Here is a 115,343-nt window from a genome sequence, read left to right as displayed (position 1 = left end):
CATCTACATATCTGGGAACCCAGTAGGTCTCGATGTGCGTCGCGCCATCGATCTTGAACAACTCCTTGTCCTTCGTGCCGGTCGCCTTGGCGAACGCGTCCTCGGTCATGTACAGGCTGTCAGCCTTGCTGCCGGCGATCATCATCAGGGGCTTGTTGATCAATTCGATTTGATTCGTGGCGTCGAAGCGCATCAGATCCACCAGGCTGCTCATGGTGTACCTGAAGGTTGAGCGGGGGTGCGCGTGCGACCTCCAGTAGTACTCGTAACCCTGCCGATACAGCTCAAACGGCTGTGCGGCGATCTGCTCATCTGTCAGTTCCGCATCTCCAGCATAGAGAATCTTCCCGCCCGCCGCTTCCTGGTCGCGGGCGGCCGAAGCCTGCTGCAGACGTTGCTGAATGGTGCTCAGCTGCGAATCCGCATAACCATTGCGACGAGCTCGTCCGGAGTTGAACATGCTGATTGTGGCAATCGTCTTGAATCGCTTGTCGGTTTGCGCGGCGGCCAGCGAATAGCCGCCGCCGCCGCAGATGCCGAGGAGGCCCAAACGCGCGACATCGACGCCCGGATACCGGGCGATGAAATCCGCCATGCCGTGAATGTCCTCGATGCGGTATGCGGGTTTGTCCACGTTGCGTGGCTGTCCTCCGCTCGCACCCTGATACGCGGCATCTGCGGCAATCGTAATATAGCCTTGTTCCGCCAGTCGCTGGGCGTACAGGCCCGCCACCTGCTCCTTCACCCCGCCGTTCGGGTGCGCCACGACGATTGCAGGATATTTCTTCTTCGGATCGTACTTCGCCGGGGTGTAGACGTTGGCAGAAATATCCAAGCCGTTGAGCTTGTACGTGACCGGATGGATGTTGACCTTGCCCGGCTCATTCTTCGTGATTGCACCTTGGTAGACCAAGGTGAATGGGTTCTGCTTGTAGTTCGCCTTGTAATCCGCCGCCCCGACCTTGCCAGCCATGAGCCCGGTCATCACGACTAGAAGAGTAGCCTTCAAAGTGGTGTCTCTCATTTGCAAACTCCTCTCGTTGAACTGTCTCAGCGACGCTGGGTTTCCGCATCCGACGGCGTGCTAGCAGCCTCGGTGTCGACGAGGCGGTAGCCGCGACCCCGCTCGCGGAGGATTCGCTCCCAGAAGCGGGTCCCCTCGGCGATCCACCCTTCGGCCGGCGTGCCGGTGCCGACGCCGAAGCCATGACCCAGGTTCGGGTAGCGGCGGAACTCCACGACGCTCCCAACCTTTCGGAGCGCCGCAACGCGCCGCTCCATGGCCGCTGGCGGAGCAATCCCATCCCGCTCGCCTACGACAACGAATGTGGCGGGCTCGTCGGAGGAGTGGTCCGAATGCCCCGTGTAGGCCATCACCACGACCGCCGGCTTCGGGAGTTGCGAGCCGCCGAACGCCGCCGCGCCGTGTGAACCGATGGCGGCTGCCATCCTCGCCCCGGCCGAGCTTCCCCAGAGCGAGTAGCCGGGCGTGCTGACGCCCAGCGTCCGCGCGTTGTGGAAGATGTACGTCAGGGCCGCGGCGAGGTCTTGGGTTGCCACCGCGGCGCCCTGTCCGGCTCGGTACCTCAGCACGAAGGCGTTGTACCCCCGGCGGCTGATCTCGGCAGCGTATGGGAAACCTTCGTGGACGCTGCCGACGTAGCTGAAGCCGCCCCCGGGACTGATGATCGCGAAGGGCGCTCCGGGCTTGCCACGGAAGTAGAACAGCCCGGTGCGGTTCTTGTCGGGCTCGTCCTGCCGGTGGGCTTCATCGTAGAACCGGTAGAAGACGGGCTTGCCGCCGTTGACGTCGTCGACCATGCGATTGAGCGCATGCGTCACCGTCTCGGGGTGGACCTCCGTGTGGTACGGCAACAGCGAGCCAATCTTCGAGAGCGGCAGGGCCTCGTCGTACGCGCGCCCATCCCACGGCAACAGCAACGGGCCGAAGCCCGCGAACGCCGGGTGGTGCAGCAGGTCTCGCAGGGTGCTGCGAGGACTGAGATGGCCAGCCTGGCCCTCCCTCATGGCCCTTCCCCTCTCCTGCGCGAATGCGGGCGCGAACGCGGCCCCTGCAGCAACGAGGAGGACGGCTGCGAAGCGGACGCTGCGCATCTGGGCCGCTGCGCTCTGTCCCCGACGACGGACTTCAAAGTGGCTCATCGCAGCCTCGCTTCGGGCCGGCGCCCTGTCTCCCGAGTCAATCCAAGCCTTTGTCGGCGAGAAACTTCGAAAGGAGGTCTGCAATCTGCACGTTGTTGGTGTCAGAAAAGGGGAAGTGCGTGTTGCCCCGGATGCCGAGCTCGGGCAGGTGGACGAGGGTGACGTTGCCGCCGTGCCGGTTCACCGCATCACGCCAGAGGCGCGCCATGGCGAGCCGCACGCGCCAGTTGTCCTGGCCCGGGTTGGGTGACGGCTCTTCCGGGATGTTGTCTCCGAAGTAGATGACGATGGGAATGCGAGTCAGCGCCCGGAAGTGCTCCATCGGGACGCCCGTGGCCTCGAGCGGGCCGGTGAGGCTGGGCATGGGCGCTGGCACCTCGCCCTCTGGGAAGACGAAACCACTGCCCGGCTCGTACGAGACGACGGCTCGCACCTTCGGGTTGCGCATCGCCACCCGCCAGCCGGGGCCGCCACCCTGCGAGTGCGTGACGAGAACGCCGGCGCCAATCCGGTCGAAGAGCGCGGACACGGCACTCGCGCTCACCTCTGCGTCGAAGGGACCCGTGTTTGGGGTGGTCGCGCGGAAGAACTGCTCGAGCGCTGCCGGCTCCCGCGAGAACTGGACCCCAGAGAAGTAGTCGGGCCAGATGCCAATCCGGAACATGCCAAACCAGGTCTGGTCGTCCGGAGTAGCCGGGATGGTGGACGGGACGGTGCTGCGACCCGCCTTGCCGCGCCGTGGCTGGTCTATCAGGTAGACGGGGAACCGGCGGCGCAGGAAGAGGGACTGGAAGCCCTCCCGGCCGTCCGGGGTGGTCTCCCACGTCTTGGACGACTGGCCGGCGCCGTGCCAGAACACGAGTGGGAGCGGGCGCGCACCACTGGGCACCTGGTAGAAGACGTACGCGTGGTCCCCGTGGAGCGTTGCGCCTTCTGCCGAGGGGCGGCGCGGGTCGAAGGTCCCCGGACTCGTGACCACCGTCCCGCCGACGGCAAAGCTCCCCTGCTCGCGCAGCACGAGCCCTTGCGGCTCGGCCGTGACGGTGCGGGTAGGCCCCGCACATGCCCCCAGCGCCACGCCCGCCACGACGAGCGACCACGATATGAAGCGCCCCACCAACTGTGCACGCATCTGGATTACCTCCTGGTGACGCCGTCAAGGACGTCCGGCTGCCGAATCACGGCTGTTTGGCCTCGAAGACTTCCTTCGCCACGCCGAGCGCCATCACCGCGCTCGGCCAGCCCGCATAGAACGCCAGGTGGGTGATGGTCTCGATGAGCTCCTCCCGCGTCACCCCGTTGTCGCGCGCCCGAGCGAAGTGGCTCCGCAGCTGGTCGGGGCGATTCATCGCGATGAGGGCGCTGACGGTAACGAGGCTGCGGTCCCGCTTGGACAGCTCCGGGCGCTCCCAGATGTCGCCGAAGAGCACGCCGTCCGTGAGCTCGACCATCTTCGGCGAGATGTCCCCGAACAGCTGCTGGGCCCGGGTGGGTTGGCCGTCTGCACCGACGCCGGGGCGTGCGGGTGCCGCGGAGGTGGCCGCTCGGCCCGTGGCGGGCGCACCGTACTGCGCGTCGCTCACCTTCTCCATCCAGTCCACGGCCTTGCCGTCGAGGTGTTCGGAGACTGCGATGTGCGTCATCCGGCTCTCGTGCGAAGCCCCGTGCCAGTGCTTCTGCCCTGGCGGAATCCAGACGACGTCACCCTTGCGAATCTCCTCGACGGGGTCGCCCCAGCGCTGCACCCGGCCCACGCCCTCCGTCACGTAGAGGACCTGGCCCAGCGGGTGCGAGTGCCAGGCCGAGCGGGCGCCGGGCTCGAAGGTCACAGCGGCGCCCGAAGCGCGTGCTGGGGGCTTCGCCTGGAAGAGCGGGTCGACCCGCACGGCCCCGGTGAAGTTCTCGGCGGGGCCTTCACGCGAGGGCTGTGAGCCGGCCCGGGCAATCTGCAGTCCCTGTGCGCCGTCACCTGGAGGGGCCTCGGACACTCGGGCGTCCATCGACTTCCCGGTGTTGTTCGAGTGGGCACAGGCCACGGCCAGTAGCGGCAATACCGCGGCAGTCAGTGTCGTGAGTCTCATGTCAGCAGCCCTTTCAAATGCGCCATGGCCGGGTCCATCAGAGGCCGGTGGGCGGTGCAGCTTGGTGGTCCCCGGGATGGGCACGATCCACGGATTCTGCGCGAGCAGCCAGGTCGCGCCCTAGGCCTCGGGGATGGCGCGGCCGTAGTTGGCGAGGGTGATGCTGTCGGGGTCCGGCCCGCCACGGACTCCGGTATCGAGCGCGTCGATTGCTGCCACCTGCTCGCGCGTGAGCTCGAAGTCGAAGACATTGAAGTTCTCAGCGATGCGCGCGGGCTTGATCGACTTCGGGATGGCAGAAAGGCCCTTCTGCAGGTGCCAGCGGAGCATCACCTGGGCGGCCGACTTGCCGTGCTGGCGCGCAATCCCAAGCAGCGTCGGGTCGTTGAACGTCGTCTTCTCGCGACCTCCGAAGTACGAGGTGATGCCGCCGATGGGCGACCATGCCTGGGTCACAATCCCGTGCTTCGCGTGCATGCGCTGCAGCTCCGGCTGCTGGAAGTACGGATGCACCTCAATCTGGTTCACCGCGGGCACGACCTGCGCTGCGCTCAGCAGGCGCTCGAGGTGCCCGGGCATGAAGTTGCTCACGCCGATGGCGCGCACCCTGCCGTCCGCGAGCAGGTGCTCAAGCGCCCGGTAGGCCTCGAGGGTACGGTCGAACGCCGACGAAAGCGGCTGATGCAGGAGCAGCAGGTCGAGCTGGTCGACGCCGAGCTTGCGGGCGCTCTTGTCGAACGCGTGCAGGGTGGCATCGTAGCCGTAGTCGGTGATCCACACCTTCGTCTCGATGAACACTTCGTCGCGGGGGATGCCGGAGCGACGGAAGCCTTCCCCGACCTCGCGCTCGTTGAAGTACGCGGCGGCGGTGTCGATGAGCCGGTAGCCGGCAGCAATGGCTGCCTCGACGGCCCCCACAGTCTCGGCCGGTGGGCTCTGGAAGACGCCGAGCCCAAGGGCCGGCATCTGCACGCCATTGTTGAGAATGATGGAGGGGCTCTTCGCAATCATGCTCTCGTCTTCCCTGCGCTTCCATTGCGCGGTGGGTGGCGGGCTCGACACGAGGCTCCGCACCGACACCAGGAGAAGTAGCCCTCCCGGCCGCACCGGACTAGGTGGCAAGAAGGTGAAGGGCTTTGAAGCTCCGGTTGAAAATGCCTGCTGCTAAGACTGCGGAGCACCGGCGCCTGGGGCACGATGTTCCGCCAGAGGGCCCCATCGGCTGCACGAACGGACGCTCTCGATGAAGACGAACCTCCTGCCGCACCTGCAGACGTTCCTCGTGGTGGCGCGCCTCAGGAGCTTCAGCGCGGCGGCGCGCGAGCTCGGTGTCACCCCGGCAGCCGTGAGTCAGTCGGTGCGTCAGCTGGAGGAGCAGCTGCGGGTGGTGCTCTTCACCCGCACCACCCGCAGCATGGCGCTCACGGAGGCAGGGCGCCGGCTGCTCGAGGGCGCGGGGCCGGGCCTCGGCCAGGCGCTCGCCTCCCTGCAAGAGGTGTCGGCCCGGCCGGGCGAGGCGGTGGGGAGGCTGAAGCTGACGGTGCCGGAGGTCGCGGTGCCCTTCGTCATCACCCCCGTGCTGCCTGCCTTCCGCGAGCGCCACCCTCGGGTGGAGGTGGAGGTGGTCTCCGAGAACCGCTTCGTGGACATCGTCGCGGACGGCTACGACGCGGGGGTGCGCCTGCACGAGGCCATCGAGCGCGACATGGTGCAGGTGCGCCTCACCGAGGCCTTCCGCTTCGTCGTGGTGGGTGCCCCCGCGTACTTCGAGCGCCACGGCACGCCCCAGAAGCCCGAGGACCTGCTGCGCCACGAGTGCTTCACCCTCCGCATCCCCTCGAGCGGAGGGCTCTACGCCTGGGAGCTGGAGCGCGGGAAGCGGAACTGGCGGGTGCCGGTGCGCGGCGGCGTCGTCACCAACAATCGAGGGCTGATGCTCGCCCTGGTGGAGCAGGGGCTGGGACTCGCGTACGCCGTCGAGCCGGCGGTGAAGGAGCAGCTGCGCGACGGGCGGCTGATGCGGGTGCTCGAGGAGTACGCCCCCATCGTGCCCGGCTTCTTCCTCTACTTCCCGAGCCGGGCGCAGCGCTCGGGCCCCTTGCGCCTCTTCATCGAGGTGGCCAGGGAGTTCGCAGCCAGGACGCCCTGAAGCGTCCGGCGGGCCGGTCGGGCCCGTCAGAGTTGCCCGGAAGCATCCGCGTTCACGTGGGATTGATGATGGCCCTATGCCCGCTGGCCGACTTGGGGCGCCATCCGCCCCCGGCTCGGGTTCACCATCGAGACCACCACGTATGAGACCATCCGCACGCTGGAGCGGCGGGGTAACGGCGAGGTGGTGCTCCTGGCAGAGCGTCACCTCCCCCATGGACTCGCTGGACTCGTCACCATCAAGCGCCTTCGCAATCCCGTCACTTTCGAGCACTGCCAGCGGCTGATCGAGGAGGTCCAGCTCGCCTTCCGCCTCCACCACCCGGCCATCGCCCAGGTCCATCACCTGAAAATCCACGCCGACCGGCCGCACGTCATCGCGGAGTACGTGGACGGCCCCACGCTGGACACCATCATCAGCCTCGCCACCATGCGCGAGAAGCCGCTCTGCGCGCCCTTCGCCCTCTACATCGCCGCCGAGGTGGCCGATGAGCCTGCCCCGATTCCGTGGACACCCGAGATGTGATGGAAAGGGTGTCCAATGTCGGCGAGTGACGCGAAGCAGAAGAAGACCCGGAGGCAGCGCCGGAAGTTCACGCATAAGCTCCTGGCCCATGGAAACGCAGGGCGTAATGCCCTCCTCGTCCTGCTCAAGCATGAGCGCATGGATGTGCGTGTCATGGCTGCCGCCCATCTGCTCCGCTACCGGACGGCCGAGGCGAAGGCGGTTTTGGAGGAAGCCGCCAAGGGCAAGGGGCTCGTGCCCTTTGAAGCCGGGCAGGCATTGAAGCGCTGGGAGGAAGGGACCTGGGCACTCGATCCGGAATAGCTCGCCTCGGATGGACGACCTCACGCCGAAATGATTCTTCAAGTTGACCGAAGATGTGTACCTCTCCGGCCGGTGGGAGTTGGAGCATCCTCTCGATAAGGAGGGCCGGAAGCTCGATGGCCCGTGGCAGTTCAGGATCGGGCAGCGGGCTCACCCGGACGAGCGAACTAGGATACCCATCAAGCTCTCCGGAAGACCGCTCGACTATTCCCACGCGGCATTCAGCATCCCGTCGTCCATGCCCAGGTGACCTCCCTCTCTACCGAGGGGCGCCCGACGACGTGCAGCTCATCCCGATGGAGGTCGACTCCCAGCCAGCTCAGCACTCCATCCTCAACGCCACCCAGTGGGTGAAGTGCATCGACGACGCTGCGTGCGAGGAGGTGCGTTACGGATCCCCGGAGGACGGGATGCCGGAAAAGGTGGGTACCTACTCCTCGGTGTCCGGGATGCGCATCGACCCGGCGAAGGTGGAAGGCGCCAAGGTGTTCCGCACCTGGGGCTGGACCGTGGCCTTGATCGTGTCCGAGGAGATCAAGGAGGCCCTGGCGCGTGCGGGCATCACCGGAGCGAAGTTCACGGACGTAACGGTCGCGGTAGGGGCGGGCCGAGAGGCACTTCTCTACCGCGACCATCCCTTCGCGCCCTCCTGCACGCATGCTCGGTTCACGAAGACGCTGAACCCCCTCCGTGAGCGCTCCGGCAGCTCCGCGCTCAAGTCCAGGGCCCGCAGCGCGATGTCCCGCTCCATTTGCTCGAGCCGGTGGTCTTCACGCTCCTCCGGGCCGAAGACGAAGGCGCAGTGCTCGCCGGACGCGATGCTCGCCATGAGCGTCTCCGGCCGGAGTTCCGTGTAGAAGGACTGCCAGTAGCGACCATTACGAAACAGATAGAGCTGAAGAACCTTGTACTGGGGCGAGATGAAGCTCTCGTGCCCGGGCGGCAGGGGCTCCAAATAGGGGCGAAGGATCTCCGAGATCTCCTTGTACGGTGGTTGAGGAGCCGTGAACTCGTACGCCCCGAAACCGGCCAGCGACAGCGCGGAGAGGCCACCGATGAGCGCTGTCGCCCGCGTGCGATCGAGGCGAGCCGCCGCATACGCCAGGAGCCACGCGCCCCCCACCCCGAGAGCGTGCGCGCCAACGTAGACGGGCGTGAGCTCATCGCGCTCGAGCCCCCGGGCATGAGCCGCCCCGATGAGGAGCACTGCCGCAGCCGAGAAGAAGCCCGCCACCAGGAGGGCTCGACGGCCCAGTGCCCCCTGCGGCTCGAGGGTGCCCTCCCCGGCAAAGAGCGACGAAGCACCAAGCCCGGCCAGGGCATAGAGGAACGGCAGGAGGCCCAGGATGTAGAGCGGCTCCTTGATGGCGGGGAGCGAGAGAGGAACCAGGCTCGCGAGCCCGAAGCCGATGGCGACGAAGAGCCCGGCCGCGGTCGGCGCACGCCGCTTCAAGGCGGGGAGCGCAGCCAGAAGGAGGGGGCAGAGGAAGAAATGCTCCCGGTAGAGGACCGCCGGGTAGTACCAGAAGGGATGCCCCCATTCCGGAGGCACGCCCGCCCCAGCCAGCTTCGACCCTCCGATGCTCTGCCCCAGGAAGGGAGCGAAGTAGACCTGGGTGAGCCAGAGGGCGACATCCGTGGGTGACCGGAGGGCGATGAAGGCGAGGTGGAGGGACGCCGTGGCAAGAAAGCCGGCGGTGATGCAGGCGACAGGCACCAGCGCCCGCTGACGCCGCTGGAGACGCACGATGGCAAGGAGCCCCAGCGAAGCCAGCACGAAGGGGGTGACGAGCCACAGCTTCGTCAGGAAGCCAAGGCCGAGGCATGCGCCACCCAGCAGGGAGTGCCACTTCCTCCCGGAGAGTTCCCCTCGCGCAATCCAATACGTGCCCGCCATGCCCCACGCCACGAGGACAGGCTCGGCCTCCATCAGCCGGAATTGCCACAGGACGGTGGGAGAGAGCGCGAGCAGGAGCGTCGTCAGGAGCGCCGCGCGACGCTCCCACAGGGCGACGAGCCGGTAGGTGAAGAAGAGGGTGGCGGCAAGCGCCACGAATGAGACGAGCCCCATGGCTTCGAGCTGGCCGCCCAGAGGGCAGCCTCCGAGTGCGAGGAGCACCGAGTGAAATGGAGTGTTGCCAATACCCGGCAGATCGTGGCCGACCCAATCCTCCGAGCCGCCAGGGATGTACGAGGGCCGCACCACGAGCGCCAGCGAACGACACATATTGAGGGCCATTGTGCCATTGACGCCCTCGTCACCTGTTTCGATACGCTTGAAGACGACGCCGCGCGCGAAGGCCAGAGCAAGGGAGGCAATGACCACCACACGGACGACGAAGCGCAGGCGATTGCAGTCATCACGCCGCGGCCCACGCGACTGAACGGAGGGAAAGCACGAGCTTGGCCAGACAAGCCTCATTTGCTTCAGACCCGGGTCAGGTGGGCGCGAGCGTAGAGCCAGTCCTTGCGCTCCCCTACCCTCGCGGTCGGACCGAGATGAACCTTCAGAATCCTGCCGAGCAGCCCCAGCGTCCGCAGCAGCGGCTCCTTCGACTTGTCCCGGCGCATCAGCAGGCGCCACCTGTCTCCTACCACCTCCCGGATATTGACGGTGACGTTCAGGAGCTTCTCGGGCCGCTCGACCCGGGACTGTCCCTCCTCGGCTGTCCTCGTGCCATACGACCGGAAGCTGTAGTAGCCGTCCGTGTAGACATCCGTAGCGGCGCGCACCCCGCTCATGTCGGTGAAGATGCAGCCGCAGCCGCGACACTGCCGAAGCTCGTACGGCTGGTCATCGGAGCGCAGCGCGACATTGGAGGTGATGCCCAGGAGCTGGGAGTCGGTACCGCCACAGAGGTCACAAGGTTTCATCGGGCTGGCTCCTGCTGCTCTCCGCGTTCCATGGGCCCCTGCTGCGCTCGGCCATGCAGCGAGCCCTTGACCGGGCACAGCTCCTGGGCGAGCGCCCTCACCACCTGGGTGCCGGCCCGGTCCGTGAAGCGCTCCTGGGCGCAGCACAGTGCCGCGGTGGCCACCCATTGCCGCTCGGCGGCGGCGTACAGGATGGAGTGCAGGGTGAATCGCCATTCCTCCACGTCTCCCATCGAGACGACCCAGCCGTTCTCGCCGTGGCGGACGTAGCCCCCGGTCCCGATGCACCGGGTCGCGACCACTGAGCCCCCGAGCGACACGGCCTGTATCAACGTCATCTGCCCGCTCGCCGTCTCCCGGTTGCTGACGGAGATGGCCACGCTCCGCCTCCTTGATGACGCGCAGGCAGTCCTGCTGGGGGATGCTGGTGAGGACCTTGACGTTGGCGGGAATGGGCCACGCCGGAAGCGCTCACGCGCCCCGCCACAGTCCTCCGCCTTCAGCTCTGCTCCCGTCCGCGCCAAGCTCAGCAGGTTCACCAACCCCACTGTGAAGCCCACCTGCGGGAAGGCCGTGACGATGAGGTCCTGCGGATGTCGGGCCAGGTGCCGCCGCGCCTTCAGGGCCAGTCGGAAGAGCTGCCAGCACTTCTTGCCGGGCGCGCGCTTCCGGGTCGAGTCGACCGGCTCCTCCAGGCCCACGCAGGCGCACTCGAAACGCCCCTGCGGGAGGAACTCGCCCAGCCACCGTCGCTCCTCGCGCAAAGACCAGGCGACAAAGAGAACCCGCACCTTCGCGGACTCCCTCGCGCCATCCTGGAAGGGACTCATGAAAGAAGGCACGAGCCTGACAGAGCAAGTGCCGTTCCAACCAGCGGCAGCACAATCCTGGCATTCCGGCCCTGCTTGTCCTGTTCCGGGACGGCCCTTCATCTCGCCCCGGGACAGCCGAGACGGGCCGTCCTCTCGAGGGAACGAGCCATCCCCAGCGAGGGACTCAACCCGAGACAGCCTGACGTCCCAGCATGAGACAGCAGAGACAGGCAGACGGCGGTGAGGCCGCGAAGCATGGAGCACGATACCTGCATGAAGGCACGGGCAGCAGGAAGCACATGGGACATATGTGAATGCGCAATCCGGTGATTCGCAAGGCGCTGTCCGAGGATCTGTTCTTCGTCCGCGGCGCCAGCCTGCTGCTCGTGGTGCTCGTCCATGTGATTGGCGTGGAGCCCTCCCAAGGAGTGCGCAAGCTCTTCTCTCCGGAGCACGAGGAGCTGCGGTTCGCCGCAGGGGTCATCCACAGCTTCAACATGGCGGTGATGCTCATCAGCTCGGGAGCCGCGGTGTCGCTCTTCGGTGGGCAGGACACTCCCTTCCGGGAGTTCGCACACAGGAAGCTGCGCAAGCTCGTCCTCCCCATGTTGGTGTGGGCCCCCGTCTTCCTCTATGTCCATGAACTCTCCCGGGCGCGTCCTCACACCCTCGGAGGCTGGCTGGCGCTGCTGGCCCAGTTCCCTGGTGCGTGGTTCCCTCCGTACGCCATCTTCTGGTTCGTTCACGCGCTGGTGGGCTGTTCATGCCTGGCGTGGGCGTACAAGCGCCTCGCGCCGGCCCTGGGCAGATGGGAGGGGCTCGGTTACCTGGGGTTGTCCGTGGTGTTGCATGGCGCCTTCGAGACCTGGGACTCTCCCATGGCTGGAATTGGGATGAGGTACCTCCGCTTCATCCTTTTCTGGAACTGCCTCTTCGGTCTGGGAATGAGCCTGTCGCCCTGGCTGGCGCTGGCGCACCATAGGCTGTCCCGGCTGCCGCTGACACTCCAGGGACTGCTGCCAGCAGGACTTCTGGGGCTGCTGGTTTCGCTCTACGCCTCAGGCCTGGATGAGGGGCCCGTTGATCTGCGCCTGATCAATGGCCCGCTGGGCTTCTGCATGCAATTCACCCTGGCCGTGTTCCTGCTGGGTGTCGCTCGGAGCCTGGGCGCCGGGCGGAAGGGGCTGGCGAGCAGGATCGTCTACCTGGGCTCGATCAGCATGCCCCTGTACCTCTTCCACATCTACTTCGTGTCCGGGCTGAGGCTGGCTTTGGGGAAGGTGCTGCCCGATGCGCCGCTCGCGCTCCACCTGGCGCTGGGCTCGCTCGTGGGGCTGATGGGACCCTTGGGCCTCTACCTCCTCCTTGAGAGAAATGGCGCCTTCCGATGGAGCATTGGCCTGTCCGGGGTTCCATCCGACCCGCCCAGGGCTTCTTGTCCGAGGGAGCCTCGCGCATCAGGACGCAACTGAGCGCGACCGGGTCGCACTTCACCTGGGGTGCAGCTCCTCCTACGAAGTGAGGATACGGGTGGCATTTCACTCGCGTCCGGAATGAGAAGACAGGGAGCAGCTCCTTGGTCACGCAGCAGAACAGCTTGAAGTGCTCCATCAACCCGAGCCGCTCTATTCGGCATGGATGAGTCCCCAAGCACCCCAGTCCGCAATGAAAAGCACCAGCACGCGACCCTCCCGCGGCCATGCGTGTGCTTGAGGTTGCCCCTCAAACCAGCTGGCCGCACAACAAGACAATTGTATCTCTCATGGAAAGTGAGGCATGGTGGCCGGCTGAAGCAAGCCAAGGGGGCGCAGCGACAGCCTCCACTCACTGGGAATATCATGCACGCAATGAGAGCCAGCAGGCTCCTGCTGTTGGGATTGGTATGTGTTGCCTTGGGTTGTAGCAGCAAGGCGCCTGAAGACACGACACTGGTCCGCAGCGCTTCGCCATTGGCGGAGGGGTGGACGGCCACCGGCGCCATGGCCGAGTCGCGCAAGTACCATGCGGGCGTGGTGCTGCTGCCGTCGGGCAAGGTGCTGGTGGCGGGCGGCTACAACTCCAGCGGCTATTTGTCCTCCTCCTCCGTTTATGACCCTGCAACAGGCACCTGGACTGCCGCCGCCCCCATGCCGGCGCCCCGACAGGTGCTCACCGCCACGCTGTTGACTTCGGGCAAGGTGCTCGTGGCGGGCGGCGAGAACGCGACGGGCCGCTTGTCATCCACGGCAGTCTATGACCCAGCCACCAACACGTGGGCTTCAGCGGGGAGTTTTGCCTCGGGAGTGGCTCGCGACGCTCTGACGGCGACGCTGTTGCCTTCGGGCAAGGTGCTGGTGGCGGGCGGAGGCAACTCCAGCGGCGCCAAGTTCAATGTGGATGTGTATGACCCGGTGGCGGGAACCTGGAGCGTGGGCCCGAACCTGGGAGTGGCGCGGCGCAACCATACGGCGACGCTGCTGACGACGGGGCAGGTGCTGGTGGTGGGAGGCGTCGGGAGCGCGAGCCTGGCGACGGCGGAGGTGTATGACCCGGCGAGCAATACCTGGACGGCGAAGGGAGGGCTGGCGACGGCGCGCTACAACCATACGGCGACGCGGTTGCCCTCGGGCAAGGTGCTGGTGGTGGGCGGGCGCAGCAGCGGAGTGGGGGTGGTGGGGACGGCGGAGGTATACGACCCGAGCACGGGGACGTGGAGCGCGACGGGCGCGCTGGGGAGTGCGCGGGAGTTGCACACGGCGACGCTGCTAAGCACGGGGAAGGTGCTGGTTGCGGGAGGACAGAATGGGAGCGCGTTGAGCAGCGCGGAGGTGTACGACGAGACCAGCGGGACGTGGAGCGCGACGACGCCGATGGGAGTGGCGAGGTACGTCCACGTGGCGGTGCCGCTGGAGGGGAAGGTGTTGGTGGTGGGAGGAGTTGGGAGCGTGAGCCTGGCGACGGCGGAGGTGTATGGGTACGACGCATGCGCCGGGGTGAGCTGCAACAGCGCGCCGGGGCCGTGCTACGAGGCGACGGGGACATGCGGCAATGGGGTGTGCAGCTACGCACCGAAGGCTTCGGGCGCGGCGTGCGATGACGGGAATGCCTGTACCGGGGCGGACGCGTGCAACGGCGCGGGAGTGTGCGCGGGAAGTCCCACCAGTTGCAGCAGCCCGCCTGGACAGTGCTACGAGGCGGCCGGCACGTGCAGCGGCGGCGCATGCTCCTACGCGTACAAGGCGGCAGGCGCGGGGTGTGATGACGGGGATGCGTGCACGGTGGGTGAGGAGTGCAACGGGGCTGGAGGGTGCGCGGGCACGCCGGTGAGCTGCAACAGCCCGCCCGGGCAGTGCTACGAGGCGGCGGGCACGTGCGGCAGTGGGGCATGCAGCTATGCGCCGAAGGCCGCGGGCACCGCCTGCAATGATGGCAATGGTGGAACCCTCAACGACGTGTGCAGCGGGACGGGGGCGTGCGCGGGAGTGCCGGCATGCACGACGCCGCCGAGCGCGTGCCATGACTCCCCGGGCACGTACGCCAACGGGGCCTGCACGTACCCGGTGAAGGTGACTGGGACGGCATGCGGTGCCGGACAGGTGTGCAACGCGACGGGCCAGTGTCTGAGCGGGTGCTGGATTGGAGGGGCGTACTACGCGGCGGGGGCCACCAACCCGAGCGTGGCATGCCAGGAGTGCAACCCGGGAGTAACGACGAGCGGTTGGAGCAACAAGGCCTTGGGAAGCACATGCGCGGCCCCCTCGTATGGAACCTGGGGGAGCTGCGATGGATTCAGCGACACATGCGATGAGACGGGGAGCCAGTCGCGCACGGTGACGGCGTATGCCTGCACCAGCAGCGGGACGTGTGCCAGTTCGAGCTCGGGCGAGACGCAGGCGTGCTCGCGAAGCACGGGGGGCACCGCGTGCGGCATGAGCTACGACGGCTGGGGAAGCTGCGGAGGCTTCAGTGACTACTGCGACACGTCGGGGACGCAGTCGCGGACGGTGACGGCTTCGACGTGTGGGGCCGGGGCGTGCAACGAGTCGAGCACCAGCACGGAGACGCAGGCGTGTACGCGAGCGGCTCCCAACACCAACTGCGCGGCGCCCAGCTACGGGGCGTGGAGCGCGTGCAACTTCAGCGACGCCTGCGCGCAGACGGGGACGCAGTCGAGGACGGTGACGAGCTACAGCTACAGCTGCGCCACCGGGCAGTGCGTGGCCTCCACGAGCACCGAGACGCAGTCCTGCACGCGCAACACGAACGGTAACAGCTGTGGCACCCCCAGCTACGGAGGCTGGAGCAGCTGCAGTGGCTACAGTGACACCTGCGACGAAACAGGGACGCAGTCGCGCTCGGTTACCTCATACACCTGCTCCAACGGGACGTGCGGCTCCTCCAACGGTACGGAGACGCAAGCGTGCTCGCGCAGCAGGGACGGAAGGTCTTGCGGTACGGACTACGGAGGCTGGGGAAGCTGCGAAGGCTTCAGTGACTACTGCGACGCGTCGGGGTCGCAGTCGAGATCCGTGACGGCTTACGAGTGCGGAGGTGGATCGTGCAACGAGTCGAGCACCAGCACGGAGACGCAGGCATGCAGCCGGGTGCCGCCCGGTCCACAGCCGTGCTCCTCGAGCTATGGAAGCTGGAGCGCCTGCGGTGGGTTCAGCGACACATGTGATGCGTCGGGCACGCAGTCTCGCCAGGTGACTCACTACACCTACAACTGCGCGACAGGACAGTGTACGCCAACATCCAGCAGCGCGGAGACGCAGCCTTGTACGCGGACGCCTCCCGGTCCTCAGCACTGCCCAACGACATACGGGCAGTGGGGCACGTGCACCCGCGCCACCCCTTGCGGGCAGGGGATACAACAACGGACGGTGACGAGCTACACCTACAGTTGCGCAACCGGGGCGTGCGTGGGGTCCACGACCACGGAGACGCAGGACTGTTCACTCCCCGCGATGCCTGGTTGGACGCTGTGCCCCAATGGCACGTGCACGACTCTAGAGGACAACGACAACTGTGGCGCTTGTGGGAATGCTTGTACGGGCCCCAAGTACAACATTTGTATGGGGGGAAGTTGCTGTTATACGCCGACCAATTGTTTGTAGGTCCTCGCTCTCCATCATGACGTGAGGACAGGGGCGTGAGCAGGGCCGTCACCGCGGTGGCTGTCACACCGCGGTGCGCGCCTTGTCATCCCCTCCGCTCGCCCTCGGCTTCGCCATCACCGACGGGCGGGCCGGGTACACGGCCGCGAGCGCCCCCAACAGGGTATGCAGCAGGAAGAAGAGCGGTGTCTGTCGGTACTCCCACTCGGAGAAGCTCTGGGCGAAGGCGCCCAGGAGGCCAAAGAAGACACCCAGGCCAAAGCGCGAGCGGAATGCGGGCGAGCGGCTGAAGAAGAAGCTCGCCCCCATCTTGAACCAGCGTAGCCAGACAACGGCAAAGAAGAAGACGCCGGGCCAGCCTGTCTCACCGAGCGTGATGAGATACAGGCTGTGCCCCGGTGGAGCCTGCGCCGCGTCCACGTTCGAGCCCGCCGGGATTGGACCCTTTGGCGGCGCCTCGTCTGTGCCCGTGTATGGGATGTAGCCGAACCCAATCATCCTGCCGTACTGGTTCGACACCTGGTAGGACCAGTTGTTAAGCCCGACGCCGAAGAAGTGGTCCTCCTGCATCAGCCTGGCGAGGTGCACGTACGCGCCGCGCCCTTCGTGCGCCTCGCCCCCGAACTCCCTGGACAGCCCACCCTCCGACTCGAAGCGTGCCTGGAACGACGGAGCCAGCTTGATGCCCAGGGGAATCGCCGCGAGCACCAGCGCGAACGCCACCGCCACCGTCTTCGGGGTCAGCTTCAGCGCCCCGCAGGTCAGCCCCACGCCCACCAGCAGCAGCCCGAGCGAGGCCAGCCCCGCGCGCGACACGGTGCAGAGCACCGAGACGGAGCCCAGGAAGGCGGCCACTCCACACAGGCGCTTGAGGCGTTGCTCGACGCTCGATAGAGAAACCGCGAGCAGCACCGGGATGGCGATGAGGTTGAACATGGACAGCGTGTTCGGATGGAACAGCGTCCCATCCGCCCGCGAGTGCCCCAGCACGACGCGGGAGTGCATCGCCCAGAACCACTCGTAGATGACCGTGATGGCCAGCACCAGGACGACGCGGCGAAGGTCCCGCTCGTTCTTCACGTAGTACGCCATCGTCACGTACACCATGACGCCGCGGAACATCTTCGACAGCTCGAACAGGCCGAAAAGCTGAGGCTCGGAGAGGAGGACGTTCACCACGTTGTACGCGAAGAACACCCCCATGCTGACCAGCCCGTAGGGCAGCGCCAGCCGCTGGCCCGGCTTGCGCCGCCGCAGCTCGTCCACCAAGAGGAAGATCCACAGGAAGTCGAGCCAGCAGAACTCAAAGCCGCGGGTGGTGCCGCGGTACCACTCGCGGCTGAAAAAGTTGATGGCTCGCGCCGAGGAGTGGGTGGTACCCCAGATGAGCAGGCCGGCGCAGAGGTGCTTCAAGCGCGGAAACCTGCCCACTGCGATGACTCCCGCGGGAATCACCACCGAGCACAGGCTCAGGAAGATGATGGACTTCGTCTCCATCAGCGCGCCGCGACGTCGATGCGGCGGTAGAGCTCGTAGTCCTCGAAGAAGCACGGGAGGAAATCGCCCCCGTCCACGTCCTGCAGCGTGCGCCAGCGTGGCTCCGCGTTGCGGCGCTCCATCTGTGATGCGTGCAGCGCCAGCGCGGCGCGCTTCTGCCCCACCACGTCCTGGATGGGCACCTTCGTCCGGAACTCCCGCACCATCCGCAGGCCCAGCCGCGTGGACACCGTTCCCGCCAGCACGGACCGCTGCTGCAGCCGTGTCCGCCCGAAGCCCACCATGGGCCAGTGCCGCCAGGCCCACACCGCGTACTCGAGCACCGTGACTGGCAGCCCCGCCCGTGCCACCGCTTCATGGACGATGTGGTTCGTGCTCACGTGGTCCTGGTGCTCGCCCCGAGCGTACGGGACGAAGAGCTGCTCCGGCCGGTGCCGCCGCAGCAGCTCCCCCACCCTGGCCACGGCCGCCTCGCGGTGCGAGCCCAGCGCGGCGTCGGGAAAGCCCAGCATGAAGACGTCCTCTTCCTCCACGCCCAGCACCTTCGCCGCGCGCAACGCCTCCCGGGCCCGTATCGCCCTCAGCTCATCGCGCGAAGCCAGCTGGAGGTGAGAGCTGGAGCCGTCCGTCAGGAAGGCGATTCGCACCACTGCCCCCGCGCGCCGCTTCTGGAGGATGGCCCCCCCGCAGCCCAGCGTCTCGTCATCCGGGTGCGGCGCGAATACCATCGCCGAGCGCCGGAGCTCGTCGTCGTCGAAGGAGCGGGCCAGCCGTTCCAGCGCCATCCACAGCAAGCGGCGGAACACCCGCCTCACCGGAATCCCGTCCATCACCGCCGCCCTCCCCTCTCGATGACCTCCTGGTAGAGCTCCTCGAGCTTCCGCACCACCACGTCCCAGCTGAAGCGCCGACGCACCAGCTCCGCGCCCGCGCGCGCCGCCACCTCCAGCCGCTCCGGGCTGGCGAGCGCCTGCCGCAGCGCCGCAGCCCAGTCCTCCACCTCCAACGTCGGCACGCTCAGTCCATCCTGGCCGATGGCCTCGGCGAGGTCCGTCAGCCCCGAGTGCACCGCCAGCATTGTCGGACGGCTGGCCGCCCACGCCTCCAGCACCGCCAGCCCGAAGGCCTCATACTCCGAGGGCACCAGCACCAGCCTGGAGAGGGCCATCAAGTCCGGGACCTCCTTCGCCGCGTCCAGGTTGCCCATGATATGGACACGCGAGCCGACGCCCTGTGTCTGGATCTCCCGCAGCAGTTGCTCCCGGTAGGCGGTGTGCACCGCCGCGCCCGCGAGCACCAGGTGGTGGTCCGCGGGCGCCCCCACGGAGAAGGCCCGGACCGCCAGCACCTGGTTCTTCTCCGGGGAGATACGCCCCACCACGGTGACCAGGCGTGAGCGCGCGAGCTGGGGCCAACGCTCGCGCGCCCGGTCCGCACTTCCCGAGGCCATCCGCTCCAAGTTGACGCCCTGATCGAGCCGCACCGCCCGGTCACCGACCACCGCACTCAGGGCGCGCCGCTCCTCCGAGTTGAAGGTGATGACGCGCTCGGCGTCCTGGATGACGCGCCGGGCACCGAGCAGCCACCCGATGGGCCTGCCCACGTCGAGGAGTCCGGACAGCCGCCGCGCGGTGTCCTCCTCCAGCCAGGACTTCCGCGCCAGCAGGGGCCCATGCACCGAGATGACATACGGACGCCCGGTGAGGCGCATGGCCGTCCGCACAGCCCCACCGATGCGCCCCGCCGTGTGCAGGTGCGCCAGGGCGAGCCCCCGGTCACGCACGAGCCGGAGAGGCTCATCGAAGGAGGCCAGGTTGCCGGCGGTTGCGACGAGTGCCTTCCGCTTTCCGGCCGGACCAATGAATGGACAGAAGGCCCGGTAGCGCACCAACGGAACCTGGGGGCCCAGCGCGCGGTCCGGCTCCGAGGGTCCGCTCGGCGCGTGCACCTCCGGCCGCCAGCCCAGCTCCGCCAGCCGCCGCGTCACCTCCACGACGTGCGTCTCCGTCCCGCCCCACTCCCGAGGATCGTACTTGCGAAGGACGTGCACCACGCGCCGCCCGGAGCGCTTCACAGCAGTCATGGGCACGGGCCAAAGGCAATTCGCGGACCAGCCCCGCCGCGCGCGCCCCCAGACTCACTTCAAGTCCGTGCCCATTCCGGGACGTCTCAAAGCGAGACGCACGGGCTCACTGTCGCCGCAGCACCACCTGCTGACCGGTGCTCGGGTCTGCGTTCCCACTCCGCAGGCGCTGCTCCCCCCACAGGTGTCCCTTCAAGTAGGCCCAGTGGTACACGAACCGCCGCGGGACGGAGAGCGCCAGGCCCGCGGCATCGCGCGCCAGGAGGTGCGCGACCGCATCCCGAGCCCAGGAAGCGCCCACCCGCCGGGCCAGTCCCATCACCGACGCGCGGTCCCGGAGGATGAAGGCGTCCGCCTCCCCCTCGATGAAGCGGCGGCCGTACAACTGCTTCAGCGTGTAGTTGTGCGAGTGCATCACCAACGCGCCCGGCACGTAGCGCACCCGGAGCCCGTGGTTGCGCGCCCAGTGCCCCCACTCCGTGTCCTCCGAGCCCCAGGCGTCCTCGTAGAAGGGGTGCTTCAGCCACGCCTCACGCGTCATCGCCGCGAACGGCAGCGAGTACGTCATCCATGGCGGCGCCTCTCCCCTCTCCGGGAATGACACCTCGTAGTCCCGCCGCACCCACGTGTGCGCCTCCGGCCGCGGCAGTTGCCGGGCGAAGGTCGCGTCCGCCTCGCCGCGCTCGATGGGCGCCAGCAGCCGGTCCAGCGCCTCCGGCGTCAGCGGCACCACATCAGAGTTCTGGAAGACGATGACCTCCCCCTTGGCCTCGCGGATGGCCCTGTTGAGCACCACGCCCGGAAAGTACGCCCTCGCCTCGATGCGGATCAGCCGGCACGGAAACCGCGAGACGATGTCCAGCGTCGCGTCCCTGGAGCCCGAGTCCACCACGAGAAGCTCGAAGTCCTTACGCGCCTGCGAGAAGAGGCCCGAGAGCGCCTGACCGATGACCCAGGCCGAGTCCTTCGACCGCATGATGAGGGTGACCTTGCGATTCATGGGACAGCCTCAGAGGCTCAGGCCGAACTTCCGGACCACGTGCGCGAAGTTGGGGTCTCCGGACTCTCCCCAGTACCGCAGGTAGGCGCGTCTCAGGTCCGCCGGCGAGCGGCTCTCCGCCCCCATCACCTGCCGCGCGAACTCGGCGCCCTGGGTTTCGCCCACCTCGAACGCCACGAAGGGGAACGCCGCCGCCAGCACGCCGCGAGGCCCTCCGAGCCTCAGCCCCAGCCGCGCCCCGAACCCCAGTTCCGGTGAGGCCTTCGGCCGGAACCGCACCACGTTCCGTACCCGCCGCGCCCACACCCTGGGCTGGAAGCCGCCCTCTCTCAGCGAGTGCGTCAGCGCCCGATCGACGTACCCGGACCACTTCAGCCCGGCCACCGACAGGCGCGCGGCCTCACACGCGAGGTGCACGTCCGCGAGCCTCGTCCGCACCTCGTCCATCCACGGCCCCAGCTCGCGCGGGGCGAAGCGCGTGTAGTCCGGCTCCAGGCGGAAGGCGCTCGCCTCGTCGTACAGCTGGCGGAACCCGTCCGGCACGTCGCGCTGCCACACCATCCGCCGCCGCTTCTCCGCGTAGCTCCAGTCGTACGCCCCCAGGAAGTACAGCAGCGCGTCGCCATAGCCGATGATGGCCTTCGCCGTGTGCCGGATGATGGTGCGCCGCGCCTCCCCGTCGAGCGAACCCCTGTCTCGCAGCGCCTCGTTGATGACGAGCAGCGTCCCCCGGTTCACCGCCAGGTTCCGCACGTCGTCCGGTGGGATGTCCTCGCGCGTGAAGTGCTTCAGCCCCGGCAGGAACGACGCGTCACCCGCCACCGTCTTGTGGCCGAACCGCATGTCGTACCACATCACCATGCACGGAGACCTCCGCAGCGCCCGCACCGTCGTGATGCCCAGGTCCATCCCCAGCCCGTGCTGCTCGCGCAGCGGCTCCATCGCGCGATCCAGCTCCGCCTTCAGCCCTTCCCGCGGCGCCCGCTCCAGCACCAGGAGGAAGTCGAGGTTGTTGTGGGGCCGCTCGATTCCGTCCCGCGTCTCCACGCCGCCCTCGCCGCGCCCGTAGCCACCGATGAGGGCCAGCGTCCGCAGGGCACTGGGAGGCACGTGGCCCTGGATGACGGCCGCCGCCTCGCTCACCACCTGGGAGATCCGCGCCTCCACCCCGACCGAGCCCTTCAGCGTGAATCGTCCGCCCCTCACGCAGCCCTCCGTCCCGCGATCGCCACCGCCTCCAGCAGCGCCAGCAACCGCGTCACGTGCCGCTCGGGGACAAAGCGCTCCTGGTACGTCTTCAGCGCGTTCTCCCCCATCGCCCTCCTCAGTTCCGGCTCCGCCATCAGCCGATCGATCGCCGCCGCGAGCGCCACCGGCTCATTCGGCCGCACGCCCAGCCCCGTTTCGCCGTCCGTCAGCCACTCACCCACACCACCCACGCGGCTGGCGATGACCGGCGTACCGTGCCCCAGCGCCTCGATGCCCACCAGTCCGGACGTCTCCGGCGCACGGCTCGGGAAGACGACGCATGCGGCGCGCCGGTACAGGGCGGAAAGCCCCTCGGGCACCAGCGGTCCCAGGAAGCTCACCCGGTCCGACACTCCCAGCCCGTCCACCATCGCGCGCAGCTCCGCCTCCTGCCGGCCCTTGCCCACCACCACCAGCCGGCACGGTTGCGTGGTACGTGCCAGCGCGCGGAACAGCACGTCCAGGCCCTTGCCCGTCGTCAGCTGCCCGGCGAACAGGAGCAGGTCCTCCTCGCGCGCCACCGGCGTCCGCGGCGCGGGCGGGACCTGCGCGTACAGCGGGATGACGTGCATCCGCTCGCGCTCGAAGCCGTGCGCAACCACGTGCTCCACCATGTACCGCGAGCCCACCACGAACGCGTGATGGCGCCGGGCCAGCTCCTGCTCCTCCCGCAGCCTCCCCAGCGAGGCCAGCTTCACCCCGGGCCACTCGTTCGAACGCCCCACGAAGCCGAGGCACGGGTAGCAGGCCGCGCCCACCGTCTTCGTGCACGGCTCCTTGCCCAGCGTCGTGTACTTGTGCTCGCGCAAGCAGAACAGCCGGTGGTCGTGGAAGAAGCGTACGACCGGAGCGGGCGAGTCCAGCAGCGCGCGCTGCGCCGTCAGGCTCGCTAGCTGGTGCACGTAGACGACGTCCGGAGCCAGCTCCCGCAGCTGCCGCGCCAGGTCCACGATGGGAAAGACGCCCTCGAACGGCTCCTGCATCACCGGGTGCGGATCCGGCGAGACGTTCACGTCATAGAAGAGCAGCGACTCCACGCCCCGTACACCCAGCTCCCGCGCTGTCTCCCGCACGTAGCGCTCGGCGCCGCCAATGGGGGTGGCGCCCTCGTTGAGCCATGCGATCCGCAAGCCGCGGCTCATGGGGGCCCACCGTGCTGGCCCGTCTCCCCGCCTGCCCGCGCCACGTCCAGCCCGAGCATCGAGCACACCCATCCGGCCACGTCCGCCAGCGCGCCGCAATCCTCGGGCACCGGCGCATCCGAGGCGATGGCGGCGTACGCCGAGGGGCTGTCCAAGTCGTAGCCGTGCATCCCCCGCACCGCGCCTCCCACGAAGCTGGGCGCGAACAGGGCCCCCTCCCGCAGCACGAAGAGCGCCTGTCCGTAGGGTGCGCCACGCACCGGCGCCTGCCGCTTCACCAGTGCCTCCTCGTCCAGCCACCGCCCCCACAGCCCATGCGCTGCCATCCGCTCGCGCGCCCTCTCGAGCGTCCGGTCATCGCCCCAGAAGCGCATCATGGTGCTGTCCACGAACAGCCGCGTGCCCCGCAGTTCCTCGAGCAGCCGCCGCGGATCCACCACATCGCGGATGTCCGCCATCCCGTGGTCTCCCACCACCACCGTCGTCACCTCGCCGCCCCCACTGCGCATCGCCTCCACCGCCCGCTCGATTCGCTCGGTGACCCGTCTCGCCGCCGCCCACGCCTCCCGGCTGCCATTGCCCGCCCGGTGCAGCGCTCCATCCAGCTCGGTGGCGTACGCGAACGCCAGGTCCGGCTTCCGCGCCCGCAGCACCGCGCACGTGTGTGCCCAGCGATCCTCCTCCGGCATCTGCCACGGTGCCGCGAACACCCGCAGGCCCGCGCGCCTCGCCACCGAGAGGAAGGTCTCCACCCCGCCGATGCGCTCGGCGTTGAACAGGTCCTCCCGCTCCGGCAGGTCGAGCCAGCGGAACAGTTCCGGCGGCACCCGGTACAGGTCCACGTACCCTGTCAGTCCCGCCGTCTTCATCAGCACCTTCGCCGCCGCCCGCCGCAGTTTGCCCCGCTCGTGCACCAGCCGCGGCAGCAGCCCCAGCCACTTCAGCGGTGCCAGCACCCCTCCCTCACGCTCCGCGTGCGAGAAGAGGCACATCCGCCCATGCCGCTCCGGCGGCGCTCCTGTGAGGAGCGTCGGAAGAGCGCCGCACGAATAGCCGAGGATGCCGCGAAGGTGCCCCCGGTGCGTCAGCCCGCCCAGCCCTCCGGAGGCCTCCAACTGGGACGGGCCCAGCGCATCGACGAAGACGACGAGCACACGGCGATGCCTGACGGGGCCCACCAGGGCGTACCCGCGCTCCCGTGCCTCGGCGCTGTCTGTTTGTTGAGTCATCTCATTCCGGGACAAGGCGCTGTCTCATCGCGAGAACGGTGCCGTGCGCAGCTCCAGCCGCGTGGCCCCGACCGCCCCTACCGTCAGCAACGGCGACAGGCACTGCAAGAGCTCCGCCACAGGCGCAGACACAGAGGTACGCCAGGTGAAACGCTGGCACCCGCCGTGCACTCAACCAGTCGCCATGAAGGACTCCCCCGCACCGGTCCTGCCCCTCACAGAGGTTTTCGAGCGCCATGAGGACGCCATCGAGGTCCTGAAGGCCGAGAGCTGACGGAGGCGCCTGGGATGTTCTCACTGGACGAGGGCGCGGAGCACGAAACTCCCTCGACGCCCGTGCGCAACGAGGCCGTGCGCTCCGGATACCCCGTCGACCCGCTGCGCATCGCCCGGGTGCTGCGACGACGCTGGCGCGTCATCGCCGGGGCCTTCGCCCTGGGCATCATCCTGGGCGTGCTGCTGGCCAAGACGGTGGTGCCCCGCGAGTTCACCGCCCAGACCATCCTCGTGTGGGAGCCCGCACGCGTCCGCGAGGTGAGGAACGCGGAGCGGGAGCTCCAGACGTTGATGAACACCCTCGAGCTCCCCAACAATCTCGCGGAGCTGCGCAAGCGGATGAGCCTGACGGTGATGCTCGATTCACTGGCCCGGCAGATAGACATTTCCGTGGCCCGTGACTCCAACATCCTCACCCTCTCGGCGACCGCGGTCAGCCCCGAGGAAGCCGTCCGACTATCGGACACCATGACCCAGGTGTTCCTGGACAGCCGGCGGGCCTCGGAGCGGGCCCGGGCCGAAGAGCAGCTCCAGTCCCTCGTCGAGGAGGTGGGCAAGGTCCAGGCGCAGCTGACGGAGGCCCGGGCGCACTACGACCGCTTCCGCTTGGAGAACGGCATCGCTGACCTCACGCTCGACCGGCAGGCCGTCATCGAGGAGGCGGCGCGGCTGCGCACGGAGATGAACCGCTTCCGTATCGAGGCGGAGGCGTCTGACGCCAGGGCCATCCTGCTCAGACACGCGGCCCGCGCGCAACCCGCCCGGGTGGTGCTCTCGGAGACGGAGAGCCTCTACGAGACGCGCAAGCTGGCCGAGCTGCGCGCCGAGCTCACCACCCGCAGGGCCAGCCTCTCCGAGGAGCACCCGGAGGTGCTGGGGCTCACCGCCGCCGTGCAAGCCCTGGAGTCCAGGCCTCCGGGCAGCACCGTCTCCGACCGCGTCGTGGGGGCCAACCCCGCATGGACCTTCCTCCAGAACAACCTGATGGACGTCGACACGCAGCGTGAAGCGGCCCAGAGGAAGTGGCGCTCCTACGCGGAGGTGGAGGCCGCGGCGCGGGAGCGAATCGCCAGGCTGTCCGCCATCGAGGGCCAGGCCAGCTCGCTGCTCGCGCAGGTCCACATCACCGAGACGCGCCTGGCCGACCTCCAGGCGCGAGAGAAGGTGATAGAGGGCGAGGTGCGCCAGCCAGAGGTAGGGCTGCGCGTCCTCACCCCCGCCACCCCGCCGCTGCGCCCCTCGAAGTCCTACCGCCGCGCGGTGGTCCTCCTCCTGCCGCCCTGCTTCGCGCTGCTGGCCGCAGTGGCCCTCGCCGCGTCCGCGCTGCGCGGCCTCAAGCCGTGGACGCCGGCCGAGCTCTCCTTCTGGGGACGCGGCCCGGTGGTGGCCGCCACCACCTGGCCTGCCACCCCCGATGGCCTGGAGGAGCTCGTCCTGGATCTCCGTGCCGCGCTGGACGAGGCGCCTGGCACGACGCTGCTGTTGCCCCTTGCAACGTCGCAGCGCGAGGCGGCCAGGGAGCTGCTGTCCCTGCTCGGGCCGTTGGACGTCCCGGCCTGGGATGGCGTCTCCGGGCGGGACGCGGCGCTGGTGCTCTGGGAGGAGGCGAACCGCCCCCTGGCGCTGCGCCGCGCGGTCCGCCAGAGCGACCGCGTGCTCGTCCTCGCCGGGTCGGGCGCGCACTCGCTATTCGAGGTGCTGGCGCTGCGGCGGTTGCTCGGGAGCGAGGAGCGCATCGGCTTCGTGATGGTGGGGCTCGGCACCGACCTTGCTACCCATCCGGATCGCGTGGGCGAGGTGATGGGCTTCTGGTCCGGGCCCGGAGAGGCAAAGGGCCCCGAGAGGCCCCGTCCCGCGAAGGGTGCAGCGCTGACATGAAGACGACTTCTCTCTCTGTCATCACCGAGCAGCACTCCATCCGGAGCAACCGGGGCCGCGGGGCCTCCCAGGGACGGGACCGACGCCACCATGTTCGTCGTCATCCAGCGTAGCGCCGCGACTCCCGGCGCCGGACTGCTGTCCGTGACCGGGCCCCCGCTCGTCACCCGCCAGTTGCAGTGGCTGCGCGGGTCGGGCTTCGAGAAGGTGGCCATCGACATCGGTGCCGACGCCCACGGCGAGGAGCTGCGAAGCCTCGTTGCCCAGCAGGAAGCACTGGCCCGAAACGTGGTCTTCGTCCCCACGGACTCGTTGTTCCCGCCGGGCGTCATCGCGGACTCGGCGGGCTTTCCCGCCCACGCGCCCTTTCTCGTGCTGCCGGACACCGTGGTGGGCAACGCGGACCTCGCGGCCTTCTACCGCCGGGCGCCGGACCGGGGCGTACGCGTGGGCCGGCTGACCCCCCCTCCGGCCGTGGAGCCCTTCGCGCCGGCCGAGGTACACCTGGTCACCGCGGCCACCGGCCCGGTCGAGACCGAGGACCTGCCCGGGTGGGGCACCCATCTGGAGACGCCAGGCGCGGCCCTGCGGCTGGCCTGCAAGGCGCTGCTGGGGCGACTGCCACAGCCGGAGGGGACGTCCCGCCTCCTCATCCACGCGGCCGAGCGCGCACCGGGCGTCTGGGTGGCGCGCGGCGCCCTCCTCCAGCGCGGTGCCGAGGTGTACCCGCCGGTGCTCATCGGCCCGCAGGCGCTGGTGTGCGGCGGAGCGAGGATCGGCCCGGGCGCCCTCATCGGAGCACGGGCCATCATCGAGCGCGGCGCCACGCTCGTGAATGCGGTGGTGGAGGAGGAGACGGTGGTGGGCGAGGGTCTGGAGGTGCGCGACGCCATCGCCACCCCGGACGGCCTTGCCTCGCTGGATGGCACCGGCCCCGTGCTTCCACTGGGAGATCCCCGGCTGCTCGCGCGGCGGCGGCTCCTCTCGCGGGCGGCCCTGCGGCTTCTGGGGCTCTCCCGATGACCGGCGCTCCGTCAGGAGGGGGGCCGGCCGCAGACCGGGGCGAGTGTCACTCCGGGCCCCGGCTCCAGTTGGATGTGCAGCTCGGCCACGCGGCGGTAGAGCGTGGCCCGGCCCAGCCCGAGCAGCTTGGCCGCCTTGGTGACGCTTCCGTTCGTCACCGTGAGGGCCTTGAGGATTTCCCGCCGCTCCAGCTCGCGCAGCGGCACCACCGCGTCGGACGGAGCGGGCGGGTCGACGATGACAGTCCTCATGGGCGGAGGCGCGGCGGGGACGGGCGGCAGCACCAGGACGCGCAGCTCCGGCGGGAGATCCGCCAGCTCGATGCGAGCGCCGTCACAGGAAAGGATGGCGCGCTGGACGACGTTCTGCAGCTCACGCACGTTGCCGGGCCAGCGGTGCCGCACGAGCGCCTCGCGGGCCTCGTCGGTCAAGGAGAGCGATGGGCCGCCGAACTTCTCCAGGAAGTGGTCGACGAGCGGAAGGATGTCCGTGGCCCGCTCCCGCAGTGCGGGCACCTGCACCGGGTATACCGCCAGCCGGTAGTACAGGTCCTCCCGGAAGCGCCCCGCCTTCACCTCGGCCATCAGGTCCCGGTGGGTGGCGGCGATGATGCGCACGTCGACTCGTACTTCCGCGGTGCTGCCTACCCGGCGCAGCGTCCGTTCCTGCAGGATGCGCAGCAGGCGCACCTGGGTGGCGGAGCTCATCTCACCCACCTCGTCCAGGAAGAGCGTCCCGCCCTGGGCCTGCTCGAAGCAGCCCCGGTGCATGGCCAGCGCGCCGGTGAAGGCGCCGCGCTCGTGACCGAAGAGCTCGGACTCCAGCAGGGACTCGGAGAAGGCCGCGCAATTCACCGCGACGAAGGGCCCCCTGGCCCGCGCTCCCTGCTCGTGGAGGGCGCGCGCCACCAGCTCCTTGCCCGTCCCTGTCTCACCGGAGATGCACACCGGCACGTCGGACTGGAGGATGCGCTCGAGCTGACGCGCAAGCACCCGCATCGGAGCACTCCGTCCCACGATGGCGCCGATGAGGCGCTCCGCTCCGCCATCCCCCGCGCACCGCAGCGCCCGCCAGCTCACGCGGCGGGCCTTCGCGGCGCTCTGTAGCGTCCGCTCGAGCCGGGCCGGCTCGAAGGCCTTGTCGAGGAACGCGAAGGCCCCCAGCCGGGTGGCATCCACCGCGGTGTCGAGCTGCAGATTCCGGGTGAGGACGATGACGGGGAGTGTGGTGTCCCGCGCACGCAGGTGCCGGAGCACGTCCAGGCCCACCATGTCCTCCAGCCCCAGCTCCAGGCACACCGCCAGCCACTCGGAGCTGTCGGCCTCCAGCGCCTCGCGCGCGGTGGCATACTCACGCACGGCGTAGCCCGCTGCCTCGGCCCAGGCCCCCAGGCTCCGCCTGGCGACGTCATCCCTATCGACAATCACCACGGGGGACTGCCGGTTGAAGTCCACGACGTTCACGGGTTCGACTCTCCTGACACAGGGTGATGCGCTTTACGGAGGATGTGGCTCCAGCCTGGGCGGAGCAGAAGGCCGGGAGACCGCGCATCGGCTCAGGCGGGTCATCAAACACAGCCGTTTGCACATACCATTCCCGCACGGCCGGGCGGCCGATGTGGCTGTCATCGGTGCGCTCAGCCAACGACTCGACCTCCGGCCTGTTTGCTAAATCCTGGCGACGTCCCAGGCGTCTCAATCCGAGACATCTCAAATCGAGACGGCAGTGTGCTCGCGGGCGGGCCAGCGCGTGGAGGTGATGCGGGAGAGAGTGGTTCCCGCCTTGCAGTCGGGAGCCATACATGCACTCGCTCACCGAATCATTACACGCCTGCATGGAGCCGCTGCGCTTCCTGCGTTCGGATGGGGCCCGCGTGGTGGACGCGGTCCGGGGCCGCGGCGCACGCTTCCCCAGAGCCTCGGCGCTCGCGGATCCATCCTTGTGGGCGGTGGGCCTGCTCCGGGTGGGGGCGGTGCTCCGGCGGGGGGTGGGCACGTCGCTGGGCCTGTCCACGTTGCTGCGCCTGGGCTTTCACATCGACGTGTGGACGGATGACATCGGCCCCGGGCTGAGGCTGCCGCACCCCTTCAACATCGTCATCGGAGACGGGGTGAAGATTGGTCCGGAGTGCACCATCCTCCACGGCGTCACCGTCCAACGGGGCGCAGGCACGCGCATCGGCAGCAAGGTGGTGCTGGCCAACGGGACGACGGTGCTGGCCGGAGCGAAGGTAGGAGACGGGTGCCTGGTGGGCGCGGCCAGCGTGGTGCGCGGTGAGATTCCGGCGGCGTCCGTGGCGGTGGGCATGCCTGCGCGAGTGGTGAGGGCGCCCCGCCCCGGGGAGACGGCGCCATGAGACTGGCCATCGCGCTGGGCGGAACGGACTGGGGACGCTCGGGCATCGGCACGTACGTGCGCGCGATGTTGCCACGGCTGACACGTGGGCTGGCAGAGACCGAGGGGCGACTGGTGGCGCTCGGCACGGCCCGGGACTTCGCCGCCTATGAGGGCGAGCTGGGGGACGCGGAGCGCGCCGCGGTGCCAGACGCCGTCGACAGGCCGGCGCTGAGTGCTGCGTGGTACCTCGCCCGGTGCGGGGCGCACGCCCGCTCGGCTGGCGCGGACGTGCTGCTGCTCCCCGCGGCCAACCGCCGGGTGGCGCTGCGCCCTGGCCTGCCCACGGTGGGGGTGGTGCATGACCTCGCCCAGTTCACCGTGCCGGACAAGTACGACCGGCTCCGCACCACGTACGTGCGCTGGCTGTTACCGAAGGCGCTGAGGTCCTTCGAGGCCCTGGCCGCCGTGAGTCATGCCACCCGAAGGGACATGGCGAGCTTCCTCTCCTGCGCGCCCCAGCGGATCCACGTCATCCCCAACGGCGTGGACGCCGACCGCTTCGCTTCCACGGATGGCACCCGCGCCACCGTGGTTCGCGAGCGCCTGGGCCTGACGGCGCCATACCTGCTGTACCTGTCGCGACTGGAGCACCCGGGGAAGAACCACTTGCGGCTGCTGCGGGCCTTCGCCGCGTCCCCGGTGCGGCAGGACCATCAGCTGGTGCTGGCCGGTGCGGACTGGGGTGCCGAGGGACTCATCCGGGAGGAGCTCCAGCGGCTGGGCCTCCAGGAGCGCGTGAGGATGCTGGGCTACGTGGAGGATGGCCTCATCCCGGGCCTGGTGGCGGGCGCGGAGGCCATCATCGCGGTGGGGCTGTGCGAGGGCTTTGGCCTACCGGCGCTGGAGGCCATCGCCGCGGGCAAGCCCGTGCTGGCGGCCCGGGCGGGCGCGCTACCCGAGGTGGTGGGCGACCTGGGGGTGCTGTGCGATCCGCTCGACGAGCAGGACATGGCGGCGGCGATGATGCGGCTGGTGCGGGACGAGCCGTTGGCCGCGCGCGTGCACCGCGAGGGCCCCGGGCACGCCCGGCAGCGCAGTTGGGACCGCACGAGTGACGACCTGCTGGCCCTGTGCCACTCCGTGGGAGGCGCACGATGAAGAGCCCCCTGCCCCGTGCCCCGCTGAGCGATGTGCTGCGCGGGCGGGCCCCACTGGTGGGCGCCCGCTTCAACGAGGTGCTGCCGCGCGGCTACCTCTCGCCGGTGGAGGCGCGCTGGCTGCTCGGCCTGCCCTATAGCGACCTCGCCGCCGAAGAGGCGCGCTATCTCGAGGGCCGCACCCCGGCGACGGACTTCGGTGTGATGCTGCGCACCTCCGTGGCCCGCGCCCTGGCGCCGCCCGAAGGCGCCAGACCCGAAGTGCGCCCGTGGATCGTCTCCGCGCGTGTGGACAACCTCACCCTCGATCAAGCAGTGGAGCACCTCTTCACGACGGGGCAAGGCGGCCGGGCGAAGCTGGTGTCCATCGTGCACCCGCACGCGTTGAACCTGGCGGCCCGCGACAAGGTGCTCGCGCGGATGCTGGCCGAGGCGGACCTGGTGCTGCCGGACGGCATCGGCATCCGGGTGGGCGCGGCGCTGCTCGGGGTTGCCATGCGCCACAACCTCAACGGCACGGACCTTCTGCCGCGGCTGTGCGAGGAGGCGTCAGCTCGCGAGTGTCCCATGGTGCTGGTGGGGGCAGCCCCCGGTGTGGCGGACGCCTGTGCGCAGAAACTGCGGGAGGCCCACCCGGCCCTGGCACTGCCCATCGTCTCGCACGGCTTCCTCACCCATGACGGCTCCCTGGCGCTGGCGGAGTCCATCTTGGGGCTGGGGCGCTGTCTGGTGCTGGTGGGCATGGGCAGCCCGCGGCAGGAGCTGTGGGCGCGCGAGTACCTCTCGGGGGCCGCGCAGGCCGTCATCCTCACCGTGGGCGGGCTGTTCGACTTCTACTCGGGCCGGAGACCACGCGCGCCCATCACCTGGCGGGAGTTGGGCCTGGAGTGGCTCTACCGGCTCCTCCAGGAACCCCGCCGGATGGCCGCCCGTTACCTCCTCGGCAACCCGCTCTTCCTGCTCCGCATCCTCTGGCAGAAGGTGCGGTGATCGCCAGGCGCGGCGCCTCCCGCCTCCAGTCCGCATCAAGGAGAGGGCACGTACGCAGACGCACCCTCCGGCGGCGCTGGGGCTGCCGCCACGAGGAGCACGTGCCGCCGCCACCAGATGAGGAGCGCCATCCCGGTTCCGAGCAGCGTGACGAGCGAGCAAACGAGAGCGCTCGCCAGCGGGCCACGCGAGGCCAGCGGCGCGAGCCCCCAGCCCACGGCGAGCGACACGAGTCCCGCCGCTCCAACCGGGGCCAGCGTCCAGAGCACTTCCCGGAGAGGCCAATGGACCAGTGCGCGGACCTTGCCCCAGACGAGCAGGGCGATGAGCACGTTTCCGCAGACCGTGCCTCCGGCAACGGCCCAGACACCGCCGTAGCTCACCCCGACCAGGGACACGGTGACGTTCAGCGCGTGGCCAAGAATCACGGGGATGGTCACATCCCACGGGGTTGCGCCGCTCACGGCCAGGGTCGCGGACGCCATCTCCACGGCGGCCGCGATGAGCGCCGCCGTCCCCAGCAGGCCCACCACCAGCGCGGTAACGGGGTCGTGCGCGAGCGCGCCCACCCAGGCCTCCAGCAGGGCGGCCCCATCAAAGGCCAGCGCAATCACCCCGCTGGATACCAACGAACCGAGAACGGCCGTACCCAGGCGCAGCGCGCCGGGGCGATGATTGGGATCTCCAAGCCGGTGGAGGAGCCATGCGCTCGTCTGTTTCGCGAACACGTAGATCTGATCCACTGCCCGGGACGCCACCTGATATGCGCCCACCGTGCCCAGGGAGGTGTAGCTGGTCAGGATGAGGGCGTCCGCGCGGATGGCCGCAGCGACTCCGATGTTCAACGCCAGGGCCGCGGCGCCCTGCCGGAAGGCGTCGCGCGCCTGGGCCGGGTCCACCGGCCAGCCAGGGCGGAGGTCCAGGTGTGGGTCAGCGTTCCTGGAGGCAACCGCGAGGAGCAGGAGCTCCAGGACGGCTCCCGCGAGCAGCCCCAGCGCCGGACCGAGCAACGAGCGCGTGGCGAGCAGCACCGCTGCGGTCAGCGCGATCTGGACCGCGGCCGAGGCGGCGCGCGTCCAGGCGAGTGGGGTGAAGCCCCCACGCATCAGCAGGAACGAGCGCAGCGGTGCCGCCAGCGAGCCCGCCAGCCCCGCGACGAGAACGGGAATCGCGGCAAGGGCCACATCCGCCCGGAGTGCCTCGGAGGCTGCCGGAAGGTGAAGAAAGAACGCGTAGGCACAGGCGCACAGGAACGGACAGACAATTGTCACCACCAGCACCGCGAGGCGCACGACCTGGCGCGTGGCGGCGACGTCCTGCCTGGCCGCCGTGCGCTGTACGGCGATGCTGAGGCCGAGATCCGATAACCCGACGAGGAAGCCCGTGGTTCCAAGGACGACCCAGGCGCCGAGGCTCTCCGGGCCGAGCACGCGAACCACCAGAGCAACCGTCGCCAGCCCCGCCACGATCTGCATGACGTGCCGAGCGCACGACAAAAGCAGGTCGGCAAACATCCTCAGGGGCGATTTCTCATGAACCACCATGGCCTCTGCCCATGCAGTCCATATGCCGATCTCCGGCAAAGCAGTCTCCGGATTCGGGCGTCAGATGCCAACTACCTGGACATCACACACGTGACTGAGAAGCCAACTTTGAAGAACTCGATGGGGGCAGAAGCGATTTCAGCGGAGAGGCTGGCGCTGCTGCACCTTGCTGTTGCTGAGCACGGTGGCGGAGGGAGACCGGCCTCGTCTCGGACCGACTGGATGATGGGAGCGGGCAGCGTCACCGACACTCATCCGCGTGCCCCGCCAGCCGACCTGCCGGATATCAGGAGCACGTCCCCCTGTCTTGGGGCCAACGGGCCAGCTCCAGCGCACCGTCCCTCCGAAAAGCGGTGCGGCAACACTGGGGGATTTCGCGTAAAGAGCCGGCGCATGGCGCGGATCATCGATGGAACCGAGATCAGTCGGGTAATGAGGGCGGAGATGGCCCAGCAGGTGGCGGCGCTCCTGGCCGTCGGAGTGACACCCGGACTCTCCGTGGTGCTCGTGGGCAACAACCCGGCGAGCCAGGCCTACGTGGCCAGCAAGACGCGGGCGTGCGAGACCCTTGGCATGCGGGGTCAGACGCTCAACCTGCCCGAGGACGTCTCCAAGGACGAGCTGTTCGCGGTCATCGACCGCCTGAACGCCGACCCGGCAGTGCATGGCATCCTGGTGCAGCTCCCGCTCCCGGCGCACCTGCCCTACAAAGCCGTGCTGGAGCACATCCACCCGGACAAGGACGTGGACGGCTTCCACCCGCAGAACGCGGGGCTGGCCTTCGTGGGCGACCCGCGTGCCTTCGTGCCCTGCACCCCGGCCGGAATCATGGAGATGATCCGCCGCGAGGGCATCTCCACCCGGGGCAAGCACGTGGTCATCGTGGGACGCAGCCTCATCGTCAGCAAGCCGCTGGCCTCGCTGCTGATGGCCCCCGGCCCCGACGCCACGGTCACCCTCACCCACCGGCACACGCCGGACCTCGCCTCATTCACGCGGCAGGCGGACATCCTCATCGTCGCGGTGGGAAAGCAGAACCTCATCACCGCGGACATGGTCAAGCCGGGGGTGGTGGTCATCGACGTGGGCCAGAACCGCATCCCCGACGAGAGCTCTCCGCGCGGCTACCGGATGGTCGGGGACGTGGACTTCACCGGAGTGAGCGAGAAGGCCGAGGCCATCACGCCCGTTCCAGGCGGCGTGGGCCCGATGACCATCACGATGCTGCTCGCGAACACCATCCAGGCCGCACGCCAGCTGCACGAGTCCCGGGGAGCCCAGCGGTAGTGACACTCCGCTGAGCTCCGAGCTCAACCGCCAGCTTAGCGCCCCTTGAAGTTCTCGCTCACGAACTCCCAGTTCACGAGCTTCTCGAGGAACGTGTCGATGTACTTGGGACGCGCGTTGCGGAAGTCCACGTAGTACGCGTGCTCCCACACGTCGATGGTCAGCAGCGCCTTCTGGCCGTGCTTCATCGGCAGGTCGGCGTTGCCCGTCTTCGTCACCGCCAGCTTGCCCTTCTCCAGCACCAGCCAGGCCCAGCCCGAGCCGAACTGCGTCGCCGCGGCGTTCGCGAACTCCTCACGGAACTTCTCGAACGAGCCGAAGTCGCGGGCAATGGCCTCCGCCAGCTCCCCCGTCGGGCGCCCTCCCCCATCCGGCCTCATGCAGTGCCAGTAGAACGTGTGGTTCCACACCTGGGCCGCGTTGTTGAACACGGCACCGTCGCTCGCGAGGATGACCTCCTCCAGCGTCTGGTTCGCCTGGGGCTTGCCCTCCAGCAGCTTGTTCAGGTTCGTCACGTACGCGGCGTGGTGCTTGCCGTGGTGGAACTCCAGCGTCTCCGCGCTGATGTGAGGGGCCAGCGCATCCTTCTTGTACGGCAGGTCCGGCAGCGTGAATGGCATCGGGTGCGTCCTTTCGGGTTGAGAAATCAGTGATGCGTGGGCCGCCGCCTACTTCGGGACGTTCTCCGTTCCGGCCGAAGGCAGCTCCGACACGGCGCGATACGCGCGGCTCCAGTAGAGGAGCGGCTCCTGCTCCTCCCCTCGCCGCACTTCCGTGACACGGCCGACGAGCAGCAGGTGGTCTCCGTAGCGGTGCACGGCCTCCACCGTGCACGACAGGCCGGCCAGGCCGTCCCGGACGAAGGCGCCTTCATCGAACGCCGCGTCCTCCGCCTCGCCCTTCGCGCACTTCACCGCGACCTCCCGCTGGGCGACCGACAGCACGCTCACGGTGAAGCGCCCTGCGGCCTCCACCCGCTTCAAGGTCCTCGAGCGCTCCGACAGGGCGACCACCACGAGCGGCGGCTCCAGCGAGAGCGAGCTGAACGAGCTCACCGTCGTGGCCGCCAGCCCCTCAGCATCACGGACCGCGACCACGGCCACGCCGCTCGCCCACTGTGCCATCGCGTCCCGGAAGCCGGACGGGGCCACCCCCTCCGAAGTGCTCTGAGTCATGCCCCGGATCTACTGGCGCGGCGCCTACCCTGTCACTCGCCTGGTCGATGCATTGTCACGAGACCAATCCGTTGACGCTGCCGCCTTGTCAGGTCGGGATGAAGGGCGATCCGCACGCCGGTCGAATCGCGCAAGCACGAAATCGCTCCCGCGTCGGGAATAGATCCAGACGAGAGAGGAACCTCGTTTGACCTCTCGGGGTATCGACATCTCCTCTGCGGGTCTGTTAAGCAACACGCCCAGTGCGCCAGGGATTGGCGTAGGGGGCGGGGGGGCCGGCGCCACGGGAGAGAGCAATGTCAATCGCGCCGACGTATCCGGGAGTGTATGTCGAGGAGATCCCCAGTGGGGTCCGTACCATCACGGGGGTCGGTACGTCCGTGACGGCCTTCGTGGGCTTCACCACCCAGGGCCCCATCAACAAGCCCATCCAGGTCCACAACTTCGGGGACTTCGAGCGCGAGTTCGGCGGCCTCGGACGTGAGAGCGAGGTCAGCTACGCCGTCCGCCAGTTCTTCCTCAACGGCGGCAGCGATGCGTGGGTGATTCGCACCTCCGATGGCGCCTCCAAGGCCGCCGTCACCCTGCGCAACCCCACCAATGCCAGCGCCCACGGCGGCGTGCTCACCGTCACCGCCACCACCGAGGGCGCGTGGGGCAACTCGCTCCGCATCGACGTCGACTACGACACCAACAACCCGGACTCGTCGTTCAACCTCTCCGTCACCGAGTACAAGTCCAACGGCACCCAGCTGGTGGCCAACCGGACGGAGTCGCACCGCAACCTGAGCATGGACTCCAGCTCCGCTCAGTACGCGGTCAGCACCATCAACAACAACTCCGCCCTCATCCGCCTCTCCCGGGACGCGCGCGTCGACTCCGCGCTGCTCGGCGGCCTCCCCTCGGGCTGGAGCGAGTCCGGCGACCTCACCAGCCTCAACCTCGCCGACCTCGACGCGACGCACAACTCCATCGCCATCTCCATCAACGGCGACCCGGCCACCGTCATCCCCATCTTCGACCCCTCCAGCCCTCCGGCCGACCTGGGTGACATCGCCGACTTCATCGTCGCGCGAGTCAGGACCATCAAGCCCGGCAACGCGGCCTACACGGGCTTCAACGGCGAGAAGCTGGCCACCGCCAACCGCCTGCGCTTCACCGCGGGCCCCGTCGCTGGCGCAGGCCAGGAGCGCTCGTCCGTGCGCATCTCCAGCGCGCCCCAGCAGGACGCCTCGCGGCTGCTGAAGCTGGGTCAGGGCAACGGCGGCCGGGAGGCCGACGCCAGCGCCGCCCTGCGCCCCGCGCCCGCCGGCAACATCTCCAGGGACCTCAGCACCGTCAGCCTGGCCAACCTGCCCACGCACACCGTGCAGCTGACCGTCGCCACCAGCGTCTCCTCCACCTCCACGCAGTTCAGCCTTGCCAGCTCGAAGGCCACCTACACCCTCGACGAGCTCGGCGAGCTGGCCAACACCCTCCAGGCCCTCATCCGCGCCTCCAGCGCCGTGCCCGCCTTCTCCAAGGCCACCGTGCGCGTCGTCGGCAAGCGCCTTCAGGTGGTCTCCGGCATCGGCACCACGGACGCGCTGCTCACGTTCACCGACCAGCTCCCCGGCGGCCAGACGGACGGCCTCGCCGGGCGGCTGGGCCTCGACGACAACCGCAACGTCCAGCGCTACTCGGTGGGCATGGGCGCCGCACAGGGCCAGCAGGCCGGCGCCGTGCCCGGCACCGACGGCGTGCCGCCCGGTGCCAGCCAGCTCATCGGCAGCGAGCAGAACAAGACAGGCCTGTACGCGCTGGAGGACGTCAACCTCGTCAACCTCCTCTGCATCCCCCGCACCGCGGACCTGAGCGAGAGCGAGGGCCTGGCGGTCATCTCCGCCGCCACCGCCTACTGCACGAAGCGCCGGGCCTTCTTCCTGGTGGACCCGCCCACGGTCCGCACGCAGATCTCCCACGCGGCCAACGGCATCAAGGAGTGGGTCACCGACAAGCTGACGCCCGAGCGCAACGCGGCCGTGTACTGGCCCAACGTCCTCGTGCCGGACCCGCTCGACAACTACCGCCTGCGCAGCCTGCCGCCGTCCGGCACCCTGGCCGGCCTGTACTCGCGCACCGACAGCGCCCGCGGCGTCTGGAAGGCGCCCGCTGGCACCGAGGCCACCCTCATCAACGTGCAGGGCCTGGCCTACAACGTCACGGACGCGGAGAACGGCGTGCTCAACCCGCTGGGCATCAACTGCCTGCGCTCGCTGCCCGTCTACGGCCGCATCGCCTGGGGCGCCCGCACCACGCGCGGGGCCGACCAGCAGGCCGACGAGTACAAGTACATCCCCATCCGCCGGCTCGCCCTCTTCATCGAGGAGAGCCTCTACCGCGGCACGCAGTGGGTCGTCTTCGAGCCCAATGACGAGCCGCTGTGGTCGCAGATCCGCCTCAACCTCGGCACGTTCATGCACAACCTCTTCCGCCAGGGCGCCTTCCAGGGCAAGTCCCCGCGCGAGGCCTACTTCGTCAAGTGCGACGCCGAGACGACCACGCAGGCGGACATCAACCGGGGCATCGTCAATATCGTCGTCGGCTTCGCGCCGTTGAAGCCCGCCGAGTTCGTCATCATCCAGCTGCAGCAGATCGCCGGTCAGCTCGAGGCCTGAGAGAAAGGTAACGCACCATGGCGACTTTCAGTGTGAACACGCACCGGCTCGACCCCTACAAGAACTTCAAGTTCCGCGTGAAGTGGGACGGGCGCTATGTGGCCGGCGTCAGCAAGGTGGGCGCCCTCAAGCGCACCACCGAGGTGGTCAAGCACCGCGACGGCGGCGACCCCAGCACCAGCCGCAAGTCCCCCGGCCGCTCCGAGTACGAGGCCGTCACGCTCGAGCGCGGCGTCACCCACGACACCGAGTTCGAGAAGTGGGCCAACAAGGTCTGGAACCTGGGCTCCGGCCTGGGCTCCGAGGTGTCCCTCAAGGACTTCCGCAAGGACATCATCATCGAGCTGTACAACGAGGCCGGGCAGCTGGTGCTCTCGTACAAGCTCTTCCGCTGCTGGGTGTCCGAGTTCCAGGCCGTCCCCGAGCTGGATGCCAACGCCAACGCCATCGCCATCCAGACGCTCAAGCTGGAGAACGAAGGCTGGGAGCGGGACTACGAGGTGAAGGAGCCGGCCGAGCCCAGCTTCGGTGAGCCTGAATGAGTCTCGCGGGCGGCACGGAGTGGCTCCAGCTCTGGGAGCGCGCGGTGCCCGGGCCGCCCCGCCGGCGCCGCCGTGAGCTGCTGGCGTCCGCCGGAGCGCGGGGGGCATTCCACCCCGCGCAGCTCCCGGTGGGCCGCGCCAACTCCGTGCTGCTCCGCCTGCATGCAACGCTCTTCGGTCCCAGGCTCGACTGCCGGACGGCGTGTCCCGCTTGTGCCCAGGCGCTCGAGCTGGAAGTCGACGTGGCGGACCTCCTCGGGGGGGAGCCTTCCCTCGCCGCCGAGCAAGCCCGGCTCCAGGTCGACGAGTGGGACATGCACTTCCGGCTGCCCAGCGAGCTGGACGTGGACGCCGCCCACGACGAGCGCGACCCGGAGTCCGCGCGGCGCCTGCTGCTCCAGCGCTGCGTCTTCGAGTGCCGCCGGGGTGAGGAGCCCGTGAGCATCCTCGCGGCGCCCTCGGACGTGCAGGCGCGCCTCGTCACGCGCATGGAGGAGCTGGATCCGCTGGCCACGATTGACTTCCAGCTCGCGTGTGGCGGCTGTGGCCACAAGTGGTCCTCCGCGCTGGAGGTGGATGCGTTCCTCTGGGCGAAGCTCGATGCGTGGGCCCGCCGCATGCTGCACGAGGTGCACGAGCTGGCGAGGCACTACGGCTGGAGCGAGCGGGACGTCCTGGCGATGAGTCCCTGGAAGCGCCAAATCTACCTGGACCTGGTTGCCGCATGAGTGACTTCCTGGCGCGGCTGCTCAACGCTGGACGCGAGGGCGAGGCCACCCTCCGTCCCCGGCTGCCCGGCCGGTTCGCACCGCTCGGCCCTGGCAGCGCTCCCGACCTGGCCGCGCACGCGTCCTCGCTCCGGCCGGTGTTGCCAGTGGAACATGCGGAGGAGCCGGGGCTCGTGGAGCAGGATGTCGAGCTCCCGGCGCCAGGGCACGCACGAGCAGCACCCGGCCAGGAGTCCCGCTCCACGCCGAACGCGCCGCTGCCCGTGCGGGACTCCGGTCTCCAGGTGCAGCGGACCGGTCAGGTCGAGGCGCGGATTCCGCTCACCGCTGACGACGCGAGTCCCCTTTCCCAGCCCGAGCCTCGAGACCTGGCAGGCAGCCCGGCCGCCGATGCACCGGGCGCCATGAGCGCGAACGTCGCACGGCAATCCGACGGCGCTCAGCGTCAGGACCTGCCTGCCACTGCGCGGGAGCGAGCCGGTCATCCGCTGCCCGTTGCCAGCCCTGCACAGGGTCCTGGCGCTACCGCCTCTTCTCGGATGGAGGAGGGGGCACCCCTCCTTCCGTCTGGCGAATCACGCCAGCCCGAGGCGCCCGCTCCTTCGAGACAACACGAGGATGCGCCCCTGCTTTCCTCCAGCGCTCCACGGCGCCCTGACACCCGGGAAGAGGCTCCGCTGCTTCGAGCGGAGCACGGGCGGGAGCTGGCTGCCGCGCACCTCCTGGAGCCTCGGCCCCTGAGCGCCCCTGCGGCGGGGACCGCGTCGCCAGCATCCACGAGCAGCGTGGAGGCACGACTGGCGGCGTCCGAGGAGGCTCCCCGGCCGTCGGTGATGCTCCCGTCATCGAGCCCCACGCCTCAGCGCACGCCGCGGACCTCGCTGGAAGAAGCAGCCGAAGCCCCTCGTGCCCCGGAGACTCCTGCCCGGTGGCGCACGCCGGAGCTCGAGACCGGGCGCGCGGCCCGCCCGAGCGCGCCGAGCCCCGAGCAGCCCGCCACGACCCGCGAGGCCCCCACGGTCCGTATCACCATCGGTCGGATTGAAGTCCGGGCGACGACGCCGGCACCGGCCGCGCCGCAGAGACAGGCCCCCCGGTCCACACCCGCCATGTCCCTGGAGGCGTATCTCAAGCGGCGAGGAGGGGGTGCTTCGTGAGCAACCATCTCGCCATCGCCACCGTCACCTCGGCGCTCCGGCACCTGCTGCTCAAGGGCCTCCAGAGCGCGCCCTGGGGCTTCGAGTACGAGGTGGGCGTCACGTTCAACTCGCCCGAGTTCGCGCGTCCTCAGGCGATGGACAGCATCGACCAGCTCAACCTCTTCCTCTACCAGGCCGTCCCCAACGCCGCCTGGCGCAACGAGGCCCTCCCCAGTCAGGTGAAGCGCGGGGAGCAGGGCTTTCCGCCGCTGGCGCTCGACCTCTACTACCTCCTCACCGTCTACACCCCGAATGACGACGGGCTCGAGGCGCACCGGCTCCTCGGCCGCGCGCTCAGCGTGCTGCACGACCACACCATCCTCAGCGCCAGCGAGCTCCAGGCCGCGCTGCCCCACTCCGACGTGCACGAGCAGGTGGAGCGCATCCGCCTGACGCCCCACGTCCCCTCGGTGGAGGAGATGTCGAAGCTCTGGAGCATGTTCCAGAAGCCATACCGGCTGTCGATGGCGTGGCAGGCATCCGTCGTGCTCATCGACAGCACCCGGCCCGCGCGCGCCGCGCTGCCCGTGCTCACCCGGGGCACGGCCAACACGGGCATCACCGTCCAGCCGGACCTCACGCCCGTCACTCCGGGACTGGAGTCGCTCTCCTTCCCGCACCAGCAGCCGGGCCCGCGCCTGGGTGACGTCATCTCCATCACCGGCCACCGGCTCACGGACGGGCCGGCGCGCGTCGCCCTCACCCACAGCCGGTGGAGCGGCCCGCAGTACTTCACTCCGGGCCCGGTCTCCGCCCGCTCCGCCTCCTTCACCCTGCCCGCGGACGCCTCGGCCCAGGCCAGCCTGCCCGCAGGCGTCTACACCCTGGCGCTCGCCCTCACCCGCCAGCCCGGTGAGTCCGAGTACGTCACCAACGCGCTCCCGTTCATGCTCGCGCCCGTCCTCCAGTCCATCTCCCCCACGCAGGGGAGCCCGAATGGTGACGGCATCCTCCCGCTGACGGCGACGGTGTCACCCCAGGTCCGTCCGGACCAGCGCGTGTCCCTCATCGTCGGAGACAGGGAGTTCAAGGCCGAAGCGCTCGCGGTGCAGGGCTCCACGCTGTCCTTCACGCTCAAGGGCCTCACCCCCGGGAAGTACCGGCTGCGGCTGCGCGTGGACGGCGTGGACAGCCTCGTCGTCGACCGCGCCTCCACGCCCCCGAAGTTCGTCGGGCCCGAGCTGGAGGTGACATGAGCCTCGGCGAGGGCACCTGGCATCAGGAGAACCAGCGCTACCTCGTGGCGGCGCTCGGGCGGCTGCGCGCCTGGCTCGAGCAGCGCCTGGAGGCGGGCGCCGAGGGTGCGTCGGGCACCGGGGAGGCCCCGCCGGTCGAGCTGTCCTCCGAGGACTCCGCCCCCGGCTTCGTCTCCAGCCTGGACCAGGTCACCCAGGTCTTCGGGCTGTCGCCCTTCGAGCGGGCCGTGCTGCTGCTGTGCGCGGGCGTGGAGCTCGACGGAGGCTTCGCCGCCCTGCTCGCGCGGGTCCAGGGAGAGGCCCGGAAGACGCTGCCCACCTTCGGCCTGGCCCTCGCGATGCTGCCAGGGGGCCACTGGAGCGCCCTCGGGCCCAGCGCGCCCCTGCGGCGCTGGCGGCTCGTGGAGACGGGTGACGCGGACAGCCTGGTCCAGGCCCCGCTCCGCATCGACGAGCGCATCCTGCACCACCTCGTGGGCATCCAGGAGCGGGAGCCGCGACTCGAAGGGCTCGTCGAGCCCCTCGTCGGGGACAGCGAGGTGGTGCCCTCGCAGCAGCCCCTCGTCACGCGGCTCGCGGACCTGTGGACGCCTCCCGCCCAGGCCCTGCCCGTGCTGTGCGGCGGAGACCGCATCCAGCGGCGCAGCATTGCCATGGAAGCGGCGCGGCACCTGGGCATGGCCATCCACCGGCTGCGGCCCTCGGGCCTGCCGTCGGCGGCCCAGGACACCACCGCGCTCCAGCGGCTGTGGGAGCGGGAGTCCCTGCTGCTCAACAGCGCCCTGGTGCTGGAGTGGCCGGAGGGTGAGTCGCCGGAGCTGCAGCGCGCGGCCACGAGCCTGGCGGAGACGCTCCGCTGCCACCTGGTCATCAGCGGCTCCGACGCGCCGTCGCTTCCCGGACGCGCCAGCCTGCGCCTCCAGGTCTCCGCGCCCAAAGCCGACGAGAGCCGCCTGCTCTTCCAGCAGCACCTGGGCACCGCGGCCACCGGGCTCGACGCCCGCATCGACGAGCTCACGGCCCAGTTCCACCTGGGCCCCCTCGCCCTGCGCTCCGCCTGCGCGGAGGCCCTGGCCACGACGGGCCCCGAGCTGCCGCTGGACGAGGCCCTCTGGGCCGCCTGCCGGAGCCAGTCCCGGCCGCGCCTGGATGACCTCGCGCAGCGCATCGACTCCGCGGCGGGCTGGGAGGAGCTCGTCCTGCCGCCGCAACAGCTCCTGCTCCTGCGCGAGCTGGCGACCCAGGTCCGCCACCGCGCGCACGTCCACGACACGTGGGGCTTCGCCGAGCGCGGCCACCGCGGCCTGGGCATCAGCGCCCTCTTCTCCGGGCCCAGCGGCACCGGCAAGACGATGGCCGCCGAGGTGCTCTCCGCCGAGCTGGGGCTCGACCTGTACCGCATCGACCTGAGCCAGGTGGTGAGCAAGTACATCGGCGAGACGGAGAAGAACCTGCGCCGCATCTTCGACGCCGCGGACGAGGGCGGCGTCATCCTCCTCTTCGATGAGGCGGACGCCCTGTTCGGCAAGCGCAGCGAGGTGCGCGACAGCCATGACCGGTACGCCAACCTGGAGGTGAGCTACCTGCTCCAGCGCATGGAGGCGTACCGCGGGCTCGCCATCCTCACCACGAACTTCAAGAGCGCGCTGGACGTGGCCTTCATGCGCCGCCTGCGCTTCGTCGTGCAGTTCCCCTTCCCGGACGCCGAGCAGCGGCAGGAGCTGTGGCGGCGCGTCTTCCCCAAGCGCACCCCGCTCAACGGCCTGGACTACCCGCGCCTGGCCCGGGTGAACATGGCCGGCGGCAACATCCGCAACATCGCCCTCAACGCCGCCTTCATCGCCGCGGCCGAGGGCAGCCCGGTGGGCATGGGCCACCTGCTCCGTGCCACCCGCATGGAGTACGCCAAGCTGGAGAAACCCCTGACGGACGCGGAGGTGGCGGGATGGACGTGAAGCCCCAGGACATCGAGATCCACATCGAGGAGCTGGTGCTGCACGGCGTCGACGTCGCGGACCGCCACGCGGTGGCCGAGGCGCTCCAGCGCGAGCTCCAGACGCTGGTGGCCAGCGAGGGACTCCAGACGCTGCTCGCGAGCCCGGAGCGCTTCGAGCGCTACAGCCCCGCCCCGATCACCGTGACGCCCGGAATGAAGTCCGAGCAGCTGGGCACGCAGCTCGCGCGGACGCTGCATGGAGGCTGGAAATGACGCCCCGCTCGCCACGGATGCTCAAGGGCGCCCTCGTCAGCGTCGACACGTTCAACGCGCTCGCGGGCTCCATCATCTTCCAATACAACCCGGACACCCTGTCGCGGACCCTCCAGATGCAGGGCGCCGGGGAGAATGCCTCGCGCTCGGAGGCGCTGCGCCTGCGCGGGGCGCCCGTGGAGACCATCAAGCTGGACGTGGAGCTGGACGCCACCGACCAGCTGGAGGGCGACGACCCGGTGGCGACGGCCACGGGCATCCACCCCCAGCTCGCGTCGCTGGAGATGATGCTCTACCCCAAGAGCGCGCTCGTCATCGCCAACACCGTCCTCATGGCGACGGGGAGCCTGGAGATAGTCCCGCCCATGGCGCCGCTCACCCTCTTCATCTGGGGCGCCAAGCGCGTGCTGCCGGTGCGGGTGTCCGACTTCACCGTCACCGAAGAGGCCTACGACAACGACCTCAATCCCCTGCGGGCCCGCGTGTCCCTGTCGCTGCGGGTGCTGAGCTACAACGACTTGTCCATCACCCACCCCGGCTACGCCCTCTTCCTGACGCACCAGGTGGTCAAGGAGACCCTGGCCACCGTCGGGGCGGGCAGCAGCGTGGCGGCAGCGATGGGTGGCAACGTCAAACTCTTCTGAGGTGGACCATGCTGGAGCTGAAGAGCCGCTACCACAACCTGGAGACCGCGACGTACACGAGTCCGTCGGGGCGGACCATCGCCTACAAGCGGCGCCGCTTCATCGCGCAGCCGTCGGAGCTGCTCACGCTGAGCGAGGTGCTGCCGGTGGAGGGCGAGCGGCTGGACCTGCTCGCCGCCCGCACGCTCGGGGACCCCGAGCAGTACTGGCGCATCTGCGACGCCAACCACGCCCTGAGCCCCTTCGAGCTGGAGCGCACGCCGGAGCAGCTCGTGCGCATCCCCATGCCGCGCCCCTGAGCGTCGAGGAGCCACCGTGCTGGGGACGCACCTGACCGTGATGATGGGGCCCACCGTGGCCGCGCCCGTGCCGCCGTTCGTCCTGGAGGCGCTGGAGAGCGCCGAGGTCGAGCACGGCGACGAGGGACGCTCGGGCTTCCAGCTCACCTTCCAGGTGGGACGCACCGGACAGGGCGATGCCCTGGAGACGGCCCTGCTCGCCAGCTCCCTCGTCAAGCCCTTCAACCGCGTCGTGCTCGTGATGACGGTGAACCTGATGCCCTCCGTCCTCATGGACGGCGTCATCACCAACATCCAGTTTTCGCCCAGCGACCAGCCCGGCGAGTCGCGCCTCACGCTGACGGGCGAGGACCTCAGCGTGCTGATGGACCTGGAGGACAAGCGGGTGGAGCACCCCGCCCAGGACGAAACGCTCATCGCCTTCAAGCTGATCGGGAGCTACGCCCACCACGGCCTCATCCCGCTCGTCACCCCGCCGCTGGTCATCGACCCGCCGCTGCCCATCGAGCGGACTCCCGTGCAGACGGAGACGGACCTGGCCTTCCTGCAGCGGCTCGCGGCGCGGCACGGCTACGTCTTCTACCTGAGCCCCGGCCCCGCCCCGATGACGAGCGTCGCCTGGTGGGGCCCGCCCAAGCGGTTCGACGTACCGCAGCCGGCGCTGTCGGTGAACATGGGCATGGCCACCAACGTGTCCTCCATCCAGTTCCAGTACAACGCGCTCGCGCAGAGCACGTACTCGGGCCAGGTGCGGGACAGGCAGCTCCACCAGACGCTCCCCTTCCAGACCTTCGCCCCCCTGCGCCTGCCGCCCATGGCGGCGCTGCCCGCGGTGGTGGCGCAGTTCCCCCACGTCCGGCAGCAGCGGATGGAGGATGTCGCGGGGCTCACCTATACCCAGGCGCTCGCGCGCGCGCAGGGGCGCACGGATGCTTCCGCGGACCAGGTGCTGACGGCGACGGGAGAGCTGGACGTCACGCGCTACGGCACGCTGCTCCAGCCGCGCGGCGTGGTGGGCGTGCGCGGCGCCGGCTACCTCCACGACGGCCTCTACTACGTCAAGCGGGTCTCCCACTCCATCAAGCGAGGGGACTACACGCAGCGCTTCACGCTGACGCGCGAAGGCTACGGCTCCACGACTCCGGTGGTCAGACCATGAATCGCTACTTCGGGAAGTTCCGTGGCCGCATCGTCAACAACGTGGACCCGCTGATGCTGGGGCGCGTCCAGGTGGGCGTGCCGGCGGTGCTGGGCGACGGGACGCTGAGCTGGGCCATGCCCTGCACGCCCTTCGCGGGCCCGCAGGTGGGGATGTTCGCCCTGCCTCCCGTCGGCGCCAACGTCTGGGTGGAGTTCGAGGGCGGCGACCCGGACTACCCCATCTGGACCGGCTGCTTCTGGGGCACGGGCGAGGTGCCCGCGCAGCCCGCCATCGAAGCGATGAAGGTCTTCAAGACGAACGGCGTCACCCTCACGGTGAACGAGCTGCCGGGCGCCGGCGGCGTCACCCTGGAGGTGATGCCTCCGGTGGTGGCGACGCCGCTCAAAATCGTCCTCGGCCCTTCGGGCATCGAGATCTCCAACGGCGCCGCGAAGATTGCGCTGACGCCCGCGAGCGTGAGCATCAACGACGGCGCGCTGGAGGTGGTCTGATGCCCGGCTTCCTGCTCCACATGGGCGCCACGGTGATGTGCGCGCACGCCGGCCAGGCCCAGCCCGCGGTCACCAACCCGCGCGTGCGGGTGTCCGGCCAGCCCACCGTCGTCCAGTCCAACATGTACACGGTGAGCGCCTGCCCCTTCACCACCCCTGGCGGCCCGATGCCGTGCATCACCGCGCAGTGGACGGTGGCCGCCACGCGGGTGCGCTCCGGAGGCCAGCCGCTGCTGCTGCAGGACAGCCAGGCCATCTGTACGCCCAACGGCACTCCGCTGATGGTCACCGTCACGCAGGTGCGGGCCAGGGGGATGTGATGACGAACTTCGGCTTTCCCTTCCGCCTCGATGGCCGCGGCCGCACCGCCACCGCCGACACGGACGACCACATCAAGCAGCTCATCGAGCAGCTCCTCTTCACGTCCCCGGGCGAGCGCATCAACCGCCCCGCCTTCGGCACCGCCGTGCGGCAGATGGTCTTCTCGCCCCTGAGCGACGAGATTGCCTCCGCCACGCAGTTCATGATCCAGGGCGCGCTGCAGCAGTGGCTGGGGGACGTCATCCAGGTGAACGCGGTGGACGTGCGGGCCGTGGACTCGGTGCTCCAGGTGACGGTGCAGTACGTCGTCCGGCGCACCCAGCAGCGGCAGGTCACGCAGATCACCCGCGAGGTCTGACATGGCTCCCTCCAACGCCAGCGCGAGCGAGACCCGCCGCAACCAGGTCCGCGCCAGCCAGCAGCCCCTCAACGGCATCGACTACGTGGAGGTGCTCCCCTCCATCACCCCGGACGACCCGGGGGCGTACCTGCTCGTCTACATGCTGAAGCCGGATGGCCTCGGCAGCATGGAGCCCGGCCTGGTGGCCATCCGGGGCGGGGCCCGCCTCACCTCCATCCCCGTCCAGTGGACGGTGGTGGCCAGCGCGCTGCTGCCCCAGCTGGGAGTTCCCCGGGCCTGGCTCCGGTTCGGCTGGAGCCAGGTCCATGCGAACGCACTCGCGGCGTACCTCCAGCGCAGGGACCAGTACGACCCGGCGGCCCCGAATGCCTCCCCCGTGCCCGCACGAGTGCTGGTCGTCCGGACCTGGTCTCGCGGAGACCTGTCCACGTACAACCTCACCCTCACCTCGCCGCCCGGCGTCCTCCTCGACCGGCAGCTGCAGGGGCTGGACTTCTCCTTCCAGGTGCTGGAGAGCGAGTTCGACTGCGGCCCCGCCGCCCCCACGGTGCGCGCCGTGGCGGAGGAGCCGGAGATCGACTACCTGGCGAAGGACTACGCCAGCTTTCGCCGGCTGATGTTGGACAGGCTGTCCACGCTGCTGCCGGACTGGAAGGAGCGCAACCCGGCCGACCTGGGCGTCACCCTGGTGGAGACGCTGGCCGCCGCTGGCGACTACCTCAGCTACTACCAGGACGCCGTCGCCACCGAGGCCTACCTGGGCACGGCCCGGCAGCGCATCTCCGTCCGCCGGCATGCGCGCCTGCTCGACTTCCTGATGCACGATGGCAGCAACGCGCGCTCCTTCGTCGTGCTGGAGGTGGGCTCCGGCGCGGGGGACCCGCCCCTCTACCTGTCGCACGGGCCGGACGTGGTGGTGCAGCTGCTCACCGCCGTGGAGACGCTGCCGGTGGCCGCGCGCGAGGACCAGCTCGACCTGCGGCTGTACTCACGCGCGGAGGTGTTCGAGCCGCTGCACGACGCGCTGCTGCGCAAGGAGCGCAACCTCATCCCCTTCTACACCTGGGGCGAGCCGACGGCCCGCCTCGAGAAGGGCGCCACGCACGCCACCCTGCGCAACAAGGACGGCCACCTGCCGGACGGCGGCGTGAAGCTCTCCGTGGGGGAGCTGCTGCTGCTGGAGGAGGTCCGCGGCCCCGCGCGCGGTGACGAGGGCGAGGCCCGCCCGGAGCGCCGCCAGGTCGTGCGGCTCACGTCGGTGACGTACACGACGGACCCGCTCTTCGACGAGGCCACCGGCCTGCCCTACACCGAGGCCACGCCCAACCCGCACCCGCTCCAGGTGGTGGAGGTGGGCTGGTCGGACGCGGACGCGCTGGGCTTCGACCTGTGCCTGGGCACCGTGCCCGCGCGCGACGGCACCGAGCCGCTGCCCCTGTGCGTGGCGCGGGGCAACGTGGTCGTCGTCGACCACGGGCGCACCGTGCTGCCGCGAGAAGAGCTGGAGGTGGGCCCCCGCGTGGAGCTGTCCCCGCCCCGCCTGCGGCAGGCCCCGCTGACGCAGCAGGGCCGCGTCCGAAACCGGCGCGGCGTGCTGGTGCCGCTGGACCCGGACGCCCCCGCCTCCCATGCGCTCCAGTGGGAGCTGCGCAACGTCCAGCCCGCGGTGCTGCTGTCGGAGCAGCGCGCCGGGCTGCCCGGCGGTGGCAGCGGCGTCCAGGAGACGTGGTACCCGCGCCGGGACTTGCTCGGCAGCGACCGCTTCGCCTCGGAGTTCGTGGTGGAGGTGGACGACCAGGAGCGCGCGTCGCTGCGCTTCGGTGACGACCTCAAGGGACGGCGGCCGCTGAGCGGCACCCGCTTCGCCGCCCACTACCGCGTGGGCAACGGCAGCCGCGGCAACGTCAGCGCCGAGGCGCTGCGCCACGTCGTGTTCACCCCGCTCACCAGCGCCGGGCTCGCCAGCGTGGCGACGCACGTCGACGCGACGAAGGGCATCCTCCGGGTCCGCAACCCGCTGCCCGCGGTAGGCGGCCGCGAGCCGCAGACGACGGACGAGGTGCGCCTGCTGGCCCCCACCGCCTTCCGCACCCAGGAGCGGGCCGTCACGGAGGCGGACTACGCGGCCGTCGCCGAGCGCCACCCAGAGGTGCAGAAGGCCGCCGCCGTCTTCCGGTGGACGGGCAGCTGGCACACCGTCTTCGTCTTCGTGGACCGCGTGGGCGGCCTGCCCGTGGACGAGGAGTTCCGGGGACGCCTGGGCGCGTTCCTGGAGCGCTACCGGATGACCCGGCACGACGTGCACATCGAGAGCCCGCGCTATGTCCCGCTGGACATCGCCTTCACCGTGCACGTGGCCAGCGACTACCTGCGCAGCACCGTGCGCAAGGCGCTGCTGGAGGCCTTCAGCAACACCGTGCTGAATGACGGCACGCGCGGCTTCTTCCACCCGGACCGGTGGAGCTTCGGCCAGGCCGTCCTCCTCAGCCAGCTCATCGCCACCGCCATGGCGGTGCCCGGGGTGAGCTGGGTGGACTTCACCGACAACAGCGGCGAGTCCCCACCGCCCGGCCGCCTGCGGCGCTTCCACCGCTGGGGCGTGCCCCAGGCCGGCGAGCTGTCGCAGGGGCTGATTCCCATCGGTCCGCTCGAGATTGCCCGCCTGGACAACGACGCGGGCCGCCCGGAGAACGGCCGCCTCGAGTTCTACATGGAGGGAGGACTGTAACGTGGCCACCTCATCCCCCACCGACTGCGTCGACTGCGGCTGCGCCAGCGAGCCCACGGAAGCCGCGCCCCTCCACAACCCGCCCGAGCGCTCGCAGCTCAGCTACCGCGTGGGCACGCACGACGTCTTCCTGCGGCGCATGCTGGAGCGGCTGCCCTGGCAGACGCTGCCGGACGGCCCGCACGGCGGCACCCGCCCGCTGGCCGGGCTCGCCACGCACAGCGAGAGAGACCCCACGGTGGCGCTGCTCGACGCCTTCTCCATGGTGGCGGACGTCCTCACCTTCTACCAGGAGCGCATCGCCAACGAGGGCTTCCTGCGCACCGCCACGGAGCCGCGCTCCGTGCGGGAGCTGGCGCGCGCGCTGGGCCATGAGCTGAGCCCCGGCCTGGCCGCGGCCACGTGGCTGGCCTTCACCGTGGAGGAGGCCGCCGGCGCGCCCGAGCAGGTGCTGGTGGAGCCCGGCGTGCGGGTGCTGAGCATCCCCGGACAGAACGAGCGGCCGCAGACATTCGAGACCACCGAGCGCCTCGTGGCCCGCCGGCGGCTGAACCAGCTGCTGCCCATCACCTCCGTGCCCGAGGAGGTCCAGCTCGGCTCCCAGACGCTGTGGCTGGACGGCGTGCAGACGAACCTCTCCTCCGGAGACACCCTGCTGCTGCTGGGCAGCGCGCGGGAGACGGACGAGGACAGCGACGCCTGGGAGATGCGCACCGTGGCCACCGTCACCCCGGACGCGGTGGCGCAGCGCACGCTCGTCACCTTCACGCCCTCCGACGCGTCTCCGGGAGGCGGCTCCAGCCAGTCGCCCGGCAGCGGGACGAAGGTCTTCGCGATGCGCCACCGGGCGGCGGTGTTCGGCCACAACGCGCCCGACTGGTTCACCATGCCGCAGGAGGTGCAGCAGCGCTACCGGACCGCCTACGCGCCCCCCAACGCGCCCGCCAACCTGACCGAGTGGCCCGCCTTCGGCGTGGCGCTCACCGGCGACGGCTTCCTCAACCTGGATGCCCTCTACCCGCGCATCCTGCCCCGGACGTGGATGCTGCTCGTCTTGGGCGCCACGGTGCAGCTGTGCTGGGTGCAGTCCGTCAAGGCCTCCAGCTACACCAACTTCGCGCTCACCGCGCGGTGCACCGCCGTCGAGCTGTCACCGCATGTGGGCTCGGAGGACGCGGCGACCATCGACGATGCCCTCAAGGGCGCCCGGCGGAGCATCATCGCGCTGGGCCAGGGTGAGCCGCTCGCGCCCGGCAGGCGCCCCCTCGTCAACGCGACGTGGGGCACCCACCTGCTCGCGCCCTTCCCCGACGTGCGCGCCAGCGGCGGCGAGGGGGCGCTGGACGAGGCGGACAAGGTCAGCCTGGACCGGGTGGTGACCGAGCTGACCGCGGGCCGCGTCCTGGCCATCAGCGGGAAGCGGCTGCGCGCCCGGGTGATGCTGGAGGACGGCCTGTCGCTCACCGCCGCCAGCGGCGTGCGGGCCGCCTACGCGAAGGACGAGGTCCTCTTCGTCCTCACCCGTCCCACCACCGGCGACAGCGGCGGCGAGGGCGAGACGCGGGTGTGGCACCTGCTCGACGCCGGAGGCTTCGAGGGCCAGGTGGAGCTGCAACCCGGCGCCCTGCGCCTGGAGCCCGCCGAGCCGGGCGACCCGACTGTCTCCGAGCTCGTGCGGCTCAAGGGCGTCAACCAGACGCTCACCCGCACCCAGCTCGTCTTCACGGAGCCGCTGAAGTACTGGTACGACCGGGCCACCACCGTGTTGCAGGGCAACGTCGCCGTCGCCACCCATGGAGAGACGGCGCGCGAGGTGCTCGGCAGCGGTGACGGCAGCCAGCCCAACCAGCGCTTCACGCTCAAGCGCTCGCCGCTGACGTGGGTGTCCGCGGCCACGCCCACCGGCCGGCGCAACACGCTGGAGGTCCGCGTGGACGGCGTGGCGTGGCGCGAGGTGGAGTCCTTCCACGACCACGGGCCCCGCGACCGGGTGTACCTCACCCAGCGGGACGACCAGGGGCGGACGACTGTCATCTTCGGTGACGGCATCCACGGCGCGCGCCTGCCCACGGGCGAGGAGAACGTCGTCGCCACGTATCGCAGCGGGCTGGGCGCGGAGGGCGCCGTCTCCGCCGGGAAGCTGTCCCTCTTCCAGACGCGCCCCTTCGGCCTGCGCGCCGTCACCAACCCGCTGCCGGCCTCGGGCGCCGAGGCCCCGGACGACGGCGCCCTCGCGCGGCACGACGTGCCGGTCTCCGTGCTGACGCTGGACCGGATTGTCTCGGTGATGGACTACGAGACCTTCGCCCAGTCCTTCGCCGGCATCGGCAAGGCCCGCGCCACCTTCCTGCGGCGGGGCGAGACGCAGCGCCTGCACCTCACCCTGGCGCTGGCGGACGGCACCCCTACCCCCGACGACGCCGTCATCCTGGACGCCCTGCGCAAGGCGCTGGACGACCTCCGGGACACCACCACGCCGGTGGAGCTGGCCGGCTTCGAGCCCACCTGGTTCCGCGTGGCCGCGACGCTGCGCACGTCCGCGGACTACCGCTTCGAGGACGTCGTCGCGGCGGCCCGCGCGGCGCTGACGGACGCCTTCTCCTTCGAGCGACGCGCCTTCGGCCAGGGCGTGTCCGCGGCGGAGGTGGTGGCGCTGCTCCAGGGCGTCCCCGGCGTGGACTTCGTGGACCTGGACGGCCTGGCCCGGGGCGACCCGGGGGACCCGCAGGCTCCCGAGGGCGTGGAGGCGTGGCTGTCCGCCGAGGAGGCGCGGTGGAGCGAGGAGGACACGGTGAACGCCCGGGCCCGGTTCCTCCAGCCGGAGGCGCTGGTCATCCGGCCGGCGCAGCTGCTGCTGCTGGACCCTTCACCGCTCGGGCTCGTGCTGACGAACCGTGACGAGGTGGCCTCATGAGCCTGGACCCGGACCTGCTGTATTCCTGGCTGCCCGCGCACGTCCGCATCCGGGACCGAGAGGAGGGCGAGCCCCTCCGGGCGCTGATGGCCGTCGCGGAGGAGCTCGCCAGCGAGCTCCACGACGACGTGGGCCGCCTGTACCGCAACTGGTTCATCGAGACGAGCCAGGAGTGGGTGGTGCCCTACGTGGGCGACCTCGTCGGCATCGCCCGGCTGCGCGCGATGAACCCGACGGCGTACACGCTGCGCGCCTACGTGGCCAACGCCATTGCCCTGCGCCGGCGCAAGGGCACGCCGGCCGCCATGGAGCAGGTGGCGCAAGACCTGACGGGCTGGCACGCCAGCGTGCTGGAGATGTTCCAGCAGGTCTCCACCACGCAGCACATCAAGCACCCGCGCCCGGGCTCGGTGCGCACGCCGTCGCTGCGCAACGCGAACGAGATGGACCGCCTGTACGGCCCCTTCGAGCGCGCCAGCCACACGCTGGACGTGCGCGGCCTCAACCGCGCCCCGGAGCCCGGCCTCCAGGAGGCCGTGAGCCCGCCGACGGAGCCCGTCAAGGTGCTCACCCAGAGAGATCGCGGGCGCTACAACCTCCAGACGGTCAGCGTCTTCCTCTGGCGGCTGCGGGCCTGGCCCGTCACCCTGGCCCCCGCGGTGCCGCACGAGGCCCAGGACGGCGAGACGCCGTACAGCTGGTACCACTTCAACCAGCTCGGGCGGGATCTGCCCCTCTTCAACTTCCCGCAGACGAAGCTGGAGGCTGCCAGCCTGGCGCAGGAGCACCACCTGCCGGGGCAGCTGCGCCGCAGCGCGCTCTACCTGGAGCTGGAGGCGCGCCGGCAGGCGGAGGTGGACGGCGTGGACCCGCTGCCCGCCTGGTTCGGGGACCAGCCCCCCTTCCGCATCTACACGCGCGGCCCCAGCGGCGGGCTCAAGGAGTTGTCCCCCTCCGGCATCCTCATCGCCAACCTCGCCCGGTGTGGTGAGCCGGGCTGGCTCCGCCCCCCGGGGCAGCGCACGTACTACCCGGTGTCGGGGGGCACCGTGCAGAAGCCCATCACCGCCCTGGTGGACCCCGAGCTGGGCCGGCTGGTCTTCACGCCCGGCAACGAGCCCGCGGCCAGCGAGCAGGTGCTGGTCAGCTACCACTACGGCTTCAGCAGCGACGTGGGCGGAGGCACCTACGAGCGCCACGCCGAGCTGCCCGACCGCCCCGGCTTCAGCCACTACCCCGTCCACGCGGACGCGGGCCCGGCGGCGGGCCTGCGGGCACGCATCATCCAGTGGCTGGCGGAGACCCCCAACACCCCCGGGGCCGTCATCGAGGTGCTCGACAACGCCATCCACGCGGTGGACCCGGACGAGCTGTCCATCACCGTCCCCGAGGGCAAGCACCTGGAGCTGCGCGCGGCCAACCGGCAGCGCCCCGTCATCTCGCTGAGCGGGGACCTGCACATCACCCTGGAGCGCCACGCGAGCCTGACGCTCAACGGCCTGTGGCTTCACGGCGGCGACGTGGTGGTGTCCGTGGCGCCGGAGGGCCCGACGGCCGTCTCGCTCGTCCACTGCACGCTGGTGCCGGAGACGCCGGGCCACCCCGGCGCGCGGCTGCGCATCGTCGCGGCGGGAGGCGGAGGCGAGGGCGACGCCGCGCCCATGGCCGTGAGCTGCACGGTGCGCCGCAGCATCGTCGGCGGGCTGGAGCTGGGCGGGCTGGGGGCGGACTGCGTGCTGGACTTCGAGGAGAGCATCGCCGACCACCGGGCGGGCACCGCCATCCACCACGGCGGCGCCATGCGGGCCCGCGCGAGCACCGTCCTGGGCAACACCCGCGTGGACGTGCTGGAGCTGGCCAGCGACATGCTCTTCACCGGCACGGTGATGAGCGAGCGGCGGCAGACGGGCTGCGCCCGCTTCTCCTACGCGCCCCCGGACTCCGAGCTGCCGCCCCGCTTCCAGTGCCAGCCGCAGCTGCCCGACGGGACGGACGCGGCCACCCGCGAGGCCATCCTCTACCGACTCAACCCCCGCTTCACGTCCGTGGTGTACGGCCAGCCCGGCTACTGCCAGCTCGCCGCCAACATGCCGGACGAGGTGCTGCGCGGGGCCAGCGACGAGGGGGAGATGGGGGTCTTCCATCACCTCGAACAGTCTCAGCGAGCCCTGAATCTACAGACGGGCCTCAGTGAATATCTCCGCCTGGGCCTCGAGGCCGGGCTCATCTTCGTGACGTGAGGAGCCAGCAATGAAGGGTGACTTTACCCGCTTCACCTTCGACCCGGGCAAGCACTACGACTCCGTGCTGATGCAGCAGGGGCGCGTCCAGACCGATGCGGACTGGAACGAGCAGGTGCAGATTGCCGCGCATCGCAACCGCATCGAGATGCTCGACATCATCGGCAACACCGGCGCGCCGCAGGACCTGAGCGCCGGTGGGCGCGGCGCCTTCCTGGTCTTCTACGCGCCCGACGCGCAGAACGTGAACCAGCTCTTCATCAACCACGGGCGGTACTACGTGGACGGGCTCATGGTGGAGAGCGAGGGGCCCGTCCAGTACGACAGGCAGCCCGGCGCCGCCCTCCCCCCGGCCCAGGGCGCGGGCGCGTACCTGCTCTACCTGGACATCTGGAAGCGCCACGTCACCTCGCTGGAGGACCCCAACATCCGCGAGGTGGCCCTGGCCGGCGCGGACTCGGGCACGCGCAGCCAGCTCGTCTGGCAGGCCCGCGTGGAGCGCATCGGCGACCTGAGCACCAACCTGGCCAACATCAACCCGAGCCAGTACGGCCCGGACTGGCTGCCCACGGGCACCGCGAGCACCGGCGCCATGGACGCGCGGGCCGGCAGCACGCCGCTGGAGAACCAGCTCTACCGCGTGGAGATCCACCGGGGCGGCAACGCCAGCACCGCGTCCTTCAAGTGGTCCCGCGACAACGGCACGGTGGTGGCCCGGGTGACGACGTACTCGCCGCCCGTGCTGGCCTCCGTCACCCGTGACGGCGTCCCCGTGCAGGTGTGGCAGTTCAGCGTCACGGTGGACCAGACGGGGCGCGACAGCTTCAGCAGCTTCCTGCCCGGCCACCGGGTGGAGCTGGGCAACGAGGAGTTCGTCCTCCAGCGCCGGCCCGGCGTCTTCGGGGAAATCACCAGCGTGGTGGGCGACACCCTCAACCTGGAGGTGCCCGCCGACTCGGCGCTGCTGGCGAGCACCGACGCGGACGTGAATCCGCTCGCCGGGACGAACCGCACCGTCCGCCGCTGGGACAACACCTGGAACCCGGACCTGACCGGCAGCACGCTGCTCGACGTGGGCCCGGACTTCACGCAGGGCGACCGGCTCCTCCTGGAGCGCGACATCACGGTCCACTTCGCGACGACGCGCAACGCCCAGACCTGCTTCTACCGGACGGGTGACTACTGGCTCATTCCCGCGCGCACGGTGTCCGGCCTCGAGGGCTGGGCGGTGGGCCAGGAGCAGCCCCCGGCGGGAGAGGAGCACTTCTACGCCCCCCTGGCGCTGGCGAAGTTCCAGGCGAACGGCACCATCTCCAACCCGGTGACGGACCTGCGCGACATCCGCGACGTGTTCCCCACGCTGCGCAGCCTCGTGGGCGGCACGGGCAGCATCGTCCAGGGCACCGGCACGCAGCACGTGCTGCCCAAGTGGCAGTCCACCGGCGGCTCGGTGCTCATCAACTCCAACATCACCGACAATGGCAGCACCATCACCCTGGGCGGCACCGGGCTGACGGTGACGCCCGCCGCCACGCTCAACTCGACGCTGAAGGTCGGCACGGCGCCGGCCGCCGTGGCCATCACCCGGTTCACCTCGGCCGACATCACGGCCATGACGACGCAGGAGCTGGGCGAGACGGTACCCACGTCCCAGGGCGTGAAGGCCCTGGTGAACCAGGCCGTGCCTCCCGGCACGGTGATGGCCTACGCCAGCGAGACGGTCCCCATCGGCTGGCTCGAGTGCAACGGGAGCATGCTCGACGGCGCTCCCGCCAGCCCGCACCGCAACCTCTTCCTCGCCATCGGCAAGGCCTTCGGAGGCGGGAACGGGTCTGCCAACAGCTTCAACATCCCAGACCTCCGTGGCCGCTTCATTCGTGGCTGGGCCCATGGCACCGCGACGGACCCCGACAGGGGCTCACGTTTCAACCTCGCGGTAGGAGGGCTCGCAGGCGACCGCGTCGGCTCCTACCAGAGCGACCAGCTCGGTGCGCACACCCACACCTACCAGACCTCTGGCTCGTCCTCATCCATCAACATCAGCCACATCCACTGGATATCGGCGTACGACTCGTGGCAGCACAGCGCTAACGCGCCTCCGGCCGGTACCAACAGCATCCGGTACGAATCGGGAAGCCGCTACCTCTGGTTCGGCCGGCGAGACTACACCGAGTCCACCCAGTTCAACCACTCCCATACCCTCACCTTTCCCAATCAGAACACCAACTCCACGGGAGGCAATGAGAGCCGGCCGGAGAATGCCTATCTCATGTTCATCATCAAGATCTGAAGTCCGTGCCGCGGAAGCGGCAGCAGGGAGCTCCCGTCGTGTACATCGTTCGTGACAAGACCACCAAGAAGGTCATCCACGTCAATCCCGCCCCGCTCTCCCAGGCACTGGAGGGGCAGGACATCTATTTCCAGTTCGACCCGAAGACGATGGAGGTGGGACGCGGCGACCTGCCGGACGTGCCCTCGCACTTCAACATCGACGCGCAGGGGAACATCGTCCTGTGGACCCTGCAGGAGAAGGTCGCGGCGGGCGTGGTGCAGCTGCCTCCCAACCAGAAGATGGTGGGCGATACCATCGTCGAGAAGACCCTCCCGGAGAAGGTCGCCTCCGGCGTCATCACCCTCAAGCCCGAGGAGAAGCTCGTCGGGGACAAGATTGTCGAGAAGAGCCTCGCGGAGAAGGTGGCCGAGAAGCTCGTCACCCTCAAGCCGACCCAGATACTCGAGGGAGAGAGCATCCGCGAGATGACGCCGGGGGAGCAGGTCGCTGCGGGCCTCATCACACTCGACAAGACAATGAAGGTCGTCGGTGGAGAGATCACCCCCAAGTCCCGCGCCGAGCTCGCCCGGGAGGGCCTCATTCCTCTGGCGCCGGACGAGGGCGTCCAGGGAGACGAGATCGTCAAGCTCACCCCGCGCCAGTTGCTCGACGCGGGGCGCATCACCCTCGCGCAGTACAAGGAAGCCATGGTGCAGCTGCACGCCCAGGCCAACCTGGAGGCGCGCAGGAAGGTGCTCCCCGACCATGAGCTGCTCTATGCGGCCATCGGCGCGCTGCCCGCCGAGCGCGTGACGGAGTACCGGACGACGGTGCAGGGCTTCGTCAGGGCGTTCGACCAGTCGAAGCTCACCATCCTGAAGGCGACCAGTGCCAGCGTCGTGGATGCGGTGCCCGTGTCCTACGGGCCGGACGGTGGCCTGGAGACCTCCGTCGCGGCGACGCGAGCGACCGTCAGGGAGCCGCCCGACGAGTCCCCCAAGCCGACCACCACCGCGCCGGCGCTCACAGCGCCGCGCAAGACCCCCGCCGCAGAGCCACGCACGACGGCAGCCAAGGAGCCCACGAAGCCGAAGAAGAAGTAGGCGGCTACTTGTCCGAGCGGGGCGGCTGCTTGTCCGTCCCCTCTCGCTCCTTGAAGCCCCAGCTGGAGCTCCACATCCCCGGGCCCGTGAAGAGGACGGTGACCAGGGTCATCACCGCGGCGCCGATCAAGATTTCCCAGAACATGCTCAGGCTTCTCCGGTCGCAGACACCGTCGGTCCCGCACCCACGGGCGCACCTAATCTAACGCCCCTTGCCACCCTGGCGCGGACCTTCGCGGAGGGGTGTCCACCTTTCCGCAGCCGGCTGCCATGAGAAACGCGAATGGGCCCCTGCCCGCCCGGCGGCCCGGCGACCACCGGGGCCCCGCCCCGGTGCTACCCTGGCACGCGTCATGATGCCTTTCCTGCCTCGTGGGTACCGCACGGCCCTGCTGCTGGGCGCCGTCCTCTCCGTCCTGGGCTGCCAGGGCCGGGAGACCGCCCCCGAAGACGTCTGCCCCACCGGGGACTGCGAAGCGCCCACCCCCGAGGCCCCCTACGAGCGCCCCCAGGGCAGCCTCCGCGTGGCCGCCTTCAACGTGCGCCGCCTCTTCGACACGGTGTGTGACTCGTCCGCGTGCGGGGGCAGCAACTTCGAGGAGCTGCCCTCCGCCGACGCCCTGGCCGCCCAGGCCGACCGGCTCGCGAAGGCCATCACCCGGCTGGACGCCGACGTGGTGCTGCTCGCGGAGGTGGAGACGCAGGCCGCCCTGGACGCGCTCCACGCGCGGCTGCCCCGGTTCGGCCATGCGGCGCTGGGCGAGACGGGCGCCCCGGGCTCCGTGGACGTGGCCGTCCTGTCCGTCCACCCCATCTCCACCCGCGGGCACCGGGAGCGCGTGCTCCTCCGGCCGGACGGCTCGCCGACGTACTTCTCGCGCGAGCTGCTGGAGGTCCACGTGGCTGCGCCGGACGCGCGGGCCATCCTCTTCGCCGCCCACTTCCGCTCCAAGGTGAACGACGACCCCGGCCGCCGGTATGCCGAGGCGGACGCCGCCCGGGACATCGTCTCCACCGTGGCCCGAGCGCATCCGGACGCCATCGTCGTGCTCGGCGGCGACCTCAACGACGTGCCCGGCTCGCCCCCCATCGACGCCCTGGAGCGCGACGGGCACCTGCTCCGCGTGGCCAGCGACCGGCCGGACAGCGAGACCTGGACGTACTCGTTCTCCGGCAACCTCCAGGCCATCGACCACCTCTACCTCGCCCGCGGCGGCGGCGCGTACGTGCCCGGCTCGTTCAGGGCGGAGCGCGAGCCGCGAGGCGGCTACGGCGGCTCGGACCACGCCGCGGTGTACGCGGACTTCCTGCCAGCGCGCTGAGCAGGGCCCGCCGGGCAGGGCCTGCCGAGCAGGCCCCGCGGCGGCTCAGTTCGTGGCGGGGACGGCCTGGATGTCCAGCTCGATGTCGACCTTCTCGCCGACGAGCCAGCCCCCGTTGTCGAGCGTCTTGTTCCAGCGGATGCCGTAGTCCGAGCGGTTGATGGTGGCCTTGGCCGTGTAGATGAGCCGCGTGTTGCCCCAGGGGTCCTTGGAGGTGGCGGTGTGGCGGGCCTCGAAGACCACGGGCTGGCTCACGTTGCGGATGGTCAGGTCTCCCAGCAGCCGGAAGCCCGAGCCTCCGGTGGGCTCCACCCGCGTGCTGCGGAAGGTGAGCTTCGGGGCATTGTCCGCGTCGAGGAAGTCCGGCGAGCGCAGGTGCGCGTCGCGGTCCGGCGAGCCCGTGTAGATGCTGGCCGTGTCCGCGCTCACCTCCACGTCGCCCTGGCCGGGGTGCTCGGGATTCACGCGGAGGGTGCCGGAGATGCGCTCGAAGCGCCCGTGGACGCGGGCCACCACCATGTGGCGCGCCACGAAGAGGATGGAGGAGTGCGCGGGGTCGATGTTCCAGGTTGCAACGGACATTCGGAGGGCTCAGCGATGAGAGGTCGAGGACAACACGCCAGTGCGAGCACGCAGGCCGTACGGGACGGAAGGGCATCCTAGGAAAACCGTGGCTCCCCGCCAGCAATCGTCCCCGCGGCGAGGGCCCGCAACCGTCACTGGACAACACAGTGCCTACGAGATGCCCCGCTCCTCCTCCGGAGCTGGACGCGCAGTGCGTGTCTCCCCCGTGAGAGGAAGCTCCACGGTGAAGAGGGCGCCGTGGCCGGGCTCGCTCACCACGGAGACGGTGCCGCCATGCGCCTCCACCACCTGCCGGGCAATCCACAGGCCCAGGCCGAAGCCGCCGTACTGGCGCACGGACACCGCGCGCTCGAAGCGCCCGAAGATGCGCTCCCGGTCGTGCGGGGCGATGCCGATGCCCTCGTCCTTCACACAGACGCGCGCCACCCCACCTTCGCGGGAGACGCGCAGCTGGATGGGCCTGCCCGCTCCGTACTTGATGGCGTTCTGCAGCAGGTTGGTCACCACCTGGTCCATCCGCAGCCGGTCGAACTGGCCCACCAGCGGCGACTCCAGGTGCAGTGAGAGCGTGGAGCCGGCCGCGGTCGCCTCCTCGCGCAGCCGCGCCGCCGCGTCCTCCGCCAGCGCGGCCAGGTCCACCTCGTCCCGCGTGAGCACCAGCCGCCCGGAGGTGAGCTGCGACACGTCCAGCAGGTTCTCCACCAGCACGGACAGCCGGCTCACCTGCCTGCCCGCGGAGAGGATGCGGTCTCCCACGTGCGTGCGGGCCTCGGGGCTGAGGTTGCGCTCGATGAGCTCCAGCTGCAGCCGGAAGGCCGTCAGCGGCGTCTTCAGCTCGTGGCTGGCCACGGAGAGGAAGTCGTCGCGCGCGCGGACGGCCTCGCGCAGGTGCGCCTCCGTCATCTCGTGGCGCGTCACCTCCCCGCGCATCCACGACAGCTCCAGCGCCGAGCGCGTGCGGGCCACCAGCTCGCGCGCGGAGAAGGGCTTCACGAGGTAGTCGTCCGCGCCGGCCTCCAGGCCCTCCACGCTCGCCTCCTCGCCCGCGCGCGCGGAGAGCATGATGACCGGCAGCGTCCGCGTGCGCGGCGCCTCGCGCAGCGCCTTGAGCAGCCCGAAGCCGCCCAGCCGCGGCATCATCACGTCCGTCAGCACCAGGTCGAAGGGGCCGCGCCGGGCCAGCACCTCCAGCGCCGCCTCGCCGTCCTCGGCGGTGACCACGTCGAACACCGTGCCGAGCACGCGCGAGAGGTACTCGCGCATGTCCGCGTTGTCGTCCACCGCGAGGACCCGCCCCCGCCGCCCGTCCGCCTTCGCGCCCTGCTCGCGACGGGGCCCGTCGCCAGGGGGGCCCGACGTCCCGGGCGAGGCGCTCCCCTCCCCCCGGTCCGGGAGCCAGCGCAGTGCCTCGTCGAGGAACGCGCCGACCCCGGCCGCCGTCGACGCCTGGCTGCGCGGGGCGTGGAGCCGCGCGTCGGGCAGGTGGGCGCTGCCCAGGGGCAGCGTCACCGTGAAGGACGTGCCCCGCCCCTCCGCGCTGTCCACGCGCACGTCGCCGCCGTGCAGCCGCACCAGGTCCCGCACCAGCGACAGGCCGATGCCGCTGCCCTCGTGGGTGCGGCTGCGCGCGCCCTTCACGCGGAAGAAGCGGTCGAACAGGTGCGGCAGGTCGCCAGCGGGAATGCCCGTGCCCGTGTCCTCCACCGTCAGCATCCCCTGGCCGCCCTCCTCGCGCAGGCGCAGGGTGATGGCGCCCTCGAAGGTGAACTTGAGCGCGTTGGAGAGGAGGTTGAGGACGATCTTCTCCCACATCTCCCGGTCCACGAACGTGGGGCCGGTCAGGGGAGGACAGTCCACCGTCAGCACCAGCCCGGCGCGCTCCACGGCGGAGCGGAAGCCGCTGGCCAGGTCCGCCGTGAAGGACGCCAGGTCCGTGGGCTCGAAGCTGGCCTCGGCGCGGCCCGCCTCCAGCCGCGAGAAGTCCAGCAGCGTGTTGACGAGCCGCAGCAGCCGCACCGAGTTGCGGTGGACGAGCTCCAGCTCGCGGCGCTCCGCTTCGCCCAGGCGCCGCGAGGCAAGCAGCTCCTCCAGCGGCCCCAGCATCAGCGTGAGCGGCGTGCGGAACTCGTGGGACACGTTGCTGAAGAAGGCCGTCTTCGCCCGGTCCAGCTCGGCCAGCGCCTCGGCGCGCTGCCGCTCCTCCTCGTGGGCCCGCGCATTGCGCAGCGCCACAGAGACCTGGCCGGCCAGCAGCTCGAAGAAGGAGCGGTAGCCGTCATCGAGCGCGCGGTTGGGGCTCAGCCCCAGCACCAGGACGCCTGGCGGCGCCGAGTGCCCCGCCGCCTCCAGCGGCAGCACCAGCGCCGAGCGCACCGTGTCCCCCCACGGGCCGCCGGGGAGCGCGATGTGGCGCTCGACCTCGTCCACCCGGACGACCTCACCGGCCGCGGCCCTCGCGAGCGGCCATACCGCGTCCGCCCCGTCCGTCAGCTCCACGGTGCGTGGACACGCGGGGCCGCCCTCGGAAATCCCCAGGGCGCCGCCCAGCGTGAGGCGCTGGCCATCCGCGGAGCGCAGGTAGAGCAGCGCGAACGGGATGTCCAGCGGGTCCGCGGCCATGGCGCGGACCACGTCCTGGCACGTGCGCTCCACGCCGCGCGTCGCGCCCTCACGGGTGGAGACCTCGCTCAGCAGCCGCAGGCGCCGCTCGCTGAGCACCTGCTGGGTCACCTCGCTGCACACGGCGAGCATGCCCACCACCGCCCCCGAGTCGTCCTCGGCGGGCGCGTGGGACACATCGAAGTAGGCCTCCTCGCGGTAGCCCGAGCGCTCCAGCAGGAGGAGCAGCGCGGGCAGCCAGCTGGCGACGCCCGTCTCCATGACCTGCCGGATGACCGGCCCCAGCGTGTCCCAGGCCTCGGCCAGCGTGACGCGGATGTCGATGCCGAGCGCGGCCGGGTGCTTGGTCCCGATGAGCCGGGAGTAGGCGTCGTTGTAGAACTGGGTGAGCTCCGGCCCCCAGGTGAGAATCATGGGGAAGCGCGACGCCAGCATCGTCTTGACGACGACCTTGAGGCTCCGGGGCCAGGAGGCAGTGGGGCCCATGGGCGTGGAGGCCCAGTCCCTCGTGCGCATGAGCTCGCGCAGCTCGCTGGGGCCACCCAGGGCATCCAGCCAGGCTTCCCGCGAAGGGGCCATGGCCTCGTCCTGTCGACTGCCCTGTCTGGCCCGCTCGTCCATCGTGTCCGGTCTCCTCCGACCCTGGTCGTGATTCCAAAGCCCCACCCCGCCTGGACCTGCACGTGCCCCACAACCGCGAGGGCAGATGCGTAACCAGGGCTCGATGAAGCCGCCGTCCCACGGGGCGCTCGAAGCGGCGCTCCCACCCGTCGGCGTGGAAGACCTGTCATGTGCCCGACGCACTGCACTGTCCACAGGATTCCACCCCGAAGGGAGGCAGACAGGCGGGCCCCGGCTCCTCGCACCGCCCGTCCGGGGACGGAGGGGCCCACGGTGCAAGGGGGGCGGGCCGCCGGGCGCTCTCAGGATGAAGCCATGCCGGGCTTCAGGGTGACGTCCGGAGGCTCCTTCATGAACCCGTGAGGCCGTGACATGCGCGTCAGGCATCCGCTCCGTGAGGCCGTGACATGCGCGTCAGGCTTCGCGGGCCCGGGAGCGCCCCGAGTCCCTCGCGGCCCTGCGTCCCTCGCGGAGTGCGTCACATGGCATGTGGCTTGCCAGCGAGGAGCGTCGAGAGGGGGCGCGTCCGATGAGCCGGCCCGGGTCCATGGACCTGGGGGCTCCTCCGCCGCCATCCGGGCCGGAGAGCAGGGACGGAGTCGCAGGTGCCGGAGACGTCGTACGAGCCACGGCCGCTGGAGCGGTGGCTGGAGCGCTGGTTCACACCGCTGTTGTTGTCAGGACTGCTCGTCAACCTGAGCGGCCTGTGGGTCACCGTCGCGGAGCCCGATGCGGCGCTCTACGCCACGATTGCCCGGCGCATGGCGGAGACGGGCAACTTCGTGGAGCTCGTCCTCGCCGGGCGCGACTGGCTGGACAAGCCCCACTTCCCCTTCTGGGTGACGGCCCTCTCCTTCCGGCTCTTCGGCGTGGGAACGCTCAGCTACAAGCTCCCGGCCGTCTGTTTCTGGGGCCTGTCGCTCGTCTACACGTACCTCTTCGCCAGGCACCTCTACTCCCGCACGGTGGCACGGCTGGCGGTGCTCCTGCTGGTCTCCGCGTACCACCTGGTGCTCTCCAACAACGACGTGCGCGCGGAGCCCTACCTCACGGCGCTGCTCGTCGGCGGCCTCTATCACCTCGTGCGCGCCCACGAGCGCCCGTACAGCCCGCACCTGGTCTGGGGCGCGCTGCTCACCGCCTGCGCGGTGATGACCAAGGGGCCCTTCGTGCTGCTCGCGCCCTGTGGAGCGCTCGTGCTGCACTGGCTGGCGCACCGGCAATGGCGTGAGCTGCTCCGCCCGCGCTGGTGGCTCGCCCTGCTCCTGGTCGCGGTGTTCATCCTCCCGGAGCTGTACTGTCTCTACGTGCAGTTCGACCTCCATCCGGAGAAGGAGGTCTTCGGACGTACCGGTGTCTCCGGGCTGCGCTTCTTCTTCTGGGACAGTCAGTTCGGCCGCTTCTTCAACACCGGCCCCATCCGGGGGAAGGGAGACCCCTTCTTCTTCCTCCACACGCTGCTGTGGGCCTTCCTGCCCTGGTCGCTGCTCCTCTACGCCGCGTGCCTCTCGCGGCTGCGGAGCTGGTGGCGCCAGGGGCTGGCGGGCCAGGAGCTGTTCACCTGGGGCGCCGCCGGAGTCCTCCTGGGGGTGTTCTCGCTGTCGGGCTTCCAGCTCCCGCACTACACGAACATCCTCTTCCCCTTCTTCAGCATCATCCTCGCCGCGTGGCTGGACGCGCGGGGGGACGCGCCTTCACGGGTCCTCGCCTGGACGCAGAGCGGCGTCTCGGTGGGCATGGTGGTGCTGATGGCCGCCGCGCTCTGGGTGTTCCACTCGCCCCTGTTGCTCTGGGCCGGACTCGGGCTGGCGGCGGCCACGGGGCTGGTGTTCGCCGGCTTCCGGGGCGAGGCCGTGGGCAGCACTCTCGGCAGGAGCTTCGGCGTGGCGCTCGCCTTCTGCGCCACCCTCAACCTGGGCTTCCTGCCGGAGCTGGTGCGCTACCAGGCCGGGAGCCACGCGGCCGAGCTGCTCAACCACCAGCCGGCCCGGCCGACGGGAGTCCACGCGGTCTCCGGTTACGCCTTCCAGCTCTATGCCCGAACGCGGGTGGAGCACTGGGACCTGGAGGCGCTGAAGGAGGTGACGCGCGCCGGCCCCGTCCACCTCTACCTGCCGGAGGAGCGCGTGCCGGCGCTCGAGGAGGCGGGGCTGTCCGTGCGCAGGCTGGGGACGTTCGAGGACTTCCGCATCACCCGGCCGACGCGGGCGTTCCTCGACCCCGCCACCCGGAAGGGCACGCTGCGGCCCATGCTGCTCGCGGAGGTGGCGACGCGCTAGGCCGCGAGGAAGCCGCCGTCCACCGGCAGCGGCACCCCCGTGACGTAGCCCGCGCCCGCCGAGCACAGCCACAGCGCGGCGCCCGCCACCTCCTCCTCGGTGGCCATCCGGCCCATCGGATGCTGCGCGACGAGGCCCTGGACGAGTTCGGGGACATGGACTTCCGCCTGCTGCATGCCGGGGGTGCGGGTGACGCCCGCGCACAGGGCATTCACTCGAATCCCCCGCTGCGCATACTCCAGCGCCACCGAGCGCGTCATGCCGACCACCGCGTGTTTCGACGCCACGTAGGCATGGTGCGCGGCCCTGCCGGCGAGACCGAAGACGGAGCTCACGTTGACGATGGAGCCCCCTCCCGAGGCGAGCATCGCCGGGATTTCGTAGCGCATCGCCAGCCACACGCCCCGGGCGTTGACGGCCATCACGTCGTCCCAGACCGCCTGGCTCGCCTGCTCGAGCGGCGCCATGTCGCCGCCATGGCCCGAGCTGTTCACCGCGAAGTCGAGCCGGCCGAACCCCTTCACCGTCGCCTCGACGGCGCGCGCGACGGCGGCCTCGTCCCGCACGTCGGCCTGGACGAACAGGACGCGTGCGCCCTCGGCCTCCAGCGAGGCGCGGGCCTTCTGGCCGGCCTCCTCGCCCCGGGCGGCGATGGCGACCGCCGCTCCCGCCCGCGCGAAGCCGCGCGCCGTGGTGAGGCCGATGCCTGAGGTGCCCCCGATGACGAGGGCCACCCGTCCGGAGAAGTCGTGGTGGGTCATGCGCGTTTCCTTTCGGGAGTGCCCAGGCCGCCCCGGATGAAGAGGACCGCCTGGTGTGCCAGGGCGCGACGGCGCCTGGAGTTGAGCCGCTTTCGCAGGGCATCCGAGGCGAGCACCTCGTGGAGCTCCGCCCCGAGCTCCTGGAGCACCAGGTCCGTCAGCCCGGGGCCGATGACCGTGGCGACCAGGCGCGTGGCGACATCCAGGTCCGGTGCGTGGAGGGCACCGCTCGCGGCCCCCTCCTCCAGCACGGCGCGCAGCTCCACCAGGCCGGCCTCGCAGATGGCCTTGTACAGGCCACGCACCTCCACGAGGGCGGTGGGAGCGGCGGCCGCCGCGGACAGGCGGGCCAGGTGCGGGTGCTCGACGAGGAACGCCATGCCCCGCTCGATGAAGGTCTCCAGGCGCTCCCAGAAGTCGCCCCCGGCGCTCGCGGCGGCGCCCACGAACTCACGCTTGCGGCGCGGCGCCTCCTCCGTGAGCAGCCAGCGGTACAGGTCGAGCTTGTCCTCGAAGTACTGGTACATGCTGCCCTTCGGGATGCGCGCACGGCGCGCAATCTGGGACAGCGAGGCCTCGGTGTAGCTCCGGTCCGCGAACTCGGAGATGGCCTCGTGCACGAGCCGGGCCCTGCGCTCGTCGGGCAGTCGGAAGAAGGTGTCCTTGGGCATGTGACCGCCCGGTCATATGACCGAGCGGTCGCATTTGCAAGGGACTAACGACTACCGGCGGTGCTCGTGCTCGGTGATGCAGGGCTCGGTCCGCTCGGGGACGACCATGAACGGCTGCGCGCGCTTCAGGCTGGCGGAGGCGCCCAGGAAGGGGTCGCCGATGCTGCCCGCGCCGTCATAGACGAGGGCCAGCCAGTCGTTCTGCGACGCGCTGATGAGGTCCACCGTGTCGCCGTCGTTGTTGAGGTCCTGGGCGAAGGGGCTGGCCTGGATGACGTTGTTGCCGTTGAAGTCGAGGTTGGCATGCGCGGCGCCGATGCGCAGGGCGGTGCCGATGCGCACGCCGTAGCGCGACAGGTCCGCCTCCGTCGTCGTCCCGGCGGGGGCGAAGGCGGAGATCTCACTGACGGACAGCTCGCTCGCCGAGGCGACGCGCACGCGCGAGTAGTCGAGCACCCCGTCCACCTCGTCCACGCGCAGGCCGCGCAGCTGGTACGAGTAGGACATGAGGCTCAGGTAGTTGGCCTTGTAGTTCATGCCCTCGTTGCCGCCGTGCTGCAGGCCGATGTTGTGCCCCAGCTCGTGCATGAGGGTGCCGGCCTGCTGCTGCTCGGTGCCACCCGGGGTGCCCCAGGTGCCCAGCGTCACCATGAAGTCATGGCCGGGGACGCCGCGCGACAGGCCGCTGGAGCCGTTGCTGTCGTACTGGTTGGCGAACAGGGCGTAGTGGAAGAACGGCGCGCGGCGCGAGGCGAAGTACTTGGCCTTGATGACGTCGAAGTCCGTCCAGGCCGGGCTCAGGTTCATGTCGGCGTCGGCGGTGGCGATCTGCTGGTCCAGCACCAGGTGCAGCGCGATGCCCGTGGAGCCGTCCGGGTTGCCCACCGGCGCCGCGGCGAAGGCCGCCGTGACGCGGTCCAGCGCGGCCTGGATGGGCTTGAGGTTCGGGTAGTAGTCGAGCTCGACGAAGACGTCCTTCTTCTTCGGGTTGGCGCCGAAGTAGCGCAGGTCGACGCCGCCATAGCCATACAGCTCGGCGAAGTCGCTGAGGTTGTCGCCGTCCGTGTCGCTGTTCGTGGGGCTGGTGCCGTAGCGGCTCTCCGCGGCGTCACAGATGCCGTCCGCGTCGGAGTCGACGGCGGTCAGCGCGCACAGGTAGACCGCCTGCACGCCCGAGATGAGGTAGTTCTTCCCGTCCTGGGTGACCTCCTCGTACTTCGGCTTGTGGTAGACGTTGACGGAGCGGTACCCCGAGCGGGTGTAGAGCAGCCGCATCGCCTCCTGGCCGGATGCGGGCGTGATGATCTGCACCTGGTCCTCGCCGTGGCGGTCGCCGTAGGCGTCGAAGACGAACAGACCGGCCGAGTCGCTCTTCTGGATGATGGGCGTGGCGCAGCCGCTGCCCGAGCAGGAGCCGGAGGCGACGGTGACCGTCACGTCCTGGATGGCGCTGCCCGTCGAGGCGTCGTTCACGTAGCCGTAGACACAACCATTCAATCCGACGACGGCCACCGAGGCCGCGACGGTCTTTCGAAACGCTGACATGTATCCCCCTCTAGGGACTGGGTGTTGGGGCAGTGCGCGCACGTGCCGACCCATGAACGGGGGGGATTGGATTTCTTCCTGAGGAATCCGCCGAATTCCTGGCGTGCCTCGGGAGACGCCTGGCCTCGTTGCACCTGCAACACGAGTGATGGAAACTGGGAGATGGCGCGCGAGCGGCGCGCCGGATGGCCCCTACAGGAGGAACGATGATGAGAAGTCTCTCGTTTCGTACGACGTCCCTCGCCGCGCTCTGCGCGACGCTGCTGCTCGCCGGCTGCGGCGGTGCGCCCGAGGACATGGGCGCACAGGAGACGGTGACCACGTCACCCCAGGTCGACACCGTCACCGCGCAGCAGTACCCCGACTGCGACCCCACCTACTACTGCCGCGTCTGGTCGATGTACGTGCCCTGCAGTGACGGCATCATCATGTTCGCGTTCTCGACGCCCGACGGCGGCTACTGCATCGAGCGCAACGTCTGTGCCGGCCACGGCAGTCCCACCATCTGTCCCTACGACTGAGCATTGCCCTGGGCCCGGGGCGGCACGGCTGCCCCGGGCTCCATCTGTCGGTCATGGCTCGGTCATGACGCAGGACTGGCCACCTCCCCCAGGCGGTGAGGCATGATGGCCTCATGCGACCGCTGAGCTACCTGATGGCCGGACTCCTGCTGTGCGCCTGCGGGGAGGACACGGATGAGCCCGAGGACGTGGACTCCCCGGAGTGTCCCGTCTCCAGGCAGCTCGTGCTCGAGGGCCAGCCCATCAACGTCAAGGCCTCTCCCTACTGCGGGGGCGCCGCGCGCTCGGGCGAGCTGCGCGGGTGCTTCTTCGACGACTTCTGACGCATGCCCATGTCGACGCCCATCCCCTCCGTCGCCTACCTCACCGACGTGGAGGGCATCTGGCAGAAGCTGACCGGCTTCTGTGAGGACAACCCGCTCGTGTCGCTGGAGGACGGGGAGCGCCTGGTGGTCCGGCCCGGCGCGACCTTCGTCTACGGGGGCGACGCCATCGACCGGGGGCCCGACGGGCGGCGCGTGGTGCGCACGCTCCTGGAGGCCCGGCGCCGGCAGCCCTCGCAGGTGGTGCTGCTCGCGGGCAACCGCGACATCAACAAGCTGCGGCTGGTGCGCGAGCTGCGCGGCCACCCGCTGGCCCGCACGCCCCCGGAGGTGCGCAGCGCCCCCCGGCCCGTGCTGCTCCGGTGGATTTTCGAGAACTCCATGGGCGCACGCGGCGCCTTCGACTTCCGCAAGGCGGAGCTGGCCCGCTCGGGCGACGCCGTGAGCGACGAGGACGTGGTGGACAGCTACCTCGCGGACCTCGGTCCCGGCGGCGAGCTGCGCGACTACCTCTCCGCGTGCCAGCTGACCCACCGCATCGGCAACACGCTCTTCCTCCACGGCGGGCTGCACGAGGACAGCCTGGGAGCGGTGCCGTCCCGGGAGCGCGTGGAGGGCGTGGACGCCTGGAGCGAGACCCTCAACGGGTGGTATCGCGAGCAACTCACGGCCTTCGCCGAGGAGCGCTACGACGCGGACGGCCGCCCGGCCTGGGAGCCCGTCATCGCCTATCAGGCGCCCACCCCGGGCAAGCGCATCAACACCGCCAGCGTCGTGTACGGACGCATGGCCAACGAGCGCAACCACCCCACCCTGCCGTCGCCAGGCCTCATCGAAACGCTCGCGCGCTCGGGCATCCACCGCGTCGTCGTGGGGCACACCCCCAGTGGGGACTGTCCCTCGCTGCTGGTCGACGGGGCCTTCGAGCTGCTCCTCGCGGACAACTCCTATGGCCGGGTGGAGGGCGCGTCGCGCGTCTTCCTCGATGACGACCGCGTCCAGGTGGAAGGAGAGGTGAGGCTGGACGACGGGCGGCTGGAGCGACTCCACCTCGAGCACCTGCTCGGCGACACCTCGGGGCCGCTGGGCCGCCAGCTATTGGATACCGGACAGCTGGTGAAGGGTCCGCTGCGCAGCGGGGAGTGGCTGCTGTTCCGCGCGCTGCCGGACTTCCAGGTCGAGCAGCGTGCGGTGGACCCGGGCTCGCTCGCGGGGCGTCCGCTGGGCCCGTCGCGCGCCATCTCTTGAGCGAGCAGCGCAGGAGCGCAACCCTGCCTGGCCGACGCAGCGTCCGGCCGCAGGAGGTCTTCCAGGCCAGCCTGGGCTCGTCCAAGCGGGTCGGTCTCCCCGCGCTTCCGCCGGAGCCATTGACTGTTCATGACTTAAGGCCCAGGGTCATTGATCTACGAAGCACTGACGAAGCCTCGCCAACGGCCCAGGGTACGCGTTCGCGGAAGGGCCTTTGGGAATGGGAGCGTCAGTGAAAAAGCAGACGAGCAGGCGCCGCCCCGACAGGCTGCGGCGCTCCGCCGCTGCCTCCCGGGCGGCGCCCAAGCGGCCCCCGGCCCGCCCCCCCAGGCGAACTCCCGGCACGTCCTTCCCGGTGGTGGGAATCGGGGCGTCAGCGGGTGGACTCGAGGCATTCACCCAGTTGCTTGAGCAACTCCCGCCCGATACGGGGATGGCCTTCGTCCTCATCCAGCACCTGTCCGCCACACACACCAGCTTCCTGAGCGAGGCGCTGGGCCGGGCGACGCCGATGCCGGTCACCCAGGCCGGGGACGGGATGCGCCTGAAGCCCGACCACGTCTACGTCATCCCGCCCGGTGAGGACATGGAGGTCTCGGGCGACGTGCTCACCCTGCGCACGCGCGTGGACGAGCCTCGCAAGGCGCACCTGCCGGTCGACATCTTCCTGCGCTCGCTCGCCGCCACGCGCGGCAGCCGCGCCATCGGCGTCATCCTCTCGGGGACCGCCTCGGATGGTACCGAAGGGCTCAGGGCCATCCGAGAGCAGAGCGGCATCACGCTCGCGCAGTCCCCCCGCTCGGCGAAGTTCGGGGAGATGCCCCAGAGCGCCGTCCAGGCCGGCGTCGTGGACCGCTGCCTGGAGCTGCCGCAGCTCGCCCAGGAGCTCGTGCGACTGAGCCAGCATGGCTATGTCACCACGGCCGGGAAGACGCCTCCCCGCCTCCCAGAGGATGACGACGCGCTGCGCGCGCGACTGTTCGCCCTGGTGCGGAGCGCCGTCGGGGTCGACTTCAGCGAATACAAGCCGGCCACCGTGCAGCGGCGGCTGGCCCGCCGGATGGCGCTCCACCGCGTGGAGGGGCTGCGGGACTACGTGAAGCTCCTCGAGCAGAGCCCCGACGAGGCCCGGGCGCTCTATGAGGACGTCCTCATCCACGTCACGTCCTTCTTCCGGGACCCCGAGGCCTTCGAGGCGCTGAAGCGGCAGGTCTTTCCCGTGCTGCTCGAGCACAAGCCGGACGGGGCGCCCCTGCGGCTGTGGTCCGCGGGGTGCTCCACCGGGGAAGAGGTGTACTCGCTCGCCATCTCCCTCCTGGAGTTCCTGGGTGAGGCCCGGCGCGCGCATCCGGTGCAGATCTTCGCGTCGGACATCAGCGCGCAGGCCATCGAGAAGGCCCGCGCCGGGCTGTACCCGGAGAGCGCGCTGGGAGACCTGAGCCCGGAGCGGAGGGTGCGCTTCTTCACGAAGGTCGACGGGGGCTACCGCATCTCCAAGGCGGTGCGCGAGCTGTGTGTCTTCGTCCGGCACGACCTCGCCCGGGACCCGCCCTTCTCCAAGCTGGACCTGGTGACGTGCCGCAACGTCTTCATCTACTTCGCCCCCGAGCTGCAGAAGCGGGTGCTGGCCACCTTCCACTACTGCCTGAACACCCCGGGCTTCCTCCTGCTCGGGCGCACGGAGAACATCTCCGGGTTCAGCCAGCTCTTCACGCCGGCGAGCAAGGCCCAGAAGCTGCTCGCGCGGGTGGAGGGCCCCAGCAGGCTCCGGTTCACCCGGGGCTCCACGTTTCCGTCGGCCGAGAAGCCGGTGGGCGGGCGTGTCTCCGTCGAGCCCCCCCGGACGGCGCCCGATGCGGCGAGGCGGGTCGACCGCTTGCTGCTGAGCCGGTATGCGCCGCCGGGAGTCGTCGTCAACGACAAGCTGGAGGTCGTCCAGTTCCGTGGCCACACCGGCCCCTACCTCGAGTCCGCGCCGGGAGAGCCCCAGCTCAACCTCCTCAAGATGGTGCGTGAGGGGCTGCTCTCCCCGCTGCGCGTGGCGCTCTCCCAGGCCCGGAAGAAGAACGCCCCCTCCCGGATGCAGGGGGCGCAGGTGGACCCCAATGGCGTCACGCGCGTCTGTGACATCGTCGTGGTCCCCATCTCGGGGTTGCTCGAGGAGAACGAGCCCCTCTTCCTGGTGACGTTCGAAGAGGTGCCCCTGCCCGTGAAGCGGGGGAAGAAGCCCGTGGCGAAGCCGTCATCCCCCAAGGCGAAGGGCCAGGAGTCCCACCGCGTCCCCGCGCTGAAGCTCGAGCTGGACGCCATGAAGGACTACCTCCATTCCGTGCTCGAGGAGCATGGCCGCACCAACGACGAGCTCGCGTTCGCCAATGGCGAGCTGGTGTCGAGCAATGAAGAGCTCCAGAGCCTCAACGAGGAGCTCGAGACGGCGAAGGAGGAGCTCCAGTCCACCAACGAGGAGCTGACCACCGTCAACGACGAGCTCCACAGCCGCAACCAAGAGATGAGCCAGGTCAACGGGGACCTGCTCAACCTGCTCAACACCGTCGACATCCCGGTCGTCATCCTGGACCTCGAGCGGCGCATCCGGCGCTTCACGCCGAAGGCGCGCAGCATCATGAACGTCCTGCCCTCCGACGTCGGGCGGCCGCTCGAGGACATCACGCTGAACATCAACGTGGCGGACCTGGGCCCGCGGGTCGCCGAGGTGATGGAGTCGGCCCTGGCGCGGGAGCTCGAGGTGCAGGACCGGTCCGGCCGCTGGTACCGGATGCACCTGCGGCCCTACCAGACGACGGACCACCGCATCGACGGCGCCATCCTGTCGCTCGTCGACATCGACGCGCTCAAGCACCACGTCAGCCAGGTGGAGTGGGCGCGGGACTACGCCTCGGGCATCGTGGAGGCCGTGCAGGTGCCGCTCATGGTGCTCGACGCGGACATGCGCGTCCTGTCGGCGAACCACGCCTTCTTCCAGGCCTACGGTGGCTCGCCGGCGGAGACGGTGGCGAAGCCCGTCTTCGAGCTGAGCGGAGGCGCCTGGGACGTGCCGGAGCTGCGGGCCTCGCTGGGGCAGATGCTCGCCAGGAACACGTCCCTGCAGGGGCTGGAGCTCGAGCACGTCTTCCCCCGGCTGGGGCGAAGGAGGATGTCGCTCTCGGCGCGCTCCGTCCACTCCCGCACGGGCGTGCCCATGCTGCTGCTCGCCATCGAGGACATCACCGAGCGCCAGCAGCGGGAGCAGGAGCGCGCCGAGCTGCTCACCCGGGCCCAGCAGGCGAAGGAGGAGGCGGAGCGGGCCAACCGCGCGAAGGACCAGTTCCTGGCCACCCTGTCCCACGAGCTGCGGACCCCGCTCTCCACCATGCTGATGCAGGCGCAGCTGCTGCGCCGCGGCCCCATGGACGAGGCCCGGCTCAAGCGCGCGGGCGAGGCCATCGAGCGGGGCACGAAGCTGCAGGTGCAGCTCATCGACGACCTGCTCGACGTGTCGCGCATCGTCACCGGCAAGATGCGGATGCAGCTGCAGACCGTCCACCTTCCGTCGGTGGTCCAGGCCGCGCTGGAGAGCGTGAGCGCCCAGGCCGACAAGAAGGCCGTCTCCTTCGAGGTCTTCCTGGATTCATCGCTCGGGCCGGTCTCCGGAGACCCGACCCGGCTGCAGCAGATCTTCTGGAACCTGCTCAGCAACGCCATCAAGTTCTCCCCCGACGGGCAGCAGGTGAGCGTGAAGCTGGAGCGGCGGGGCGGCTACGCGCGGCTCCAGGTGAGCGACAAGGGGGCCGGCATCGAGCCCGAGGCACTGCCGCGCATCTTCGACCGGTTCATGCAGGAGGACAGCTCCAACACCCGCGTGTTCGGTGGGCTCGGCCTGGGGCTGGCCATCGTCCGCCACCTGGTGGAGCTCCACGAGGGGAGCGTGCAGGCGGAGAGCCCGGGCAGGAACCAGGGGGCGACGTTCACGGTGCAGTTGCCCCTGCTGTCCGGCCCCGCTGCCACGGCCGGCGACGGGAGCCCCTCCACCGAGGAGCAGGTCCGGGGCCGCGTCCCCTCCCGGAGCAGGGAGGCCGCCTCGCGGCTGGCGGGCCTGCGGGTCCTCGTCGTGGATGACGACCCGGGAACCCGCGAGGCCGCGGCCGAGGTGCTGAGGCTGGCGGGCGCGGAGGCCCGGACGGCGGAGTCCGCGGAGGAGGCCCTGGCGCTCGTGGAGGACCTCAGGCCCGATGTCCTCCTGAGCGACATCGCGATGCCCGGAGAGGACGGCTATACGCTCATCCGCAAGGTGCGGGCGCTGGGCCCGCTGCGCGGGGGGGACGTCCCGGCCATCGCCTTCACGGCGCTCGTCGGAGGCTCGGCCCGGACCGCGGCGCTCGGCGCCGGCTTCCAACGACACCTCGCCAAGCCCCTGGACATCGACCGGCTCGTCGAGGCGGTGGAGCAGTGCCGTGCTGGCGCGGCGCCCGCGAAGCCGGGGCCCGCGAACACGGTGGACGAAGGACGGTCGTTCCCGGGCCTGTAGCCCGCGTGTGGAGCGAGTGTCCGGGGCATCGCTCCTCCGACACCCGTGCGCGCCTCGCGGCACCCCGCTGGCGCCATCCCCATCATCCCAGGAGGGGAAGGAGCCGGCACATGCGAATCACGGAGCGCGTCCACGCGGGCCGCACGGTCGTCGCCGCGGGCGGCCAGGAGCTCGGCACCGTGGAGGCCCTGTCCATCGACAGCGAGACCTGGAAGGTCGAGGCGCTGCAGGTGAAGCTGCACTCGGAGACCGCCGACCAGATTGGCGCATTCTGGAATTTCTTCCACGCGGGCCGCATCGAGCTGCCGACGCGCATCGTCCAGTCGGTGAGTGACACGGTGCTGCTCTCGGTCTCCGTCGACGAGCTGCGCCAGGTGCTGCCCTCGGAGTCCGCTGCTCCCCCGGCGCACTGAGCACCGGGGCACGCCGCCGGTGACGGGGTTGCCTCCCCTCCAGGCGTGCAGGCGGCCGTGCCGGGGTGGTAGAGCAGTCCTCCCCCCGCATCATCCGGGCCGCTCCGGCATCTGAGCTCACATGCTTTCGTTCCACTCGCGCTTCGTCGAATCCCTCCCCGGAGACCCGCTCAGCGACCGCCGCCCGCGCCAGGTGCAGGGTGCGCTCTGGTCCAGGGTCCAGCCGACGCCCGTGGCCGCGCCGCGCATGATTGCCTGGTCTCCCGAGGTGGCCCGGCTGCTCGGGCTGGACGCGGCCACGCTCCAGGCTGCCGAGGCCGTGCAGGTGCTGGCCGGCAACGCCCTGTGGCCGGGCATGGTGCCGTATGCCGCCAACTATGGGGGCCACCAGTTCGGCAACTGGGCCGGGCAGCTCGGGGACGGGCGCGCCATCGTCCTGGGCGAGCTGCTGACACCGGACGGCACGCGCCAGGAGCTCCAGCTCAAGGGCGCGGGGCCCACGCCCTACTCCCGCCGCGCGGATGGACGCGCGGTGCTCCGCTCGTCGATTCGCGAGTTCCTGTGCAGCGAGGCGATGCACCACCTGGGCGTGCCCACCACCCGGGCGCTGTCGCTGGTGGCGACGGGCGACGCGGTCATCCGCGACATGTTCTACGACGGCCACCCCGAGGCCGAGCCCGGCGCCATCGTCTGCCGTGTCGCGCCGTCCTTCCTGCGCTTCGGCAACTTCGAGCTGTGCGCCAGCCGCGGTGACGTGGCGCTGCTGAAGCAGCTGGCGGACTACACCGTGCAGCACTTCTTCGCGGAGCTCGGCGTGCCGTCGAAGGAGACCTACGCGGCCTTCTACCGCGAGGTGGCGCGGCGCACCGCGAAGCTCATCGCGCACTGGCAGGCCGTCGGCTTCGTGCACGGCGTGATGAACACCGACAACATGTCCATCCTGGGGCTCACCATCGACTACGGCCCCTATGGCTGGGTGGATGACTTCAATCCCGGCTGGACGCCCAACACCACCGACGCGGAGCAGCGGCGCTACCGGTTCGGCAACCAGCCCGCCATCGGCCTGTGGAACATCGAGCGGCTGGGCGTCGCGCTGATGCCGCTGTTCGACGACGACGAGTCCCTGCTCGAGGCGGGCCTGCTGGAATACCAGCGCACCTTCGGGGAAGAGGCAGGCAGGCGCTTCGCGGCGAAGCTCGGGCTGTCGTCGCTCCAGGACGAGGCGGACGTGGCGCTGACGAATGGCTGCTTCGCCTGGCTCGCGGAGGAGGAGACGGACATGACCCGCTTCTTCCGCGGCCTCTCCCAGGTGGTGACGATGGCCTCGGCGCCCACGTCGCTGCCGCCGGTGGTGCGCGAGACGTTCTACGGCGAGGTCCCCGAGGCGCACGTCGCGAAGGGCGTCGAGTGGCTGGCTGCCTGGTGGCAGCGCACCCGCCGCGAGGACGTGGCCCCGGCGGAGCTGGCCCGGCGGATGGACGCGGTGAATCCGAAGTACGTCCTGCGCAACTGGCTCGCCCAGGAGGCCATCGACGCGGCGCACGCGGGGGATGACTCCAAGGTGCACACGCTGCTCGACGTGATGCGCAGGCCCTTCGACGACCAGCCCGGGCGCGAGGAGTACGCGGCGAAGCGGCCGGACTGGGCGCGCTCCAAGCCAGGGTGCTCGGCGCTCTCCTGCAGCTCGTAGTCGGCGGTTCCCGCCGGCAGCCGCGGGGAGTGGGGCCCTGCTCCACCGGATGCGCATGGAGCAGGCGGTCACCAACCTGCTGCAGAACGCGGCGCGCTACGCTCCCGGCATGCCGGTGACGGTCCGGGTCCAGAGCGAGGGCCCCTGGGCCCGCCTCGTCGTGCGCGACAGCGGTCCGGGCATCCACGAGAAGGACCACGCGCGAATCTTCGAGCGCTTCGCCCAGGCGGACAGCGAGCAGTTCGCCGGGGGGTTCGGGCTGGGCCTGTGGATCGTGAAGCAGGTGGTCGAGGCCCACAGTGGCACCGTGGCGCTGACCAGCCGTCCCGGCGCGGGCTCGGCCTTCACGCTGATGCTGCCGTGTGACTGACAGGCCTCCGGGCTGCTTCGGCGGCCCGGCAGGAGGGCAGGCAGGAGGCTTCCCGCCGGACTCGTCCCCGGACTGGGAGGAACCGGACAGGGGCGTCCCGCACTGGCAGGTTGTCGGGGTGCGCTCCGGAACAGGAGGACGATCCTCCTTGACCCGGAGGCCCAACGTCCTTGAGTAGAGCTTCCCTTCAGCCTTCAGAGAGGTTCATGGCCGGGCACGTGCTGTATTCGAGCGACAACCTCGACATCCACCATGAGCAGTCAGAAGGCTGGCTGTATGCGAACTGGAAGGGCTACCAGTCCGTCGACATGGTGAAGGCCGGCTGCGAGGAGATGCTGCGGCTGCTGGCCGCGCTGCGCCTGTCGAAGGTGTTGAACGACAACACGCTGGTGACGGGCATCTGGGTGGGCGCCGCGGCCTGGGTCGCGGGCAACTGGTTCCCCCGGATGCAGCAGGCGGGACTGCGCCACTTCGCCTGGGTCCAGTCCCCGGCCCGCCTCAGCTTCGTCTCCGCGACGACGACGCTGCAGCAGGCACTGCCTGGCACGGCCGTGCTGTTCGACAACCTCGAGACCGCCACGACCTGGCTGCGCGCCCAGCCGTAGCCGGCCGTGACGGCCCGCTCGGGCAGGGGTGACCGGGCCACCGGTTCCTGGCATAAGAGGCGCGGTCCCCTGCCTGCCGGAGTCGTGTCCGTGAAGCTCTCGTCACTCCTCACGAAAGATGGTCTCCAGCGACTGCCCGCCCGCGTGCGGCGGCGGCTCGCGCTGGAGGCCCGGCGGCTGGTCATCAAGGGTGTCACCCACGTCCCGCCGCTGCGCAGCGGCCTGGAGCTCTTGAGCTTCGAGCTGTCCCTGCTGCTGGCACGAGGGGGCGAGGACATGTACGGGGCCAGCTACTACGGCGCCGGGCGCAACCCGTTGGACCGCGAGGGCAACAGCGGCTACGAGCACTACCGCCGCAGCTCCAGCCACGCCAACAAGGCCGCGTACCTGCTGTGGAAGCACTTCGAGGTGAAGGACGCGCTGGACGTGGGCTGCGCGCTGGGCTTCACGGTGCAGGCGCTGCGCGAGCTGGGCTGGGACGCCAAGGGCACCGACTTCAGCGACTTCGCCATCCACCACGCGCCGTGGGACGTCAAGCCGCACCTGTTCCTCGGAGACCTGTCCCAGCGCCTGCCCTTCGAGGACCGGCAGTTCGAGCTGGTGTCCGCCTTCGAGACGCTGGAGCACCTGCCGCCGGCCCTGGTGCCGCACGCGATTTCGGAGCTGTTCCGCGTGACGCAGGGCTTCCTGGTGGTGACGGCGCCGTCCTTCGGCCCGTGCGACACGGGCCCGGATGGCTGGTTCGACGGGAAGGTGCGGCCGGAGCGGCTGGAGCACTACCGGGCGCAGGGGCCGGAGTATCCCGGCCCGGTGCCGGAGGAGGACCTGGCGCGTGACGAGTGGGGCCGGCCCCTGGAGGGGCACCTGACGATTGCGTCCTTCGCGTGGTGGCGGCGCCAGTTCGAGGCGGCGGGCTTCGTGCACGCCCCGCGGCTGGAGCGGCGGATGAACGAGGACATCCACCGGCTGGGCCTGCAGGGCCTCTGGAACCTGTACGTCCTGCAGCGACCCGGCGTGGCGCTGCCTCCCACGGACCTGCGCACGCCGGACGCGCTGGTGCAGCTCGCCCGGCGCTGGGACGTGCCCCTGGGCCCGGGCCCGAAGGACGCCTGAAGCCGCGGCCCCTGCGCTGCTGCCGCTAGCAGCGGAGCGCGAGGGGCGGCGGCGCGTGAAGCTGGAGGCGCTCGCCCGAGCGGGGATGCAGGAGGGCGAGCGACTCGGCGTGCAGCAGGTAGCCGCCGTCGCCGGGCAGGCCGGGGTTGTCGGCCAGCGGCACGCCGCCCGCGGCGAAGAGCGGGTCTCCCACGAGGGGGTGGCCGATGAAGGCCAGGTGGATGCGAATCTGCTCGGGACGCCCCGTGTGGATGTCCACCTGGAAGAGCGTGTCCCCGGTGCGGCGCTCGAGGACTTGCGCCGTGCTGTGCGAAGGCTTTCCGCGCGCGTTCGCGCCGTGCACCTCGCCCAGCAGCGGGTGGGGGACGAGCCCGATGGGGGCGCGGATGTCGTAGTGCTCGCTGGCGGCGAGCCCGCTGGAGAGCGCGCGGTAGCGCTTGTGCACCCGGCCCTCGCGCCAGCTGCTCGCCACCTTGGAGGCCGCGTCGTGCGTGCGGGTGAAGAGCACCAGGCCGGACGTCGCCCGCCCCAGGCGGTGCATGGGGACGGCTTCGGGCCAGCGGGCCTGCACGAAGGACAGCAGCGTGTTCTTCAGGTAGCCCCCCGAGGGAAGCGTCGGCAGGCCCCCCGGCTTCACCACGACGACGAGCTCCGCGTCTTCATGCACGAGCTCGAAGCCCTGGGGGGTGTCGTGCTCCTCCCAGGGTGGGCGGTGCCAGCACAGCCACTGCCCTGCTCGCAGCGCCTCCGAGCCGTCCGCGACGACACCGTCCAACTGCACCTCGCCGCGCACGAAGCGGGCCTGCCACTCGGCTTCAGTGGAGTGACGGTACCGGTCCGTCAGGTGGGCGAGCGCGCTGCTGCCCGGTCGGTTCCCGAGCTTCTCGCGGTACACATAGCCGTCGTTGAGCAGCACCAGGGCACCCTACACGTCCCGAGGCCCTGAGGGGGCCCCTGCGATACGTCCAGCAGACCGCACGGCTGCTGGCCTCAGGCGGGGCTCCTACTGCCCAGGCGCCGCGAGGAAGCGCTGCATCGCGTCCGGCATCCACCGGAACACCGACTTGTCCCGCGCCTGGGCTCCCAGCCGCTCGTAGAACGCGCGCGCGGAGGCATTCTGCGGCCGCATCTCCCAGCGCATGGGTATCCCCTCCGCCATGGCCACCTCCGCCAGGTGCCGCATCAGCGCCACGCCCTGCCCCCGGCCCCGCGCCCTGCCGTGCACGTACAGGTCGTCCAGGCGCAGGACGCGCGAGTCCGCCCACACCATGAAGTCCACTGTGTACGTGGCGAACCCCACCGCGCCCTCGGGCCCCTCCACCAGCGCGGCCCGGAGCAGCCGCGTCTCGAGCGCCTCTCGCAGCCGGGGCTCGGTGGCCAGCATGAACTGCGCGCTCTCCTCTTCCTCCGCGAACTGGCGCAGCAGCGCCAGCAGCACCGGCGCGTCCGCCCCTGTCGCGACCCTCACCCGGAAGGCCGGAACCTGCGTCTTCGTCTCTGGTGACATTGTCTCCCCGCATCCTACGCGGCTGTCATTTTGCCAAGCCGCTGCAACCGTTCCATCCTGCTCACACGGTCAGGCCGGGGGGCGCTGAACGATTGACGTGAGCTGCTCTCCGCGCTGCTGCCGCGACGTTCCATCCCGGAGCCTTTCCCCGCTATGCGGATCGCCGTCATCGCCACGTATACCCACCCCACCCGGCTCCGTATCAAGGAGCCGTCCATCATGCAGTCCTCCGTGCCGGAGCTCATCGCCGGACTCTGCCCGGAGCACGCGCACGTCGAGCTCTACAACGAGAAGGAAGCCGACATCCCGATGGACCGCCACTGGGACCTCGTCTTCTTCTCGTACCTGCACTCGTACTACGAGCACACCAAGGTGCTCTCCACCCTCTTCCGCCAGCGCGGAATGAAGACGGTCGCCGGTGGACGCCACGCGTCCTACTTCCCCGACGACGCGAAGCAGTACTTCGACGCGGTCATCACCGGCGAGCCCGAGGCCAACGTCCCCGCCCTCATCGAGGACTTCGAGAAGGGCCAGCTCCAGCCCGTCTACAGCCGCCCCTCCCTGGGCGCCTCCGCCATCCGCCCCTACCGCTACGAGCTCATCGACTTCACGAACAACAAGCTGCGCCTGCCCGGCATCGAGGCCTCCCGCGGCTGCCCCTTCACCTGCAACTTCTGCGTCCTCACCGGCAACGAGCGCTACCGCTTCCGCCCCGTCTCCGCCGTCATCGACGAAATCCAGACGCGCATGCGCTGGAACCCCAACTACCTGGGCCTCATGGGGGACGCCTTCGTCTTCCTCGACAACAACCTGGGCGGCTCGCCCAAGTACCTGCGCGAGCTGTGCGAGGCGCTCATCCCCCTGAAGAAGACCTGGGGCTGCGCCCTGACGTTCAACGTCCTCAAGGACGAGTCACTCGTGAAGCTGATGGCGAAGGCCGGCTGCCGCTACGTCTACACGGGCCTGGAGTCCCTCAACCCCGACTCCATCAAGGCGATGAACAAGGGCCAGAACAAGCTGAGCGAGGTGGACGCCGTCATCCGCCGCGTCTTCTCCGCCGGCATCCTCCTGTCCTTCGGCCTCATCGTCGGCTCGGACGGCGACACCAACGAGTACCTGGAGAAGCTGCCCATGTACCTGGCGGACCTGAAGTACTTCTCCGTCACCTTCCTGGGCATCGTCTGCCCCTACCCGGAGACGCCCTTCTTCCGCGAGCTGCAGGCCGAGGGGCGCCTGCTGCCCGGCACCGTCAGCCGCGACTACGACGGCTACACCCTGTGCCACCAGCCGAAGAACCTCCACACCTCCGAGGTCATCGAGCACTTCAACCGGCTCTGCGGGGAGCTGGGCAGCCTGCCCAACATCGCGAAGCACTACTGGTCCAAGCTCACCATGAGCGACATGCCCCGCTACAAGCAGACCATCCTCTTCTCCGGCCCGGAGATTCTCAGCATCCGCAACCCGGTGAAGAACAAGGCCCGCCGCTACATCGCTGGACAGGATGCCCTGGAGGAGTGGGACGTCCGGCAGATGGACGTCCTGCGGCTCCAGCCCCAGCGGCTCACCTGAGACCGCCGCTCATTCAAGATGCGGATGACTCCTGCTGCCAGCGAGGAAGGGGCGCGCCCCCACGAAATGAGCCTTCCTTCCAAGCCTCAGGGTGGGGACGGCAGCCCCCGTGCGGTCATGCCATGCCAGGGCCGCAGGCTCCGGTGCCGTCGGGGACGTGTCATGGGCAGGCTCTCGGAAGGGCTGACTTGAGACCTGGAGGGAGCCCGCCTCGCCTGAGCCCGCGAGAGGTCTTCCGGCCTCTCCGCGGGCCATGGGCCGCAGCGGACCTGCCCGGTCGTCCGCCGTCGGCATGTCAGCCCCACCCGGTAGGAAGGTGCTGGCGGAAGGAACGTTCCTTCCGCGGGCGGGTCGGTCCGGCAGGGGGTGGGTAGATGATCATGGAGCTGTACCAGCAGTTCATGGCCACGCGGATGGAGGAAGCGGCGGCGGTGATGGCGCAGCGCGGCTACGAGAACACTTCGGCCGCGGAGCTGGCGCGGGTGATGCGCATGTCGGTGGGCTCGCTGTACCGGCGCTATGGCAGCAAGCGCGGCTGTGCGCTGGCCATTCGCGACTTCTCCGACGACGAGCTGTACCGGTATGCGCGCTACGAGTTCCAGATGGCCAGCACGGACGAGGGCGCGGGCTTCCGCGAGGGCTTCTTCGCCCTCTGGCGACTGCTGGCCAACTACGTGTTGCGGATGCCCGGCGTCTTCAGCTTCGTCTTCCTGCACGCCCGTCCGGAGCAGGGGCCGGACGACGAGCGAGGCTGGCGGGTGCGAGACCTGATTCGCGAGGTCGTCAGCCAGGGCGAGCGCGACGGAGCACTGGAGCCGGGTTCCGCGATGGCGAGGACGTGCCTGGTGTGGGGCGCGCTGGCGGAGCTGGGGCGGGTGGCGGCGAGGTGGGAAGGCGCAGTCACGGAGGAGGACGTGCTCGCGTCGGCGGAGGCGCTCTGGCGGGCGCTCGGGCCCAGGGAGGAGTCGGCGCCCCGGGGGCCCGGAGGCAGGCCACCTCCTGACGGCGAGAAGGCCCCGGATGAGGCGACCGGCAGTGGCGCGGCGGAGGCAATGGATGAGGGCGCGGCGACGCATCCGCCAAGCGCTCTGCCCGTGAAAACGGAGCGTCCCCACGCCATGGTGGAGGGCGCTACTCCGGCAAATGCCGCGCGTGGTCCTCACGCCATGGTGGAGGGCACTACTCCGGCAACTTCCGCGCGTGAACACCTGGGGCTGCGCACGTTGAGTGCCTCACCCAGGGGGGCGGGGACGGCGCGGTCCGCAGCCGCGAGGGATAGAGAAGCGCTTGCAGCAGCTCACGATGCTCCGGCGTTCGGGCGCCCGATGCACGACAGGCCCCATGGCGTTCTTCGATGCGGCATGGCCGGAACGAGGACACCGCACTCGGGAGGCGCCTACCGGGCTGCGTGGCCAACAAGGCGCTGGAGGCCATGGCGGTCGTCACGTTCCTGCATGCCATGGCTCCGGGAGGGCTCGGAGCCTTCCGGATGCTGCAGGACTCTTCCGCGTCATGAATCAGGCCGCGGGGCTCCGCGCCCCGTGGCGCCGCGAGGGCACCTTCACGTCGGTGGCCAGGCCCAGGCCCCGCAGCAGGCGGATGAAGAGCCAGCCCGGGTCGAACTGCCACCACACCCACCCGTGCCGCGCGGACGCGGGGTACGCGTGGTGGTTGTTGTGCCAGCCCTCGCCCAGCGCCAGCACGCCCACCCACCACACGTTGCGGCTCAGGTCGCGCGTGTCGTGCTTGCGGTAGCCGAAGCCCTTCCAGTGGCAGACGGAGTTCACAGCGTACGTGCTCTGCATCCACGCCACCACCGGCAGGAAGAAGCAGGCCGGCAGCGCGCTCCACCCCAGCGTCAGCCCCAGCACCACTACGGCAATGACCTGCGGCCCCAGGCGGAAGCGCACCAGCCAGTGGTAGTACCGGTCATCCGCGAGGTCCTTGCAGTACGTCCGCCATGCCTGCTCGTCCGTGGAGCCCTCGTCGAGAATCCACCCCATGTGCGCCCACCAGAAGCCGCGGATGGGCGAGTGGATGTCGCCGTCCACGTCCGGGTGCGCGTGGTGGATGCGGTGGTTGGCTGCCCACAACAGCGGGCTGCCCTGCCCCGTCAGCATGGCGACGGTGACGAGCGCGTACTCCACCCAGCGCGGGCACTTGAAGGCGCGGTGGCAGATGAGCCGGTGCAGCCCCACCGTCGTCCCCAGGCCGATGGCCACGTACAGGCCCAGCGCCATGGGCAGCGCGTAGGGCGGCCACGGCAGGAAGAAGGCGGAGAGCGCCAGCGCGTGGACCACCACCATGTAGGCGATGATGACGGGACTCAGGCGGTGGCGCGGGGCGGTGACCGAGGTCATGACCGCGAGTGTAGTGCGGGCCGGGGCCCGGGCAAGCCGGGCACCCGCACCTCAGGCCCTGGCGCCAGGGCCCACGGAGACAGGAGCGCCGGGCGGCGGCATCTGGAGGGTGTCCGTCAGCTCCAACCGCTCGACGCGGCGCAGCTCCGCCTTCGCGCCGATGGCGGTGAAGATGTCGCGCGCCCGCGCCAGCAGCTCCGTCCGGCGGTGCGGCAGGGCCACGGCTGCGTCGTAGTATGCAACGCCCGTCTCCCACCGGTTGGGGCTCGCCTCCAGGACGCGGATGGCCTCGTCGAACACGGGCTCCGCCGCCTTCACGCCCTTGCGCAGCCGCAGCGAGCGCGCCGTCACCCGCAGCGCCGGCCCCTTCAGATACGGGTACAGCTTCGACAGCGCCCGCGCCTTGAAGCTGCTCAGCTGGACGATGCGCAGCAGCTTGCCCCGCGGCACCACCGTGGCCCCCTCCTCCAGCGCGAACAGCGCCGCCTCCGCCGCGTCCACCAGCCCCACCTGCAGGAAGGGGATGAGCACGTGGTAGTTCCAGATGGTGTCGAACGAGCGGAGCGCCACCAGCGCGGACTCCTCCACCTGGTGCTCGCGCACCGTCACGTTGGCCAGGTGGTTGAGGCTGGCGCACTGGTTGGCCACGTCGTCCACCTCGATGCTGATGCGCAGCCCCGTCTCCAGCTCCGCGCACAGCTCCCCCACGTCCCCCTCACCCCTCAGGTAGCGGCACATCGGCATCCACGAGTGCGCCCAGCCCTGGTGCATCAGCGCGTTCAGCTCCAGGCCAATGGCGTTCATCTGCCGGTAGAGCCCCTCGGCCGACTCGAAGCGCGAGTTCAGGAACTCGCCCGTCGCCAGCATCATCAGGCAGGTCTGCCGCTCCCAGCGCTCGCCCACCTGCCGCAGCGTCGCCACCGCCTGCTCCTGGAAGGCGTGCGCGCGCGTGAGGTCGTTGGTGAAGAAGGCCTGGATGCCCAGGCGGCTGAGCGCCAGCCCCTCCGCCACCGGGTCCTTCGCGCGGCGCGCGTGCTCCAGCGCCCGCTCGCAGTGCCGCAGCGAGCGCTTCACCAGCCCGGCGCCGAACAGCAGCGTGGCGTAGAAGCCCGTGGCCACGCTCACCGCGTAGTCGCTGCGCGAGCGCTCCGCCATGTTGGTGGCCACCAGCGTGGCCCAGGTGAGCTTCTTGATGTCCGCGAAGTAGTAGATGCGGATGAGCGAGATGAGCGTGGACAGCTGCTTGAGGTACAGCGGCAGCCGGTGCGCCGGCAGCGGGCGCATCAGGAAGGGGAACACCCACGCCAGGAAGCGCAGGAGGAGGTTGCCCACCGTGCGCAGCGCCAGCGCTCCCAGGTTGCGCGGCGCGCCGTGCCCCATCAGCACCAGCGCCTGCTCCAGGTCCTGGATGGCCTTCGTGGACTCGCCCTTCTCCTGGTACGAGCGCCCCAGCCCCAGGTGGATCTCCGCCCGGCGTGACTCCTGCTCCTCGTCCGCCAGGCACTGCTCGAACATGAGGATGGCGCCGTCGTAGTTGCCCGCCTGCAGCAGCGTCTCCGCCAGCTCCTGCATCACCTTGCGCGTCTTGAGGAGGACCTCGTCCGGATCCAACGCGGTGGTGACGCCGAGGATCTCCAGCGCCCGGTTGTAGTGGTGGATGGCGTCTTCGTTGGCGTACTGCTCACGCGCGCTGCGCGCCGCCAGCAGCGTGTACTCCAGCCCCTTCACCTCGTCGTTTCCGGCGAGGTAGTGGTACGCGAGGATGCCCGCGGACTTGACGGGGTTGTCGCCCGCGCGCGCCTCGATGAAGCGCGCCATCCTCCGGTGCAGGTCCTCGCGCGCCGACACCAGCAGCGTGTTGTACGCCACGTCGCGGATGACGATGTGCTTGAAGATGCAGGTGAAGGGCTCCTCCAGCTCCAGGAGGATGAGCCCCAGGCCGCGCAGCGTGTCCACGGCCTCGCGGATGCGCTGCGGCGACACCGAGCCCGGCGCCAGCGCCGCGACGGCCTCCAGCGTGAAGATGCGCCCCACCACCGAGGCCACCTTCACCACCAGCTTCTCCGTCTCGCTCAACAGGTCGATGCGCGAGAGCACCACGTCCTGGATGGAGTCCGGCAGCTCCAGCCCCTGGAGGCTCCGCTTGAGCTCCATGCGGCCCGAGCCCGGCGCCACCACCCCCAGGTAGCCCTTCTCCACCAGCCCCTGGACGATGGACTCGGCGAAGAACGGGTTGCCCTGCACCTTCGCCAGCAGCATGTCCTCCAGCGCCAGGTCCGGCGGGTCCATGCGCAGGTGCATGCGCAGCAGGGCCCGCGTGTCGTCGTCATCCAGGCTGGACAGGTCCATCCAGCGCAGCCCCGGCAGCCCCTTCAGGTTCTTCAGCGGCTCGCCCGGCCGCATCGTCACCAGCAGCGTCAGCCGCAGCGAGGACAGCCGCGCCGCCACGTACTCGATGAGGTCGACGGAGATGTTGTCCGCCCAGTGCAGGTCCTCGAAGAACAGCAGCACCGGCTTCTGGCGCGACAGCTTCTCCAGCAGTTGGAAGATGATCTCGAAGACGACCTGGTTCTTGCGCCGCGCGTCCAGGCCGCGGGTGATGGGCTCCTCCTCCAGCGGCAGGCCGAGGATGGCGCCCAGCACCGGAATCCACTCCGGGCCCGCGTCCACCAGCCCCTCGAAGCCCTGGGTGAGCCGGCTGACCTGCGTGGCCAGGTCGTCCGCCTCGTGCAGGCCGAAGGCCTGGACCAGCACCTCCTTCCACGGGAAGAAGGGGGTGAACATCTCGTACGAGTAGCAGATGCCGTACAGGCTGCGCGCGTCCAGGCCGGACTCCGCCTCCTCCACCATCTTGGCGCCCAGGCGCGACTTGCCGATGCCCGCCTCGCCGGACACCACGCACACCCGGCCCTGCCCCGCCAGCGAGTCCTGGAGCGCGCCGCGCAGCGTCTCCAGCTCCACGCGCCGGCCGACGATGTCCCCACCGCCCTTGATGAGGAAGCTGCGCCGCACCTCCGTCTGAAGCCGGAACACCGGCACCGTGCGCGTGACGCCCTTGAGCTTCGCGTCACCCACGAACTCGGTGATGAAGCCGCCCTGCTGGAGCTTGCGCTCGGTGTGCGAGTCGATGTGGATGCCGGTGCCGCGCCCGTGCGTCATCAGGCGCGCGGCCAGGTTCACCACCTCGCCCAGCGCGGAGTAGCCCTTGCGCCACGGCGAGCCCATGTCGCCGAAGTAGGCGTGCCCGGTGGCGATGCCAATCTGCAGCTCCTGGACGAAGGGGAACGCGTCCCGCTCGCGGATGAGCTTGCAGGCCAGCTTGCAGGCCAGCACCTCCTTGTTCTGCTGGGCGGTGGGCGCGCCGAAGATGACGTAGAGGACGTTGCCCTTGTCCGTGAAGTCCGTCATCAGGAGCACGCCGCCGTGGTGCGCGCTCTCGCGCTGGACGTGCTCGTAGAAGGCGTTCAGCTCGCGGGTGAAGGCCTCGGCCTCGTCGGGCCCCGTGGTGCTGGTGAAGCGCAGGAAGAAGCAGGTGAGGTCGCGGAAGTCCCCGCTGAACTCCTGGTGCGCCGTCGTGATCTTCGTGAAGAGCACCGGGTGCAAGAGCAGCGCGCAGCGCGCCACCAGCTCCTCGCCCCCCGGCAGCGTGGCCGGCGGTGGAGGCCGGGCCTGGAGCGGCGCGGCGGGCTCCAGGCGGAAGGCCCCGTCCCGCGCCTCGCCCCGGCGCGCGGCGTCCGGGAGCAGCTCCCAGGCGCGCGGGCTCAGGAGCACCTCGCCCACCGTGGCGCGCTTCTCCGCGCCCACCGCCTGCTCCAGCGGCTGGCCGATGAGCGCCGGGTGCATCCACATGCCCGTGGTGCCGAGCATGATGCGGTGCGACTCGCCGAAGCCGATGCCGATGCGCGAGGACACGCTGAACCGCTGGCCCAAGAGCTCCAGCCGGGCGAAGCGCGCCAGCCGCTGCTGCACGTCCAGCGCGCACCGGGCCGCGCGCTGCACCACGTCCGAGTCGGACTCGCCCTCCACCGGCTCGTAGGCGGCGAGGATGGAGTCCCCGGCGAACTGGTAGATGTCGCCGCCGTGCGTCTTCACGACGTCGATCATCTCCGTGTAGTAGCTGGTCAGCAGGCGCTGGAGCGCGTCGATGCCGCGCGGGCCGGCGCCGCTCAGGCTGACGACGATGGGCGTGAAGCCCGCGATGTCCAGCACGAGGATGGCGCCGCGCACCGGCTCCACCAGCGGCAGCGCGTGCGGCTCCAGGTGCTCCAGCCGGCGGAGCATCGCACCCGGGACGTACGGGACGAGGGAGGCGAGGATGGAGTCCGAGTCGGCCGGCTGGCGCATGGGACTGTCCCTCAGGCCAGGGCCGTGTGGCGGATCCAGACGGCCACCGCGCACACCGCGGCGTAGAAGAAGATCTCCAACGTCTCCAACGGAGGCTGGGCCTTCCTCAGGGCGCCCCAGACGTGCACCACCACCATGGCCCCGCACACCAGGGCGATGAGGTCGAACAGCGCCGGCTGGCTGTCCGGGTCAGGGATGTACTGCACCAGCGTGAGGATGATGGCCGTCGCCACCCCGCCCAGGCACCGGGCGAAGTACACCGTCAGGTCCGTGTTCCCCTCGGGAATCTTCCACCCGAACACCCGCGCCCACTTCAGCGGGCACAGCAGCAGCGGCAGCCCGAAGACCGCCAGGAACGACAGCGTCGAGACCACGAGGAACCAGCTGGCGAGCGGATGTTGGGCGCTGATCATGACGGTGTGCAGGGACGTCCCGGCCGCCCTTTTCTTGGGCGGTGCCGACCGTACCCCGCATGTGAACCATTCTAGACGTTTTGTACACGCCGGGCCGCACCGGCCGTATCAATCCGCGAAGTCCCCGGAATCTGGCCCTTACGGGGCGTGCGGGCGACCTGCCTCCCGGACGGTCTCCAGGATGAACTCGGCGACGCGCTCCAGGGAGTCGGTGCGCTCGAGGTCCGCGTGGAAGCGGCGGAAGGACTCCGGGGGGCCGTAGAGGATGACGGGCTTGCCGTAGCGCAGGGCCAGGCCGGCCTCGGCGGCGGTGCCGGGCCCGCCGGGGAGCGCCACCAGGGCGTGCGGGGTGAGGACGTTGATGTGGTTGCGGCTGAGCAGGTCCGTGCCCTGCTCGCCGCTGAGCGGCAGGTGGGTGTAGATGGCCAGCTCCACGCCGGGGTTGGGGTAGCCGGGGCGGGGGCGGTACTCCCCGCCGTCCACCGTGCCGGGGACGATGCCGATGGAGATGCCCCGCCGGCCCTCCACCTGCACGAAGGCGTCCGCGGCCACGCGCATGACGCCGCTGCCCGCGCCGGTGAGCAGGTCGAAGCCCGCCTCGGCAATCCAGCGGACCAGGGGGATGACACGCTCCGCATGGTCCTCCTTGCCTGATCCGAAGACTCCGATGATCCGCCGTCCCCTGCGCATGGGCTCCGCTCCTCCACCTCATTGACCGGCCCCGGCCCCAGCTTCTTCCATGCTGGCGCGGACTTCCTTCCGCAACGGTTCAGTGCCCCACGCTCGGCGCGTCCGGCGTTCACCGATGGAAGGATCCACCCCCGGACACAGGCCCATTTGACGCTTGCATGACGGCCGGCGGTCCAGCTCGGCAGCGCTCCCGCCGGCGCCTCCCTGTCAGACCCCCTCTCTACCTTCGTGCACGTAAGCCTGGAGGTCGGCCATGTTCGATTGCTGTGGTGGGTGCGACCGTCGCGGGAGCGCCGGTGAAATCTTCGACTGGTGTGCCAACTGCGAGCTGTCGCGGTGCCCCGGCTGCATGGAGCTCGGCTGCTGCGACAGCGAGCCCGCGCGGTCCGGCCGTGCCGCGCCGCTCCTGCTGCCGGACCCCTCCCCGGAGGATGAGGCGCTGTCCCTTCCCGAACACTTCGGTGGCCGGTGCTGCACCCGCGCGCGCGCCGTCGCGTGCTCCTGCGCCTTCCACTGGGTCTGCGAGGCCCATGGCGATCAGCACATCGGCACCCACGACTGAGGGCCGGCACGCCCCGGAAGAGGGAAGAAATCCCGGCACCCGCGTTCATCCCGTGTGAGTCCCCGGGCACGTCACCAGGCGTCGCCCCATCCGACGGGTAGGACGATGATGCCTTCGCCGTTCTCCGACATTTCGGGACATTCCGTTTTCTTGAGTCATCCGGTCGGGCCGCTAGCCTGTGAGCGCGGCGGGGGGGCTCGCACATGATGACGATTCTGGGACGCAGTCCCATACATGCCCGGCTGCTGGCGCTGGTGGACGCGGCGGCGGGAAACGACGCGGAGGTCCTCATCCAGGGGCCCAGCGGCGTCGGCAAGGAGCTGTACGCGCGGCGGGTGCACGAGCAGAGCCCGCGGGCGCCGCATCCCTTCATCCCGGTCAACTGCGGCGCCCTGCCCCCGGACCTCTTCGAGAACGAGCTGTTCGGCCACGTGGGCGGCGCCTTCACGGGGGCGCGCTCGCGCGCGAGGGGCCTGGTGGCCGAGGCGGAGCACGGCACGCTCTTCCTGGACGAGGTCGACGCGCTGCCCCTGGCCAGCCAGGTGAAGCTCTTGCGGCTCATCCAGCAGAAGGAGTACCGGCCGCTGGGAGACTCACGGCTGTATCGCTCGGACGTGCGCATCATCGCCGCCACCAACGCGGACCTGCTGGCGGAGACGCAGGCGGGCCACTTCCGCTTCGACCTGTTCTTCCGCCTGCGCGTGCTGCCCATCGAAGTGCCGCCGCTGCGGGAGCGTCCGGAGGACATCCCGCCGCTGCTGGAGCACTACCTCCAGCACTACGCCGTGGAGTACGGCCAGGCGCCCGTCACCTTCTCGCCGGAGGCGCTGGAGCGGCTGCTGACCTATTCGTGGCCGGGCAACGTGCGCGAGGTGGAGAACTGCGCGCGCTACCTCTTGTGCACGCGCCCCGGCTCGCGCGTGGAGGTGGAGCACCTGCCGCTGCTGTCGGAGCTGACGCCGAGCACGGCCGCGCGGCTGGAGGCGCAGCGCCTGTCCCGCGAGTCGTTCCAGGACGCCAAGCGCCGGGTGGTGGAGGCCTTCGAGCGCGCGTGGGTGGAGGAGTCCCTCACCGAGCACGAGGGCAACATCGCCGCCGCGGCCCGCGCCAGCGGCAAGCACCGGCGCGCCTTCTTCGAGCTGATGCGCCGGCACGGGCTGAAGGCGCGCTCGCGCTGAGGCGCCCCGCTCCGGCTAGCTCTGCTCCACGATGCTCCGGGCCTCCAGCGCGAAGACGTGGGCCTGCACCTGGTGCAGCAGCTCGGAGAGGCGCGCGCTGCACGCCGCGCTGCGCTCGGGGTCCGGCGAGCCAATCCCATCCGCGAGCTCGCGCCACTGCACGTCCTTCAGCAGCTGCTGCCGGAGCGCGGCCGTGACGACATCCGCCCAGGTGGGCTGGCTGTACGTGAAGTTCAGCGCCAGCGTGTCCTCCGAGGCGTCGGTGGAGTGCCAGTAGCCGCGCGGCACGAAGAGCACCGAGCCGGGCTCGAGCGCGATGACCTCGGCGCCCTCGGGCATCTGCTGGGGCAGCTCCTGCTCCAGGTAGCCGGCCAGCTCGGGCGAGGGAGGGCCCATGTTCATCGCCCAGCGGTCCGTGGGAAAGGGCACCTGGGTGTTGGGCGCGAGCGTCCAGCGCTTGGTGCCGCGAAGCTGCACGACAATGTTCGCGTTCGCGTCGAAGTGGGGGCTGTTGCCGCCGCCGGGCGGCGAGGCATAGACGATGGTCCGCGCGACGGCGTTGCGCGCCAGCCCCAGCTCGAGGGCCAGCGTGAACAGCCACTGCTCGAGCAGGGGGAGGAAGCGCTCCGCCGAGTCGAGGATGAGCGCCATGCCGCTGCGGTACAGCGCCCCGGCGGACTCCGCGTCCACCCGGATGACGCTGTGCTCGTCGCGCCGGTCCGGCAGCGCGACCATCACCGGGCCGCGGTAGGCGTGCAGCAGTCGCTCGAGGTCCTGGAGCTCGGGGAGCTGTGCGAGGGCCCCGAGCCGCTCGAGCGGACCGTGGCAGGCCAGGTGCCGCCGGGGCCAGTACTCCGCCAGGAAGTCGGAAGCCGAATGTGACGGGAAGAGCTGCTCGAGAAGGGGGCGCTCCGGCGACTCCAGATCCATGCGAAACGGTAACACGCGAGACGGAGGACCAGCAGGCCGTCCGACTCAGCGACGCATCAGCACCTGCAGACCTCCTCTTGCTCCCGCCAACCGGTAGCCGGCTCGTGCAAGGCGCTCAACCCCTGCCGCATCCATCCCGGCAGGGTTGCTCTCGAGCAGCCATTCGCCACCCTCCGCCTTGGAAAGCGTCAACTCCGGCACGACAGCCCCCCCGAGAAGCCCCTTCACCAAGCGCAGTTGACCCGTGAGGTGATCAGGCCCGTCCAGCTGCTGATCACGACGACGTTCATGCAGGGCGCGTCGAGAATTGAGCCTCGCCAGGCCACCCGCCAAGGTCGTGGACTCCCATCGCTGGATGTCGCTCTCCGCGGCGACAATCTCCGCCCGCAACTGCTTGCTCGTTCCAGCCCAGAGGACCCCACGCGGAGGAAGTGGGAATCGGGTTACCGTGGCCGCTGATGCCTCGAGAGTGAGACAGGCCGGTCCGGTATCCACGTCCGCCGACCAGGCTTCGCGCTGAACGGCCAGCTTCCTGAGGGAAAGGAAGGGCGCATGCTTCCCGAGCACCTCCAGCGTGTCGACGATGTTGCCCGTCTCCCCTTCCCACTGCAGCCGAAGCACCACCCCTTCGTCGCGCTCGTGGAGCACAGTCACATCCGCACCAGCGGCTACTTCCTTCAGCCGGGACAGCAGCTCCCCCTTGTCGGTTGGAGGGCAGTAGAGGCGCAGTCGGCGCTCTACCGTTTGTAGCTCGCGCTCCGACTCCGCCCGGTTCTCCAGCCGATCCTTCAATTCGGCGCGCACCAGCTTCGAGGTTCGCGCCAGGTCTCTCAGTTGCTGGATCTCCTCCGTCTCGCAGGCCACGAGCCCCAAGGCGGCTGTGACAAGGCACACCCGCATCCAAATGGGATGGGCCGTCATCGGACGGCGTACTCCGTCACTCTTCTGGTGAGTCATCGTCATCCCGTGGTGCCGCGGCTCACCCAAAGGCAGGCGCGACGCACCGTCCTACGGCCATGCGCGACGCGAAGCCACACGCCGTGAGTGGGAAGCGCGAGGACGCCTGGAATCAAGCCTCGGCTCCCCCCTTCACCCTGCCCACGGCCCGGAGCTGCCCCTCACGGGCCGGTGGATGTTTTCGTCCACCCCCATTCCGCAAGGGCCACGCGGGGTTGCGCGCGGGGGTGGAGGTTTTCATCCCGCTGGCCCCGGTGCAGCCCGTCCTTCGCTCCCTTCAAGTGTGCGGGATCACTGCGCCGCGCACGCCTGAGTGCATGGGCACGCGGGTTGCTGTCCTGCCTCCGACTCTTCCGCAGCACCATGGGGGTGTGCGCGAACGTAGGTGGGTGACGGGGGCAACGCAGTGGCAACGTATGCGGCCATCTCCGCGGTCGGTCAGGGCCTGCTGGCCCTGCTGGAGCAGGCGTGCCCCAAGCCCGAGTTCGAGGGCGCGAAGTTCCGCCTCTACCAGGCCGCTGACTTCAAGGCGCCCATGGACGAGGGCGTCTCCCTCTACCTGTACCGCGTCACGCCCAGCGTCACCCGCCGCAACCTCCCCGGCCGCGTGGACGCGCAGGGCCGCCGCACCCGCCGGCCCCTGCCGCTGGACCTCTATTACCTCCTGACGCCGTGGGCGAAGTCCGCCGTGAAGCAGCACCGGCTGCTCGGCTGGGCCATGCGGCAGCTCGAGGACACGCCCACCCTCACCGCCAGCTTCCTCAACCACTACGGCACGCCGGAGACGGACACCTTCCTGCCCGACGAGACAGTCACTGTCGTCTTCGACCCGCTGTCCATCCAGGACATGCTCAACATCTGGAAGCCGGGCGAGCCCAACCTGCAGATCTCCGCCACGTACATCGCGCGGATGGTGGGCATCGAGTCCGGCATCTCCGACGAAGAGGCCGGCCCCGTGCAGACGCGCGTCCTCGCGCCGGGGAGGTTGACGGAGCGATGAGGCCCGCCATCCACGTCATGGAGCGGCTGTCGCGCGTAGCCCCGCTGGGCGTGCGCTTCCGCGACGAGGCCACCGGCACCCTCGTCGGAGACGGCCTGGAGGTCAGCGCCTTCCCGCTGGGCCTCCCCGCCGCGCGCCGGCACTCCATCGTCAACCGCTCCGGCATCCACGTCCTCATGGACCTGCCCGGGCTGAGGGACCTGGAGTACGCCGACGGCGACGCAGGCGACGACGCGTGGTGGGCCGCCCTGCCCGCGCGCCGGCCCTACACCGTGGAGGTGCGCGACACGCTGGGCCGCTTCCTGCCCTGCGCCTTCCGCGCGGACCTTCCCCACCGCGGCCTCTTCACGCCCGACTGCGTGTCGTCCCCGCCCTCCCCCCTGTCGCCCAACGAGGGGCCCGCGGTGCCGCTCTACTCCGCGCCGTCGCGTCAGTCCGCGGTGCCCATGGCGGTGCTGCGCGCCGAGCTGTGGGACCAGCCGATGCGGATTCCCGCGGCCTGGGCGCTGGTGGAGGCCACGCCCGTGGCGGGCGGCGTCACCGCGCGCGGCATGGCGGACGCGCAGGGGCGGCTCGCCCTCTTCTTCCAGTACCCGGAGCCGGTGGACTTCGCGCCGGGCTCGCCGCTGGACGCGTCGAGCCTTCCCGCGGGGCCGCCCCTGCTGGACCAGTCGTGGGCGCTGCAGGTGCGCGTCCACTACGCCCGCCGCACGCCGGTGCCCCAGCTGCCGGACGTGTGCCTCACGCTGTCCCAGCCCCCGGCGGGGGTGTGGGCGGACAGCACGGGCAGCCCGCTGGAGCTGCTCGAGCCAACGCTGCGCTACGGCCAGGAGCTGGTCCTGCGCACCCAGAACGCGCCCCAGTCCCGGCTGTGGATCACCCCTCCCTAGGAAAGACCGATGCCCGAATATCTTGCCCCTGGCGTATTCGTCGAAGAGACCAGCTTCCGCTCCAAGTCCATCGAGGGAGTGAGCACGACCACCACGGGCTTCGTCGGCCCCACGCGCTACGGCCCGGTGGACCTGGAGCCGGAGCTCGTCACCAGCGTGGTGGAGTTCGAGCGCATCTACGGCAACCGCCGTCAGCTCGCCTTCAAGACGATTGGCTCCCTGCACAACTACACGTGGCACGCGGTGCGCGCCTTCTTCGAGGAGGGCGGCAAGCGGCTCTACATCAGCCGCGTCTACCGCAAGCCGGGTGACACGACCTACACCGGCCTGGACTCCACCATCGACCTGGGTGGCGGCACCACGGTGGCCACCGAGTACGCGGACGGCCACGCCCGCACGCTCCTGGACCTGACCGCGGCCAACAAGGCGGAGACGCTGGCCCTGACGGCGCGCTACCCGGGCTCGGCCGGAAACTTCCGCGTGCGCTTCTCCCTGCGCGTGGGTCAGAACGTCCTCTCCTTCGACGCCGGAGCGCCCCGCGTGGGCGCGCTGCTGCCACGGGACGTGGTGCTGATTCGCGACATCCGCTCGCCCATCTCCAGCCCGGTCGGCTCCGGAGAGCCCTACCTGGCGGAGTGGGACGAGGACGCGCAGGACTGGAGGTTCACCAAGGGCGACAGCAGCCCCATCACCTCCATCCTCCTGTCCAGCATCACCGAGGGCGACGGCTATGAGATTCGCGTCATCACCGCCGCGGTGACGGTCATCCCCACGGACGACCCGGCCTCCGCGCAGACGTGGGACGGGCTGGCGCTGGACCCCGCGCACACGCGCGCCGGAGCGGAGGACTCGCTGTCCGCGCGCTTCGGCTACGACGCCGCTGACACGGCGAAGAACCGCGACGTCCCCATCATCATCTCCGTGCAGGACCTCACCGACGGCCTGGGCGTGCTGCAGGCGTTCCTGGACGCCAGCCTGGCCAGCCCGCCGATGAGCCCGCCGCTGGACACGGCGCTGGAGGACCCGGACTCGCCCGAGTCGCAGCGCTCGCTGGAGGTGCTGCTCAAGGGCGGCAGCGACGGCGTGCGGCCCACCGCGGACGAGTACAAGGGCCAGCAGATCGTCAACACCACCCGGAAGACGGGCCTGGTGCAGTTCGAGGACCTGGAGGACATCTCCATCGTCGCCGCGCCCGGCTCCACGTTCGGGTACGAGAACGGCTACGGCAACGACGCGGCCAGCATCATCAACCTGCTCATCTCGCACGCGCAGCGGATGAAGTACCGCATCGCCGTGCTGGACAGCGGCAACGGGCAGACGCTGTCGCAGGTGCGGGCGCTGCGCGCCAAGATTGATTCGAGCCACGCGGCCCTCTACTACCCCTGGGTGAAGGTGCTGGACCCCGTCACCCGCCAGCCCATCTTCCTGCCGCCCAGCGGCTTCGTGGCGGGCATCTACGCGCGCAACGACGTCAACCGTGCCGTGTACAAGGCCCCCGCCAACGAGGTGGTGAACTTGGCGCTCGGCTTCGAGTTCAGCCTGAGCAAGGCGCAGCAGGAGGTGCTCAACCCCGAGGGCATCAACGCCTTCCGCTTCTTCGAGGGCCGCGGCAACCGGCTGTGGGGCGCGCGCACCACGTCGTCGGACCCCGAGTGGAAGTACGTCAACCTGCGCCGCTACTTCGCCTACCTGGAGCGCTCCATCGACAAGGGCACCCAGTGGGCGGTGTTCGAGCCGAACGGCGAGCAGCTCTGGGCGAACGTCCGGCGGACGATTGAGGACTTCATGCTCAACGAGTGGCAGGCGGGCGCGCTGCTCGGGGACAAGCCTGAGAAGGCGTACTTCGTGAAGTGCGACCGCAGCACCATGAGCCAGAACGACCTGGATAACGGTCGGCTGGTCTGCCTCATCGGCGTGGCGCCGCTGCGCCCGGCCGAGTTCGTCATCTTCCGCATCGGCCAGTGGACCGGCGACCGGAAGTAACCCTCCTGGAGACCACCCATGGCTGTCTTTCGTGATCGCCCCTATGTGCAGTTCAACTTCCTGGTCGACCTGGGCACCGGCACCACCGACGGACCGGACGCGGGCTTCCAGGAAATCTCCAACATCGGCATGGAGGTCACCGTCGCGGAGTACCGCAACGGCAACGAGAAGGAGAACAGCGTCCGCAAGATTACCGGCCTGAACAAGGCGACGGACGTGACGATGAAGCGCGGCGTGATTGGCTCGCTCAGCCTCTACAACTGGCTGAACCAGCTGCGCAACGGCGACGCCAACGCCCTGCGCACCGTCACCATCCAGCTCCAGAACGAGGACCACACGGCGGTGGTGCAGACGTGGAAGCTCTTGCGCGCGCGCATCATCAAGCACATCAGCGGCCCCATGAACGCCAAGGGCACCGACGTGGCGATGGAAGAGCTCACCATCGCGTACGAGCGGCTGGAGATGGAGTGACGTGAGCCGCCCCGCCGCCAGACGCCTTCCCGGCCTCCGGTTCGAGATGCAGGCGCCGCCCGTGGCGGACGCGCTGCCTCGGATGGACGTGGCCGCCTTCGTCGGCTTCGCCGCATCCGGCCCGCTGCACGTGCCGGTGGTGGTGGAGGACGTGGCGGACTTCGAGGCCGTGTTCGGCCCCGCGCCCCTGCTGGCGTGGGACGCGGAGCGGGGCGAGCCGGTGTACGCGCAGCTGGAGCCGGCCGTGCGGGCCTTCTTCCGCAACGGCGGCCGGCGCTGCTGGGTGGTGCGGGTGGCGGGCCCCAGCGCGCGCGCCAACACCTTCCCGGTGCCGGGCCTGCTGCGGGTGACGGAGGGCGGCGGCGTGTCCGAGGCGCTGGCGCGGGCACGCTCGGAGGGAAGCTGGTCCGACGCGGCCCAGGTGGCGTCCTCCATCCACCGCGAGCCGGTGGAGCTGGTGGACTGGCACACCTCTCTCGACGGCGGCGTGGAGCTGACGGTGACGGCGCCCGGCGGCGTGGCCGTGGGCGACCTGCTGCGGGTGAGCTTCGACGGGACGAGCTGCGCGCTGCTGGCGCCGGTGGAGGCCGTGGAGGCGGTGTCGATGGAGACGGTGCCGACCTGGTCGGGGCCGGTGCCCCGGCGGGTGACGGCGAAGGTGCTGGCCCCTCGCGCGCGGTGGCTGCAGTCGGACGTGGCGCCCGTGGACACCACGCCCTTCATCTCCTGGACGCGGGGCGTGGGCGACGAGGTGTCCCTGGACGTCACCGCGCTGGACGACCCGGGACCGGGCACCACGCCGCGCGTCCTCACGCTGACGCTGGACCTGGACCCGGAGCAGGCGCCTCCCGCCGGCACGGTGCTGCGCATCGTGGACGCGTCCACCGGCGAGCACTGGCTGCCCGTGGAGGCCGTCGTCCTGGGCCAGGGCGTGGGCGCGGCGGTGCAGGTGTCCGGCGTGGCGTCGCGGGTGCTGACGTCCGCTCCGCCGGAGGTGGCGTCCGCGCCCGCCTGGTGCGAGCGGCTGACGCTCGGCCTGTGGACGCGGCGGGGCGAGGGGCAGCCAGCGCGGCTGGAGCGGCTGGGCTTCTGCCCCCAGCACCCGCGCCACTGGGCCGCGCTGCCCACGGACGTGGAGCGCGCCCGGCACGAGGACGCCCTGCCCTCGCGCCTGCCCGAGGAGCGGCTGCCGCAGGACTGGCGCCAGGGCGTGCCCTCCGAGCGCTTCCCCCTGGCGGGCCCCGGCGCGGAGGGCGAGGCCTTCTCCATCCCCCTGGGCCTGACGGACCAGCCCACCGCCTTCGTGGGCTGCACGCCGCCGCCCGGTGACGCGCTGGTGCGCGACGGGCTGGCCACCTTTGGCTCGGAGCTGTTCCTGGACGCGGGCGTGAAGTCCCTGGGCACGGAGGCGCTGCTCTCCACGGCCGACTTCCTCCGCTACCAGAGCACCCAGCCGCGCGCCCTCAAGGGCCTCCACGCGGTGATGGACCGGCTGGATGCCAGCCTGGTGTCAGTGCCGGACGCGGTACACCGCCCGTGGGTGCTCACCGGCCGCCCCGCCGTGCCGCCTCCCGAGGACGGCGAGCCGCTGCCCGAGCCCGCCTGGGGCTCGTTCCTCGACTGCGCCCTGCGTCCCCCGCCCCCGCCGGAGCCGCTGGTGGCACAGCCCGAGGAGCCCGCCTCCGGCCAGGCCTTCACCCTCACCTGGGCGCTGGTGGACGGGACGGGCGTCGTCTACGTGCTGGAGGAGGCCACCCGGCCGGACTTCAGCGACGCCGCCGAGGTGTACCGGGGGCCGCTGGTCGAGCGCACCCTCTACGGGCGCACCACCGGCACGCGATACTACCGCGTGCGCGCCGAGCGTGGGGGCGTGACGGGCCCGTACGCGCCGGGCGTGGCCGTCACCGTCGCGCCCCAGGCCCGGTGGCGCCTGGTGGCCACGGACGCGTACGACGTGGGGCCGCTGCTCGCCGTGCAGCGCGCGCTCCTGCGGATGGCGTGCGTGCGGGGAGACCTGCTGGCCGTGCTGTCCCTGCCCGAGCACTACCGGGAGGCGGACGCCATGGCGCACGCGGCGGCGCTCCAGTCCCCGCTGGGCGCGGAGGAGGACGGCGTGCCGCCGCTGGGCTTCGTGGAGGAGCACGCGCTGTCCTTCGGCGCCCTGTACCACCCGTGGACGTTCGTCACCGAGGAGGGCCGGCTCGCCACGCCCCGGCGCATGCCTCCGGACGGCACCGCCTGCGGCGTGCTGGCGCGGCGGACGCTGGCGCGCGGGGCGTGGGTGGCCCCGGCCAACGAGCCCTGGGACGGCGTGGTGGCGCTGAACCCCGCGCTCAGCCAGGACCGGTGGCTGGACCTCCAGGAGGCGCAGGTGAACGTGGTGCGCCAGGAGCCGCGCGCCTTCCTCACGCTCTCCGCCGATACGCTGGCCACGGACCCGGAGCTGCGGCCCATCCACGTGCGCCGGCTCTTGTCGCTGCTGCGGCGCTCGGCGTTGCGGCTGGGCGCCACCTATGTCTTCGAGCCCAACGACGCCAGCTTCCGCCGCCGCGTCCAGTACGGCTTCGAAGTCCTGCTGGGAGAGTTGTTCATCCAGGGCGCCTTCGCCGGGAAGACGCCCGCGACAGCCTTCCAGGTGGTGACGGGCGACGCGCTCAACACGCCCACGCAGGCGGAGCAGGGACGCTTCTTCGTGGACCTCAAGGTCGCGCCGTCCCAGCCCCTCACCTTCCTCAGCGTGCGGCTCGTCCAGAGCGGCGAGCGCGGGCTCGTCACGGAGGTCCGCTAGGCCATGTCCGACCCCAAGGAAGAGCTGGTCGTCGCGCCCTTCACTGCCTTCAACTTCGCGGTGGAGATCGACATCCCCGGCGTCGGCCCCAAGGCCTGCGAGGCCGCCTTCGCCGAGTGCGACGGGCTGGAGATGACGATGGACGTGAAGACCATCCGCGAGGGTGGCAACAACGCCCGGCAGATAAGGCTGGCGGGCGCGCTGAGCTACGGCCAGCTCACGCTCAAGCGCGGCATGACGGCCAACGACGACCTCTGGTTCTGGTTCGAGCTGATGCAGACGCGCCCCCGCATGCGGGCCAGCGCGCAGGTGGTGGTGTTCGCGCCCGACCGCGAGCGCACCGAGCGCGCCCGCTTCGTCCTGTCGCGGTGCCTGCCGGTGAAGCTGAAGGCGCCGCCGCTCAACGCCAAGGACGGCATGGTGGCCATCGAGGAGCTGCAGCTCGCCTACGAGTCCCTCACCCGCAAGCCCGTGTCCGGAGGCGCCTGACCATGGCCGATGATGTCGCGCCGCTCGCCAAGGCAAAGCTCATCCAGCTGGATGCAAGCTTCACGAATCCCCTCAGCGGTGGAGCCACCGCCGACGTGCAGTTCAACCCGGAGACGCTGAAGGTCTCCTTCGCCAACCAGGTGCAGCAGCCCTCCGGTGGAGGTGGGAACGGCGGTGGAGGCGGAGGCGGTCGCAGCGGAGACCAGCGTGGCCAGCCGGCGCAGCAGTTCGTGGGCGCCGGCACCACCAAGCTGGCCGTGCAGCTCTGGTTCGACGTGACGGGCCAGCCGGAGGGCAAGTCCGGCGCCGTGGACGACGTGCGCAAGCTCACGGGGAAGGTCGCCTTCTTCATGAAGCCGGAGAAGAAACCGGGGTCGGAGACGGAGTACCTCCCGCCCGGGGTGCGCTTCCTGTGGGGCAGCTTCAAGTTCGACGGAATCATGGAGTCGATGGAGGAGTCGCTGGAGCTGTTCTCCTCCGAGGGCCTGCCCCTGCGCGCCAGCGTGTCCTTCACCCTGACGCAGCAGAAAATCGACAAGTACACCTTCGAGCCGACGAAGGCGCCGCCGGCCTCTCCGGCGCGCAGCCCCAGCGGCAAGCCGCCGGGTGAGGCGCCGATGACGCCTACGCCCTCCGGCATGTCGCTGCAGCAACTGGCCGCCGCCGTGGGCAAGGCCGGGAACTGGCAGGCCATCGCGGCGGCGAACGGCATCGAGAACCCGCGGCAGCTGGCGCCCGGGCAGTTGGTGGATCTGCAGGCCGGGCTCAAGTTCGGAGTGAAGCGGTAGAGGGGGCACGCACATGGCCGTGGTCATCAACGAGCTGGAAGTCGTGAGCGAGCCGCCGTCCGGCACTGCCTCGAGCGGAGGTGCCACGGGAGAGGCAGGCCCCTCCGCGTCCGGCGTGCAGCGGGCGCATGACCTGGAGCTGGAACTGGAGCGCCGGCGCGTGCGCAGGGAGCGCGCGCGCGCGCACTGAAGGAATGAACCGGAACCCCCATGGCTGACGGCAACGGCACCGACTCCCGGCTTCGCAGCGCCCGTCCCACCCTGCGCGTGGACGGAGTGGACCAGGCCACGCTCGTCGGCGGCCTGCTGGAGCTGTCCATCGTCGAGACGGCCCAGGGGCTGTACCGGTGCGAGGCCACCTTCGGCAACTGGGGCCCCAAGGACGGAGAGACGGGCTTCCTCTACTTCGACCGGCAGTTGCTGGACTTCGGCAAGCCCTTCGAGGTGCGGCTGGGCACCACCGACGTGCTCTTCGAGGGCCGCATCACCGCGCTGGAAGCAGGCTTCCAGGAGAACGCGCCGCCCACGCTGACGGTGCTGGCGGATGACCGGCTCCAGGACCTGCGGATGACGCGGCGGACGGCCACGTACGCGGACGTGAGCGACGCGGACGTGGTGAAGCAGATTGCAGGCAAGCACGGGCTGACGCCCGAGGTGGACATGCCGGGCCCCAAGCACAAGGTGCTGGCCCAGCTCAACCAGAGCGACCTGGCCTTCCTGCGCGAGCGCTGCCGCGCGGTGGACGTGGAGCTGTGGGTGGAGGGCCGCACGCTGAAGGCGAAGAAGCGCGGCGCCCGCTCCAGCGGCGAGCCGGTGAAGCTGGCGCGCGGCGGCCAGCTGCAGGCCTTCACGGTGCTGGCGGACCTGGCGGGCCAGCGCTCCATGGTGACGGTGAGCGGCTGGAGCGTGCAGGACAAGGACACGGTGAAGCACGAGGCGGGCCCGTCCGTGCTGGGCGCGGAGCTGGGCAACGACGAGAGCGGCGCCAGCCTGCTGTCCTCCAAGCTGGCCGAGCGCAAGGAGGCGGTGGTCCACACGGTGCCACTCAACGGACAGGAGGCGCAGGCGCGCGCGGAGGCGTGCTTCCGCCAGCAGGCACGGCGCTTCGTGGTGGGCCAGGGCACGGCGCAGACGGACGCGCGGCTGCGGGTGGGCACCCGGGTGGAGCTGACGGGGCTGGGGCCGCTGTTCAGCGGCAAGTACCACCTGGCGGAGGTGAAGCACCTGTTCGACTCCGCGCGCGGCCTGCGCACGGAGTTCGTGGCCGAGCGCGCGGGACTGGGGAGGGCTTCGTGATGGACGGCTCGGCGTGGGACCTGGTGACGGGTGAGCGCGCGTCCGACGGGCTGGGCGGGCGCTTCTATGGCCTGTACCCGGCGCGCGTCACCGACATCAAGGACCCGGACAGCCAGGGCCGGGTGAAGGTGGCGCTGCCCTGGGCGGCGGACGCGGCGGGCGGCGGACAGTACGAGGCGTGGGCGCGGCTGGCCACGCTGATGGGCGGCAACAACCGCGGCTCCTGGTTCGTGCCGGACGTGGAAGACGAGGTGCTGGTCGGCTTCGAGGGCGGCGATGCGCGACGGCCCTACGTGGTGGGCGCGCTGTGGAACGGCAAGGACGCCCCCCCGGAGAGCATGGACGGCGCGGGGAAGAACGCGAAGAAGGTGCTGCGCTCGCGCAACGGCGTGGTCATCACACTCGACGACACCGACGGCAAGGAGACGCTGACGCTGGAGACGCCCGGCGGCCAGAAGGTGACGCTCAAGGACGGGCCGGGCGCCATCGAGGTGCAGGACAGCAATGGCAACTCCGTGAAGCTGGAGTCCAGCGGCATCACCGTGAATGCCTCGGCGAAGGTGACCATCACCGCCAGCACCGCCGAGATTTCCGCCAGCATGCTCACCGTCAACGCGGGCATGTCGAAGTTCAGCGGCGTGGTGCAGGCGGACACGGTCATCACCAACAGCGTGGTCAGCGCCTCGTACACGCCGGGCGCGGGGAACGTGTGGTGATGGCCACGGCGCTCGCACATCCCGTCCAGTGGGTGACGGCCACGCCGCTGTGGGGCCCGACCACCAAGAAGCTGGAGCGCATCCAGGCGCCCGGCATCCTCCAGTTCGACTCGGACCGCTTCATGGAGGAGCTGGCCGAGCGGCTCCAGGGCGCCGCGCGCCCGGACCTGACGTCCCTGCTGGTGACGCGCTTCGAGAGCTTCCACGAGCGCGTCCCCGGCGAGCCCCCGGACGACCTGAACCGCACGCCCAAGCTGTACCAGCCCGCGCATGGGCGCTTCTACCTGGTGGCGTCCAGCCTCGTGTGCCGCCTGCCCGGCATGCCCGACCACGTGGTGGACCTGCCCAGGGGCGAGAAGGCCGCCTTCGTGCTGCGCCGGGACTTCGGCAACGGCCGGGAGGGCGCGTGGGTGCCCATGTCGCCGGAGAACCCGGCCGACAAGCGCCGCATCTGGAAGGAACTGCCCGCGGCGCAGACGGGCACGCTGACGAAGGGCGAGGAGCTGTTCCCCCTCTTCCCGATGAACTTCCAGATGGACGGCAAGCGCCGCCGGATGCTGGTGGGGCTCATCCCCACGTCCAGCCGCGACACCTTCGAGTCCGCCGCCGCCTTCGAGGACACGGACCCGAACACCGGCCTGGACCCGGAGAAGATGCTGATGTCCGAGGCCGAGGGGCAGGTGCTCGCGCCGTACGAGCAGCTCAAGGCCTGGACGAAGACGACGGCCGAGGCGGAGGAGGTGCAGAAGGAGGCCACGCGCTTCCTGCTGGTGGACTTCGCCACCTTCCTGGAGGAGCGCCTGCCCACGCTGTGGGCCCTGCTCAACAAGGCCTCCCCGGGTCCGGCGCCTGCGGGCGCCACGCTGGCGCTCTACAACCTCTTGGCGGGCAACTTCGTCCAGGGCAGCTCGGGTGACACCTGGCAGGCGGCGCTGCACAAGGCGATGCAGCAGCGCGTGGCCGTCCTCAACGGCACTACCAACACGCTCGACTACAACCTGCGCGACGGACAGCTGGCGGTGGCCACGCTGCGCTCCGCGCTGGAGTCGGCTGTCACCGTGGGGACCTACAGCCTGCCACCGGAGCCGGAGCCCGTGCCCAAGCTGGAGGAGCCGGGCGTGGCCAAGTACGTGCTGCGCTGTGTGTACCTGAAGCCGCACTGTGGAACGCTCTGCCCTCCCCTGGTGAGCGCGCGCTCGATGGCCTTCACGCTGGCGGCGTTCTTCGACCCGGACGCGCCCGCGAGGCCCATCCGCATCGAGCTGCCGGTGGACACCAGCATCCGCGGGCTGCGCAAGTTCAAGAAGAACGTCGGCTTCACCCTGTCCAAGGGGCTGCGCAAGCAGATGTCCCGCGTGGCGGGGCTGGAGAAGACGATGAAGGGCGAGCTCGACGACGGGCTGAGCTTCGACCTGGGAGAGCTGTGCATGTTCTCCATCCCCATCATCACGCTGTGCGCGTTCATCGTCCTGATGATCTTCCTCGCACTGCTCAACATCATCTTCTGGTGGCTGCCCTTCCTGAAGATCTGCCTGCCGAAGCCGAGGGTGGGGTAGCCCATGGACGCCGGAAAGCTCATAGGCCGAGGCATCAGCTTCCCCCCGCGCGTGGGCCCTGACGGGCGCGTGCAGTGGTCCGAGGGGGAGCGCAACGTGCGCGAGAACATCCAGGTCATCCTGGCCACCGAGCCGCCGGAGCGCCTGCTGCTGCCGGAGTTCGGCGCCGGGCTGGCGCGCTACCTCTTCGAGCCGAACACCGTCGCAACGCGCGCGCAGATCGCCGACAGCATCAGCCGAGCCCTGGCCCGCTGGGAGCCGCGCATCATCGTGGAGTCCGTGGACGTGGAGGCCGACCCCCAGGATGACCGGGCCGCCACCGCAACCCTCACCTACAAGCTCGTCGCCACCGGGGCGCGCGAGCGGCTCAGCCTGAGCGTCACGCTCGCGGGGTAACCAACACCGTGCCACTCACCCTGCCCACCATCGACGACCGGAAGTACCAGCAGCTGCTGGACGAGGCGCTGTCGCGCATCCCCGTCCACAACCCCGAGTGGACCAACTTCAACAAGGCCGACCCGGGCGTCACGCTGCTGGAGCTGTTCTCCTTCCTCACGGAGAGCCTCCTCTACCGCGCCAACCAGATTCCGGAGCGCAACCGGCTCAAGTTCCTCCAGCTGCTCGGCGTGCCGCTCCAGCCGGCGTCGTCCGCGCGCGGCCTCGTCGCCTTCCGCAACGAGCGCGGCGGCCCGCCCCAGTCCCTCACGCTCACCGACGGCGTGGAGGTGCGCGCCGGCCAGGTGCCCTTCCGCACCGAGCGCGGCCTGGATGTGCTGCCGGTGGAGGCCGCCTTCTTCTACAAGCGCAGCGTGGCACCCGAGGAGCGCGTCAAGGAGTACTACCAGGAGCTGTACGCGTCCTTCACCGCCACCACGCCCCCGCCCGCGCCGCCCGACCAGCTCCAGTTCTACGAGACGACGCCCTTCTCCCCGCGCGGCACCGAGCCGCTGGACTTGAACACGCAGGCCATCGACCGGGCGCTGTGGGTGGCGCTGCTGCTGCGGCCCGCGGACCGGAAGCTGCCGGACGCGCTGAAGCGCGCCCGCGAGGAGCTGAAGGGCAAGGTGCTCACCGTGGGCCTCGCGCCGGCCGGAGACACGGGCGGCCGGGACCTGGTGCCCAACGGGCAGGCGCGGCCGGAGGGCTCGGCGGTGCTGCAGTTCCAGCTGCCGAGGCTGCCTCCGGAGGGCAAGCTCCCGGAGAGCGCGGCGGAGCGCAACGCGAGCTGGCGCACCCTGGCCACCGCCGAGGTGCCCGCCGAGCCCACCGTGGTGGACGTCCCCCTGCCCTCCTCCGTGGCGGAGCTGGAGCTGTGGACGAACCTGGACCCGCTGGAGGCGGGCACCCGCGACTTCCCTCCCGCGCTGGACGACGAGGAGCTGGAGGCGCGCGTGATTACGTGGGTGCGCATCAACTCCTCCGCGCCCGTGTCCACGAAGCTCCTGTGGGCGGGCATCAACGCCGCGCCGGTGACGCAGCGCGAGCGCGTGACGGGCGAGCTGCTGCCCGAGGGCACCGGCGAGCCGGACCAGGCGGCGAAGCTGGCGCGCGCGCCCGTGCTGCCGGGCTCCGTGAAGCTGACCGTCATCCCCATCAACGGCACGCCCGAGACGTGGGAGGAGATCGACGACCTGATGAGCGCGGGCCCCGAGGTCGCCGCGCCCGACCCGCGCCTGCCGCCGGGCACGCCCGCGTCCACCAACACCCGCGTGAAGGTGTTCAAGCTGGACGCGGAGGCCGGTGAGCTGCGCTTCGGTGATGGCGCGCACGGCGCACGGCCTCCCCCCGGCGCCACCCTGCGCGTGGACTACGACCAGGGCGTGGGCCGCGCCGGCAACGTGGGCCCGGGCACGGTGACGAGCGGCCCCGCCCTTCCGCCGGGCCTCCAGGTGGAGAACCCGCTGCCCACGTGGGGCGGCGCGGACGCGGAGAGCGTCAGCACGGGCGAGAAGCACATCACCCGCTTCCTCCAGCACAGGGACAGGCTGGTGACGGCGCAGGACTTCGAGGCCGTCACCCTGCGCACGCCCGGCGTCGCGGTGGGCCGCGTGGAGGTGCTGCCCGCCTTCCACCCCGCCCTGTCACCCAACGAGCCCGGAGACGCGCCGGGCGCCGTGACGGTGATGGCCATTCCCCGCTTCGAGCCCGACCCCGCGGAGACGCAAGGCACGGACGGCTTCCTGGACGCCATCGCCTGCTGGCTGGCGCCCCGCCGGTTGGTGACGACGGAGATCTTCGTGCGCCGCCCCGTCTACAAGCCCGTCTGGGTGACGGTGGGCCTGGAGGTGGTGGCGGGCGTGTCCCAGGCGCAGGTGCGCGAGGCGGTGAAGGCCGCGCTCACCGCCTTCCTGTCCCCGCTGCCGCCCGAGGACACGGAGCTGCTGGAGCAGACGGTGTCGCTGGCGGGCGCGCCGCAGGCCGCGGTGGCGCAGCGGGGCTGGCCGCTGCGCAAGGCGGTGGTGGCGCTGGAGCTGGCGGCGGTGGCCAGCCGCGTGGCCGGCGTGGCGCTGGTGCGCGGCGTGCGGCTGGGCCTGGCGACGGGCGCGCAGCAGGAGCAGGTGCCGCTCACGGGCCTGCAGCTCCCCCGGCTGGCCGGCCTCGCCGTGGCCGTGGGGGACCCGCCGTCGCTGGACGAGCTGCGCGGCACCGGCCCCGTGGCCACCGGCGCGCAGCGCCCCTTCGTGTCCGTGCCCGTCGTCCCGGAGGAGTGCCGGTAGATGGACGCCAACGGGACACGCTTCCACCTGCTGCTCGGTCGCGACGACTGGGGCCGCTGCACGTCCGAGTCCGGCGGCCGGCCCCTGTCCGAGGCCTGGAGCGACCCGTCCGGCACCGGTGCCGACGTGGCCTGGGACGCCATCCGCGCGGAGATTTCCCTGCGCGCGGAGCTGTTCCGCTTCGTGGCCGCGCCTCGCGACGTGCCTCCGAAGCTCGAGGACCGGCGCGGCGCCGCGAGGGACCGGTACGGCAACTTCTACTGGATTGGCAGCGACGGGCTCACCGTGAAGGTGCTGTCCAGCGGCTCGCGCGTCACCAGCACCTTCTGGCCGCTGGCCCCCTCCGAGCCTTCCACTCCGCGCCCCGGAGGCTTCGGCCCCGTCACGCCGCCGGCCACGCCCGCGCTGGTGCCGCTCGGTGGCCTGGGCATCACGCTGCACCACTACCTCGTGGTGGGCACGCTGGCGCCGTCCGCCGGGCTGCTCGTGTTCGACCTGCACTCCGGTGGCCCGCCCGTCCAGCACCGGTGGCCCGCGAGCGTGCCCTTCGCGCCGTGGGACATGGCGGCCACTCCGGACGGCGGGCTGGTGGTGCTGGACCGGGTGAACCGCCGCCTGTGGCGCCTGGACGCGGAGCTGCGCGTGGTGCGGCTGGGCGGCGACTCCGTGCTGTCCGCGGAGGTGGTGGAGGTGTTCCAGCCCTCGGCGGGCGGCCCCCAGCGGCGCGTGCCCGCGTCCACCTTCCCGGAGCCGATGACGCTAGATGCCTCGACGCCGCTGGCGGTGGAGGACCCCGTCTCCGTGGAGGTGCTGCCGGACGGCCGCGTGCTGGTGCTGGACCGGGGCGCCGTCGAGAGCCGCCTGCTCGTGTACCGCGACGGGCAGCCCGAGGGGACGCCGGTGGTGCTGGAGGTGGAGGGCATCCTCCAGGGCTCCGGCGCGGCGTTCAGCTACGCGCTGGTGGCGCATGACATGGCCCTGGTGACGGGCGCGAAGGACGTGCCGGACCGGGTGCTGGTGGTCGGCCGCGACGGCAACCAGGTCTTCGCCTTCGACCTGCACACCGCCGGGAACGGCACCCTCACCGCCGTGCCCCAGCCGGACTACCTGCCCCTGCGCCTGTTCGGCGGCAAGGCGCTCATCGCCTGGGGCAGCAGCGCCTACTACGACTTCGCGGACACCTTCGTGCCCCTGGTGGCCCAGCGCCGGCCCCGCTACGTGCCCGAGGCCACCCTGCTCACGCCGGTGCTCGACGGCCGCTCGCCGGACTGCGTGTGGCACCGGCTGATGCTGGACGCGTCCATTCCTCCCGGCGCCCGCGTCACCGTGCGCAGCCGCTCGGCCAACGAGCGCGCGGACCTGGAGGCCGCGCCGTTCATCGACGAGCCCGCGCTGTACAAGCGCGGCGGCGGCTCCGAGCAGCCCTTCGTGCAGGCGGCGAAGGGTGAGCACCGCGGCACCTTCGAGGTCCTCTTCCAGCGCGCGAAGGGCCGCTACGCGCAGGTGGAGCTCACGCTGCACGGCGGCGGCGCCACCACGCCCCGCATCCATGCGCTGCGCGCGTGGTACCCGCGCTTCTCGTACCTGGCGCAGTACCTGCCCGGCCTCTACCGGCAGGACGTGGAGTCGGGGAGCTTCCTCGACAGGTTCCTCGCCAACACGGAGGGCCTGCTCACCTCCGTGGAGGACCGCATCGCCGCGGCCCAGGTGCTCTTCGACGCGCGCGGCGCTCCGCCCGAGGCGCTGGAGTGGCTGTCGTCCTGGTTCGGCGTGGCCCTGGACCCGGCCTGGGACGAGCCCCGGCGCCGCCTCTTCCTGCGCCACACGCTGGACTTCTTCCAGTGGCGGGGCACACCGCGAGGCCTGCGCATGGCGCTGCGCGTGTCGCTGGACGAGTGCCCGGACGACTCCATCTTCACCGAGGACTCGGACCCCACGCGCTCGCGCTTCCGCATCGTCGAGCGCTTCCGCTCCGCGCGCACGCCCTTCATCACCCCGCCGGAGGCCCTGGAGACGGAGGGCATCCATGCCGTGGCCACCGCCACCTCCACCCGCTGGGAGCCCTCCCAGGGCCGCGGGCAGCTGCTGGACCGGTACCGCGCGGCGCTGGTGGCGGCGGGCGTGACGGCGGTGACGGAGAGCTTCCCGCTGCGGGAGCCGGCCGACGCGAAGATTGCCGGCGTCTGGCGTTCCTTCTCCATGGAGGCGCTGGGCTTCCTGCCAGCGGCCACGGCGACCGACACGCCGGTGTGGCGCGACTTCCTGATGCGGAGGTACCGGAGCGTGACGGCGCTCAACGCGGCGCACATCACCTCGCTGGCGGGCTTCACGCAGGCCGCGCTCCCCACGGCGCTGCCCGCGGACGGCCCGGCGCAGGCGGACTGGTACCACTTCGAGACGGTGGTGCTGCCGGTGCGCGCCGCGGCCCACCGCTTCACGGTGGTGCTGCCGGTGCCGTCGGGAAGCTCGGCGCAGGAGCAGCGCACGCGGCAGGAGCAGGCCCTGCGGGTGGTGGCGGTGGAGAAGCCGGCCCACACCGTGTTCGACGTGAAGTTCTACTGGGCCATGTTCCGCGTCGGCGAAGCCCGCCTGGGCGTGGACACCCTGATTGACCTGGGCAGCCGTGCCCCCGAGCTGATGCCCGCCATGAAGCTCGGCCGGGAGTACCTGGCGGAAAGCCATCTGGCCCCGAGACCTCCACAGGATGCCAAGGACCGGCAAATCCTGGGGAGAGACCCGCTCGGGCGTCGTGAGACCCACGGGAGCGACATCCAATGAGCACCTTCACTTCGACGTCCGTACCACGCGCGGCGGCCGACCCCACCAAGCACGTCAACTACGTGCTCGGAATGGTGCTGGGCGTGGACGACTTCAACCAGGAGTTCGCCTACCTCTCCGAGCGGGACCGGTGGCTCGCCAGGGATTTGCTGGGCTACGGCACCGCGTGGGGACTCGCCGTCACCCAGGGCCTGGGCACCCGGGGCCCCGAGGTGCGGGTGTCTCCCGGCGTGGCGCTGACCAAGCGAGGCCAACTGGTGCGCGTCACGCCCGCGCAGTGCGCGTCGCTCAACGACTGGCTGAAGGCGAACCGCGAGGGGGTGAATACCCACGTCTCCACGACGCAGCTGCTGCGCCTGTGGGTGGTGCTCTGCTACCGCGAGTGCCTCACGGACATGGTGCCGGTACCCGGCGAGCCGTGCCGCAGCGAGGACGACTCGATGGCGCCCTCGCGCGTCACCGACGACTTCGCGCTGGAGCTGCGCCTGTCGCGCCCGGCCCAGACGGAAGAGGACGCCATCCGCGACTTCGTGCGCTGGCTGCGCGAGCACATCCAGCCGGGCAGCGACCCGGCCACGTCCGTGTCATTGGAGGACTTCCTCCAGGCCGTGCGCGACGCGGTGGTGACGGGCTCGCCGCCCTCGTCGCCGCTGTCTCCCCTGTCGCCGCCCAACAGCCCGCTGGACGCCATGGAGGACAGCTCCCCGGCGTCGCCGCTCATCGTCTACACCGAGTACCTGGAGCAGTACCTGCGCGCCGCCATGCGGCTGTGGGTGACGGAGCTGCGCGCGCTGTGGCGCCCCAACTGGCTGGGCGAGGCACACGGCTGCACCGCCCCCGTCACCCCCGAGGCCGCGGGCGACGGCGACTGCGTGATGCTGGCGGAGGTGGAGCTGGCGCTCGACAAGTCCGGTGTGAGTGGCGAATGGGAGGTGGATGACGCCGCCACTGCCATCCGCATCCTGGAGGAGGAGCGGCCCTTCCTCCTCCACCTGCGGATGCTGCAGGAGTGGCTGCTCGGCGGCGGGCTCGGCGGAGGCTCGGGCTCGGGGGGACCCGCGGGGCCTGCTGGACCGGCCGGGCCCGCTGGGCCTGCGGGGCCTGCGGGCGCGACGGGAGCGGTGGGGCCGGGGGGACCGGTGGGGCCGGCTGGCGCGACGGGAGCGGCGGGAGCCACGGGGCCGGCTGGACCGGCCGGGCCCGCTGGACCTCAAGGCCCCGCGGGTACCACTGGCGCCACTGGCGCCACGGGACCGGCCGGGCCCGCTGGACCGCAGGGGCCTCAAGGACCGCAGGGCCCGCAGGGGCCGGCGGGAGACCCGGGCGGCGACCCGGACGTCGTGCGGCGACCGCCCGGGCTGCCCGAGTACTTCATCGTCGCGGCGGGCATCGTCCCCGCGGACCCGGGCAACCAGCCCGGCAACACGTACAACAACCTCATCTCCATCGGGTTCGATGAAGGGCGGGTGGGCTTCACCTTCGACGGCTACTCGCGGGAGCCGGAGAAGCACCAGTACATCGTCAAGGCGATGGTGCGCTTCCACCCCCAGTGGCCGCACCTGGGCGTCGTCACCTGCGGCGATTTCGACGGGGAGAACTTCTTCCTGCACGTCTACGACGTCCTCGAGCAGCAGCCGGTGAAGTCCAGCATCCTGGAGCAGCTCGAGTTCGTCATCGAGGTCAGCCAGTACTTCCTCAACGTGGAGGGCTAGGCGCCATGCGCATCGACCTGGACACGGCATTCCTCGACGACGGCATCCGCTCGACGAACTTCTTCAATGGCCGGCTCCTGTCCGCCGAGGACCTCACGCAGGAGCAGCAGGCCCGGAAGGAGGCGCTCAAGCAGTTCGGCGTCGCGTTCGGCGAGGGCGTGGTGCACGGCCTGGAGGTGGAGGCCATCACCGGCGGCAGCTCCGCGACGGAGCCCATCGTCACCGTGAAGAAGGGCCTGGCCCTCAACCGTGAAGGGCGCGCGCTGGAGCTGAAGCAGCCGGTGGAGGTGTCGCTGCTGCGCGGCGCCTCCAACGACACGACGGCCGCGGGCGCCAAGGCGGGCTTCGGCGCGTGCTCCCCGCCGGGCAGCGTGTACGTGTCCGGCACGGGCGTGTACCTCCTGGTCATCTCAGAGGCGGACGGGCGCGAGGGCCGCGCGGAGACCAGCGGCCTGGGCGGCGTCACCAGCTCCGGCTGCGAGGCGAAGCGGCTGGTGGACGGCGTGCGCTTCCGCCTGCTGCGGCTGGACGTGCCCGTGGACGACCTGCAGAACACGCCAGCGAAGCGGCAGAAGCTGCGCAACCGCGTGGCGCACCACTGCTTCGGGACGACGGACACGCAGGCGGTGCCCTTCCGCGACTACCCCTTCGCCGTGCCCACCGCCGGGTATGGCGCCATCGACAAGCTGCGCCCCCAGTTCCTCACCGACTGCGACGTGCCCCTCGCCGTCATCCACTGGCGGGACACGGAGGGCATCCGCTTCGTGGACATGTGGTCGGCGCGCCGCCGCCCCACCCGCTCCGCGCAGCCCCCGCGCTGGGCGCTGGGCGTGGGAGACCGCCGTGCCTCCGAGGGCGAGGCGATGTTCCTCCAGTTCCAGGAGCAGCTGGACACGCTGCGAGCGACGAACCCGCAGACGCTCAAGGCGAAGGACCACTTCCACTTCCTGCCTCCCGCCGGCGTGGTGCCACTGGGCCATGCCGCCTTCCCGGGCTTCGACACGGCGAACTTCTTCGAGGGAGTGACGGTGCGCCACGTCGTCACGCACGTGGAGGGCGCCCGGATGCAGGCCCTGCTGCGGCTGTCGTTCGCCTTCCCGCCCGTCAGCTTCCTGACGGGCACGGCGGGAGGCACCGACCCCTTCGTCTGGGTCTACAAGGTCCGCGAGAACCAGCAGGCCCTGTCCGCCAGCGGTCCCACGCAGGAGTACCTCGTCTTCGCCAGCGGCCACATGCCGGACGTGAGCGAGCCCCGTTTCGACGCCTCGCACTGGAGCTTCGGCAACTACGCACTGCGGTGAACCGCCCCCCTGATTCCACGCCTGACAGGCCGCGAGGAGAACGCGATGCCCGAATTGAACGAAGTCCAGCCAGGTGACCTGATTACCGCCCGGCTCATCAACACCATCATCCAGTTGTTGAAGGAGCTGGAGCTCAAGCTGGGCGGGCCCGTCACCGTGCCCAACCTGTTCGGAGAGACGCTGGGGAACGCGAGGAACGTGC

The 115,343-nt window shown here is 70.4% G+C and carries 92 protein-coding genes and 2 pseudogenes (2 of these 94 cut by a window edge); 61 read left to right on the top strand and 33 right to left on the bottom strand.

Translation table 11 applies throughout. From position 1 onward, the window contains the following. The 5 genes from LXT23_RS08865 to LXT23_RS08845 form a co-directional block, all read right to left on the bottom strand. Positions 1–1,024 carry the 5' portion of an alpha/beta hydrolase gene (locus LXT23_RS08865; protein WP_253979676.1) on the bottom strand. Its footprint begins 44 nt before the window's first position, so the window shows 1,024 of its 1,068 coding nt (coding positions 1–1,024); the start codon lies at positions 1,022–1,024; its stop codon lies beyond the left edge, outside the window. A gap of 26 nt (positions 1,025–1,050) precedes the next feature. Then, positions 1,051–2,028, bottom strand: a complete 978-nt coding sequence (locus LXT23_RS08860) for an alpha/beta hydrolase (RefSeq protein WP_253979675.1) — start codon at positions 2,026–2,028, stop codon at positions 1,051–1,053. Between the two features lie 172 nt (positions 2,029–2,200). Next, positions 2,201–3,295, bottom strand: a complete 1,095-nt coding sequence (locus LXT23_RS08855; protein WP_253979674.1) for an alpha/beta hydrolase — start codon at positions 3,293–3,295, stop codon at positions 2,201–2,203. A gap of 46 nt (positions 3,296–3,341) precedes the next feature. Beyond that, positions 3,342–4,244: a (R)-mandelonitrile lyase gene (locus LXT23_RS08850; protein ID WP_253979673.1), complete on the bottom strand. Its 903-nt coding sequence runs from the start codon at positions 4,242–4,244 to the stop codon at positions 3,342–3,344. Positions 4,245–4,364: 120 nt separating this feature from the next. Then, positions 4,365–5,255: an aldo/keto reductase gene (locus LXT23_RS08845; RefSeq protein WP_253979672.1), complete on the bottom strand. Its 891-nt coding sequence runs from the start codon at positions 5,253–5,255 to the stop codon at positions 4,365–4,367. A 232-nt stretch (positions 5,256–5,487) separates the two neighbouring features. Between LXT23_RS08845 and LXT23_RS08840 the strand changes: the two genes are divergently transcribed. From LXT23_RS08840 to LXT23_RS08825, 4 genes and pseudogenes are all read left to right on the top strand, one after another. Beyond that, entirely contained in the window at positions 5,488–6,393 is a 906-nt protein-coding gene (locus LXT23_RS08840; RefSeq protein WP_253979671.1) for a LysR family transcriptional regulator, read from the top strand. 183 nt (positions 6,394–6,576) lie between these two features. Next, positions 6,577–6,918 carry a protein kinase gene (locus tag LXT23_RS08835; protein ID WP_253979670.1) on the top strand — a complete coding sequence of 114 codons (342 nt, stop codon included), beginning with the start codon at positions 6,577–6,579 and terminating at the stop codon, positions 6,916–6,918. Positions 6,919–6,933: 15 nt separating this feature from the next. Beyond that, entirely contained in the window at positions 6,934–7,221 is a 288-nt protein-coding gene (locus tag LXT23_RS08830) for a DUF2019 domain-containing protein (protein ID WP_253979669.1), read from the top strand. Between the two features lie 53 nt (positions 7,222–7,274). Next, a pseudogene (locus LXT23_RS08825) lies at positions 7,275–7,751 on the top strand (hypothetical protein); the annotation flags it as partial. A 92-nt stretch (positions 7,752–7,843) separates the two neighbouring features. Here LXT23_RS08825 and LXT23_RS08820 read toward each other — a convergent pair. Genes LXT23_RS08820 through LXT23_RS08810 form a run of 3 tightly spaced genes read right to left on the bottom strand, consistent with a single transcriptional unit; the run spans position 7,844 to position 10,475 of the window. Next, on the bottom strand, positions 7,844–9,643 hold the full coding sequence (locus tag LXT23_RS08820) for a glycosyltransferase family 39 protein (protein ID WP_253979668.1): 1,800 nt from the start codon (positions 9,641–9,643) through the stop codon (positions 7,844–7,846). A gap of 5 nt (positions 9,644–9,648) precedes the next feature. Next, entirely contained in the window at positions 9,649–10,095 is a 447-nt protein-coding gene (locus LXT23_RS08815; protein WP_253979667.1) for a hypothetical protein, read from the bottom strand. Then, on the bottom strand, positions 10,092–10,475 hold the full coding sequence (locus tag LXT23_RS08810) for a glycosyltransferase (protein WP_253979666.1): 384 nt from the start codon (positions 10,473–10,475) through the stop codon (positions 10,092–10,094). Before LXT23_RS08810 ends, LXT23_RS08815 begins: the two co-directional genes overlap by 4 nt. A 746-nt stretch (positions 10,476–11,221) precedes the next feature. Between LXT23_RS08810 and LXT23_RS08805 the strand changes: the two genes are divergently transcribed. Further along, entirely contained in the window at positions 11,222–12,379 is a 1,158-nt protein-coding gene (locus tag LXT23_RS08805) for an acyltransferase family protein (RefSeq protein WP_253979665.1), read from the top strand. A gap of 162 nt (positions 12,380–12,541) precedes the next feature. Further along, positions 12,542–16,003 carry a Kelch repeat-containing protein gene (locus LXT23_RS08800; RefSeq protein WP_456104843.1) on the top strand — a complete coding sequence of 1,154 codons (3,462 nt, stop codon included), beginning with the start codon at positions 12,542–12,544 and terminating at the stop codon, positions 16,001–16,003. 63 nt (positions 16,004–16,066) lie between these two features. Here LXT23_RS08800 and LXT23_RS08795 read toward each other — a convergent pair whose 3' ends face one another. The 7 genes from LXT23_RS08795 to LXT23_RS08765 all read right to left on the bottom strand — a co-directional run bounded on the left by LXT23_RS08795 (position 16,067) and on the right by LXT23_RS08765 (position 24,202). Continuing rightward, entirely contained in the window at positions 16,067–17,500 is a 1,434-nt protein-coding gene (locus tag LXT23_RS08795; RefSeq protein ID WP_253979663.1) for an O-antigen ligase family protein, read from the bottom strand. Further along, complete coding sequence (locus tag LXT23_RS08790; protein WP_253980411.1) at positions 17,500–18,330, bottom strand: PIG-L deacetylase family protein; 831 nt, start codon at positions 18,328–18,330, stop codon at positions 17,500–17,502. Before LXT23_RS08790 ends, LXT23_RS08795 begins: the two co-directional genes overlap by 1 nt. Further along, positions 18,330–19,583, bottom strand: a complete 1,254-nt coding sequence (locus tag LXT23_RS08785) for a glycosyltransferase family 4 protein (protein WP_253979662.1) — start codon at positions 19,581–19,583, stop codon at positions 18,330–18,332. Before LXT23_RS08785 ends, LXT23_RS08790 begins: the two co-directional genes overlap by 1 nt. A 106-nt stretch (positions 19,584–19,689) precedes the next feature. Further along, positions 19,690–20,583: a glycosyltransferase family 2 protein gene (locus LXT23_RS08780; RefSeq protein ID WP_253979661.1), complete on the bottom strand. Its 894-nt coding sequence runs from the start codon at positions 20,581–20,583 to the stop codon at positions 19,690–19,692. 9 nt (positions 20,584–20,592) lie between these two features. Continuing rightward, positions 20,593–21,789, bottom strand: a complete 1,197-nt coding sequence (locus LXT23_RS08775) for a hypothetical protein (RefSeq protein WP_253979660.1) — start codon at positions 21,787–21,789, stop codon at positions 20,593–20,595. After that, on the bottom strand, positions 21,786–22,961 hold the full coding sequence (locus LXT23_RS08770) for a glycosyltransferase family 4 protein (RefSeq protein WP_253979659.1): 1,176 nt from the start codon (positions 22,959–22,961) through the stop codon (positions 21,786–21,788). Before LXT23_RS08770 ends, LXT23_RS08775 begins: the two co-directional genes overlap by 4 nt. 8 nt (positions 22,962–22,969) lie before the next feature. Continuing rightward, positions 22,970–24,202, bottom strand: a complete 1,233-nt coding sequence (locus tag LXT23_RS08765) for an alkaline phosphatase family protein (RefSeq protein ID WP_253979658.1) — start codon at positions 24,200–24,202, stop codon at positions 22,970–22,972. A gap of 288 nt (positions 24,203–24,490) precedes the next feature. On the opposite strand from LXT23_RS08765, the gene LXT23_RS08760 reads away from it, so the two are divergent. Together LXT23_RS08760 and LXT23_RS08755 are read left to right on the top strand one after the other, a co-directional pair. Beyond that, positions 24,491–26,356 carry a GumC family protein gene (locus LXT23_RS08760; protein WP_253979657.1) on the top strand — a complete coding sequence of 622 codons (1,866 nt, stop codon included), beginning with the start codon at positions 24,491–24,493 and terminating at the stop codon, positions 26,354–26,356. Positions 26,357–26,446: 90 nt separating this feature from the next. After that, positions 26,447–27,379 (top strand): LbetaH domain-containing protein, encoded by a 933-nt coding sequence (locus LXT23_RS08755; protein WP_253979656.1) that lies wholly within the window; start codon positions 26,447–26,449, stop codon positions 27,377–27,379. Positions 27,380–27,390: 11 nt separating this feature from the next. Here the strand turns inward: LXT23_RS08755 and LXT23_RS50340 are convergent, their stop codons facing one another. Further along, positions 27,391–28,842, bottom strand: coding sequence for a sigma-54-dependent transcriptional regulator (locus LXT23_RS50340; protein ID WP_253979655.1), 1,452 nt, complete (start codon positions 28,840–28,842; stop codon positions 27,391–27,393). 338 nt (positions 28,843–29,180) lie between these two features. Here LXT23_RS50340 and LXT23_RS08745 point away from each other — a divergent pair, with 338 nt between their 5' ends. Genes LXT23_RS08745 through LXT23_RS08735 form a run of 3 tightly spaced genes read left to right on the top strand, consistent with a single transcriptional unit; the run spans position 29,181 to position 31,863 of the window. Next, the gene (locus tag LXT23_RS08745) at positions 29,181–29,735 is read left to right on the top strand and encodes an acyltransferase (protein WP_253979654.1); all 555 of its coding nucleotides are present in this window, start codon (positions 29,181–29,183) and stop codon (positions 29,733–29,735) included. Further along, the gene (locus LXT23_RS08740) at positions 29,732–30,874 is read left to right on the top strand and encodes a glycosyltransferase family 4 protein (protein ID WP_253979653.1); all 1,143 of its coding nucleotides are present in this window, start codon (positions 29,732–29,734) and stop codon (positions 30,872–30,874) included. Before LXT23_RS08745 ends, LXT23_RS08740 begins: the two co-directional genes overlap by 4 nt. Beyond that, entirely contained in the window at positions 30,871–31,863 is a 993-nt protein-coding gene (locus tag LXT23_RS08735) for a WecB/TagA/CpsF family glycosyltransferase (RefSeq protein WP_253979652.1), read from the top strand. Before LXT23_RS08740 ends, LXT23_RS08735 begins: the two co-directional genes overlap by 4 nt. A gap of 35 nt (positions 31,864–31,898) precedes the next feature. Here LXT23_RS08735 and LXT23_RS08730 read toward each other — a convergent pair whose 3' ends face one another. Next, positions 31,899–33,377, bottom strand: coding sequence for a lipopolysaccharide biosynthesis protein (locus LXT23_RS08730; protein ID WP_253979651.1), 1,479 nt, complete (start codon positions 33,375–33,377; stop codon positions 31,899–31,901). Between the two features lie 423 nt (positions 33,378–33,800). Between LXT23_RS08730 and folD the strand changes: the two genes are divergently transcribed. After that, complete coding sequence (gene folD / locus LXT23_RS08725; RefSeq protein WP_253979650.1) at positions 33,801–34,694, top strand: bifunctional methylenetetrahydrofolate dehydrogenase/methenyltetrahydrofolate cyclohydrolase FolD; 894 nt, start codon at positions 33,801–33,803, stop codon at positions 34,692–34,694. A 35-nt stretch (positions 34,695–34,729) separates the two neighbouring features. Here the strand turns inward: folD and LXT23_RS08720 are convergent, their stop codons facing one another. Next, complete coding sequence (locus LXT23_RS08720; protein WP_253979649.1) at positions 34,730–35,314, bottom strand: superoxide dismutase; 585 nt, start codon at positions 35,312–35,314, stop codon at positions 34,730–34,732. Between the two features lie 48 nt (positions 35,315–35,362). Then, positions 35,363–35,869 carry a flavin reductase family protein gene (locus tag LXT23_RS08715; RefSeq protein WP_253979648.1) on the bottom strand — a complete coding sequence of 169 codons (507 nt, stop codon included), beginning with the start codon at positions 35,867–35,869 and terminating at the stop codon, positions 35,363–35,365. A 380-nt stretch (positions 35,870–36,249) separates the two neighbouring features. Here LXT23_RS08715 and LXT23_RS50335 point away from each other — a divergent pair, with 380 nt between their 5' ends. The 17 genes from LXT23_RS50335 to LXT23_RS08630 all read left to right on the top strand — a co-directional run bounded on the left by LXT23_RS50335 (position 36,250) and on the right by LXT23_RS08630 (position 58,935). Continuing rightward, positions 36,250–38,526: a phage tail sheath family protein gene (locus LXT23_RS50335; protein ID WP_253979647.1), complete on the top strand. Its 2,277-nt coding sequence runs from the start codon at positions 36,250–36,252 to the stop codon at positions 38,524–38,526. Between the two features lie 17 nt (positions 38,527–38,543). Continuing rightward, a complete protein-coding gene (locus tag LXT23_RS08705; protein ID WP_253979646.1) occupies positions 38,544–39,068 on the top strand; it encodes a phage tail protein in 525 nt (174 codons plus the stop codon). Beyond that, positions 39,065–39,796 carry a hypothetical protein gene (locus tag LXT23_RS08700; RefSeq protein WP_253979645.1) on the top strand — a complete coding sequence of 244 codons (732 nt, stop codon included), beginning with the start codon at positions 39,065–39,067 and terminating at the stop codon, positions 39,794–39,796. Before LXT23_RS08705 ends, LXT23_RS08700 begins: the two co-directional genes overlap by 4 nt. A 1,153-nt stretch (positions 39,797–40,949) precedes the next feature. After that, positions 40,950–42,191 (top strand): DUF4255 domain-containing protein, encoded by a 1,242-nt coding sequence (locus LXT23_RS50080; RefSeq protein ID WP_323378843.1) that lies wholly within the window; start codon positions 40,950–40,952, stop codon positions 42,189–42,191. Further along, positions 42,188–44,146, top strand: coding sequence for an ATP-binding protein (locus tag LXT23_RS08690; RefSeq protein ID WP_253979644.1), 1,959 nt, complete (start codon positions 42,188–42,190; stop codon positions 44,144–44,146). Before LXT23_RS50080 ends, LXT23_RS08690 begins: the two co-directional genes overlap by 4 nt. After that, positions 44,137–44,400, top strand: coding sequence for a hypothetical protein (locus LXT23_RS08685; RefSeq protein ID WP_253979643.1), 264 nt, complete (start codon positions 44,137–44,139; stop codon positions 44,398–44,400). Before LXT23_RS08690 ends, LXT23_RS08685 begins: the two co-directional genes overlap by 10 nt. Next, positions 44,397–45,044, top strand: a complete 648-nt coding sequence (locus LXT23_RS08680; RefSeq protein ID WP_253979642.1) for a hypothetical protein — start codon at positions 44,397–44,399, stop codon at positions 45,042–45,044. The genes LXT23_RS08685 and LXT23_RS08680 overlap by 4 nt, the downstream gene beginning before the upstream one ends. Before the next feature lie 8 nt (positions 45,045–45,052). Then, positions 45,053–45,343, top strand: a complete 291-nt coding sequence (locus tag LXT23_RS08675) for a LysM domain-containing protein (RefSeq protein WP_253979641.1) — start codon at positions 45,053–45,055, stop codon at positions 45,341–45,343. A 16-nt stretch (positions 45,344–45,359) separates the two neighbouring features. Then, positions 45,360–46,502 carry a hypothetical protein gene (locus tag LXT23_RS08670; protein WP_253979640.1) on the top strand — a complete coding sequence of 381 codons (1,143 nt, stop codon included), beginning with the start codon at positions 45,360–45,362 and terminating at the stop codon, positions 46,500–46,502. Then, the gene (locus LXT23_RS08665; RefSeq protein ID WP_253979639.1) at positions 46,499–46,996 is read left to right on the top strand and encodes a phage baseplate assembly protein V; all 498 of its coding nucleotides are present in this window, start codon (positions 46,499–46,501) and stop codon (positions 46,994–46,996) included. Before LXT23_RS08670 ends, LXT23_RS08665 begins: the two co-directional genes overlap by 4 nt. Next, complete coding sequence (locus LXT23_RS08660; protein ID WP_253979638.1) at positions 46,996–47,316, top strand: DUF4280 domain-containing protein; 321 nt, start codon at positions 46,996–46,998, stop codon at positions 47,314–47,316. The genes LXT23_RS08665 and LXT23_RS08660 overlap by 1 nt, the downstream gene beginning before the upstream one ends. Next, on the top strand, positions 47,316–47,675 hold the full coding sequence (locus tag LXT23_RS08655) for a GPW/gp25 family protein (protein ID WP_253979637.1): 360 nt from the start codon (positions 47,316–47,318) through the stop codon (positions 47,673–47,675). The genes LXT23_RS08660 and LXT23_RS08655 overlap by 1 nt, the downstream gene beginning before the upstream one ends. Position 47,676: 1 nt before the next feature. Continuing rightward, on the top strand, positions 47,677–50,406 hold the full coding sequence (locus tag LXT23_RS08650) for a putative baseplate assembly protein (RefSeq protein WP_253979636.1): 2,730 nt from the start codon (positions 47,677–47,679) through the stop codon (positions 50,404–50,406). Between the two features lies 1 nt (position 50,407). Then, positions 50,408–53,320: a putative baseplate assembly protein gene (locus LXT23_RS50330; RefSeq protein ID WP_253979635.1), complete on the top strand. Its 2,913-nt coding sequence runs from the start codon at positions 50,408–50,410 to the stop codon at positions 53,318–53,320. Continuing rightward, a complete protein-coding gene (locus tag LXT23_RS08640; RefSeq protein WP_253979634.1) occupies positions 53,317–55,560 on the top strand; it encodes a phage tail protein in 2,244 nt (747 codons plus the stop codon). The genes LXT23_RS50330 and LXT23_RS08640 overlap by 4 nt, the downstream gene beginning before the upstream one ends. Before the next feature lie 10 nt (positions 55,561–55,570). Continuing rightward, positions 55,571–57,850, top strand: a complete 2,280-nt coding sequence (locus tag LXT23_RS08635) for a DUF6519 domain-containing protein (RefSeq protein ID WP_253979633.1) — start codon at positions 55,571–55,573, stop codon at positions 57,848–57,850. Positions 57,851–57,888: 38 nt separating this feature from the next. Continuing rightward, on the top strand, positions 57,889–58,935 hold the full coding sequence (locus LXT23_RS08630; protein ID WP_253979632.1) for a hypothetical protein: 1,047 nt from the start codon (positions 57,889–57,891) through the stop codon (positions 58,933–58,935). 4 nt (positions 58,936–58,939) lie between these two features. On the opposite strand, the gene LXT23_RS08625 is transcribed toward LXT23_RS08630, so the two are convergent. After that, entirely contained in the window at positions 58,940–59,080 is a 141-nt protein-coding gene (locus tag LXT23_RS08625; protein ID WP_253979631.1) for a hypothetical protein, read from the bottom strand. 208 nt (positions 59,081–59,288) lie between these two features. Here LXT23_RS08625 and LXT23_RS08620 point away from each other — a divergent pair, with 208 nt between their 5' ends. After that, complete coding sequence (locus LXT23_RS08620) at positions 59,289–60,257, top strand: endonuclease/exonuclease/phosphatase family protein (RefSeq protein WP_253979630.1); 969 nt, start codon at positions 59,289–59,291, stop codon at positions 60,255–60,257. 45 nt (positions 60,258–60,302) lie between these two features. Here LXT23_RS08620 and LXT23_RS08615 read toward each other — a convergent pair whose 3' ends face one another. Both LXT23_RS08615 and LXT23_RS08610 read right to left on the bottom strand, forming a co-directional pair. After that, a complete protein-coding gene (locus tag LXT23_RS08615; protein ID WP_253979629.1) occupies positions 60,303–60,839 on the bottom strand; it encodes a YceI family protein in 537 nt (178 codons plus the stop codon). Positions 60,840–60,992: 153 nt separating this feature from the next. Beyond that, positions 60,993–64,040 carry an ATP-binding protein gene (locus LXT23_RS08610; protein ID WP_253979628.1) on the bottom strand — a complete coding sequence of 1,016 codons (3,048 nt, stop codon included), beginning with the start codon at positions 64,038–64,040 and terminating at the stop codon, positions 60,993–60,995. A gap of 647 nt (positions 64,041–64,687) precedes the next feature. Here LXT23_RS08610 and LXT23_RS08605 point away from each other — a divergent pair. Further along, positions 64,688–66,361 carry an ArnT family glycosyltransferase gene (locus tag LXT23_RS08605; protein WP_253979627.1) on the top strand — a complete coding sequence of 558 codons (1,674 nt, stop codon included), beginning with the start codon at positions 64,688–64,690 and terminating at the stop codon, positions 66,359–66,361. On the opposite strand, the gene LXT23_RS08600 is transcribed toward LXT23_RS08605, so the two are convergent. Genes LXT23_RS08600 through LXT23_RS08590 form a run of 3 tightly spaced genes read right to left on the bottom strand, consistent with a single transcriptional unit; the run spans position 66,358 to position 69,338 of the window. Beyond that, a complete protein-coding gene (locus LXT23_RS08600; protein WP_253979626.1) occupies positions 66,358–67,122 on the bottom strand; it encodes an SDR family NAD(P)-dependent oxidoreductase in 765 nt (254 codons plus the stop codon). The genes LXT23_RS08605 and LXT23_RS08600 overlap by 4 nt on opposite strands. Then, positions 67,119–67,793: a TetR/AcrR family transcriptional regulator gene (locus LXT23_RS08595; protein ID WP_253979625.1), complete on the bottom strand. Its 675-nt coding sequence runs from the start codon at positions 67,791–67,793 to the stop codon at positions 67,119–67,121. The genes LXT23_RS08600 and LXT23_RS08595 overlap by 4 nt, the downstream gene beginning before the upstream one ends. 51 nt (positions 67,794–67,844) lie before the next feature. After that, on the bottom strand, positions 67,845–69,338 hold the full coding sequence (locus tag LXT23_RS08590; RefSeq protein ID WP_253979624.1) for a zinc metalloprotease: 1,494 nt from the start codon (positions 69,336–69,338) through the stop codon (positions 67,845–67,847). 206 nt (positions 69,339–69,544) lie between these two features. On the opposite strand from LXT23_RS08590, the gene LXT23_RS08585 reads away from it, so the two are divergent. From LXT23_RS08585 to LXT23_RS08545, 9 genes are all read left to right on the top strand, one after another. After that, on the top strand, positions 69,545–69,859 hold the full coding sequence (locus LXT23_RS08585; RefSeq protein WP_253979623.1) for a hypothetical protein: 315 nt from the start codon (positions 69,545–69,547) through the stop codon (positions 69,857–69,859). A 113-nt stretch (positions 69,860–69,972) separates the two neighbouring features. Continuing rightward, a complete protein-coding gene (locus tag LXT23_RS08580; protein WP_253979622.1) occupies positions 69,973–70,182 on the top strand; it encodes a hypothetical protein in 210 nt (69 codons plus the stop codon). 9 nt (positions 70,183–70,191) lie between these two features. Then, positions 70,192–71,430: a metallophosphoesterase family protein gene (locus tag LXT23_RS08575; protein ID WP_253979621.1), complete on the top strand. Its 1,239-nt coding sequence runs from the start codon at positions 70,192–70,194 to the stop codon at positions 71,428–71,430. Positions 71,431–71,833: 403 nt separating this feature from the next. After that, positions 71,834–75,955 (top strand): CheR family methyltransferase, encoded by a 4,122-nt coding sequence (locus LXT23_RS08570; protein WP_253979620.1) that lies wholly within the window; start codon positions 71,834–71,836, stop codon positions 75,953–75,955. A 110-nt stretch (positions 75,956–76,065) separates the two neighbouring features. Further along, positions 76,066–76,368, top strand: a complete 303-nt coding sequence (locus LXT23_RS08565) for a PRC-barrel domain-containing protein (protein WP_253979619.1) — start codon at positions 76,066–76,068, stop codon at positions 76,366–76,368. Positions 76,369–76,489: 121 nt separating this feature from the next. Continuing rightward, entirely contained in the window at positions 76,490–78,058 is a 1,569-nt protein-coding gene (locus tag LXT23_RS08560) for a protein adenylyltransferase SelO (protein WP_253979618.1), read from the top strand. 55 nt (positions 78,059–78,113) lie between these two features. After that, positions 78,114–78,428 (top strand): sensor histidine kinase, encoded by a 315-nt coding sequence (locus LXT23_RS08555; protein WP_253979617.1) that lies wholly within the window; start codon positions 78,114–78,116, stop codon positions 78,426–78,428. Between the two features lie 206 nt (positions 78,429–78,634). After that, the gene (locus tag LXT23_RS08550) at positions 78,635–79,033 is read left to right on the top strand and encodes a hypothetical protein (protein ID WP_253979616.1); all 399 of its coding nucleotides are present in this window, start codon (positions 78,635–78,637) and stop codon (positions 79,031–79,033) included. Between the two features lie 90 nt (positions 79,034–79,123). Further along, positions 79,124–80,146, top strand: coding sequence for a class I SAM-dependent methyltransferase (locus LXT23_RS08545; RefSeq protein ID WP_253979615.1), 1,023 nt, complete (start codon positions 79,124–79,126; stop codon positions 80,144–80,146). A 25-nt stretch (positions 80,147–80,171) separates the two neighbouring features. Here LXT23_RS08545 and LXT23_RS08540 read toward each other — a convergent pair whose 3' ends face one another. Then, entirely contained in the window at positions 80,172–81,062 is an 891-nt protein-coding gene (locus LXT23_RS08540) for an RluA family pseudouridine synthase (RefSeq protein WP_253979614.1), read from the bottom strand. A gap of 87 nt (positions 81,063–81,149) precedes the next feature. Further along, positions 81,150–81,653 (bottom strand): GNAT family N-acetyltransferase, encoded by a 504-nt coding sequence (locus LXT23_RS08535; protein WP_253979613.1) that lies wholly within the window; start codon positions 81,651–81,653, stop codon positions 81,150–81,152. A 153-nt stretch (positions 81,654–81,806) separates the two neighbouring features. Between LXT23_RS08535 and LXT23_RS08530 the strand changes: the two genes are divergently transcribed. Then, a complete protein-coding gene (locus LXT23_RS08530) occupies positions 81,807–83,222 on the top strand; it encodes a B12-binding domain-containing radical SAM protein (RefSeq protein WP_253979612.1) in 1,416 nt (471 codons plus the stop codon). Positions 83,223–83,596: 374 nt separating this feature from the next. Beyond that, a pseudogene (locus LXT23_RS50615) lies at positions 83,597–83,761 on the top strand (helix-turn-helix domain-containing protein); the annotation flags it as partial. 978 nt (positions 83,762–84,739) lie between these two features. Here LXT23_RS50615 and LXT23_RS08525 read toward each other — a convergent pair. The 4 genes from LXT23_RS08525 to LXT23_RS08510 all read right to left on the bottom strand — a co-directional run bounded on the left by LXT23_RS08525 (position 84,740) and on the right by LXT23_RS08510 (position 91,029). Beyond that, a complete protein-coding gene (locus tag LXT23_RS08525) occupies positions 84,740–85,582 on the bottom strand; it encodes an acyl-CoA desaturase (protein WP_253979611.1) in 843 nt (280 codons plus the stop codon). A gap of 51 nt (positions 85,583–85,633) precedes the next feature. Then, a complete protein-coding gene (locus LXT23_RS08520; protein WP_253979610.1) occupies positions 85,634–89,926 on the bottom strand; it encodes an AAA family ATPase in 4,293 nt (1,430 codons plus the stop codon). An 11-nt stretch (positions 89,927–89,937) separates the two neighbouring features. Beyond that, on the bottom strand, positions 89,938–90,339 hold the full coding sequence (locus tag LXT23_RS08515) for a hypothetical protein (RefSeq protein ID WP_253979609.1): 402 nt from the start codon (positions 90,337–90,339) through the stop codon (positions 89,938–89,940). A 138-nt stretch (positions 90,340–90,477) separates the two neighbouring features. Continuing rightward, the gene (locus LXT23_RS08510) at positions 90,478–91,029 is read right to left on the bottom strand and encodes an SLOG cluster 4 domain-containing protein (protein ID WP_253979608.1); all 552 of its coding nucleotides are present in this window, start codon (positions 91,027–91,029) and stop codon (positions 90,478–90,480) included. Between the two features lie 253 nt (positions 91,030–91,282). Here LXT23_RS08510 and LXT23_RS08505 point away from each other — a divergent pair, with 253 nt between their 5' ends. Both LXT23_RS08505 and LXT23_RS08500 read left to right on the top strand, forming a co-directional pair. Then, on the top strand, positions 91,283–91,591 hold the full coding sequence (locus LXT23_RS08505; protein WP_253979607.1) for a hypothetical protein: 309 nt from the start codon (positions 91,283–91,285) through the stop codon (positions 91,589–91,591). A 203-nt stretch (positions 91,592–91,794) separates the two neighbouring features. Then, a complete protein-coding gene (locus LXT23_RS08500; protein WP_253979606.1) occupies positions 91,795–92,769 on the top strand; it encodes a sigma-54 interaction domain-containing protein in 975 nt (324 codons plus the stop codon). Between the two features lie 15 nt (positions 92,770–92,784). Here LXT23_RS08500 and LXT23_RS08495 read toward each other — a convergent pair whose 3' ends face one another. Together LXT23_RS08495 and LXT23_RS08490 are read right to left on the bottom strand one after the other, a co-directional pair. After that, positions 92,785–93,699, bottom strand: coding sequence for a JmjC domain-containing protein (locus LXT23_RS08495; protein WP_253979605.1), 915 nt, complete (start codon positions 93,697–93,699; stop codon positions 92,785–92,787). Between the two features lie 45 nt (positions 93,700–93,744). After that, positions 93,745–94,620 (bottom strand): hypothetical protein, encoded by an 876-nt coding sequence (locus LXT23_RS08490; RefSeq protein WP_253979604.1) that lies wholly within the window; start codon positions 94,618–94,620, stop codon positions 93,745–93,747. A 442-nt stretch (positions 94,621–95,062) separates the two neighbouring features. Here LXT23_RS08490 and LXT23_RS08485 point away from each other — a divergent pair, with 442 nt between their 5' ends. The 17 genes in view from LXT23_RS08485 to LXT23_RS08405 are tightly spaced (at most 45 nt apart) and all read left to right on the top strand, a layout consistent with a single transcriptional unit that may run on beyond the window. Continuing rightward, the gene (locus tag LXT23_RS08485) at positions 95,063–95,656 is read left to right on the top strand and encodes a DUF4255 domain-containing protein (protein WP_253979603.1); all 594 of its coding nucleotides are present in this window, start codon (positions 95,063–95,065) and stop codon (positions 95,654–95,656) included. Then, positions 95,653–96,546 carry a hypothetical protein gene (locus LXT23_RS08480; protein WP_253979602.1) on the top strand — a complete coding sequence of 298 codons (894 nt, stop codon included), beginning with the start codon at positions 95,653–95,655 and terminating at the stop codon, positions 96,544–96,546. Before LXT23_RS08485 ends, LXT23_RS08480 begins: the two co-directional genes overlap by 4 nt. 9 nt (positions 96,547–96,555) lie before the next feature. Next, positions 96,556–98,529 (top strand): phage tail sheath family protein, encoded by a 1,974-nt coding sequence (locus LXT23_RS08475; protein WP_253979601.1) that lies wholly within the window; start codon positions 96,556–96,558, stop codon positions 98,527–98,529. Between the two features lie 18 nt (positions 98,530–98,547). Next, positions 98,548–99,000 carry a phage tail protein gene (locus tag LXT23_RS08470; RefSeq protein WP_253979600.1) on the top strand — a complete coding sequence of 151 codons (453 nt, stop codon included), beginning with the start codon at positions 98,548–98,550 and terminating at the stop codon, positions 98,998–99,000. A 1-nt stretch (position 99,001) separates the two neighbouring features. Next, positions 99,002–101,788, top strand: coding sequence for a hypothetical protein (locus LXT23_RS08465; protein ID WP_253979599.1), 2,787 nt, complete (start codon positions 99,002–99,004; stop codon positions 101,786–101,788). A gap of 3 nt (positions 101,789–101,791) precedes the next feature. Next, positions 101,792–102,277, top strand: coding sequence for a phage tail protein (locus LXT23_RS08460; protein ID WP_253979598.1), 486 nt, complete (start codon positions 101,792–101,794; stop codon positions 102,275–102,277). A gap of 2 nt (positions 102,278–102,279) precedes the next feature. After that, the gene (locus tag LXT23_RS08455; RefSeq protein WP_253979597.1) at positions 102,280–103,065 is read left to right on the top strand and encodes a CIS tube protein; all 786 of its coding nucleotides are present in this window, start codon (positions 102,280–102,282) and stop codon (positions 103,063–103,065) included. Positions 103,066–103,078: 13 nt separating this feature from the next. Continuing rightward, positions 103,079–103,255 carry a hypothetical protein gene (locus LXT23_RS08450; RefSeq protein ID WP_253979596.1) on the top strand — a complete coding sequence of 59 codons (177 nt, stop codon included), beginning with the start codon at positions 103,079–103,081 and terminating at the stop codon, positions 103,253–103,255. Between the two features lie 20 nt (positions 103,256–103,275). Continuing rightward, a complete protein-coding gene (locus tag LXT23_RS08445; protein ID WP_253979595.1) occupies positions 103,276–104,361 on the top strand; it encodes a phage late control D family protein in 1,086 nt (361 codons plus the stop codon). After that, positions 104,361–105,077, top strand: coding sequence for a phage baseplate assembly protein V (locus LXT23_RS08440; RefSeq protein WP_253980410.1), 717 nt, complete (start codon positions 104,361–104,363; stop codon positions 105,075–105,077). The genes LXT23_RS08445 and LXT23_RS08440 overlap by 1 nt, the downstream gene beginning before the upstream one ends. Continuing rightward, a complete protein-coding gene (locus tag LXT23_RS08435; protein WP_253979594.1) occupies positions 105,077–106,633 on the top strand; it encodes a hypothetical protein in 1,557 nt (518 codons plus the stop codon). Before LXT23_RS08440 ends, LXT23_RS08435 begins: the two co-directional genes overlap by 1 nt. Before the next feature lie 3 nt (positions 106,634–106,636). Continuing rightward, complete coding sequence (locus tag LXT23_RS08430) at positions 106,637–107,029, top strand: GPW/gp25 family protein (RefSeq protein WP_253979593.1); 393 nt, start codon at positions 106,637–106,639, stop codon at positions 107,027–107,029. An 8-nt stretch (positions 107,030–107,037) separates the two neighbouring features. Next, positions 107,038–109,350: a baseplate J/gp47 family protein gene (locus LXT23_RS50325; protein WP_253979592.1), complete on the top strand. Its 2,313-nt coding sequence runs from the start codon at positions 107,038–107,040 to the stop codon at positions 109,348–109,350. After that, entirely contained in the window at positions 109,351–112,128 is a 2,778-nt protein-coding gene (locus LXT23_RS08420; RefSeq protein ID WP_253979591.1) for a phage tail protein, read from the top strand. It begins immediately after the preceding gene. Beyond that, the gene (locus tag LXT23_RS08415; protein WP_253979590.1) at positions 112,125–113,840 is read left to right on the top strand and encodes a hypothetical protein; all 1,716 of its coding nucleotides are present in this window, start codon (positions 112,125–112,127) and stop codon (positions 113,838–113,840) included. The genes LXT23_RS08420 and LXT23_RS08415 overlap by 4 nt, the downstream gene beginning before the upstream one ends. Before the next feature lie 5 nt (positions 113,841–113,845). Next, positions 113,846–115,141 (top strand): hypothetical protein, encoded by a 1,296-nt coding sequence (locus tag LXT23_RS08410; protein ID WP_253979589.1) that lies wholly within the window; start codon positions 113,846–113,848, stop codon positions 115,139–115,141. Between the two features lie 45 nt (positions 115,142–115,186). Further along, positions 115,187–115,343, top strand: partial view of an IPT/TIG domain-containing protein gene (locus tag LXT23_RS08405; protein ID WP_253979588.1) — the 5' end (the start) only. The gene runs 812 nt beyond the window's last position; the window shows 157 of its 969 coding nt (coding positions 1–157); its start codon is at positions 115,187–115,189; the stop codon falls past the right edge of the window.

Source organism: Pyxidicoccus xibeiensis (assembly GCF_024198175.1).
GTDB lineage: Bacteria > Myxococcota > Myxococcia > Myxococcales > Myxococcaceae > Myxococcus > Myxococcus xibeiensis.
The sequence above is the reverse complement of the archived record's forward strand: the minus strand, read 5'-3'. Positions and strand labels throughout refer to the sequence as shown.

Coding starts and splice junctions, on each gene's coding strand:
- LXT23_RS08580 (WP_253979622.1), top strand. CDS start 69,973: ATGCGACCGCTGAGCTACCTGATGGCCGGACTCCTGCTGTGCGCCTGC.
- LXT23_RS08445 (WP_253979595.1), top strand. CDS start 103,276: ATGGCTGACGGCAACGGCACCGACTCCCGGCTTCGCAGCGCCCGTCCC.
- LXT23_RS08590 (WP_253979624.1), bottom strand. CDS start 69,338: ATGTCAGCGTTTCGAAAGACCGTCGCGGCCTCGGTGGCCGTCGTCGGA.
- LXT23_RS08500 (WP_253979606.1), top strand. CDS start 91,795: ATGATGACGATTCTGGGACGCAGTCCCATACATGCCCGGCTGCTGGCG.
- LXT23_RS08480 (WP_253979602.1), top strand. CDS start 95,653: ATGAGGCCCGCCATCCACGTCATGGAGCGGCTGTCGCGCGTAGCCCCG.
- LXT23_RS08595 (WP_253979625.1), bottom strand. CDS start 67,793: ATGCCCAAGGACACCTTCTTCCGACTGCCCGACGAGCGCAGGGCCCGG.
- LXT23_RS08850 (WP_253979673.1), bottom strand. CDS start 4,244: ATGAGACTCACGACACTGACTGCCGCGGTATTGCCGCTACTGGCCGTG.
- LXT23_RS08530 (WP_253979612.1), top strand. CDS start 81,807: ATGCGGATCGCCGTCATCGCCACGTATACCCACCCCACCCGGCTCCGT.
- LXT23_RS08510 (WP_253979608.1), bottom strand. CDS start 91,029: ATGCGCAGGGGACGGCGGATCATCGGAGTCTTCGGATCAGGCAAGGAG.
- LXT23_RS08745 (WP_253979654.1), top strand. CDS start 29,181: ATGCACTCGCTCACCGAATCATTACACGCCTGCATGGAGCCGCTGCGC.
- LXT23_RS08680 (WP_253979642.1), top strand. CDS start 44,397: ATGACGCCCCGCTCGCCACGGATGCTCAAGGGCGCCCTCGTCAGCGTC.
- LXT23_RS08820 (WP_253979668.1), bottom strand. CDS start 9,643: ATGAGGCTTGTCTGGCCAAGCTCGTGCTTTCCCTCCGTTCAGTCGCGT.
- LXT23_RS08575 (WP_253979621.1), top strand. CDS start 70,192: ATGTCGACGCCCATCCCCTCCGTCGCCTACCTCACCGACGTGGAGGGC.
- LXT23_RS08415 (WP_253979590.1), top strand. CDS start 112,125: ATGAGCACCTTCACTTCGACGTCCGTACCACGCGCGGCGGCCGACCCC.
- LXT23_RS08715 (WP_253979648.1), bottom strand. CDS start 35,869: ATGACTCAGAGCACTTCGGAGGGGGTGGCCCCGTCCGGCTTCCGGGAC.
- LXT23_RS08685 (WP_253979643.1), top strand. CDS start 44,137: ATGGACGTGAAGCCCCAGGACATCGAGATCCACATCGAGGAGCTGGTG.
- LXT23_RS08615 (WP_253979629.1), bottom strand. CDS start 60,839: ATGTCCGTTGCAACCTGGAACATCGACCCCGCGCACTCCTCCATCCTC.
- LXT23_RS08845 (WP_253979672.1), bottom strand. CDS start 5,255: ATGATTGCGAAGAGCCCCTCCATCATTCTCAACAATGGCGTGCAGATG.
- LXT23_RS08525 (WP_253979611.1), bottom strand. CDS start 85,582: ATGACCTCGGTCACCGCCCCGCGCCACCGCCTGAGTCCCGTCATCATC.
- LXT23_RS08435 (WP_253979594.1), top strand. CDS start 105,077: ATGGCCACGGCGCTCGCACATCCCGTCCAGTGGGTGACGGCCACGCCG.
- LXT23_RS08650 (WP_253979636.1), top strand. CDS start 47,677: ATGGCTCCCTCCAACGCCAGCGCGAGCGAGACCCGCCGCAACCAGGTC.
- LXT23_RS08460 (WP_253979598.1), top strand. CDS start 101,792: ATGTCCGACCCCAAGGAAGAGCTGGTCGTCGCGCCCTTCACTGCCTTC.
- LXT23_RS08740 (WP_253979653.1), top strand. CDS start 29,732: ATGAGACTGGCCATCGCGCTGGGCGGAACGGACTGGGGACGCTCGGGC.
- LXT23_RS08690 (WP_253979644.1), top strand. CDS start 42,188: ATGAGCCTCGGCGAGGGCACCTGGCATCAGGAGAACCAGCGCTACCTC.
- LXT23_RS08555 (WP_253979617.1), top strand. CDS start 78,114: ATGGAGCAGGCGGTCACCAACCTGCTGCAGAACGCGGCGCGCTACGCT.
- LXT23_RS08585 (WP_253979623.1), top strand. CDS start 69,545: ATGATGAGAAGTCTCTCGTTTCGTACGACGTCCCTCGCCGCGCTCTGC.
- LXT23_RS08420 (WP_253979591.1), top strand. CDS start 109,351: ATGGACGCCAACGGGACACGCTTCCACCTGCTGCTCGGTCGCGACGAC.
- LXT23_RS08700 (WP_253979645.1), top strand. CDS start 39,065: ATGAGTCTCGCGGGCGGCACGGAGTGGCTCCAGCTCTGGGAGCGCGCG.
- LXT23_RS08515 (WP_253979609.1), bottom strand. CDS start 90,339: ATGATCAGCGCCCAACATCCGCTCGCCAGCTGGTTCCTCGTGGTCTCG.
- LXT23_RS08840 (WP_253979671.1), top strand. CDS start 5,488: ATGAAGACGAACCTCCTGCCGCACCTGCAGACGTTCCTCGTGGTGGCG.
- LXT23_RS08495 (WP_253979605.1), bottom strand. CDS start 93,699: ATGGATCTGGAGTCGCCGGAGCGCCCCCTTCTCGAGCAGCTCTTCCCG.
- LXT23_RS08815 (WP_253979667.1), bottom strand. CDS start 10,095: ATGAAACCTTGTGACCTCTGTGGCGGTACCGACTCCCAGCTCCTGGGC.
- LXT23_RS08440 (WP_253980410.1), top strand. CDS start 104,361: ATGGACGGCTCGGCGTGGGACCTGGTGACGGGTGAGCGCGCGTCCGAC.
- LXT23_RS08795 (WP_253979663.1), bottom strand. CDS start 17,500: ATGGAGACGAAGTCCATCATCTTCCTGAGCCTGTGCTCGGTGGTGATT.
- LXT23_RS08550 (WP_253979616.1), top strand. CDS start 78,635: ATGGCCGGGCACGTGCTGTATTCGAGCGACAACCTCGACATCCACCAT.
- LXT23_RS08610 (WP_253979628.1), bottom strand. CDS start 64,040: ATGGCCCCTTCGCGGGAAGCCTGGCTGGATGCCCTGGGTGGCCCCAGC.
- LXT23_RS08805 (WP_253979665.1), top strand. CDS start 11,222: ATGCGCAATCCGGTGATTCGCAAGGCGCTGTCCGAGGATCTGTTCTTC.
- LXT23_RS08705 (WP_253979646.1), top strand. CDS start 38,544: ATGGCGACTTTCAGTGTGAACACGCACCGGCTCGACCCCTACAAGAAC.
- LXT23_RS08450 (WP_253979596.1), top strand. CDS start 103,079: ATGGCCGTGGTCATCAACGAGCTGGAAGTCGTGAGCGAGCCGCCGTCC.
- LXT23_RS08855 (WP_253979674.1), bottom strand. CDS start 3,295: ATGCGTGCACAGTTGGTGGGGCGCTTCATATCGTGGTCGCTCGTCGTG.
- LXT23_RS08565 (WP_253979619.1), top strand. CDS start 76,066: ATGCGAATCACGGAGCGCGTCCACGCGGGCCGCACGGTCGTCGCCGCG.
- LXT23_RS08785 (WP_253979662.1), bottom strand. CDS start 19,583: ATGACTGCTGTGAAGCGCTCCGGGCGGCGCGTGGTGCACGTCCTTCGC.
- LXT23_RS08505 (WP_253979607.1), top strand. CDS start 91,283: ATGTTCGATTGCTGTGGTGGGTGCGACCGTCGCGGGAGCGCCGGTGAA.
- LXT23_RS08730 (WP_253979651.1), bottom strand. CDS start 33,377: ATGTTTGCCGACCTGCTTTTGTCGTGCGCTCGGCACGTCATGCAGATC.
- LXT23_RS08520 (WP_253979610.1), bottom strand. CDS start 89,926: ATGCGCCAGCCGGCCGACTCGGACTCCATCCTCGCCTCCCTCGTCCCG.
- LXT23_RS08625 (WP_253979631.1), bottom strand. CDS start 59,080: ATGTTCTGGGAAATCTTGATCGGCGCCGCGGTGATGACCCTGGTCACC.
- LXT23_RS08535 (WP_253979613.1), bottom strand. CDS start 81,653: ATGTCACCAGAGACGAAGACGCAGGTTCCGGCCTTCCGGGTGAGGGTC.
- LXT23_RS08780 (WP_253979661.1), bottom strand. CDS start 20,583: ATGAATCGCAAGGTCACCCTCATCATGCGGTCGAAGGACTCGGCCTGG.
- LXT23_RS08600 (WP_253979626.1), bottom strand. CDS start 67,122: ATGACCCACCACGACTTCTCCGGACGGGTGGCCCTCGTCATCGGGGGC.
- LXT23_RS08790 (WP_253980411.1), bottom strand. CDS start 18,330: ATGGACGGGATTCCGGTGAGGCGGGTGTTCCGCCGCTTGCTGTGGATG.
- LXT23_RS08660 (WP_253979638.1), top strand. CDS start 46,996: ATGCCCGGCTTCCTGCTCCACATGGGCGCCACGGTGATGTGCGCGCAC.
- LXT23_RS08475 (WP_253979601.1), top strand. CDS start 96,556: ATGCCCGAATATCTTGCCCCTGGCGTATTCGTCGAAGAGACCAGCTTC.
- LXT23_RS08860 (WP_253979675.1), bottom strand. CDS start 2,028: ATGAGGGAGGGCCAGGCTGGCCATCTCAGTCCTCGCAGCACCCTGCGA.
- LXT23_RS08675 (WP_253979641.1), top strand. CDS start 45,053: ATGCTGGAGCTGAAGAGCCGCTACCACAACCTGGAGACCGCGACGTAC.
- LXT23_RS08640 (WP_253979634.1), top strand. CDS start 53,317: ATGAGCCTGGACCCGGACCTGCTGTATTCCTGGCTGCCCGCGCACGTC.
- LXT23_RS08655 (WP_253979637.1), top strand. CDS start 47,316: ATGACGAACTTCGGCTTTCCCTTCCGCCTCGATGGCCGCGGCCGCACC.
- LXT23_RS08410 (WP_253979589.1), top strand. CDS start 113,846: ATGCGCATCGACCTGGACACGGCATTCCTCGACGACGGCATCCGCTCG.
- LXT23_RS08755 (WP_253979656.1), top strand. CDS start 26,447: ATGTTCGTCGTCATCCAGCGTAGCGCCGCGACTCCCGGCGCCGGACTG.
- LXT23_RS08665 (WP_253979639.1), top strand. CDS start 46,499: ATGAATCGCTACTTCGGGAAGTTCCGTGGCCGCATCGTCAACAACGTG.
- LXT23_RS08470 (WP_253979600.1), top strand. CDS start 98,548: ATGGCTGTCTTTCGTGATCGCCCCTATGTGCAGTTCAACTTCCTGGTC.
- LXT23_RS08760 (WP_253979657.1), top strand. CDS start 24,491: ATGTTCTCACTGGACGAGGGCGCGGAGCACGAAACTCCCTCGACGCCC.
- LXT23_RS08560 (WP_253979618.1), top strand. CDS start 76,490: ATGCTTTCGTTCCACTCGCGCTTCGTCGAATCCCTCCCCGGAGACCCG.
- LXT23_RS08430 (WP_253979593.1), top strand. CDS start 106,637: ATGGACGCCGGAAAGCTCATAGGCCGAGGCATCAGCTTCCCCCCGCGC.
- LXT23_RS08490 (WP_253979604.1), bottom strand. CDS start 94,620: ATGACGGCCCATCCCATTTGGATGCGGGTGTGCCTTGTCACAGCCGCC.
- LXT23_RS08455 (WP_253979597.1), top strand. CDS start 102,280: ATGGCCGATGATGTCGCGCCGCTCGCCAAGGCAAAGCTCATCCAGCTG.
- LXT23_RS08620 (WP_253979630.1), top strand. CDS start 59,289: ATGATGCCTTTCCTGCCTCGTGGGTACCGCACGGCCCTGCTGCTGGGC.
- LXT23_RS08800 (WP_456104843.1), top strand. CDS start 12,542: ATGGATGAGTCCCCAAGCACCCCAGTCCGCAATGAAAAGCACCAGCAC.
- LXT23_RS08720 (WP_253979649.1), bottom strand. CDS start 35,314: ATGCCATTCACGCTGCCGGACCTGCCGTACAAGAAGGATGCGCTGGCC.
- LXT23_RS08735 (WP_253979652.1), top strand. CDS start 30,871: ATGAAGAGCCCCCTGCCCCGTGCCCCGCTGAGCGATGTGCTGCGCGGG.
- LXT23_RS08765 (WP_253979658.1), bottom strand. CDS start 24,202: ATGACTCAACAAACAGACAGCGCCGAGGCACGGGAGCGCGGGTACGCC.
- folD (WP_253979650.1), top strand. CDS start 33,801: ATGGCGCGGATCATCGATGGAACCGAGATCAGTCGGGTAATGAGGGCG.
- LXT23_RS08635 (WP_253979633.1), top strand. CDS start 55,571: ATGAAGGGTGACTTTACCCGCTTCACCTTCGACCCGGGCAAGCACTAC.
- LXT23_RS08830 (WP_253979669.1), top strand. CDS start 6,934: ATGTCGGCGAGTGACGCGAAGCAGAAGAAGACCCGGAGGCAGCGCCGG.